This window comes from Shimazuella sp. NTD247 (assembly GCF_059510415.1).
On the sequence record NZ_JCAJZU010000001.1, the window covers coordinates 633490 to 748832 of the forward strand.

106 protein-coding genes, 7 pseudogenes and 1 riboswitch (2 of these 114 only partly in view) are annotated in these 115343 nt (G+C 36.4%); of the genes and pseudogenes, 46 read left to right on the top strand and 67 right to left on the bottom strand.

The features are described 5' to 3' along the window. From AC5WOC_RS03160 to AC5WOC_RS03170, 3 genes and pseudogenes are all read left to right on the top strand, one after another. Nucleotides 1-585 carry the 3' portion of a GerAB/ArcD/ProY family transporter gene (locus AC5WOC_RS03160; RefSeq protein ID WP_496053926.1) on the top strand. Its footprint begins 504 nt before the window's first position, so 585 of the gene's 1089 nt are visible here — the last part of the coding sequence; its start codon lies off the left edge, out of view; its stop codon occupies nucleotides 583-585. Nucleotides 586-786: 201 nt separating this feature from the next. Further along, nucleotides 787-981: pseudogene (locus tag AC5WOC_RS03165) on the top strand (recombinase family protein); the annotation flags it as partial. Nucleotides 982-1002: 21 nt separating this feature from the next. Continuing rightward, nucleotides 1003-1296: a DUF4158 domain-containing protein gene (locus AC5WOC_RS03170; protein WP_496053927.1), complete on the top strand. Its 294-nt coding sequence runs from the start codon at nucleotides 1003-1005 to the stop codon at nucleotides 1294-1296. Nucleotides 1297-1874: 578 nt separating this feature from the next. Here AC5WOC_RS03170 and AC5WOC_RS03175 read toward each other — a convergent pair. From AC5WOC_RS03175 to AC5WOC_RS03185, 3 genes and pseudogenes are all read right to left on the bottom strand, one after another. Then, nucleotides 1875-2222 carry a putative quinol monooxygenase gene (locus tag AC5WOC_RS03175; RefSeq protein WP_496053928.1) on the bottom strand — a complete coding sequence of 116 codons (348 nt, stop codon included), beginning with the start codon at nucleotides 2220-2222 and terminating at the stop codon, nucleotides 1875-1877. A gap of 199 nt (nucleotides 2223-2421) precedes the next feature. After that, nucleotides 2422-3045 carry a hypothetical protein gene (locus tag AC5WOC_RS03180; protein ID WP_496053929.1) on the bottom strand — a complete coding sequence of 208 codons (624 nt, stop codon included), beginning with the start codon at nucleotides 3043-3045 and terminating at the stop codon, nucleotides 2422-2424. 249 nt (nucleotides 3046-3294) lie between these two features. Next, nucleotides 3295-3882, bottom strand: a pseudogene (locus tag AC5WOC_RS03185) (IS110 family transposase); the annotation flags it as partial. 299 nt (nucleotides 3883-4181) lie between these two features. Here AC5WOC_RS03185 and AC5WOC_RS03190 point away from each other — a divergent pair. Then, nucleotides 4182-4706, top strand: coding sequence for a helix-turn-helix domain-containing protein (locus AC5WOC_RS03190; RefSeq protein ID WP_496053930.1), 525 nt, complete (start codon nucleotides 4182-4184; stop codon nucleotides 4704-4706). A gap of 474 nt (nucleotides 4707-5180) precedes the next feature. On the opposite strand, the gene AC5WOC_RS03195 is transcribed toward AC5WOC_RS03190, so the two are convergent. The 3 genes from AC5WOC_RS03195 to fabF form a co-directional block, all read right to left on the bottom strand. Next, on the bottom strand, nucleotides 5181-5588 hold the full coding sequence (locus tag AC5WOC_RS03195; protein ID WP_496053931.1) for a hypothetical protein: 408 nt from the start codon (nucleotides 5586-5588) through the stop codon (nucleotides 5181-5183). A 322-nt stretch (nucleotides 5589-5910) separates the two neighbouring features. Further along, the gene (locus tag AC5WOC_RS03200) at nucleotides 5911-6087 is read right to left on the bottom strand and encodes a hypothetical protein (protein WP_496053932.1); all 177 of its coding nucleotides are present in this window, start codon (nucleotides 6085-6087) and stop codon (nucleotides 5911-5913) included. 452 nt (nucleotides 6088-6539) lie between these two features. After that, entirely contained in the window at nucleotides 6540-7775 is a 1236-nt protein-coding gene (gene fabF / locus AC5WOC_RS03205) for a beta-ketoacyl-ACP synthase II (RefSeq protein ID WP_496053933.1), read from the bottom strand. 116 nt (nucleotides 7776-7891) lie between these two features. Here fabF and AC5WOC_RS03210 point away from each other — a divergent pair, with 116 nt between their 5' ends. The 6 genes from AC5WOC_RS03210 (at nucleotide 7892) to AC5WOC_RS03235 (ending at nucleotide 12686) form a co-directional block, all read left to right on the top strand. Continuing rightward, nucleotides 7892-8725 (top strand): helix-turn-helix transcriptional regulator, encoded by an 834-nt coding sequence (locus AC5WOC_RS03210; RefSeq protein WP_496053934.1) that lies wholly within the window; start codon nucleotides 7892-7894, stop codon nucleotides 8723-8725. A gap of 68 nt (nucleotides 8726-8793) precedes the next feature. Then, on the top strand, nucleotides 8794-9693 hold the full coding sequence (locus AC5WOC_RS03215; protein WP_496053935.1) for a DMT family transporter: 900 nt from the start codon (nucleotides 8794-8796) through the stop codon (nucleotides 9691-9693). Between the two features lie 58 nt (nucleotides 9694-9751). Then, nucleotides 9752-10258 (top strand): DinB family protein, encoded by a 507-nt coding sequence (locus tag AC5WOC_RS03220; protein ID WP_496053936.1) that lies wholly within the window; start codon nucleotides 9752-9754, stop codon nucleotides 10256-10258. Continuing rightward, nucleotides 10255-11085 (top strand): aldo/keto reductase, encoded by an 831-nt coding sequence (locus AC5WOC_RS03225; RefSeq protein WP_496053937.1) that lies wholly within the window; start codon nucleotides 10255-10257, stop codon nucleotides 11083-11085. Before AC5WOC_RS03220 ends, AC5WOC_RS03225 begins: the two co-directional genes overlap by 4 nt. Nucleotides 11086-11095: 10 nt before the next feature. Continuing rightward, nucleotides 11096-12127 (top strand): glycoside hydrolase family 113 protein, encoded by a 1032-nt coding sequence (locus tag AC5WOC_RS03230; RefSeq protein WP_496053938.1) that lies wholly within the window; start codon nucleotides 11096-11098, stop codon nucleotides 12125-12127. 7 nt (nucleotides 12128-12134) lie between these two features. Next, complete coding sequence (locus AC5WOC_RS03235; protein ID WP_496053939.1) at nucleotides 12135-12686, top strand: GNAT family N-acetyltransferase; 552 nt, start codon at nucleotides 12135-12137, stop codon at nucleotides 12684-12686. 72 nt (nucleotides 12687-12758) lie between these two features. Here AC5WOC_RS03235 and AC5WOC_RS03240 read toward each other — a convergent pair whose 3' ends face one another. Further along, complete coding sequence (locus AC5WOC_RS03240) at nucleotides 12759-13421, bottom strand: TetR/AcrR family transcriptional regulator (protein WP_496053940.1); 663 nt, start codon at nucleotides 13419-13421, stop codon at nucleotides 12759-12761. Nucleotides 13422-13744: 323 nt separating this feature from the next. Then, nucleotides 13745-15991 (bottom strand): ribonucleoside-triphosphate reductase, adenosylcobalamin-dependent, encoded by a 2247-nt coding sequence (gene nrdJ / locus AC5WOC_RS03245; RefSeq protein ID WP_496053941.1) that lies wholly within the window; start codon nucleotides 15989-15991, stop codon nucleotides 13745-13747. Nucleotides 15992-16349: 358 nt separating this feature from the next. Between nrdJ and AC5WOC_RS03250 the strand changes: the two genes are divergently transcribed. Next, nucleotides 16350-16859 carry a hypothetical protein gene (locus AC5WOC_RS03250; protein ID WP_496053942.1) on the top strand — a complete coding sequence of 170 codons (510 nt, stop codon included), beginning with the start codon at nucleotides 16350-16352 and terminating at the stop codon, nucleotides 16857-16859. Between the two features lie 25 nt (nucleotides 16860-16884). Here AC5WOC_RS03250 and AC5WOC_RS03255 read toward each other — a convergent pair. The 4 genes and pseudogenes from AC5WOC_RS03255 to AC5WOC_RS03270 all read right to left on the bottom strand — a co-directional run. Beyond that, nucleotides 16885-17090 (bottom strand): annotated as a pseudogene (locus tag AC5WOC_RS03255) (dTDP-4-dehydrorhamnose 3,5-epimerase family protein); the annotation flags it as partial. A gap of 162 nt (nucleotides 17091-17252) precedes the next feature. Further along, entirely contained in the window at nucleotides 17253-17579 is a 327-nt protein-coding gene (locus AC5WOC_RS03260) for a c-type cytochrome (RefSeq protein WP_496053943.1), read from the bottom strand. Between the two features lie 12 nt (nucleotides 17580-17591). Next, nucleotides 17592-18443 (bottom strand): cytochrome c oxidase assembly protein, encoded by an 852-nt coding sequence (locus AC5WOC_RS03265; RefSeq protein WP_496053944.1) that lies wholly within the window; start codon nucleotides 18441-18443, stop codon nucleotides 17592-17594. 910 nt (nucleotides 18444-19353) lie between these two features. After that, the gene (locus AC5WOC_RS03270; RefSeq protein WP_496053945.1) at nucleotides 19354-19989 is read right to left on the bottom strand and encodes a trypsin-like serine peptidase; all 636 of its coding nucleotides are present in this window, start codon (nucleotides 19987-19989) and stop codon (nucleotides 19354-19356) included. A gap of 691 nt (nucleotides 19990-20680) precedes the next feature. On the opposite strand from AC5WOC_RS03270, the gene AC5WOC_RS03275 reads away from it, so the two are divergent. Both AC5WOC_RS03275 and AC5WOC_RS03280 read left to right on the top strand, forming a co-directional pair. Beyond that, the gene (locus AC5WOC_RS03275) at nucleotides 20681-21238 is read left to right on the top strand and encodes an IS110 family transposase (protein WP_496053946.1); all 558 of its coding nucleotides are present in this window, start codon (nucleotides 20681-20683) and stop codon (nucleotides 21236-21238) included. Continuing rightward, complete coding sequence (locus AC5WOC_RS03280) at nucleotides 21192-21899, top strand: transposase (protein WP_496053947.1); 708 nt, start codon at nucleotides 21192-21194, stop codon at nucleotides 21897-21899. Before AC5WOC_RS03275 ends, AC5WOC_RS03280 begins: the two co-directional genes overlap by 47 nt. Nucleotides 21900-22758: 859 nt before the next feature. On the opposite strand, the gene AC5WOC_RS03285 is transcribed toward AC5WOC_RS03280, so the two are convergent. Next, nucleotides 22759-23037 carry a hypothetical protein gene (locus AC5WOC_RS03285; RefSeq protein ID WP_496053948.1) on the bottom strand — a complete coding sequence of 93 codons (279 nt, stop codon included), beginning with the start codon at nucleotides 23035-23037 and terminating at the stop codon, nucleotides 22759-22761. A gap of 154 nt (nucleotides 23038-23191) precedes the next feature. Then, a pseudogene (locus AC5WOC_RS03290) lies at nucleotides 23192-23342 on the bottom strand (Tn3 family transposase); the annotation flags it as partial. 176 nt (nucleotides 23343-23518) lie between these two features. On the opposite strand from AC5WOC_RS03290, the gene AC5WOC_RS03295 reads away from it, so the two are divergent. Together AC5WOC_RS03295 and AC5WOC_RS03300 are read left to right on the top strand one after the other, a co-directional pair. Continuing rightward, nucleotides 23519-23974 (top strand): hypothetical protein, encoded by a 456-nt coding sequence (locus tag AC5WOC_RS03295; protein WP_496053949.1) that lies wholly within the window; start codon nucleotides 23519-23521, stop codon nucleotides 23972-23974. A gap of 314 nt (nucleotides 23975-24288) precedes the next feature. Then, a complete protein-coding gene (locus AC5WOC_RS03300; protein WP_496053950.1) occupies nucleotides 24289-24654 on the top strand; it encodes a beta/gamma crystallin family protein in 366 nt (121 codons plus the stop codon). A 207-nt stretch (nucleotides 24655-24861) separates the two neighbouring features. On the opposite strand, the gene AC5WOC_RS03305 is transcribed toward AC5WOC_RS03300, so the two are convergent. Beyond that, nucleotides 24862-26061: an oxalate decarboxylase family bicupin gene (locus AC5WOC_RS03305; protein WP_496053951.1), complete on the bottom strand. Its 1200-nt coding sequence runs from the start codon at nucleotides 26059-26061 to the stop codon at nucleotides 24862-24864. A gap of 187 nt (nucleotides 26062-26248) precedes the next feature. Beyond that, entirely contained in the window at nucleotides 26249-26410 is a 162-nt protein-coding gene (locus tag AC5WOC_RS03310) for a hypothetical protein (RefSeq protein WP_496053952.1), read from the bottom strand. Between the two features lie 78 nt (nucleotides 26411-26488). Between AC5WOC_RS03310 and AC5WOC_RS03315 the strand changes: the two genes are divergently transcribed. The 3 genes from AC5WOC_RS03315 (at nucleotide 26489) to AC5WOC_RS03325 (ending at nucleotide 29490) form a co-directional block, all read left to right on the top strand. Then, complete coding sequence (locus AC5WOC_RS03315; protein ID WP_496053953.1) at nucleotides 26489-28027, top strand: recombinase family protein; 1539 nt, start codon at nucleotides 26489-26491, stop codon at nucleotides 28025-28027. A 28-nt stretch (nucleotides 28028-28055) separates the two neighbouring features. Further along, on the top strand, nucleotides 28056-29015 hold the full coding sequence (locus tag AC5WOC_RS03320; RefSeq protein ID WP_496053954.1) for a UDP-N-acetylmuramoyl-tripeptide--D-alanyl-D-alanine ligase: 960 nt from the start codon (nucleotides 28056-28058) through the stop codon (nucleotides 29013-29015). 181 nt (nucleotides 29016-29196) lie between these two features. Further along, nucleotides 29197-29490, top strand: coding sequence for a hypothetical protein (locus AC5WOC_RS03325; protein WP_496053955.1), 294 nt, complete (start codon nucleotides 29197-29199; stop codon nucleotides 29488-29490). Between the two features lie 184 nt (nucleotides 29491-29674). Here the strand turns inward: AC5WOC_RS03325 and AC5WOC_RS03330 are convergent, their stop codons facing one another. The 3 genes from AC5WOC_RS03330 to AC5WOC_RS03340 all read right to left on the bottom strand — a co-directional run bounded on the left by AC5WOC_RS03330 (nucleotide 29675) and on the right by AC5WOC_RS03340 (nucleotide 32794). Continuing rightward, a complete protein-coding gene (locus AC5WOC_RS03330) occupies nucleotides 29675-30658 on the bottom strand; it encodes a ketoacyl-ACP synthase III (RefSeq protein WP_496053956.1) in 984 nt (327 codons plus the stop codon). 125 nt (nucleotides 30659-30783) lie between these two features. After that, nucleotides 30784-31983: a cytochrome P450 family protein gene (locus AC5WOC_RS03335; protein ID WP_496053957.1), complete on the bottom strand. Its 1200-nt coding sequence runs from the start codon at nucleotides 31981-31983 to the stop codon at nucleotides 30784-30786. 199 nt (nucleotides 31984-32182) lie between these two features. Then, complete coding sequence (locus AC5WOC_RS03340) at nucleotides 32183-32794, bottom strand: YczE/YyaS/YitT family protein (protein ID WP_496053958.1); 612 nt, start codon at nucleotides 32792-32794, stop codon at nucleotides 32183-32185. Between the two features lie 151 nt (nucleotides 32795-32945). Here AC5WOC_RS03340 and ytaF point away from each other — a divergent pair, with 151 nt between their 5' ends. Further along, the gene (gene ytaF / locus AC5WOC_RS03345; protein WP_496053959.1) at nucleotides 32946-33563 is read left to right on the top strand and encodes a sporulation membrane protein YtaF; all 618 of its coding nucleotides are present in this window, start codon (nucleotides 32946-32948) and stop codon (nucleotides 33561-33563) included. Here the strand turns inward: ytaF and AC5WOC_RS03350 are convergent. Further along, on the bottom strand, nucleotides 33555-34247 hold the full coding sequence (locus AC5WOC_RS03350; protein WP_496053960.1) for a GH25 family lysozyme: 693 nt from the start codon (nucleotides 34245-34247) through the stop codon (nucleotides 33555-33557). The genes ytaF and AC5WOC_RS03350 overlap by 9 nt on opposite strands. Before the next feature lie 299 nt (nucleotides 34248-34546). On the opposite strand from AC5WOC_RS03350, the gene AC5WOC_RS03355 reads away from it, so the two are divergent. Beyond that, on the top strand, nucleotides 34547-35578 hold the full coding sequence (locus tag AC5WOC_RS03355) for an acyltransferase (protein WP_496053961.1): 1032 nt from the start codon (nucleotides 34547-34549) through the stop codon (nucleotides 35576-35578). Between the two features lie 58 nt (nucleotides 35579-35636). On the opposite strand, the gene AC5WOC_RS03360 is transcribed toward AC5WOC_RS03355, so the two are convergent. Next, on the bottom strand, nucleotides 35637-35990 hold the full coding sequence (locus AC5WOC_RS03360) for a MerR family transcriptional regulator (RefSeq protein ID WP_496053962.1): 354 nt from the start codon (nucleotides 35988-35990) through the stop codon (nucleotides 35637-35639). Nucleotides 35991-36003: 13 nt separating this feature from the next. After that, a complete protein-coding gene (locus AC5WOC_RS03365) occupies nucleotides 36004-36750 on the bottom strand; it encodes an SDR family oxidoreductase (protein WP_496053963.1) in 747 nt (248 codons plus the stop codon). 309 nt (nucleotides 36751-37059) lie between these two features. On the opposite strand from AC5WOC_RS03365, the gene AC5WOC_RS03370 reads away from it, so the two are divergent. Further along, complete coding sequence (locus AC5WOC_RS03370; RefSeq protein ID WP_496053964.1) at nucleotides 37060-37722, top strand: hypothetical protein; 663 nt, start codon at nucleotides 37060-37062, stop codon at nucleotides 37720-37722. Nucleotides 37723-37755: 33 nt separating this feature from the next. On the opposite strand, the gene AC5WOC_RS03375 is transcribed toward AC5WOC_RS03370, so the two are convergent. Together AC5WOC_RS03375 and asnS are read right to left on the bottom strand one after the other, a co-directional pair. Beyond that, nucleotides 37756-38439 carry a DnaD domain-containing protein gene (locus AC5WOC_RS03375; protein ID WP_496053965.1) on the bottom strand — a complete coding sequence of 228 codons (684 nt, stop codon included), beginning with the start codon at nucleotides 38437-38439 and terminating at the stop codon, nucleotides 37756-37758. 15 nt (nucleotides 38440-38454) lie between these two features. Continuing rightward, the gene (gene asnS, locus AC5WOC_RS03380) at nucleotides 38455-39744 is read right to left on the bottom strand and encodes an asparagine--tRNA ligase (protein WP_496053966.1); all 1290 of its coding nucleotides are present in this window, start codon (nucleotides 39742-39744) and stop codon (nucleotides 38455-38457) included. Nucleotides 39745-39876: 132 nt separating this feature from the next. Here asnS and AC5WOC_RS03385 point away from each other — a divergent pair, with 132 nt between their 5' ends. Beyond that, on the top strand, nucleotides 39877-41037 hold the full coding sequence (locus tag AC5WOC_RS03385; RefSeq protein ID WP_496053967.1) for a CapA family protein: 1161 nt from the start codon (nucleotides 39877-39879) through the stop codon (nucleotides 41035-41037). Nucleotides 41038-41068: 31 nt separating this feature from the next. Here the strand turns inward: AC5WOC_RS03385 and AC5WOC_RS03390 are convergent, their stop codons facing one another. Continuing rightward, entirely contained in the window at nucleotides 41069-41971 is a 903-nt protein-coding gene (locus AC5WOC_RS03390; protein ID WP_496053968.1) for a cation diffusion facilitator family transporter, read from the bottom strand. Between the two features lie 201 nt (nucleotides 41972-42172). On the opposite strand from AC5WOC_RS03390, the gene AC5WOC_RS03395 reads away from it, so the two are divergent. Next, a complete protein-coding gene (locus AC5WOC_RS03395; protein WP_496053969.1) occupies nucleotides 42173-43336 on the top strand; it encodes an iron-containing alcohol dehydrogenase in 1164 nt (387 codons plus the stop codon). Between the two features lie 143 nt (nucleotides 43337-43479). Here AC5WOC_RS03395 and AC5WOC_RS03400 read toward each other — a convergent pair whose 3' ends face one another. Together AC5WOC_RS03400 and AC5WOC_RS03405 are read right to left on the bottom strand one after the other, a co-directional pair. Beyond that, nucleotides 43480-43761 (bottom strand): hypothetical protein, encoded by a 282-nt coding sequence (locus AC5WOC_RS03400; protein WP_496053970.1) that lies wholly within the window; start codon nucleotides 43759-43761, stop codon nucleotides 43480-43482. A gap of 137 nt (nucleotides 43762-43898) precedes the next feature. Further along, nucleotides 43899-44339, bottom strand: a complete 441-nt coding sequence (locus AC5WOC_RS03405) for a hypothetical protein (RefSeq protein WP_496053971.1) — start codon at nucleotides 44337-44339, stop codon at nucleotides 43899-43901. Nucleotides 44340-45219: 880 nt separating this feature from the next. On the opposite strand from AC5WOC_RS03405, the gene AC5WOC_RS03410 reads away from it, so the two are divergent. Together AC5WOC_RS03410 and AC5WOC_RS03415 are read left to right on the top strand one after the other, a co-directional pair. Beyond that, entirely contained in the window at nucleotides 45220-45573 is a 354-nt protein-coding gene (locus tag AC5WOC_RS03410; protein ID WP_496053972.1) for a hypothetical protein, read from the top strand. Between the two features lie 227 nt (nucleotides 45574-45800). Continuing rightward, complete coding sequence (locus AC5WOC_RS03415; RefSeq protein WP_496053973.1) at nucleotides 45801-46124, top strand: hypothetical protein; 324 nt, start codon at nucleotides 45801-45803, stop codon at nucleotides 46122-46124. A 424-nt stretch (nucleotides 46125-46548) separates the two neighbouring features. Here AC5WOC_RS03415 and AC5WOC_RS03420 read toward each other — a convergent pair whose 3' ends face one another. From AC5WOC_RS03420 to AC5WOC_RS03440, 5 genes are all read right to left on the bottom strand, one after another. Continuing rightward, complete coding sequence (locus AC5WOC_RS03420) at nucleotides 46549-48390, bottom strand: ABC transporter ATP-binding protein (protein WP_496053974.1); 1842 nt, start codon at nucleotides 48388-48390, stop codon at nucleotides 46549-46551. Continuing rightward, complete coding sequence (locus tag AC5WOC_RS03425) at nucleotides 48383-50146, bottom strand: ABC transporter ATP-binding protein (protein WP_496053975.1); 1764 nt, start codon at nucleotides 50144-50146, stop codon at nucleotides 48383-48385. The genes AC5WOC_RS03420 and AC5WOC_RS03425 overlap by 8 nt, the downstream gene beginning before the upstream one ends. Before the next feature lie 99 nt (nucleotides 50147-50245). After that, nucleotides 50246-50680, bottom strand: coding sequence for a MarR family winged helix-turn-helix transcriptional regulator (locus tag AC5WOC_RS03430; RefSeq protein WP_496053976.1), 435 nt, complete (start codon nucleotides 50678-50680; stop codon nucleotides 50246-50248). Nucleotides 50681-52170: 1490 nt separating this feature from the next. Continuing rightward, a complete protein-coding gene (locus AC5WOC_RS03435; protein WP_496053977.1) occupies nucleotides 52171-52536 on the bottom strand; it encodes a glycine zipper domain-containing protein in 366 nt (121 codons plus the stop codon). Beyond that, nucleotides 52533-52883: a hypothetical protein gene (locus AC5WOC_RS03440; RefSeq protein WP_496053978.1), complete on the bottom strand. Its 351-nt coding sequence runs from the start codon at nucleotides 52881-52883 to the stop codon at nucleotides 52533-52535. The genes AC5WOC_RS03435 and AC5WOC_RS03440 overlap by 4 nt, the downstream gene beginning before the upstream one ends. Nucleotides 52884-53013: 130 nt before the next feature. Between AC5WOC_RS03440 and AC5WOC_RS03445 the strand changes: the two genes are divergently transcribed. From AC5WOC_RS03445 to AC5WOC_RS03460, 4 genes are all read left to right on the top strand, one after another. Next, the gene (locus AC5WOC_RS03445) at nucleotides 53014-57642 is read left to right on the top strand and encodes a cation-translocating P-type ATPase (protein ID WP_496053979.1); all 4629 of its coding nucleotides are present in this window, start codon (nucleotides 53014-53016) and stop codon (nucleotides 57640-57642) included. A gap of 12 nt (nucleotides 57643-57654) precedes the next feature. Continuing rightward, nucleotides 57655-57888: a hypothetical protein gene (locus AC5WOC_RS03450; RefSeq protein ID WP_496053980.1), complete on the top strand. Its 234-nt coding sequence runs from the start codon at nucleotides 57655-57657 to the stop codon at nucleotides 57886-57888. A gap of 216 nt (nucleotides 57889-58104) precedes the next feature. After that, nucleotides 58105-58794, top strand: a complete 690-nt coding sequence (locus AC5WOC_RS03455; RefSeq protein ID WP_496053981.1) for a DUF421 domain-containing protein — start codon at nucleotides 58105-58107, stop codon at nucleotides 58792-58794. A 272-nt stretch (nucleotides 58795-59066) separates the two neighbouring features. Then, a complete protein-coding gene (locus AC5WOC_RS03460) occupies nucleotides 59067-59213 on the top strand; it encodes a hypothetical protein (protein WP_496053982.1) in 147 nt (48 codons plus the stop codon). A 1852-nt stretch (nucleotides 59214-61065) separates the two neighbouring features. Here the strand turns inward: AC5WOC_RS03460 and AC5WOC_RS03465 are convergent. Further along, entirely contained in the window at nucleotides 61066-61536 is a 471-nt protein-coding gene (locus AC5WOC_RS03465; RefSeq protein ID WP_496053983.1) for a MarR family winged helix-turn-helix transcriptional regulator, read from the bottom strand. Between the two features lie 162 nt (nucleotides 61537-61698). On the opposite strand from AC5WOC_RS03465, the gene AC5WOC_RS03470 reads away from it, so the two are divergent. Next, entirely contained in the window at nucleotides 61699-63129 is a 1431-nt protein-coding gene (locus AC5WOC_RS03470) for an MDR family MFS transporter (RefSeq protein ID WP_496053984.1), read from the top strand. An 884-nt stretch (nucleotides 63130-64013) separates the two neighbouring features. Here the strand turns inward: AC5WOC_RS03470 and AC5WOC_RS03475 are convergent. From AC5WOC_RS03475 to AC5WOC_RS03500, 6 genes are all read right to left on the bottom strand, one after another. Beyond that, nucleotides 64014-64142: a hypothetical protein gene (locus AC5WOC_RS03475; protein ID WP_496053985.1), complete on the bottom strand. Its 129-nt coding sequence runs from the start codon at nucleotides 64140-64142 to the stop codon at nucleotides 64014-64016. Between the two features lie 920 nt (nucleotides 64143-65062). Then, on the bottom strand, nucleotides 65063-66352 hold the full coding sequence (locus AC5WOC_RS03480) for an MFS transporter (RefSeq protein ID WP_496053986.1): 1290 nt from the start codon (nucleotides 66350-66352) through the stop codon (nucleotides 65063-65065). Nucleotides 66353-66363: 11 nt separating this feature from the next. Further along, nucleotides 66364-67149, bottom strand: coding sequence for a carbon-nitrogen family hydrolase (locus AC5WOC_RS03485; protein WP_496053987.1), 786 nt, complete (start codon nucleotides 67147-67149; stop codon nucleotides 66364-66366). 13 nt (nucleotides 67150-67162) lie between these two features. Then, nucleotides 67163-67837, bottom strand: a complete 675-nt coding sequence (locus AC5WOC_RS03490) for a DUF2848 domain-containing protein (RefSeq protein ID WP_496053988.1) — start codon at nucleotides 67835-67837, stop codon at nucleotides 67163-67165. Then, complete coding sequence (locus AC5WOC_RS03495) at nucleotides 67834-68493, bottom strand: GntR family transcriptional regulator (protein ID WP_496053989.1); 660 nt, start codon at nucleotides 68491-68493, stop codon at nucleotides 67834-67836. Before AC5WOC_RS03495 ends, AC5WOC_RS03490 begins: the two co-directional genes overlap by 4 nt. Nucleotides 68494-68927: 434 nt before the next feature. Next, nucleotides 68928-69326 (bottom strand): DUF4279 domain-containing protein, encoded by a 399-nt coding sequence (locus AC5WOC_RS03500; protein ID WP_496053990.1) that lies wholly within the window; start codon nucleotides 69324-69326, stop codon nucleotides 68928-68930. A 68-nt stretch (nucleotides 69327-69394) separates the two neighbouring features. Between AC5WOC_RS03500 and AC5WOC_RS03505 the strand changes: the two are divergent. The 3 genes and pseudogenes from AC5WOC_RS03505 to AC5WOC_RS03515 all read left to right on the top strand — a co-directional run. After that, nucleotides 69395-69556 (top strand): annotated as a pseudogene (locus tag AC5WOC_RS03505) (exosporium protein C); the annotation flags it as partial. 482 nt (nucleotides 69557-70038) lie between these two features. Beyond that, complete coding sequence (locus AC5WOC_RS03510; RefSeq protein ID WP_496053991.1) at nucleotides 70039-71631, top strand: ATP-binding protein; 1593 nt, start codon at nucleotides 70039-70041, stop codon at nucleotides 71629-71631. Between the two features lie 2 nt (nucleotides 71632-71633). After that, entirely contained in the window at nucleotides 71634-72329 is a 696-nt protein-coding gene (locus AC5WOC_RS03515) for a response regulator (RefSeq protein ID WP_496053992.1), read from the top strand. 43 nt (nucleotides 72330-72372) lie between these two features. On the opposite strand, the gene AC5WOC_RS03520 is transcribed toward AC5WOC_RS03515, so the two are convergent. The 4 genes from AC5WOC_RS03520 to AC5WOC_RS03535 form a co-directional block, all read right to left on the bottom strand. Further along, nucleotides 72373-73413: an ABC transporter substrate-binding protein gene (locus AC5WOC_RS03520; protein WP_496053993.1), complete on the bottom strand. Its 1041-nt coding sequence runs from the start codon at nucleotides 73411-73413 to the stop codon at nucleotides 72373-72375. Between the two features lie 54 nt (nucleotides 73414-73467). Continuing rightward, nucleotides 73468-74325 carry an ABC transporter permease gene (locus tag AC5WOC_RS03525; protein ID WP_496053994.1) on the bottom strand — a complete coding sequence of 286 codons (858 nt, stop codon included), beginning with the start codon at nucleotides 74323-74325 and terminating at the stop codon, nucleotides 73468-73470. Further along, a complete protein-coding gene (locus AC5WOC_RS03530) occupies nucleotides 74303-75151 on the bottom strand; it encodes an ABC transporter ATP-binding protein (RefSeq protein ID WP_496053995.1) in 849 nt (282 codons plus the stop codon). The genes AC5WOC_RS03525 and AC5WOC_RS03530 overlap by 23 nt, the downstream gene beginning before the upstream one ends. Nucleotides 75152-76325: 1174 nt before the next feature. Beyond that, entirely contained in the window at nucleotides 76326-76859 is a 534-nt protein-coding gene (locus AC5WOC_RS03535) for a ribonuclease FAU-1 family protein (RefSeq protein ID WP_496053996.1), read from the bottom strand. A gap of 1072 nt (nucleotides 76860-77931) precedes the next feature. On the opposite strand from AC5WOC_RS03535, the gene AC5WOC_RS03540 reads away from it, so the two are divergent. Continuing rightward, entirely contained in the window at nucleotides 77932-78135 is a 204-nt protein-coding gene (locus tag AC5WOC_RS03540) for a hypothetical protein (protein WP_496053997.1), read from the top strand. 217 nt (nucleotides 78136-78352) lie between these two features. Here AC5WOC_RS03540 and AC5WOC_RS03545 read toward each other — a convergent pair whose 3' ends face one another. Beyond that, nucleotides 78353-78604 (bottom strand): hypothetical protein, encoded by a 252-nt coding sequence (locus AC5WOC_RS03545; protein ID WP_496053998.1) that lies wholly within the window; start codon nucleotides 78602-78604, stop codon nucleotides 78353-78355. Between the two features lie 50 nt (nucleotides 78605-78654). Here AC5WOC_RS03545 and AC5WOC_RS03550 point away from each other — a divergent pair, with 50 nt between their 5' ends. Beyond that, nucleotides 78655-78927: a MarR family winged helix-turn-helix transcriptional regulator gene (locus AC5WOC_RS03550; protein WP_496053999.1), complete on the top strand. Its 273-nt coding sequence runs from the start codon at nucleotides 78655-78657 to the stop codon at nucleotides 78925-78927. A gap of 108 nt (nucleotides 78928-79035) precedes the next feature. Here AC5WOC_RS03550 and AC5WOC_RS03555 read toward each other — a convergent pair whose 3' ends face one another. Next, nucleotides 79036-79197 carry a DUF1348 family protein gene (locus AC5WOC_RS03555; RefSeq protein ID WP_496054161.1) on the bottom strand — a complete coding sequence of 54 codons (162 nt, stop codon included), beginning with the start codon at nucleotides 79195-79197 and terminating at the stop codon, nucleotides 79036-79038. A 188-nt stretch (nucleotides 79198-79385) separates the two neighbouring features. Beyond that, nucleotides 79386-79652: a hypothetical protein gene (locus tag AC5WOC_RS03560; protein ID WP_496054000.1), complete on the bottom strand. Its 267-nt coding sequence runs from the start codon at nucleotides 79650-79652 to the stop codon at nucleotides 79386-79388. Between the two features lie 500 nt (nucleotides 79653-80152). Further along, a riboswitch (M-box (ykoK) riboswitch) is annotated at nucleotides 80153-80316 on the top strand. Between the two features lie 218 nt (nucleotides 80317-80534). On the opposite strand from AC5WOC_RS03560, the gene AC5WOC_RS03565 reads away from it, so the two are divergent. Then, on the top strand, nucleotides 80535-81473 hold the full coding sequence (locus AC5WOC_RS03565; protein ID WP_496054001.1) for a magnesium transporter CorA family protein: 939 nt from the start codon (nucleotides 80535-80537) through the stop codon (nucleotides 81471-81473). A 36-nt stretch (nucleotides 81474-81509) separates the two neighbouring features. Here the strand turns inward: AC5WOC_RS03565 and AC5WOC_RS03570 are convergent, their stop codons facing one another. Further along, complete coding sequence (locus tag AC5WOC_RS03570; protein ID WP_496054002.1) at nucleotides 81510-82514, bottom strand: hypothetical protein; 1005 nt, start codon at nucleotides 82512-82514, stop codon at nucleotides 81510-81512. Nucleotides 82515-82770: 256 nt separating this feature from the next. On the opposite strand from AC5WOC_RS03570, the gene AC5WOC_RS03575 reads away from it, so the two are divergent. Further along, a complete protein-coding gene (locus AC5WOC_RS03575; protein ID WP_496054003.1) occupies nucleotides 82771-83652 on the top strand; it encodes an NAD(P)-dependent oxidoreductase in 882 nt (293 codons plus the stop codon). Nucleotides 83653-83694: 42 nt separating this feature from the next. Beyond that, nucleotides 83695-84333 (top strand): YjgB family protein, encoded by a 639-nt coding sequence (locus AC5WOC_RS03580; RefSeq protein ID WP_496054004.1) that lies wholly within the window; start codon nucleotides 83695-83697, stop codon nucleotides 84331-84333. Nucleotides 84334-84398: 65 nt separating this feature from the next. Here AC5WOC_RS03580 and AC5WOC_RS03585 read toward each other — a convergent pair whose 3' ends face one another. The 13 genes and pseudogenes from AC5WOC_RS03585 to AC5WOC_RS03645 form a co-directional block, all read right to left on the bottom strand. Continuing rightward, nucleotides 84399-85550, bottom strand: a complete 1152-nt coding sequence (locus tag AC5WOC_RS03585; protein ID WP_496054005.1) for an MFS transporter — start codon at nucleotides 85548-85550, stop codon at nucleotides 84399-84401. Between the two features lie 95 nt (nucleotides 85551-85645). Continuing rightward, entirely contained in the window at nucleotides 85646-86494 is an 849-nt protein-coding gene (locus AC5WOC_RS03590) for a DUF6597 domain-containing transcriptional factor (RefSeq protein WP_496054006.1), read from the bottom strand. Nucleotides 86495-86649: 155 nt separating this feature from the next. Then, nucleotides 86650-87987, bottom strand: coding sequence for a type I glutamate--ammonia ligase (glnA, locus tag AC5WOC_RS03595; protein ID WP_496054007.1), 1338 nt, complete (start codon nucleotides 87985-87987; stop codon nucleotides 86650-86652). Between the two features lie 24 nt (nucleotides 87988-88011). Then, nucleotides 88012-88395, bottom strand: coding sequence for a MerR family transcriptional regulator (locus AC5WOC_RS03600; protein ID WP_496054008.1), 384 nt, complete (start codon nucleotides 88393-88395; stop codon nucleotides 88012-88014). 106 nt (nucleotides 88396-88501) lie between these two features. Continuing rightward, nucleotides 88502-88993: a DUF456 domain-containing protein gene (locus tag AC5WOC_RS03605; protein ID WP_496054009.1), complete on the bottom strand. Its 492-nt coding sequence runs from the start codon at nucleotides 88991-88993 to the stop codon at nucleotides 88502-88504. A gap of 16 nt (nucleotides 88994-89009) precedes the next feature. Further along, nucleotides 89010-90236 (bottom strand): methionine gamma-lyase family protein, encoded by a 1227-nt coding sequence (locus AC5WOC_RS03610; protein ID WP_496054010.1) that lies wholly within the window; start codon nucleotides 90234-90236, stop codon nucleotides 89010-89012. A 45-nt stretch (nucleotides 90237-90281) separates the two neighbouring features. Further along, nucleotides 90282-91220 carry an AAA family ATPase gene (locus AC5WOC_RS03615; protein ID WP_496054011.1) on the bottom strand — a complete coding sequence of 313 codons (939 nt, stop codon included), beginning with the start codon at nucleotides 91218-91220 and terminating at the stop codon, nucleotides 90282-90284. Nucleotides 91221-91318: 98 nt separating this feature from the next. Then, a complete protein-coding gene (gene hfq, locus AC5WOC_RS03620) occupies nucleotides 91319-91570 on the bottom strand; it encodes an RNA chaperone Hfq (RefSeq protein WP_160799365.1) in 252 nt (83 codons plus the stop codon). A gap of 34 nt (nucleotides 91571-91604) precedes the next feature. Continuing rightward, nucleotides 91605-92534, bottom strand: coding sequence for a tRNA (adenosine(37)-N6)-dimethylallyltransferase MiaA (gene miaA, locus AC5WOC_RS03625; protein WP_496054012.1), 930 nt, complete (start codon nucleotides 92532-92534; stop codon nucleotides 91605-91607). Further along, the gene (locus AC5WOC_RS03630) at nucleotides 92531-93304 is read right to left on the bottom strand and encodes a class I SAM-dependent methyltransferase (protein WP_496054013.1); all 774 of its coding nucleotides are present in this window, start codon (nucleotides 93302-93304) and stop codon (nucleotides 92531-92533) included. Before AC5WOC_RS03630 ends, miaA begins: the two co-directional genes overlap by 4 nt. A 1-nt stretch (nucleotide 93305) precedes the next feature. Then, nucleotides 93306-95144, bottom strand: a complete 1839-nt coding sequence (gene mutL, locus AC5WOC_RS03635; protein ID WP_496054014.1) for a DNA mismatch repair endonuclease MutL — start codon at nucleotides 95142-95144, stop codon at nucleotides 93306-93308. 11 nt (nucleotides 95145-95155) lie between these two features. Continuing rightward, nucleotides 95156-97729, bottom strand: coding sequence for a DNA mismatch repair protein MutS (mutS, locus tag AC5WOC_RS03640; protein WP_496054015.1), 2574 nt, complete (start codon nucleotides 97727-97729; stop codon nucleotides 95156-95158). Nucleotides 97730-97988: 259 nt separating this feature from the next. Continuing rightward, nucleotides 97989-98432: pseudogene (locus AC5WOC_RS03645) on the bottom strand (RNA-guided endonuclease TnpB family protein); the annotation flags it as partial. A gap of 645 nt (nucleotides 98433-99077) precedes the next feature. Between AC5WOC_RS03645 and AC5WOC_RS03650 the strand changes: the two are divergent. Continuing rightward, nucleotides 99078-99503 (top strand): PH domain-containing protein, encoded by a 426-nt coding sequence (locus tag AC5WOC_RS03650; protein WP_496054016.1) that lies wholly within the window; start codon nucleotides 99078-99080, stop codon nucleotides 99501-99503. A gap of 341 nt (nucleotides 99504-99844) precedes the next feature. On the opposite strand, the gene AC5WOC_RS03655 is transcribed toward AC5WOC_RS03650, so the two are convergent. The 5 genes from AC5WOC_RS03655 to AC5WOC_RS03675 form a co-directional block, all read right to left on the bottom strand. Beyond that, nucleotides 99845-101188: a putative amidoligase domain-containing protein gene (locus AC5WOC_RS03655; protein WP_496054017.1), complete on the bottom strand. Its 1344-nt coding sequence runs from the start codon at nucleotides 101186-101188 to the stop codon at nucleotides 99845-99847. A gap of 127 nt (nucleotides 101189-101315) precedes the next feature. Then, complete coding sequence (gene cotE / locus AC5WOC_RS03660) at nucleotides 101316-101870, bottom strand: outer spore coat protein CotE (RefSeq protein ID WP_496054162.1); 555 nt, start codon at nucleotides 101868-101870, stop codon at nucleotides 101316-101318. A 231-nt stretch (nucleotides 101871-102101) separates the two neighbouring features. After that, complete coding sequence (locus AC5WOC_RS03665; RefSeq protein ID WP_496054018.1) at nucleotides 102102-102530, bottom strand: YlbF family regulator; 429 nt, start codon at nucleotides 102528-102530, stop codon at nucleotides 102102-102104. Between the two features lie 12 nt (nucleotides 102531-102542). Then, a complete protein-coding gene (gene miaB, locus AC5WOC_RS03670) occupies nucleotides 102543-104030 on the bottom strand; it encodes a tRNA (N6-isopentenyl adenosine(37)-C2)-methylthiotransferase MiaB (protein WP_496054019.1) in 1488 nt (495 codons plus the stop codon). 165 nt (nucleotides 104031-104195) lie between these two features. Beyond that, the gene (locus tag AC5WOC_RS03675) at nucleotides 104196-104711 is read right to left on the bottom strand and encodes a hypothetical protein (protein ID WP_496054020.1); all 516 of its coding nucleotides are present in this window, start codon (nucleotides 104709-104711) and stop codon (nucleotides 104196-104198) included. A gap of 152 nt (nucleotides 104712-104863) precedes the next feature. Here AC5WOC_RS03675 and AC5WOC_RS03680 point away from each other — a divergent pair, with 152 nt between their 5' ends. Continuing rightward, nucleotides 104864-106327: a protein adenylyltransferase SelO gene (locus AC5WOC_RS03680; RefSeq protein WP_496054021.1), complete on the top strand. Its 1464-nt coding sequence runs from the start codon at nucleotides 104864-104866 to the stop codon at nucleotides 106325-106327. A gap of 113 nt (nucleotides 106328-106440) precedes the next feature. Here AC5WOC_RS03680 and AC5WOC_RS03685 read toward each other — a convergent pair whose 3' ends face one another. After that, nucleotides 106441-107058, bottom strand: a complete 618-nt coding sequence (locus AC5WOC_RS03685) for a flavin reductase family protein (RefSeq protein ID WP_496054022.1) — start codon at nucleotides 107056-107058, stop codon at nucleotides 106441-106443. A 197-nt stretch (nucleotides 107059-107255) separates the two neighbouring features. On the opposite strand from AC5WOC_RS03685, the gene AC5WOC_RS03690 reads away from it, so the two are divergent. After that, complete coding sequence (locus AC5WOC_RS03690; protein WP_496054023.1) at nucleotides 107256-107642, top strand: hypothetical protein; 387 nt, start codon at nucleotides 107256-107258, stop codon at nucleotides 107640-107642. 49 nt (nucleotides 107643-107691) lie between these two features. On the opposite strand, the gene AC5WOC_RS03695 is transcribed toward AC5WOC_RS03690, so the two are convergent. Continuing rightward, entirely contained in the window at nucleotides 107692-110328 is a 2637-nt protein-coding gene (locus tag AC5WOC_RS03695) for a phosphoenolpyruvate synthase (protein ID WP_496054024.1), read from the bottom strand. Nucleotides 110329-110501: 173 nt separating this feature from the next. Here AC5WOC_RS03695 and AC5WOC_RS03700 point away from each other — a divergent pair, with 173 nt between their 5' ends. The 5 genes and pseudogenes from AC5WOC_RS03700 to AC5WOC_RS03720 form a co-directional block, all read left to right on the top strand. Beyond that, entirely contained in the window at nucleotides 110502-111899 is a 1398-nt protein-coding gene (locus tag AC5WOC_RS03700) for a UbiD family decarboxylase (protein WP_496054025.1), read from the top strand. Nucleotides 111900-112130: 231 nt separating this feature from the next. After that, entirely contained in the window at nucleotides 112131-112412 is a 282-nt protein-coding gene (locus AC5WOC_RS03705) for a hypothetical protein (protein ID WP_496054026.1), read from the top strand. Between the two features lie 280 nt (nucleotides 112413-112692). Next, nucleotides 112693-113908: pseudogene (locus AC5WOC_RS03710) on the top strand (cytochrome P450 family protein). Between the two features lie 241 nt (nucleotides 113909-114149). Continuing rightward, the gene (rnz, locus tag AC5WOC_RS03715) at nucleotides 114150-115061 is read left to right on the top strand and encodes a ribonuclease Z (protein ID WP_496054163.1); all 912 of its coding nucleotides are present in this window, start codon (nucleotides 114150-114152) and stop codon (nucleotides 115059-115061) included. A gap of 189 nt (nucleotides 115062-115250) precedes the next feature. Further along, nucleotides 115251-115343, top strand: partial view of a BclA C-terminal domain-containing protein gene (locus AC5WOC_RS03720; protein ID WP_496054027.1) — the start only. The gene runs 2445 nt beyond the window's last position; only the first 93 of its 2538 coding nucleotides appear in the window; its start codon is at nucleotides 115251-115253; the stop codon falls past the right edge of the window.

Genomic DNA, 115343 nt, shown 5'->3' on the forward strand with positions numbered 1-115343 from the left:
ATCTATACTGATTCAGGTTGGCAAAAGATTTTAAAAGGAACATTCGTTTCCGCTGCATTCATGGGGAGAGTTGCACTTCTCCCTATTTTTATTATGCCATTCCTTTCAAAACCGAAAAAAGGAATCCGCTGGATATTGTGGGGTACAGGTTTCATTTCTTTCAATCTAGTCCTTAGCGCGATGACCTTTATCTTTCTATTTGGATCTAACTTAGCGATTAACCTAAACTATCCTATCTATACCTATGTGAAAATGATTTCCGTTGGAAATTTTATCCAAAATCTAGATGTCTTAGCAGTTCCTGCATCGTTTTTCATGCACGTGATATTTTTATCTTTGCATACCTACCTATTAAGTCATGGACTAGCAAAAACGATAAAAATAGAAAATGAAAAAGTTGTATTAGTTGTTGTTCTTTTCTTAATTAGTATAGGCGTGATAATAATTCCTAAAATAGGTATGACCACAAATGCCCTTTCTGCAACGAGTTGGTATCCTTACCTCATAATCTTGGATTTGATCGTCATTCCGTTGTTATTGTGCGTTGTTTATTTATTCAAGAATAGAACCAAAGCACTTCATTAATTCATTAATAAATACTTATGTTTAGTTTCATGGACACCACTCAGTTAAGCGTTAGAATACTTTCGACAGAACGTGTCCAGAATGAATCGAAAAAGATGCAATAAAGATTTCAAAAAAACAGTAGGAATTATACCACGCTGTCACCAAGTGAAATTGAATTATAGCAGATAAATGTTGGAAAGAGGTATTTCTTATGTTTAAAAAGGTAAACATTTAGGACGACCTAAGCTTAATTTACAGACTTCTTCCCATGAACAACGCCAATTATTAGACTCTCACTATCCGAAATGGAAAACCAAAGAAATCACAGGTGTTAAATTCATGAAGTTACTTGGTTTGAAAAAGAACTCATTTTATAAGGTGATGAAGGAATTTGAGATTGAAAGGTTTTCTTGATTTGGTAAACCTCTTGTTTTATTGAGACATTTTCAGATATGGCAGTTCTGTTATTCATTTTCTTCTGAGAGAATACATCATGAAAAACAATGGGAATTAGATGAACTGATTGAGCATTTCACCTTAATCGAGCCTGAGAAACAGTTGATAGAAAGCAAATACTCCAATTCACGGCTTGGTTTTGCTGTACTGATGAAGTTTTTTCAGCATGAAGCCAGATTTCCAGCAACACCCAGTGATATTCCTAAAGCAGTGATCCATTTTATCAGCAAGCAACTGAAAATTCCGTCGGACATGTTTGAGCAATATTCTTGAAACTCCAGAACAATTAAGATTCATTGGAATGAAATTTGCAAGCTATACAGCTTTAGTGAAGGAACACTTCAAGATGAGAAAGACATTACCCATTGGTTGCAAGAAAAAGTATTAGACTATGCACAAGAGTTCGAATCTTTAAAGGAAACTGTATATGCTGAATATAGACGTCGGAAAATAGAACCTCCTGCTGATAATCAAATTGTTAATAAAAGACTAACTTATATCCCTTAGAGGGGTAGAACGTTAGTCTTTTTTGTGGTTTTTATTCTTAGCGGGGAAAATTCGTGTTCTGACAGCGGAACCCCCTGATCAACATAAAAATCTCCCTTCTTTTGATCATTAGGGAGAATTTCTCACGGGATGATAGGTAGGTTCTCAAAAGATGGGCAGAGTTTAACGCTTACAGTGTGTTATCTATGAATATATCATTTCAATAAATAGCATACACCTAACTTAGGCTAGTTTGCTTTGATCTCTTTCCATTACCAAGATTCCTCCTTGTTAAATAGTAACTCACTCTCGTGAGATAAAGATTTATGTACAGTCAATTCTCCTCTAATATAAACTAATCAGAATTAAGAATAGTGCTTTCCTAAAGTAATCGTCGTCCCCCACTCACCAATAGAAGTAAGGAAAAACAGTTCCCTATTCAATAAAAACTCAGCCGCTCTTGTGTATGGTCCTTGGCGATAAGTCTTTGTTTCTTCTTCAGCCAACCAAGTTTCCTTGGAACAGTTCCAAATCTCATAGAACATAATTTCATCTGGATTATCTACATTCTCATGAACGATTCCATTTACAAATGTAGGTTCTTTTGACATGGTATCAAACAGTGGCTTCAAGTTATTGAAGAAATCCTGTTTATTTGAGTTTGGTTTTAATTGAAATCGCGCTAAGATAATAACTTGTTCATTGGTTGTCATTATACCAACCCCCTATATTATAATTTATTTCGTTTGGTCACCTTAGCAATTTCCTTTTATTAGATATTTATATAAAATATCATATGAACATTTTATAATAATATAAAAACAATCATTGTCAGGGTATTATTTTTACTGTGTTACTGTCCAACTAATACTAATGTTATTGATGGATTATTGCTAAAGTTAATCCTGAGACTTAAGACTTATTGATAAAGATTACCACAGATTGTATCACTCCATTACAAATGTTCACAAAGTCCTGTCCGGTAATCATTTCAGGGTTTTCAGATGGTCCATAAGTCCAATTAAATCTCACTTTACCATGATGTTCATCTAAAGAATTTGAAATTAGAGTAAACCTAAATTGAGAAAACTTGCTCTGTACCTCATCAATCAATTTCATTAAATCATCATGTCCAACAGCTACATCCGGATAGAAAGGGTCATAGACACTGCAGTTTTTCGAGTATATTTCACTGATGGACATTCTACGTGTTTCACGGTTTGTATCACTCCATAGCTGAAGATGTCTATTCATAAGATGAGTGACCTTTTCCATAATTAATCCTCCTATTGGATACTTAGTTCTAATCTGATTAGGAAGGAAAATCACTTTACTCCTTCGTTTCCTTTTCATTTGATTTTTTACCCTAATTACAATCACATAAAATATAAAACAACTTTCTTTTCTTAACCTTTCCAAAAAACCTTTAATAATACCTACCTTTGTAAAAGAGTAAACATAATTGCTATTATGTTTCATTTGTACTGGTGACAGGGTTCTTACCATAGACCGCAAAGTAGCTGCTTTTTTGTCCATTCCCTCGATAGACATTACAGGAATTGGACATAATCTTGCGGACTAGAGCAGCAACCCTGTCACTACCCCTATAGGATCCTTGAATCTGGAAAAGGAAGGCATACCAAACAAGCCTATAGTACCATTAGGGTGGAATCGAAGTTATCTCGAACTACCTCCATACCTTGCTAAGGGATATGCAAAAATGCGGGATTTATCCAGATTCCATTAATTGTCTGTTCTCGCTCATGAATTAAACTCGCGAATGAACTACCCCCATCCGGTTTGGAATTGGTGTGAACAGAGACCTTGAAGAACCTTCTCCAACTGGTTCAAACTCGCTTTAGCAAATGCTTTTGGGGTTGGAAATGCCCTTAAAAACTGAATAGTAGATGGTTGGTTTAACCGACAAAAGCATTTTAAAGCCCGTGGATAGTAGCTTTTTAGACAAGTGGTAATCTGGTTCTCCATTCGAACTCGTGAAGCTACCAAGGTTTCTCGATCTCGAACAAGGATGTGCAACTCTTTTAGTTCTGAACTATCTATTCGAATGGGTCGATACTGATGCCCATCCGTACGAATTAAGTCTGCCAAAACTCGTGCATCTCTTGTGTCGTCTTTTGCACCTGCAGGAGAAAAACGGTCACGTGCACGGTCCACACTTTTCGGATTAATCGAGTAGACCATGCAGCCTACAGCATGTAAGTATTGGATAAATAAGTGATTGGAGGTTTCGGCAGAAATGATCACGTTCGAAAGATCCACCCCGAAGGTTCGAATTTCTTGTAGTATCCCTTCTGGCGAGTGAGGAACAATAAATTCTTTCCGAATGTCACCAGAAGAATCTAGAATACAGACATCATGTTTATGTCAGCAAGATCAATTCCTATAAAATAGTTCATGAACATCCTCTCCGTTTGTCTATTGGGTTCATCTACCGTTGCGATGGCCTCGTAGATTCGGTGTATGACAACACTACGCCCTAAAGATCGTCTAATAGGTAGATAGTAGCAGTTTGGGGGATTGGTCTTAAGGTAGCAATGATCGGAGATCTCGCAAGGAGTGATTGAATCTCCCCAAAATGTACCCTGTTTTTATGTTAGATCAGGCTTTATGCCATATTTATAAATGATATTAACCTACGAGGGGTGATATGGATGAAAATTAACTCGGAACAACAATACAAAAGAGAGAAGAAAAAATTAGAGCATTTAGAGCAACAACGTAAGGACATTACAGAGGATTTAACTAATCAGGGTTACGATCAAACAAAAATCGAAATTTCACTCACGGCTATTAACAAAATTTATTACTCTTTAAAATATGACATTGAAATGTATGAAAAAGCGAAACAAGGTGATTTTGATCAAGAAACAGTCACCATGAGTCAATTAGGATCTTTTTTGATTAAAATACGTGTCTACAAAGAAATTACCCAAGAACAGTTGGCTGAGAAATTAGGGGTTTCTCAGGTACAAATTTCGAAAGATGAGAAATTTGAGTATCAAGGGATTGGAACCACAAAGTTGAATCGGATCCTTCAAGTATTAGGAGTAGAAAGATTAACCATAATCTCAAAAGAGGATTATCCACCTCAGTATTATGATTGGTTGGAAAAACAAAAAGCTCTTCAGGAAATAGGTAGTATAAAAGGAGAAATATCATCAACTAAAGTCGGATAATGAAAAGCTCAACCTTTTCCGTATTTTAGTTTCCATAGATCTAGCCACCTACAATTCCGCTATATGGCTCTCTGTTCTAGGTAACATATTACCATATTGAATTAAAACGAATTTATTACAAACCTATGGATTTAAATTCTTTATATTATTGTGGTCACTTCTCTGATTTTAATTAGCATAAACATATTATCTTTTGAGTTTAATACCTTATGTGTAAAACATAGTTAAGAATAATACAGCAGTTGAAAGAATAACATAAAGGAGTATTTCAGAAGATTTCCCAGCTCTCTCAAAAAGACTTGACCTCTATTATGCGCTTAGAGATCAAGTCTTTTTCTTTTGTCCAATGAGGGGGAGTGAGACGGTTCGTGCTCTAGTTCGTCAGATAGATTCCATTTACTAGGCGTATGATACCAAAATCGGTCTTCGCTCCCTCTACCCTATTAATGGTACACCAAAGCAAATTTGTTTAGTCTAGTTAGCTAGAGAATACGGGTTAACATAGTACGTAGACCCAGAAGTATTATTGGTAAATTTCAAGTAGTAGTAGCCTCCATTTGGAGTGTACCATGGACCACAGTAGAAGGAAGATTTAGATGTATAGGAATTACCAATACAAGAAGCTACAACTTTATTATCTGATTTCCTAATCAATTCGATTTTGGTCGAAATGGTTTTCGTTGCCCACTTGGTACCGCGTAAATATACCTTAGTTTTGGGTACGTAAAAACTTGTTGTTTTAAAGTAACCAGAACCATTAACTTTAACATTACCAGACCAATAAGTAGCTGCATAGGTGGTTTGGATTTGTACAAATAGAGCAGCAACAACGCAAAGAGACAGAGCCAACAGTATTTTTCCGAAACGTTGAGATGATTGCATCTGTTCATCCCTCTCCTGATAAATATATTTACATTTTAAATATAAACTATTATATCTCTCTTTTGATAATAGAAGTATTTACATTTTTATACATTCCCCAATATTTTCTCAAACTGTGCTTCGTGACACGGATGCTGATTCTAAGTTTTATTGCCCATAATGCTTATTCTGATTTCCTGTTCCACTGCTCCCTAATGAACCATTTCGAGGGGATATGCAAAAATGCGGTAATTTCATCATGAGACGGTTCGTGCTCTAGTCCGTCAGATAAATTCCATTTGTTGGTCAAATTGCGCTTTATGACACGGATGCTGGTTTTAGTTTACAAGAAGAATTCGCCTAAAGATAAATGAGGGCGACCTAGTAAAGATATATCAATTCCCTCATGTCCGAAACTCTGTCTTACATCAAAAGATAGCCCTATCGCTTCCTCATGTTCACCTGTTAGCGACTTGAATAAAACAAATGTATCATTTTTATTCAAATTCAATTGTTCCATTTAAATGCTCCCATCCTTCAAATTGAGGCCTGTGTATAACGAAACGTCTAATACCTTTCTGTAATGTATTATCAACACAAAATAAGTCCCAGTTACTCGAAATGGTGCTAGTTAAAGATAATAATGCGTTTATATTTTTATTTGGGAAAGGAGGTAAAGGAATAGTACCATCAATCACCATTTGCACATTATAGAGCTTGTTTGCCAACGTACCTATCAGTTGTCATGGTCCGAAAAACGTTAATTATCCTTAGCAGCACGTACGTTTCGCGACTTAATTATCGAGCATTTCGCTAAATGATAGAAATAAACAAGTAATAAATCAATCTTAATCGAGCTGAAAATCGGGATTTTATAGTGTTTAAATGCTTAACGGGGAAAATCTTCGTTTTGTTCTTGGTATCCTATAAATAATTTGGTTTTAGTTTTTAATACAAACTTGTTTGCTTATATTATTCGTATTTTCTCATTGCAATGACTGCATTGTGTCCCCCGAAACCGATGGAATTCGATAAACCAACTGTAACATTCATTTCTCTAGATTGATTTGGCACATAGTCCAAGTCGCATTTAGGGTCAAAATTTTCTAGATTTATGGTAGGTGGCACTATCCCGTCTTGGATTGTTTTTACAAGTGCGATAGCCTCTAACCCGCCAGCTGCTCCCAATGCATGCCCTGTCATTGACTTAGTAGCACTGATCGGAATTTGGTAAGCAAAGTCCCCTAGTAACTTTTTAATTGCAAGTGTTTCAGACAAGTCGCCGACTGGTGTACTCGTAGCATGTGCATTGATATAGTTTATATCTCTTTCTGATATATTAGCGTCTTCGATTGCTAATTTCATCGCTTTATAAGCTCCTACTCCTTCTATATCCGTAGCAACCATATGATATGCATCAGAAGTAGCTCCATAACCAATTACTTCCGCATAAATTTTAACACCTCTATTTATTGCATGTTCCCAAGTTTCTAATATCAATATACCTGCTCCCTCTGATGCAACAAATCCATCTCGGTCCTTATCAAATGGTCTGCTTGCCTTCAATGGATCTTCATTTCTCGTTGATAATGCTTTTGCGTTTCCAAAACCAGCTAGTGCTAAATCAGTAATAGCAGCTTCTGCCCCACCTGCTATTACTACATCTGCTCCTCCTCTTTGTAATAACTTAAAAGCTTCTCCAATCGCATTATTACTAGTAGCACAGGCTGTAACATGGGAGAGCGTCGGACCAGTTAAGCCGTTGAAAATACTGACTTGAGCGGCAGCCATATTCGCAATCATCATTGGAACCAAAGCAGGATTCACACGCGAAGGACCTCTTTCGATCATCACTCGGTGATTATTCAATATTGTCTGTATTCCTCCAATTCCAGAACCAATATATACGCCAATTCGATCTCTGTTTTCTTTTTCTAGTTCCAACTGTGCATCTTCGATTGCTTGTTGCGAGGCTGTTACTGCAAATTGACAGTAACGATCCATTTTTCTTGCTTCTTTTTTGCCTAATAACTTTTCAGGATCAAAATCTTGTACCATTCCAGCGATTTTTGTCTTCAATTCCGAAGTATCGAACTCTGTTATTTTTCTAATTCCCGATACACCTTGTTTCAAATTTTTCCAATAAGTGGTCAAATCGTTCCCAATTGGGGAAATTACCCCCATGCCAGTAATGACTACTCGTTTCATCTTTTATCCTCACTTCTTTTTTCTTTTATCTTGTCATATCAGGTTAACCTAGTACAAGTTGTAGGTTATACTAGTATAAAAAATGCTAGGATACACTCCTACTAAAGGAGATAATCATGGAAGAAAATATTCGATTAAAAGCGTTGTCTGAATTTTTAACAACACACCGCTCTAAATTAAAACCTCAGGATGTAGGTTTACCCTTTTTTGGAAGAAGGCGTACACCAGGGTTGCGCAGAGAAGAAGTAGCGCAGCTTGCAGGCATAAGTACGACATGGTATACATGGTTAGAACAAGGGAGAAATATCCGAGTTACACCTTCTGTTCTTGCAAGTATTGCTTCGGCCTTACAATTGAATGAAGAAGAAAAGAAATACTTATTTTTTTTAGCACTAAATGAGTCTTCCTTATCAAATAAAGAACAAACTCCCATTATCAATCCAGGAATGAAACTCATCCTTCATCAAATGCATTATTTCCCCACGATTATTTCTGATCGAAAGTGCAATATTATTGAGTGGAATGAAGCAGCATCAAGTGTATTTCTGAATTTTTCACAAATTCCGCCGGAAGAGAGAAATATGATTTGGTTATTATTTACCAGAAGAGAATTTCAGATGTTAGCAGTTAACTGGGAGGATTTCACTAGAGGATTTTTATCTTTGTTTCGATCCTATTACGGAAAATATGTAGGAGACCCATGGTATAACCTTTTTATAGAAAAACTATCAACTAATAATGACTTATTCTCTAACCTATGGCATCAAAATGACGTGAGCTCATCTCCTGAAGTTTTTATTGAATTTCGACATGCTAGGGCTGGAAAACTACTATTCGATCTGACTTCTCTTGATATAAAAGGCGATACCGACTTGCGCTGTAGTATCTTCACTCCTTCTGATGAAGAGACGACATCGAAACTAAGGAGAATGGTAGCTCAGATCAAATAATAAAGTATTTGAATATATATATATTTTTATGTTATTCTAATAGAAGTTTTGAAAACGAGGTGGAAAAAATGTCCAAGCGATTTTTGCCGGAAATATTGCTTATTTCTGTTAGTTTTGTTTGGGGAATCACCTTTGTAGTAGTTCAAGATGCAATCCAGCAACTTCCACCTTATTCTTTTTTATGCCTGCGTTTTTTTGTTGCTTTTCTCTTGTTATGGTTGATTAATAAGTTGTTCATAAAAGAAAATATCTGGCAAAAAAAAGCTATTGTCGGTGGAATAATAATCGGTTTTTTTCTATTTCTTGGATTCGCACTACAAACTTTTAGTTTACTTTATACTACATCAGGTAAATCTGGATTCTTCACAGGAATGAATGTTGCGTTTGTTCCATTTGTCACCCTGCTCTTTTTTCGTCAACATATGAAACTACCTACTATTGTCGGCGTTGTCTGTTCGATAATCGGTCTCTATTTCTTATCTGGTTCTATCGTTGGTATGAACATCGGTGATGTTCTTGCTTTAAGCTGTGCAGTAGCATTTGCTATACAAATTGCACTAACAGGACAATATACGAACAAGCTCTCTACGTATGCTTTTGTTATCTGGCAATTTCTTACTGTTACCATTTGTAGCGGCATCTTATCACTATTTTTTGAATCCGTTCAACCAGTCGTTTTAATAAAACCATTCGTAGTGACTGCCATTTTAATAACATCAGTTCTTGCAACAGTATTTGCTTTTGTTGCACAGACCATTGTCCAAAAAAAAATCTCTTCCACTCGAGTGGCAATTATATTCACATTAGAACCGGTTTTTGCTGCTTTAGGAGATTATCTGGTAAATGGAATTACCCTAACTCCAATCGAATCCACTGGCTGTTCATTTATTATTCTTGGAATCTTATTAGCTGAGATACCTTGGAAATTTCGAAAAAAAGAACCTGTGACCCACATGAACCTAAAGTAATTTAGGTTCTTTTTTTCAAAAATACTATAATAAAAATATTAATTAAGGAGGGGAAAATTTGACTAACCATCATAAAATACGTGAGGATATCTGGAATGCGGTTGACCATTTATCTGATGAACAACTGAACCAAACCGAGTCTCCCGAATGTTGGAGCATTGCCCAAATCTTAGAACACTTATATCAAATTGAGACGAACATCACCAATAAAATAGAACTCGCCCTAGAAAATGAGAGTACACTAATAGCTGTGGAAAAACCATTACAACTCATGCTTAACCGAACAAAAAAAATAATTTATCCTTATCCAGTAAACAATAATAACCAATCACTTGGTGTGCTAAAAGCGAATTTAAAAAAATCTCGAGACAATTTCGATAAGCTGATTGAGAAAATTAGTCCAGAAGATAAAAAACAAAAAACGATGACCCATCCTATATTTGGTGAAGGTATGAATCTAGAACAATGGATAGCGTTTGTAGGTTTACATGAACAAAGGCATTTGCAACAGATTGAAGAAGTAAAAATGCATTTACATTTTCATACTGGAGGTTCCGAAGAATGACAGATCACATTCGATCCACTACAACACTTGCTAATGGAGTTAAAATGCCTTGGTTTGGTCTTGGAGTATACAAAATCCCTGAAGAAAATGGTATGGGTGCAATCATCCAAAAAGCATTGGAATATGGATATCGCAGCTTTGACACTGCTTCGCTATATCAAAACGAAAAAGGATTAGGCGAAGCTCTGCGGAAATCAAATTTCTCAAGAGAAGAAGTATTTGTCACCTCAAAAGTTTGGAATACAGATCAAGGTTATGAATCTACTTTAAAAGCATTTCATGACAGCCTTGATCGATTACAAATGGATTATTTAGATCTATATCTTATTCATTGGCCCGTTCCAAATCTATATGCAGAAACATGGAAAGCTTTAGAAACACTATACCGCAAAAAAAAAGTGAGAGCCATTGGAGTTAGTAACTTTCACATCCACCACCTGCAAGATATATTCGATTCATCAGAAATCAAGCCAATGATAAACCAAGTGGAATACCATCCGAAATTATCCCAGACGGAGTTACTAGCTTTCTGTCAAAAAGAAAAAATTCAAATGGAAGCTTGGTCTCCCCTAATGAGAGGCAAACTTCAAGACAATCCTACTTTAAAAAAAATTGCAAAAAAACATAACAAAACAGTGGCACAAATTATTTTACGCTGGGATCTGCAAAATGAGGTAGTTACGATCCCAAAAACATCAAATCTAGATCGAATCGCGGAAAATGCCAATATTTTTGATTTTGTATTATCAACCAAAGATATGGAAAATATCCATAATTTAAATGAAAACACCCGCACAGGACAAGATCCAGACAACTTCGAATACTAGGTGGTACATCGTGCTGAAGTACAAAGGAATTAACTATGATGTTGGAACATTTACAAGAGGGCAAAGCAAACCTTCTTCCCGATCAATTTTCGAAGAAGAATTAGTAAAAAAAGATATGTACATCATTAAACACAAATTACATTGCAATAGTGTGCGAATATCTGGTCAAGATATTGATAGATTATTTCTCGCAGCTCGAACTGCAATTGATCAAAACCTGCAAGTATGGATTTCACCTAGTTTTATAGATGCAACAGATAAACAATTACTTTCCTATTTACAAAATTGCGCCAAAGCTTTTCATCCCTTACAACAAAAACAAACAGATATGGTTTTTATCATTGGTTGTGAACTTACCTTATTTATGAAAGGATTCATCGAGGGAGAAACTTCTTTCGATCGAATAGCTACTGTTATGAGCCCTTGGAAACTCCTCATAAGCACATTAAAAAAAGGATCATTTCACAGACGATTAAACCAATTTCTTAATAAAGCTAGTAATCATGTAAAAGAGCATTTCCATGGAAAAATCACATATGCTTCTGGTACTTGGGAAAATGTAAATTGGGACATCTTTGATTTTGTTGCAGTTGACTATTATCGAGAAAAGCACAATCAAAAATTCTATCAAAACAACTTGCAGAAGTATTTCACCTATGGAAAACCCGTTATTATTACAGAGTTTGGATGTTGTACCTATCAAGGTGCAGAAGAAAAAGGAGGATATGGTTGGGCGATTGTGGATTGGACAAGTAAACCTCCTAAATTAATAAAACACTATCATCGTGATGAAAAAACACAAGCAGATCACATCATCGAATTACTTTGTATTTTTGACCAAGAAGAGGTTTCAGGAGCTTTTGTCTTTACATTTTCTATGCCCAAATACCCGTTCCATGAAGAATCAATCTTTGATTTGGATGTGGCTAGTTATGGTGTGGTAAAGATATTACAAGATCAAAAAACATGGATTCCGAAAAAATCTTTTTATGTACTAGCAGATTACTATTCAGATAATGATATCAATTCAGAAAAGAAGTGATCTATTCATGTTAGCATCTGATGCAATTTTTATTCGTCCCTTTACCATTGATGACACAGATGTACTTTATGAATACTGGATAAATAATAGAGAATTTTTGACTCCCTTTGAACCGATTCATCCCAATTCCTTCTTTACAAAAACAGGACAACAACACTCGATTCAAAAGGCGATAATGGATTGGGAAAATGACTGCGCTTATAGCTTTGGTATTTTTCAGCACAACGAGAACCAACTCATTGGAAAAATCTCATTGAGTAATATCACACGTGGAGCTTGGCAAAACTGTACAATTGGGTATTCGATATCAGAAGATTTCCAAGGGAAAGGCTACATGACCGAAGCAGTAAAGCTGATATTACATTATGCTTTTGAAGAAGCAAGCCTCCATCGTGTACAAGCAGGAGTGATGCCACGAAATATTGGATCCATAAAAGTGTTAAAAAAAGCCGGTTTCCTTTACGAAGGATTGTCCAAGTACCATGTGAAAATAAATGGTGTCTGGGAAGATCATGAAATGTTTGCGATTACAAAAGAAACTTGGGATATTAGCAGTTAAAATACGTACCGCTAAAACGAAAATGGTGCTACTCCCCATCGGAAATGGCACCTTATCGTATGATTTATCCTCTCAATCCATCCCTTTTATCCCATGTAATATTACTTCAACTGTCCATTTTAATTCCTCTTTTTCTTCCCCAACTAATAATGAATCGGATAAAACATTTCTAGCTAATAGAAATCCAAATACTTGAGAGATTATCCCTCTTATTAAAACAGGTGTCGGTAAATCATTGCGTATTTTCCCTTTTTGCTTTAATTGATCGACTTTCTCTGAAACAGTCGAAACAACATGTTTAGCAACATGTTGTTTCAATGCATCTCGCAAATCTTCATGAAATAAACCTTCAACCAGTACGATACGAATTGTTTTCCAGTTTTCTTCAATTAATTGGACCCTGTCTTGTATCAATCTTTCTAAAATAATTTCAATCGGCTCGTCTTGTTCCAATATTTGAACGAGTGTATGCAAAATAAACGGACTAGCAAACCGGGCAATAGCTGGGACCACTAAACGCAATAATAGTCCTTTTTTTGAACGATAATGCTTAAATATAGTTGCTTCTGCAACACCAGCTAGTTTTGCAATTTCATTGGTTGTTGTACCATTGTATCCCTTCTCTGAAAACAATTGGATTGCAGATTCCAGTATCTTTTTTTGTTTCTCCGTCAGTTTCTTCTGATTAAAATCAATCTCGTGCTGCTCTGATATTTCCTTTATCCATTCATCCATTTTGGTATCTCACCTTCAATCAATCATGACTATCGAATAATCATATCATACTCAATTGTTCAGATGAAACGAACTGCAGATATGATGTTCTTGCATATCGAAAGTGAAAAGAAAACAGTTTATTGACAGCTTGCTCATCTCTTGTATTTCTTTATTTAACGAGGTTGTTGCTTTTGTCTGTAGGATTATTTCCATTTTGTTGGTCAGATCACATTTCATCTTTCGATAGCTGGTTCTGCCTTCATTTGTTGTTGAGATTAATACTTTTCTTTTCAAATAAAAAAAGATCAGGCGTTACAATACCTGATCAAATATATAGTTTATTATCGGATAGGACAAACTCCACCCTTACATTCCCCAATCACATCACTGTCATCGTCTACTTCAATCTTGATATCACCTAATAGTTCCCAAGGTTTTGCTACTATTTTTGTTTTCTTGTGTTCATATTCTTCCTTTGTTATTGCTTCTAATGGCATTTGTGGATACGTATTTGAATCATGTGGTAAAAGTGAAGTGGATTTCAGTATTTGCTTGGACTGCTCTAAAACAGTTGCTATCTCCCTAATGGTTTGCTGCTCATTGCCTTCCACCTTATTAAAGGTCAAAGTAGCAGAAACAGCGTTATCCGACCAATGTGACTGCAATAGAGCTTGTACTGCTGATTGTTCGTAAAGTGGAACATCATTTTCTGCTTGAAATTCAGGATGTTCTGCAGTAGGTGCTTTGATAGGAAACTCAACCACATACGTATGAGGATCGATATTGTAACTACCATCTTCACGAAAACCAGCAACAGCTGGTTCAATATAATAACCACATTCCTGTAGTACAGGTATCAATGGAGAATTGGCAGAAAATCGAACCCTGCGAATCATATATCTGGACCAATGCCAATGCATTCCTGCACTAACTCCCATGAGCAGAGAAATGGATCCAGATGGTTTGATCGTTGTTAACTTAATCGAAGGTCTAGCTCCTAGTTCTTCCGCATGAATTTCATTCGTGTCCTTTACAACACCATACAAACGATCCAAATCCTTTTTCACTTCATCATGAAAGATTGGAGTCTTATTTTTATCAAATCCAACTACTGCTCTATTCCCATATTTCATCAATACCCAGTCAGCGATTCCAGTAATGCCAACACCTAATCGCCGATGTTTTTCAATGATGCTTCTGGTTACTTCCCATTCATAGTTTCGAAACGTAATTCGGTAAGCATAACGGGCAGCAAGCCATGCAGCTTCATTATAAAGATTTTTATCTTCTTTCCCTGAATTTATCCATTCATGAATTTTAGGCAGATTAATTTCAAATAAATTACAGGGAGAAGCGTTTGGAAGTGTAATCTCGCCACATGGATTAAATCCTTCCACTTCCCCATCAATATCTTTTTGAAATCCATCCACAATTCTTCCATGGTGTTTGGAAAGATCAATATTAACGATTCCTGGTTCCCCGTTATAGTAAATATTGCTCGCCATTTCCTCCAATTCATTGGTTGTGATGTTCTCATCAATTGCCACACTATTGTTTGAAGCCCATCTCCACTGACTAGCCTCCTGATTTTTTTCTAAGCTATAATTTTTCGATTCGATAAAATCTTTATCTTCTTGATCACCTATCAAAATAAGAGCAGTTCTTCTGACATTTCCAGCAACAACACAACAACCAATGTTTTGAATGATGTCTCCCCACTCTACTGCGGTAACTTGAGCATACACTCTACGGTTTATAATTTCATTTACTTTTTTAAGCATAACTACTAATGGCGCTGGTCCTGATGCAACTCCTCCAAAACCTCTTATCTCTGATCCTCTCGGACGGACAGCAGAAAAATCCAGTGCAACTCGATTGTCATTACCAATGAAATGAGAATCAATCACGAGTTGTAAAGCTTCCGCCCAACCTTCTCTGCTATCTTTTACTAGATGAGCTCCGATCAGTTCATTTTCGGTAACCCCTGCCTCTTTTAATTCGCTTTCAAAGTCTTCGTGAGTGTTATCGCATCGCAATGCCAACTCTATTTTGTTTTTTACCAGCGGCATCTCATTGGTATTTTTTCTTTGCAGGTTAATACCAACACCACCGCCCTTCATCGCTTGGTCAAAGGTAAAAACAGCAGGCATAGAAGGAAGTAATTCATTTTCCGATCCAATAACTGGATGAATTTTGCTTTCTCCATATTTTTGCGGGCGCATGGAGATAAACCAGCAATTATTTTCCGCATCTCCAATCTTTTCTGCATAATCAGTACCTGACATCCACAAACCACGACCAGGAGGCGTGATAACCAAATTAAACATTAAGTGATAAAACCTTTCCATCTCTTCTTTCAATGCTGTTTCTTTCTCTGAATCCCATCTTCCTATTTCTTTTAAGCGATTCTCTTCCAGCTTAAAATTACCTTCCGTTACTCGTTTGACGGTTTCCCACCAAGCTTCTTGTGTTCCATCATCTTTTTTTCGAGAATACGTTCGTAAATAAACCATATATCCAAGCCCGTCAAAACCCCATTTTGGATTTCTGCCTTTATACTGTTCTAAAAACCCATCTGTTAATTTCATACTTTTTTGATACCTGCCTCTTCTAATCACTTTATGTGTATTTCTGAATAAACTATATGTAGTACTATATGAGTATACACCATACTATATATGGTGTGAAGTAGGAATTCAAAGACAGAAAAGTCTAGAAAATTTCTTTCACTCTGTTTATAGTTAAGAGTCCAATTTGATTATAAAAAGCAACCTGACCTTTTCGTAATCAATAAATTTCCATTGATAAAAAAGCAGAATTATTCCTATACTTGAGAATCAAAACAAACATAAATATACGTTTCCTATTATCAAAATCGTAATTGTTAATTTGAAAACAACAACAGAAAAAACCCACTGTCTGCCAACAAAAATAGGAGTGATTACCATGGCAATTCATGCTATTTTTGCATTTACTCGTCATTTAAATCCATTAACTTGGTATATTCGAGCGATTTATTTAATAATCATCTGTTATTTTTCTTATAAGCGTAATTTTACTGGATTAATTATCCCTTCTTTGTTTATGGGTAGCAGTATAGCATGGTTTATGTCAACAAATACCATCGATTCCAACATTCAAACTGGTCTTTCCTATGAAAAAATATTACTTGATACTCCTTTTTCCGCCATCATTACTATCTTTGTGTATACAATCTTTGTTATTTTATTAAGTATCGCTTTTTGGAAACGTTCTTTAAAAATAGGACTCATCACCTTGAATGCAATACTCATCGGAAAAATGATAATGGGATTGATTTTTATCAAAGATACTGGTTGGTCTCCTATTAGTGCTACTATTTTTGGATTAATCATTGTAAACAGAATCGGGCTTTCTTTATCACGAAAAATGCAAAGACAAAACAACTCAACTTCCCCAAAAAAAGAGACTCTCTAGTATAGTCTCTTTTTCCATATCGATATTATCGGCACTTCGTCTCCCAATCAAATCCGATACTCGAATCATCATAAGCAATTCGATATTCATCCGGATCACTTGCATGATATGATTCTGTGGTAAAGTAAATAATCACAGCAGGTTCTTGACCCGATATCCATGTGCTATTCCAACGGGAATAAGTAGAATTGATTGATTTTCTTCTCCCATATAAAAAACATCTGTATTTCCAATAGATGTTTTTTTGTTATCTTCGTTAACGGGTATAGTTAGCCAGTTCCGCCTGCTAATATGAGTCCTTTCATTAATTTTCCTCCCTTATTTCTAAGATATTCTCTCTATCTGAATCGATGAAGAGCATAAAAAAAGACACCTGTTTTTGGCGTCTTTTTTTTATTTTTTATTGGATAGCCATGCGGCTAATTTTTCTTGATCTGCTTTCGGGATAAAAGATTGAGACGGCATGCTTCCTTTACCATTTTTCAAAATAGCTAATATCTGCTCCTTGGAGTATTTTTGACCTGCATGTTGCAGAGATGGACCATACCCACCTTCCAAATTCCCGCCATGACACGTGGAGCAATGATTTTGAAATAAAGTATCTTCCGCAGAGACTTGCGTAGTAGATTTTTGATCTTCATTTTTTTTGGTAGCATTGCTACAAGCAGCGAGAAGTAGAATAAGACCCATAATCATTGGGATGTACCAACTTTTATTCAATACACTCTCTCCTTATGATTCATCTGTAGCCAATTGAGATTTTTTCCATTCCAATAACTCTTTTTCATCTTGTTCCCTTTGTATACGAAACCATCGAGAAAACACAAGAGCAATAGCAGTGATATAGACGACTTCTTGCGTTATTTTCATGATAACTCCACCTGTTTGTTGATCCTGAAGCGGAGACATGATAGAAAAAGATGACATTTGACTGTACATTGGGTAGATTGTACTATCTGCAAACATAATCAATGCGCATGCTGGAGTTAATAAAACACCATTTGCGAATATATAAGCAAGTTTATGTAGAGGTTTTACTCTGTCCATTTCTTCTACTGGACATATCACGGGCCACCACATACACAATGCAGAGAGCAACAAAATAGCATGAGAAATATTATGATACAAATGATTCTTCATAATAAAATCAAAAACAGCCGGAACATGGTATACAGAAAGTAGACCATTAAATACAAAGAGGATAATTAACGGCTTTGTGAAAAAATTCAGAAGAACACGAAACACACTTATTTTTAATAGAGGACGCACAAACCATCCTGGAATTCCTAACAATAAAAGCGGCGGCATAACAATATACAAAATAGTCATCTGAGCCATGTGCATACTAAACAATTCATGGGCCATCAAACTGATTGGGCTACCTTCCGCTAAATAGTAAAAAATTAATCCAACTATGAAAGAAAAACGATGTAGTCCCTTCACTTTGGTGGCACTTGGAATAAATTTTACCAGCGGACCTGTGATTAAAATATATGCCAATGCAATTGCAACAAACACTAGATTCAATACAATATCCCAGTTGCTCGCGTAGAAGAATAGTTGAGTAAATTGGGATCCATTCATGCCTGAATCCTCCTCTCTTCGTCTACAATCGATATCTATCTTACCATCTATACGTTATGATTTCCATCGTGCATTGTTAAACTTTCTCAACAATTAGCGTGAGAAAATAAAAAAAGAATAGGTGTACTTTTTCATTTAAAAACCATACCTCATTTCAAAATGAAAAATGTCTTAATGGGGTCGAACCACATGCCCATCAAGCTTAGACGTCTGATTAGACGACTAGAAAAGTATCGCAGGATTTCTTGGTACTGTATTCAAAAATTAGACATACCAAATAAGCCTTAAGTAGGCTTGTTCATTTTTTGCAATTATATAACTTGAATTGGGTTACCTTAATCAATTAAACACCCCATCTTTTCCTTTTTTAAATCCTTAAAGAAAGAATAGCGTGTTTTTTGTTTTGGTGAATTTTATATTAATTGAACTTTTTAACCTGGGAATCGATTCAACATTCCAAAATTGATTTGTATCCAGCACTCGTTAAACGCGAGTGCTGGAGGACGGCCAAGACGGAGGGACTCCTACACCCTCTGCAGTGATGTAGACCGATACATCATTATTCTGCAAAATCTAGCTATGCCAGACGTCTCTTGACAGGTACTCTACCCTCCACCCATCCAATGTAAAGTATAATATACGAAAACAAGAATTTTCAAGTTAATTGTTTATGAATTCTAAAAATACATGCCGACAATGGAAGTATGGTGGTCAGGTAAACTCTTCAAATATATTTCTAATAGGATAATAGAAAAGCTATTTTACTTTTCTTAACTTGATGGGCTATGTACAATGACCCCTAAAAATAGCTAACAAGCTCCTCCTTTAGTTGTTCTTTGATGTATGATTTACTTTTCTAACTGCCGACGGATCAACCGAGAGAAACATTCTCAGTTGATCCGTCGGAATACTACTCTGATGCCTCATTCCACTGTGCGATTTCATTCAGCGAAAAGGCATTGAAGAGAAAGAACAGAGGCCCGTCATCACCTCGATCGAACACACCGTAGGCTTCAGACTGACCGATTCCTTTGGTGTAGAACAGGGATCCAGATTGCCCATGGTATGCAGGTCCACGCATTCTCAGGAAACCATGGTAGTTCCCATCCACGGTCAGCGGGTATTCCCACATTTCGAGATGAAACTTATCAGGAGCGGCAGGGTCAAATACCTCCCCTTGATGGTTTCCCGGGAATCCTGAGGTATATACCTTATCCCCCTTCGTCCCCGAGAAGGTGGCAACCTTAAAGGGTTCCCTCTCAACAGAGTGGCTGAGGAATACAGCTGCGTAGTCGTACATACCAGAGTCCGGGTTGTACCGAGAGCTTTTGGCGATTCCAGAAACGCTTAGCTCCTGATACCCGCCCTTCTTCTTCGGCATGAATAGCCATGTTTTTTCGGTATGACCGTCGAAACAGTGGGCTGCCGTGAGAACGACTCGCTTACTGACCAGAAATCCGGAACACCCCTCTCTTCTTGGGCAAATTACACTTGGTGACACGGATGCTGTTTTAGGCTTCTTCTTTCCCTTTGCAAATCTTCTCATGATTAAGCTTTCCAACTTCTGCACTTACAGTTCTTGTACCGTACATTTTTTTAACGCCTGAGATTATACATACTCATCAATTGGCGGTTTTTTTCTCATTGATCGACCCATCAAACTGCGTTATCTTTAAATGAGAAGATTGCTCTGATCCGGTTAGATCCCAAACCCTAGAAATGAGAAATGATGGTTAAGGATGATTTCGACGACTTCCCCACCAGTGAGCCTAACATAGACACGAACCACCGAAAAATTTGGCACATAGATGAGACAACTTATATACAATATCAACGCAACGGTAACCGGTACAAGATAGTTCTGAGAGGTGGATATGAATACGTAACTGACTACCAGAAACGCCGTATATATAAGAGAGAACCAAATATCCCCAAACTCTAAGGTTTATGGACCAGCTGCGAAATTCGCAACTGGTCCACCTACTTTCACATCCTTGTAGGTTAATATCGTTTATAGACAAGGCATCAAGCCTGATCTAATCTAAAATTAGGGTACCTTTTGGGGAGATTCATCACATCCTCGCGAGATTTCTGATCATTGCTGGTTTGAGACTAATTCCCCAAAATGTTCCATCTACCTATTAGACGATCTTTAGGGCGTAGTGTTGAGATATACCGAATCTACAAGGCCATCGCAACGGTAGATAAACCCAATCACAACGATGGAGAGGATGTTCATGAACTATTTTGTAGGGATTGATCTAGCTGATCGTAAACATGATGTCTGTATTCTAAATTCCATTGGTGAAATTCAGAAGAAATTTGTTGTTCCCCATTCTCCAGATGGGGTTGATCAGGTTCTACATGAAATTCGTATCTTCGGGGCGTATCTTCATGACGTGATTATCTCAGCTGAAACCTCGAAACACTTATTCATCCAATATCTGCATACTTTAGGATATACGGTTTACTCCATCAATCCGAAAAGCGTGGATCGTGCTCGTGACCGTTTTTCCCCAGCAGGTGCAAAAGACGATACAAGAGATGCTAGAGTTTTGGCAAACTTAATCCGTACGGATCAACATCGGTATTGTCCCCTTCGCATGGATAGCTCAGATCTCAAAGAATTACAACTTCTCGTTCGAGATCAAGAGTCTCTGGTGTCTCTAAAAGTTAGGATGGAAAACCAGATCACTAGTTGCTTGAAAAGCTATTATCCGCAAGTTTTGGAATGTTTTTGCAAGCTGGATGCTGGATCAAAAAATAACGATTCATTTCCTACAACTTTTTCCTGATCCAGATACGTTTTCTCGATCCGATTTCACCACACTGGAAGAATTTCTAAAAAAACATCGACACCCTCACTGGAAAACGAAAACAGAAGAACTCTTTGCTCTGGTAAACCAACGACAATTTCCAGTAGACTGCGCAACGATCCGTGCGAAAAGTCGTTTACTAAAGTCCCTTTTAAGCCAATTGGAGCTGTTTCTTCAAGACATTCAGCAGTATGACCAGGAAAAAAAGCGCTTGGTAAAGTCTCTTCCTGACAGTAAGATGTTTCTTGCGCTCAAAGGTGTCGGAACCAATTTGGCTGCCAGGATTCTAGTGGAGTTTGGTGATGATCGCTCCTATTACCTAAACGCCAATGCAATTCAATGGGAAGCGGGAACTGCTCCTGTTACTACGAAAAGTGAAAAAAAACGCTTTGTTCACTTTCGAAGAGCTTGCAGGAAAACCTTTCGAAATACCATGCAGCAATTTGCTTTACAAATGGTGAAGTATGAGCCTTGGAGCAAAGAAATGTTCCAAAGACATCGAAAGCAAGGCCGTGGAACGAGTGAATGTTTCAGAATTGTAGCCAACACATGGATACGCATTTTATTTGCTATGTGGAAGAGAAAAATCCCCTACGATTCAGCTATTTTCCTAGATTCAAAAGCTAGAAACGCTGCTTAATATGGAATGTGTAATACATATTTTTATGTGGGTTTTATTTCCATTAAACCCTCTAGTTTCTTGGTGCCTTTTTTCTTTGTCTGCCACTGATTTTATTTTTCATTGGATATTGACTTAGGGCGTCTTAAACGGCACTAACTCATGATAATCATTTCTGCATATCACCTGGTAATGCTTAATTCTACGATTGATGTAGTAAACAATTCCTTTTCTACCGTTTTTTAATTTGATTTTGTCCACTTCTATGAGAATTGAAACCATTCGATCAACTCCTGTGACAAAATAAAAAAGCCGTCCTATGAACGACTCTCATCTAATGACTTCCTTATATTCGGGTGGCTGTGCTGCTACAGTTTGCGAAGTAGCGCACAACCTTATTCCTAATTATAGCAGGCAGGGCACCTTCCGCTGACCTCCTGGATCGAACTCTTGACGACCAGCTGTTCCCAGTAGAGTTTCACGTCAATCCAACTTTCCGGAACTGGAGCCTTGACATGTTCCTTACCGTGGACAGTAACAGTCAGGCGAATGGTACCACCCTTGATACAGATGTTCATTCCACTAGCAGTTACTCCATAATGATGAATTTTCTTCATTAGGTAACCCTTAAATAGTTAGAAACATGAACAACTTTATTTTATTCCATATTGGTATAGTCTGCAATTGATTATTTAGAAAGTTTGGATACATGGGATAGTAGGGGTACCAGGGAGATACGTGTAGAAATAGGACATATCCTAGGAATATTTCCCAAAGTGGCACTTCAATGCGCGAATCGATGCCTTAACGTGTAGATAATCTGATATGTTGTATCAGAGTTTAGAAAGATTAACCAAACTACTCTCCAATACGTTTGACCTTACAAATCACCACACCATTGTGTTTGATTTCCTTGGACATTCCAATCGAGAGATGCTCTCCAGTCAAAATGTTTGACGTTTTCCCGATAAAACCAGACATTTAGTCCGTTTCCCCAGATCATAAAATCGTTTTCTCGTTCAAGGAGTAGAGTATAACCATCACCCAAGTCTCCGAGCACCTTAGGAGGTTGGGGAGAGTACTTGAGATTTGTAGGAAGATCGCTTTCCACCTTCCAGCGTTTTTTGAGGGAAGGGTACTTCAGATCAATTTCCTTCATGATGTGAGTACTCTCAAAATCCCAGACTGTATTTCCGTCTAGATCCATTATAGAATAAAACACCTCTCTGTTCATCAATACTATCGACTCGCATGGGATTCTTATTATTCCATTATGATCTGATTATTTCAGCAACATATTCTTGAACATGTTAGATTTTGAGCGTATTGATATAGACCAAGCAATTTTGCAACAAGTGAAGACTAAGGATGGGGTTGATCCTTTTGGATTTCTCCCCCTTTTCCATAAAAAATAAAGTCACTGCCTGAATGCCAGTTTTCCACGACATTTAGTCCAGCATGGACTCCGATACACACTTCTTCGTTTGCTGGTTCTAAATTTAATGGATTACTGATCACAACAGCTTGACAAGAAGAACTCCTCACTGAATTTTCTCTGCAATTTAGATACATGCCCATCTCCAGTTGGGTCGTTTCCGAATAAGATAGCGAGGAAGAGCGATACATTGGAGGGAGAAAAGGTGAAAGCTACTACTCTTGGAAAAGCTGCAAATATTATGCAAAGTAGACTTATGTCAGGTAAACCAAACCTGCCTGTACATGAAATCAATTTTGCCCGGTTTCGTGCTTTAAAATCTCATCAAATTTATATATATACCAGACAAAGCAAGTGGGAAAAACAACTTGCAGCTATTCAAAAAGTGCGCCCAATTGCTGTTGTTATCCCAAATCACCTTAATGCAAGAGGAATTCCATCTAGCGTAGCAATAATTCGCGCGAAAGATCCATATGCAGCATATTGGAAAATCGCTTTATGGAATTGGAAACTAATGAATCCAAAAGTTATTGGCATAACAGGAAGTGCAGGAAAATCAACCACTACTGCAATGGTGGCTTCGATTCTTCGAAATCACTTTCGAATGGTACGCACGGATGGAAATCTAAATACATTTACGTTTTCTTGTTACCAGTGTTGATAATTAGAAATAATTAACTGAAAAATATACTATATTTTGAATAAATGTTATAATAAAAATGCTGAAAAACTCAAAAAGGAAGTGTTTCTCATCAGAATAATTATCCTGACTCCAAACGAATGGAATACTACAGAAGAAAATTTGAAATTAACCATGACAGAGTTACGAACGTAAAGTGTGGAAAAAGAGGGATTACCCCTCTTTTTTTAATTCGTTAACCTTATCGGCTAACATTGCCACATAGACAAATTCCAATTTTTGGGTAATAATATAAAAGGGTGAATTACCAATAAATTGAAATTGGAGTTGTTCCGATGAAAAAAAGTATTTCCCTTGTTTCCTCTGCTGTAGTCCTTGCATGTTCTCTTATTCCAGCGGCTGCGTTTGCACACAACAATCACAAGCACCATCATTCTTGTGTAACGCTGTATGAACATGTAAACTTCAAAGGTCGTTCCATCAGATTTTGTGCGAATGATAGCACACTAGTTGATAACAATTGGAATGATATTGCATCATCTGCTAAAGTTTCCGGCGGTGATGGTGTAGTGTTATACGAACACATCAATTATGAAGGACATAAATGGAGACTGGAGCCAGGAAGTTACTCCGATTTCACCAAGAAAAAACTTAGACATGGGACTTGGAATGATATCGTATCCTCGCTGCGTATCAGATAAATAGTGGGATTCCTGTATCAATTAAAGAAAATTGCACCTTCAGAAGTACTTTAGACACAAATAAACCAACTACTTGTATGTTAAGTAGTTGGTTTATTTGTGTTATATGGATGAAACCATATTTCGGAATTCAATAACCATTTATAGAACTGGCGCATAGATTCATATGTCTGACTTAAGACGATTTTAATATTCCACTTCCACACTCTATTTTTTATTTTTAGGATAATAGGTAAACGGAGGGTACTTAACAACTGGAGATTTCTCCTTGTGCAATGAGTCAATCAATTTTGCATCCACATTTAAATTGCTTTCTATTAATTCTTTAGGAGTTAGTGCCATCCATTGATTTAAAGATACATCTTCAAATCGATCGCTTTTAAACATCTCAAGAAACCAAAGACTTTCCTCTCCTGTATTTTGAATATAATGCCCAAAGGCAAACGGCACATATCCTACATCTCCAGCTCGATAATCAAAAGTTCTAGCAGCTCCATCTCCTGCAAAAACAGTCATACGTCCTTGACCAGCTAAATAATATTGCCACTCATCGTTATTCGGATGCCAATGCAGTTCTCTCATTGCACCTGGTTTTATTTCTACCAAAGCAGCAGCAATTGTTTTCGAAATAGGAAAATTAGTGGAATCCACAATTCGTACTGTACCGCCAGAAGTTACAATGGGTTTTTGTGCAAGTAATTCATGTTTAAAACTTAGTGGTATCGTTCCATATGGAGATATTACTTCTTGATTTTCCAATGATTCAGGAACTTGATCTTGATAAATATATACTTGCTCGTCAGGAATACATTTAAAATCTTTTTTTGGTACGCCAAAATTTGCTGATAATACATCTTTTGGTGTATGTGCAAACCAGTCTGAAATAGACAAGGTATTTAAGTCAGAAAAACTCCCATCATCAAAAACAAGCAAAAATTCACATCCATTCTCTAACCCTTGGATAGAATGTGGAATGCCAGGCGGAAAATACCACAGATCACCAGTTCCTATGTCTGCTATGAAATTTCTGCCATTTTGATCTACAGCTGTAATTCTTGCACTTCCCCAAATCATATATGACCATTCTGCTTGTTGATGCCAGTGCAACTCTCTTACTCCACCTGGTGTTAAACTCATGTTTACCCCTGCTAAAGTTGTGGCAATTGGAAGTTCTCGCTGAGTTACCTCTCTTGACCATCCTCCATGATTGAGTTGCATGTGTGCATCTGAGAAAGAAAACCTTAGATTTTGCACAAGCCCATTATCAGTTTTTGGCGGAACCAATAAATCCGGATTTTCTAAATCTCTCCAAATATTCCGCGGACCATAATCTGGTGCACCTGCACCATCTTTGCGTATAGGTTCTGGTATTCGATAGGAAGAATCTGAATCTGAACGCTTACTCATTCAGAACCCTCCTTTCATTTTTTTACATTGATTATGCAAAATTAGAATGTCTCATACCTTTCAATCCTGATGAGACCAAATAAGCACGGTAAAATTATGTTTTCTGATTTATTACACTGACGCAGATTGGATTGAAAATGTTGTCAAATATTCAGATGAAAGAAATAGAATGAATATAAAGACGATCTTAACAAGGATCGCTTTTATTTCTATTCATCCATAATAACCATATCTGACGCTTTATTTCTTCTAACCTTTCCATTCTCTCTTCATTCGTAATTTGTGGTGCAACAACGTATATGGTCGTACCTCCTATTCTATATTCTTTGCTGGATTGATGATCTTGCATATGGGATCACCTCAATTTAAACGTATGCAAGATCACTCAAAGGACAATCACATTATTTCAAAGGTGTGGATTTTCATTATGGAAAGAGTAGCTATTTATCTGCGGAAATCGAGAAGTGATATAGAAGCAGAAGCACGAGGGGAAGGAGAAACACTTGCAAAGCACAAAAAAGCATTATTACAAGTAGCACAACAACAAAAAATAAATATTGTTAAAATCAGACATGAAATCGCTTCAGGTGAAAGTCTTCTCCACCGTCCTGAGATGATGGAGTTACTAAAAGAAGTAGAAGCAAATACATATGATGGTGTCTTGGTTATGGACATGGATCGTCTAGGCCGTGGGAACATGAAAGAACAAGGTCTTATCTTAGAAACATTTCGCAACTCCAATACAAAAATCATTACACCACGTAAAACCTATGATCTTCAAGATGAATGGGATGAAGAATACTCGGAATTTGAAGCATTTATGGCTCGCAAAGAATTAAAAATCATTACACGTCGTCTTCAAGGAGGACGAATCCGATCAGCTGAGGAAGGAAATTTTATTGCGACACGTCCACCCTACGGTTATCAAATCAAAGAAGACTCCAATGGTCGATATTTAATACCAGATATGAAAACAGCTCCGGTTGTGAAAATGATATTTGATTGGTATACAAACGACGATCCTCATGAGCGTCTGGGATCAAGTAAAATTGCTGATGTATTAAACGCGCAAGGCATACGAACATATGAAGATAAATTATGGAATGGTTATTTAGTAAGAAACATCTTAAGAAATGCTGTTTATGCAGGCCGATTGCAATGGAAAAAAACAAAAACAGCACAAACAAAAAATAAAAAATTGGGTTCTGTGAAAAGACCAAGAGAGGACTGGATTGATGTAGAAGGCAAACATGAAGCCCTGATTACAATGGATACATACAAAAAAACACAGCTCATCCGAAATACTAGGAAACATGTTCCCTATAAATCATCAAATAATGTTGCAAATCCATTGGCTGGACTTATGGAATGCGATAACTGCGGGTCCTCAATGACATTAAAAACATTCTCCAACCAACCTCCCCACCTCTATTGTTACAAGAGAAAGTATTGCAAAAATAGAAGTACCCGCTTCTCTCATGTTGAAAACAGAATAATTTCCGTACTGAATCAGTGGTTAGAACAGTACGAATTAACATGGAATGCATCTGGCCTGCCAATCAACGAACGCTCCATTGTCGAACTAAAAGAAATAACACTAGTGAATTTGCATCAAGAAATAAAAAACTTGGAATTCCAAAAAGATCGATTACATGATTTATTAGAGCGCGGTATTTATGACAAAAACATCTTCTTCAAACGATTACATTTTATTACTAATCGAATCGAAGAAACCTATTCAATGATCCAAAAAACGACAAATGATCTAACCAAAGAAAAAGAACGTTTAAAAGCAAAAAAAAATATCATCCCACGTGTAAAACATGTTTTGGAAATTTACGATCAATTAAATGATCCTGCACAAAAAAATTCCTTATTAAAAAGCGTACTTGAAAAATGTACCTATAAAAAAGAAGAACATCAGAGAAATGACCAATTTACATTGACTATTTATCCGAAGATTTAATGTTTTTATTTACTGGTATAAAGAAAATGTGAATACATTATCATTTTTACCAAATTATCTTATTCGTTTAAAAAATCAACATAATCTTCTTTTGTTAGAAATTGGAATGAAAAGTTTAAATAACATAAGACGACAATGCAACATCGTTAAACCGCATATCGGTGCAGTTACCAATGTCGGAGAGGCTCATGCGGGCAGTCTAGGTGGGCTGAATAAAGTTGTCAAAGCAAAACAAGAACTCGTCGAAGGTGTTCGTTCTGGTGGAGTATTGTATATTAATGGAGATGATGAACGAAGCAAACAGCTCGATTTAAATCGTTCCAAAGCAACCATACGTACCTTCGGATTAAATTCTTCAGCAGATATTCGTGGAGAAAATATTAAATATTCCACAAAAGGAATAACTTTTGATGCAATTGTAAAAGGAAAAAGAGCAAATATTTATATTCCGACTTATGGTAAACACAATGTCTACAATGCCCTTGCTGCAATTGGCATTGCCACAAGCATGGGAATATCTATGGAAAGTATCAAAAAGGGATTGGCTCGATTCCAAACCCCAAAAATGCGGTTGCAAGTACTGCACGGCAGATCTGGTCGAATTTTAATCAACGATGCTTGGAACGCAAATCCTACTGCCATGCGAGCCGGATTAGGGGTATTACAGCAAATAGCAAGCAAACGACCCCAGGTTGCTGTTTTAGGCGATATGCTTGAACTAGGAAGAATATCAAACCAATCTCATGCTTCAATCGGTCAATATGCTGCAAAATTAAAGATTGATCAACTGATAACGATTGGGAAGCAAGGTAGAAAAATCGCAGAAAGTGCAATTAAGAATGGTCTAAGTCCTAAGAAAGTATTTTCATTTTATCGTCATGCTCCTCTTATTGCCCATATCCGAAACAAAGTTCCGGCAAATGCTGTAATTTACTTCAAAGCTTCTCGCAAATTACATTTGGAGAAAGTCGTACAATCGCTTCGTTAAAAAAAGCCATTCACAAGGATGGCTTTTCTTCTTTTAAAAAAACGCCAATGCAGTGGAAATAGTAATGGTTCTAAGTATTAAAATACAATATTGTTCTTTCTTAATATTCTGTTGTCCTTCTTGCGGCTACCCGATATACTAAAAAAGACAGATAAACATCTACCGATCAACTGGAGTAACGATGGAAAACTTGGATAGAGCAACATGCAACGAGATCATTGCAGAAATGAGCAAGGGATCTCGCGAGCTGAAGGCACTAGTCCCTACCTTGAATGCTGTGGGAGGAGTTTTTACTCCAGAATTTGTTCGTGGTGTGCTTAGAATTTGGTTTGTTGCTTTTAAAAATAGGTACAGTAAACTCAAGAATGCAGACGAAAAGGCAAAGTTTGTCGAAGAGGTTAGAAAAACGAACGACTTTGTTATCATTGCGTCTGTACTCAAGAAGATTGGAATGGATGTAGAAGACTACATGTAAACATGTAAAAAGGGTTTGCAAAAGGGAAAAACAATCACCTCTTGCAAACCCCCCCACTTACGAAATTTCGTGCATTGTATTTATTACAATAGATAATTCCAATAAAAATAGTCAAATAGCTAAATGAAAAATTAGGTGTAAAGTTATTTTAGTTTTTATCACAAACTTGTTTTCATTGATGTTTCTATATCCCCCATCGCAAAAGCGTATGCGAATAAACAAATCCCCCGCCAAAGCCAGAAAGCAAAACAAGATCGCCTTTTTTCAATTTTCCTTGCTGCTGTGCTTCTGCTAAGGCTAATGGAATGGTAGCAGAAGAGGTGTTTCCAAAATACTCTCCGCTAAATAGTACTTTCGATTCATCCATCTCGATACGATTACAGATTGCTTGTATAATCCGCAAATTAGCACTATGCGGTGCAAACCAGTTTACATCTTCGATTTTATAACCAGCCTGCTCGATAAAAGATGGAATCGTATTGGATAAAGTAGAAACTGCTAGTTTAAATACTTCCCTTCCATTTTGTACAATTTGCTTTTCTTTTTCTAACGATTCTCCTTCTATATGATTTGCTAGATTAGATACATAGAGATGACGACCAGCTTCTCCTTTGGTACCATGTTCAACATGCAGGAAAGCCTGGCCATCTAATGTCCTCTCTACCAATGCCACTCCTGCCCCATCACCAAATAAGACACAAGTCGTACGATCTTCATAATCTGTTATTTTTGATAATGTCTCAGCACCTACTACAAGCGCCTTTTTACATTGATTGGTAGTCACCATTGCATTTGCCACGTTGAGCGCATACGTAAATCCTGCACAGGCAGCACTGACATCCATTGATCCACAGAACGGAATAGAAAAATAATTCTGAATTTGACTTGCTACACTCGGAAATAAAAAATCTGCTGTGGATGTTGCTACAATAATCATATCCACACTCGCTATATCTACATCATACGAAATCTGTAAGTTTTCTACTGCTTTGATCGCCAAATCACTCGTAAACTGTTCTTCTTCTGCAATTCTTCTTTCTCTCATTCCTGTTCTTCTAACAATCCATTCATCATTGGTCTCCACAATCTTTGATAAATCATCATTTGTTAGCTTTTTTCCAGGTACATACGCACCTAAAGCTGATATTTTTGCATGTGATAATAACATAAGTATAAATCCTCCTTGGTCTTGCATCATCAATCTTAATATTCAAATATATATTATAATAAATGTTTTTATCTATAAAATAAATAAATAGAAAAAGGACTTTCTAGAAAGTCCTTTTTCTATTCTTAAAACTTTACAGGTAATTCAACAAAGCCGCGCAATAAAAATCCTGGGCGGTAAGTTAATTCATCCTCTTCGATAGCTAATTTTAAATCAGGCATACGCTTTGTTAATGTCCGAAGAGCTATGTCTCCTTCTAGCCTTGCCAGTGGCGCACCAAGGCAATAATGGATACCATGTCCAAAAGCATAATGCTTTAACGGAGAACGGTGAATATTGAACTGGTCTCCATTTGTTATTAACTCTTCATCCCTATTAATTGATGCAAGCACAATGAACACAGTATCGCCCTGTTTTATGTGCTGACCTTCTATTTCTATGTCTTCGTTTGCCCATCGTGATGTTGCTATTTCTATCGGGCTGTAAAATCGGAGTACTTCTTCAACAGCTGAAGGAATTAGATCATTGTTTTGTTTTATTGCTTGCCATTGTTCTGGATGTTGCATAAATGCATAAACACTATTGCCTATTAGATTCACAGTGGTCTCATGGCCAGCCAAAATGAGTAGAAGAATCATACCAAATAATTGTTCTTCTGATAATTTCTCTTTTTCTTCTCTTGCTAGAATCCATGAAGAAATCAAATCATCTCCTGGATTTTTTGTTTTTAATTGAACCAATTTTTTTAAATAGGAGAAAAGTAATTTGCAATACGTCTCTCCTTTTTTTATTGCGACTGGATCATTCATCCCTTCTATGATTATATTGGACCAAATCTGAAAATCTCTCCTATCTTCACTAGGTATACCCAGCATATGAGCAATAACTAGAAACGGTATCGGGAAAGCAAAATCTTTGATCAGGTCAAATGATTTTCCGTTTTCCTCTATATCATCGAGCAATTGATTGGTTATTTTTTCAATTAATGATTGCTGTTGCTTAATGGCTGTAGGGGTAAAAGTCGGTTGGACAAAACGTCGTAGCTGGGTATGGTTAGGTATATCGGAATTCAGCATATGACTCATGAAAAATTCGCGGTAATCTTCAAGGTATATCCGATAATGATTTTTCTCTGGAAATACATGAGGATCTTTTATAAATCGCTGATCCATCATTATTTCCAAAGCATATTTGTACTTTGTTACTAACCAAGCATGATCGCCACTTGGAAGATGGATTGGAAAAACGGGGCTGTCTTTACGCATTTGGGCATAATGCTGATGAGATACCTTTTTAAAATCGGGAGAAAAAATATTAATATTCATTTCATTCCTCCTATTACCATATTATTGGCAATATAAAAATTATACTAGATGAAGCAAATATTTTCTTTTACTTTATGTATCAATTCCCTACCTTTTTGTATAAAAAATAAGAGTACCTAATAATTTCTAGTAGATACTCCCTCTATGAAAACAATTAAAATGAATGTTGTATTTTTGTCATAGAACCAGAAGATCCAATTTATACCGGACAATCATCTCCCTTCTTTATTCCTTGCCAAATCATGATAAAAAATTGAATCAACGGACCAAATAACAAAGTAAAAATAATCGTACCAATTCCAATGGATCCATGCATATAACAAGCGAATACCAGAGCCAATAGCTCACCAATTGTTTTTGTAATCATAATTGGCAAATGAAATCGAAAAGATAAAGCAAACATCAATTGATCAACAGGCGTTGGTGAATAATCAGATATAAGATAAATGGAAGCACCAAAAGATGCAATACATAAACCTGTCCAAAAAACAAACATCTGAAAAATAATGGTGGAAGGATTAAATCTCAGTAATTGGAGCCACCAATCAATGAATAACGCTACGATAGTAACAGTGATGAATGACGAATAGGTTGGCTTTCTGCCCCACAATAACGCATTGCACCAAATGAGAATAAATCCAATGATAAAGATCCAAAAACCAATCGAAAATCCTGTCTTATGCGCAAATCCAACATATAGAGCTTCCCAAGCTCCCGTTCCCAAATGTGATTGAATCACCATCGATAAACCAAATGTTTTAATCAATAATCCTGTTATATATTGAATGAATCGACTTTTTGATTCTTTCATCAAGCATCCGCCCATTTATTGTTTATCACATATATATGTTTCAACGGATTAGGTAAGAACAAGCCCCTTAAGATTCTTACCTTTTGTTTTCAACATTCCAATACCACTGCATATTCTGTTACAAATGCCCAAAAGACCTGGAGGTTAGGATATGGAGTGGTTATCCATCATATTAATTGGCATTGCAGCGAATTTAGATAATCTTGGTGTTGGAATTGCTTATGGTGTACAAAGTACCAAAATTCCTTTGAAATCAAATATAATCATCGCCATTATTGGAGCGATGATTACTTATTTGTCTGTCTCACTAGGTGCAGTTATTGGTATGTATATTAGTGCAGATTTAGCGAACATAGGTGGCGGATTTATTTTATTTTGTATCGGTGTATGGACCATTTGGACAGATTGGAAAAGATTTTCTTCTACCCCTCAGGAAGAAATGAACGGAAACTATTTTCAACAAATATTGGATGATCCGAAAAAAGCTGATACAGACAATAACAAAGTAATTTCGGCAAAAGAATCAATTCTCCTGGGAATTGCTTTGTCCCTAAACTGTTTTGGTGTTGGAATAGGTGGTGGAATAACTGGAGTTTCCCCGTTATGGTCAAGTATTGTAGTAGGAAGCACTTCTTTTTTCACCATGATGTTAGGTACAAAAATGGGAATTAGATTATCCTATACCTGGATCAATAAATTTGCTAGCTCGATAGCAGGGATCTTGCTACTAGGAATAGGTCTGTATGAAATTTTTATGAGACTATTTTAACAATTTCAACTCTGCTACTGTTCCCTTAAATACATTTATATCAACAAAAGTATCTATCCCGCTCACATGCCCTCGATTATGATATTGCCAAATCATCCATTCAGCTTTATCAATCGAGGGATATTTATAAACATCTCGTATCCAAATCGAATAATTGGAAAATGAACCTTTTATATAGGCGGAATAAGTACTGTAGGTAACGTATAGAATCGGTTTTTTGTGATATGTTTTTTCAAGTTCTGATAACATTATTTTCAAATTATTACGCACTTTCGCTTTATCATGATAGACAGATACTTCTACATCAATCACAGGAGGTAATTCATCTTCTTCAGAGACAGGAACAGTTCGTTTAAAATGCTCAGCTTGTTCCAGACCACTGCTAGTCATTGAAAAAAAGTGATATGCGCCTGTTAAAAACTTCTGTTTTCTACTTTCTTTCCAATTATAAGCAAACGTATCATCCACAAAATCCTTGCCTTCGGTTGCTTTCATATACACAAATTTGTATTTGTCTTCTGCTCTTACTTTTTTCCAGTCTATCTTTCCCTGATGATGGGAAACATCCAATCCCTTGACATCATACCCTATCGTAAAAATCGAATTATGCCATATCCATCCATAGTAATCGCAAAATCCAAAAAAAATGGCAACAGTGATAGCGAGACAAATATAACGAAACATCTCTTCTCTCCTTGAAAATGTTATAAAACAATAATATGTTTGTATTGCAAACTTGTTTACATATTAGATATTATATTTTTCTCGAAATCCTTATTATTAAGAATAAATTTATATGAATTCCGTTCTTTCTATTTCACATTAAATAATCCTAACAAAAATAGCAAATGAAATTGTTATAATTCTATGAATTCATTTGTGCATTTCTCATAATTATGTTAGTTTCATAAATAACACCTTCCATGATACAAAAGAAACTTCTCTTTTGTTAGAAGTGAATATCCAAAAAAGGTGTGTTTTCTTTGCAAACAAAAAATTACATCTACGAAATTCATATGATTCGTGCGTTATCCTGTTTAATGATTTTGGTTATCCATGTTACTGGTTCGTATTATTACTTACACAATGAGCAGCATGTGTGGTATACGCTCTTTTTTAATCAGATCAGCCGATATGGAATTGATCTTTTTATTTTAATTAGCGGATTTTTGTTGTTTTATCATAAAAAAAGAAAAGGCTTTGATGCTAAAACATATTGGCGATCCCGCACAAGTAAAGTAATCATCCCTTATCTCGCATTTACTATTTTCTATCAAATCGTTATTTATCTATATAATGGTTTTTCTCCATTTTCATTTACATTAGAATATTTTTATTCTCTTTTATATTTAGGTAAGGGTTTTTATCATCTGTGGTTCTTTTCCCTTATCATTCAGTTTTATTTACTATTTCCTATCATTCAAATATGGGCAAACTCAAAAAAACAATGGAATATTTTATTGGTGGTCTCTTGTATCATACAACTTTTGTTTTTAAAGATACTTCCTCTCTATTTGAATTGGGAGAAAGTTTATATATTTAATTGGATTTTCTATTTTATGATCGGTGGTTATCTCGCAGAATACTGGGAAACCATTCGAAACTACTTACAGAGCCATATAAAGATCTCCCTTCTTTTATTAGCAATTGTCTTAGCGGATGGAATATGGTCTTTTCAACGAATACAACTCATTGCTGAATACCGATTGGAGAACATGCTCATTGTTCCTATTTTATTTTTGGGATTAATAGGCCTATACCCTAAAATAAACTACCTTCCGAAATTCAGTCATTTTGTAAATATGATTGGAACCTACTCTATGGGAATCTATGTTGTTCATCCATTTTTTATTTACTACGCGAAATGGCTGCCTGATTTCTTTTGGTATCCTTGGGCGATCTTATTGACCATTGTGTTTTATTTATTGGTTAGTATGTTATCTCTTAAGCTATTTGAAAAAATACCATACTATCAATATTTTATTCCTATACCAAAAATCTCTTCGCAAAAATAAAAACATCCCAATATATTTATAAAACTCCATGTGCAAGAACATTTGCACATGGAGTTTTTTATTTCCTTCGGTAAAATTCAATTTTTTTATCGATCATACTTTTATACCTATCCAATTGATCGATTTGATCTTGAATACTGTTTTTCTGCTCTTCTAACATATTTATACGATCTTCTATTGTTCCATCTCCTTGTAAAATGAGTTGAGCAAACTTTTTAATTTGTGTTACTGGCATTCCAGTGGATTTCAGACAACAAATGAAACGAAGTAACTCTAGATCCTCCTCCGTAAAAATCCGAACTCCTGAGTCATTGCGTTCTATAATCGGCATGATACCTTCTTTTTCGTAGTATCGAAGTGTGTAAATCGATAATCCTGTTTCTGCTGATATTTGGCCAATTGTATAACTCATATATTCCCCTTCTTTACAATTCTTGTATAGTAGGTCTAACAATCATTTCATTCACTGCAACATTTTCTGGTTGCGAAATAGCATACAATATCGCGTTAGCAATTGCCTCTGGTTGTAATGCCAATCCTTTCTTTAAATTATCTTGAATATCTTGTTTTATTTCATGATTGGAAATCGTATTTCCGAGTTCCGTCTTCACCGCTCCAGGACAAATAATCGTTGTGCGAATATGATTTGCAGCTTCTTCTTGTCTCAAAGCTTCTGTAATTGCACGAACAGCAAATTTCGTGCCAGAATAAACTGCCCAGGTCTTATTTACAATATGTCCTGTGACAGATGAAACGTCAATAATATGTCCAGACTTTTTATTTCGCATGAATGGTAGAACTGCATGAATTCCATAAAGAACGCCTTTCATATTCACATCAATCATTTGATCCCATTCATTCACTTTTCCTTCATGTAAATAAGATAACGGCATAATTCCAGCATTATTAATCAAAACGTCAATCTTCCCAAATGTTTGAATTGTAAACTGTGCTAAGTCTTCTACTTCTTGACGAGAAGTCACGTCCGTTACTTTATATACAGATACCCCGTTATATTTATTTATCATGACTTGGAGGCTTTTTAACCGATCTTCCCTTCGTGCTGCCAATACCACTTTCGCCCCATTATTTGCTAAAACTTTTGCTGTGGCTTCGCCTATTCCACTTGATGCACCCGTCAAAATAACTACTTTTCCTTCCACATGTAACATAGAAAAACACCTCTTTCTTTGAGATGTTTTTATTCTAGTGGCTCGAGTTAACTCGAGGTCAAGTGTATTCACTCTATTTATTTCATTACACTTCCGATTTTTCTCAACGAAAACTTGTTGAATTGATTTTATTTGTCACTCCCATCTCGTAGTCAAATATAAACTTTGGGAGTTTCTAATAAAACAACTATTAATAATTTTTAAGATTTGTTTATTTTATATATATAAAAACGAACCATTTTCTTTTATCATTATTAAGAAAATAAAATACATATCTACCTAATAACAAAAACTGAAAAGAGGAGAAGGATGGAAGAAATAAAAAAAATACTTAAAGCTCTGGTGAGAGGAATTGCATTCGTTATTTATTTCCCCTTTTATTTACTTTATAAAATAATCGAGTTGATATGGATTTATCTGCTCTTTATTCCTAGTAAATGGTTATGGATTCAAGTACTAGAACCTGTACTTGGATTTATAATCAAATATATTATTGGTTACCCACTCTATTACGTTATTTGGCTGCCATTATCATGGTTATGGTTAAATATCCTATCTCCGATATTGATGTTTATTTGGCGGTATCTATTCATATGGACATGGTTATCTCTGCTTTATCCAGTTATCTACTACCTCATCATCTTTCCTGTCACTTGGCTTTGGAAACACGGAATCTATACGATCCTCAAGTGGATATGGAATGAAATTATTGTTGTAGTAATGAAATGGTCCTATATAATGGTTTCATGGATATTTCAATTTATTGGAAACGTCTTTTACTATATTCTTTGGATACCAATTCGTTGGATTACGGTTACCTTGATTTGGATTCCAATAAAATGGATCAGTGTTTACATCATCTATATTCCCATTCGATGGATAGTTCAAAATATTATTATACCGCCATTTCACTGGTTTCATCGCTCTATTTGGAAACCTACAGCAGCTTTCTTAAAAGATATTTTTGATTAACAAAAAGCCATCCGTTATTTGGATGGCTCTTTCTTACCCTTCTAACCAATTATAAAACGTAAACTCAGAAGCAGTCCGCTTCGGTTGTGCAGGAATTTCTGACTGTCGAAACCGTTTCGAAAATTCAACTGCTTGCTCTGCTGTTTGGATATTGTTTCTTTCCCACTCCATTAAGATTCGATCCATATATCGAACAGAAAATTTATCACAATAAATCGCTTCACGTAATGCCGTAACTATCAATTCTTCGGAGTATAAATCTTCATCTAGCCACTTTACAATATGCTCACACTCATTTGGAGACAGTGGTCTACCAAATTCTTGTTCCATCAAATGAAAAATACTCTGGTATTGTTCATCTTCGTCTGTTTGTGTATCTTCTTCCTCTAAACTTGCAACCAATCGCTCATAGATAAGCGAAAGATCATAACCCTTTTCTCCTTTTGAACCTATCCCAACCCAGCCATCTTTCGATAATTTCGCCACCATATCAGCGATTTCGTGTATCGTTAAATTCATTCGGGAAGAAAGATCTTGAAAAGTTGGTGCAGCGATTTTTTCCTTCTCTTGAAAAATCAATAACTGTGTCAGCAGTAAAACTTCTGTCTCTCTCAACCCGAGGCGTTTATATTCTGTAAAAAGCGCAACTGGTAACGAAATCGTCCCTTTTTGCAAAAGTTGCACTAAGGTTGTATGAATTTTCCCCTTTCCTTTCATACACAAGCCCCCAATTTAAGGATACATCCGATTTAGCATACGTGGGAAAGGAATCGTTTCTCGAACATGATCTAGACCGCAAATCCATGCTACTGTCCGCTCTAGACCTAGGCCAAAACCCGAATGGGGAACAGAACCATATTTGCGCAAATCCAAATACCATGCATACTCTTTTTCTGGCAAATCATGCTCTTTAAATCGATTAGCTAACAATTCCGGATCATCAATTCTTTGACTTCCGCCAATAATCTCCCCGTATCCTTCCGGAGCAATCATATCAGCACATAAAACTACCTCTGGCCGTTCAGGATTCGGCTTCATATAAAAAGCTTTAATACTTGTAGGATATTCTGTAATAAATACAGGACGATCGAATTTCTCTGCTAACAATGTTTCATGAGGGGCTCCAAAATCCTCTCCCCAAGTAAAATCCACTTCAGCTTTTTGCAACATTTCAACAGCTTCATCATAGGTGATTCGTGGGAAAGGCGCTTTAATATTCTCTAATTTACTAATATCTCGACCTAAAACCTTTAATTCTAATTTACAGTTCGCTACTACGGATTGAACAACATGCTCCACTAATTTTTCTTGTATTTTTAGGTTTTCTTCATGATCTACAAATGCCATTTCTGGCTCGATCATCCAAAATTCAATCAAATGACGACGTGTTTTTGACTTCTCTGCCCGAAAAGTTGGACCAAATGAATAAACTCGCCCCAAAGCCATCGCAGCAGCTTCCATATAAAGTTGTCCACTTTGCGTCAAATACGCATCTTCATCGAAGTACTTTGTATGAAATAAGTTTGTTGTGCCTTCACAAGAAGACGGCGTTAAAACTGGAGGATCAACTAAAGAGAATCCATCGCCATCCAAATAAGACTGAATCGAACGAATAATTTCTGCTCGAATTTTTAAAATTGCACGCTGTCTTTCCGATCGAATCCACAAGTGGCGGTGATCCAATAAAAAATCGACGCCATGTTCTTTGTTTGCAATCGGATACTCTTGTGCAATATGTATCACTTCTACATTCGTTACATCAAGCTCGAAACCAGAAGGCGCTCGATCATCTTGTCTTACTTTTCCCCACACATATAAAGAACTTTCTTGTGTTAAATTTTTTGCATCTTCCCATACCTGTGAATCTATTTGATTTTTCACTAAAACTCCTTGCACGGTGCCTGATCCATCACGCAGTTGCAAAAATTGTATTTTTCCACTGGATCGTTTGTTATACATCCAGACACCCAGCTGGATTTCTTCTCCAATATGTTCATTTAATTTGGCAATAGTTGTTACCATTCAACATCCTCCATCCGTTCCATGCAATAGATTTAATTATACTATGTTCACAAACAGACAACAACGATGACAAATTTTTGATTTCTTTTTTTGGTAGAATATCGTATAACAGGAGTAGCATATCTTTGGAGAGTGATTCAACTGAGAAAACCAATTATTATTTCAAGTTCATTGGTCTTATTTCTTATTTTATCTGCTTGTCAGCTTGTTAAAATTGATCATGCAGACGAAAATAAAGATAAAAAACAAACCGCACCGCCCCCACCGCCAAAAGTGACCATTTCCGCAATCGGTGATGTAATGATGCATGAACCCCAGATTAAATCAGGGAAAATTGGCAACAACTATGACTTTCATAAATTTTTCACTGCTGTTAAACCATATCTTTCTTCCACAGACCTGACTGTTGCCAACTTAGAAATGACATTGGCTGGAGCTAGCAAGCCGTATTCTGGATATCCTCGCTTTAATGCACCTGATCAAGTGTTAGACGCATTAAAAGACAGCGGCCTAGATATTTTAACGACAGCGAATAACCATGCCAATGATACAGGAGAAAAAGGAATCATCCGGACATTTAATACGGTAAAGAAAAAAGGGTTTTATGTCACAGGTACTTCTTCTTCTGAAAAAGAAAGAAAAGGTGTTTTAGTTGAGAAAAACGGGATAAAACTTGGTTTTCTTGCGTATACAGAGCACACCAATGGTTTACCTATCACAAAAGGAAAACCGTATCTGGTTAATTTGATTGATCCTGTTAAAATCGCAAATGATATCAAACAATTGAAAAAGCAAGGTGCTGAATTCGTATTTGTTTCTCTGCACTGGGGAACGGAATACCAGCGTACACCAAATGAATTTCAAAAGAAAACTGCTTTAAAAGTATTACAAGCTGGAGCAGATGTTATTTTGGGGAGTCACCCTCACGTCCAGCAGCAAGTGGAGAAAATGGTTGTAAATGGGCAGGAAAAAATGGTGATTTATTCGATGGGTAACTTTATTTCCAACCAATCTCAACCCTACACGGATGAAGGCGTAATTTTGTATATGGATGTAATGAAAGACACGAAAACAGGAAAAGTAAAATTAACGAAAACATCTTTCTTACCTACACTTGTAGATAAATACAAAAAAAGCGGAAAAACCGAGTATTTAGTCGTTCCACTTACCACCAAAACAGCTAGCAACTTATCCAAATATCCTGGAGTTACAAAAAACAAATGGGAAAAATCATGGAAAGATGTCAATTCCATTATTACAAAAGCGGATGCGATCCCTGTATTCACCCATTGATTTTACGAGAACTGCTTATGCAGTTCTTTCTTTATTTTTCTTGCTCCTTCGGAAACCATGGATTCACATGAACCAATACCTCTTCTACTTCTGGATACTTCTCCATTATCACTTTTTTGATAAGTCTACTCACATCATGCGCTTCTTTTACCGTTAATTGATTGGGAACACTCACTCTAATATCCACAATAATGTAATGGCCATGCTCTCTTGCACGAATGCGGTCAATTCTTTTCACTTCAGAAATACTGCCTACTAAATGATGAAAATCAACCAATTCTGGAAAAGGCACATTTTGTTCCATCAATATACCGATTGATTCTTTCGCCATATCGTATGCCAATCGTAAAACAAAATAGGAGACAATAATTCCAGCGATCGGATCCCCAAATTTTAAAGAAGGAATAGAGAAAGCTGATCCCAACAAAGCAGCTCCAATACCAATAATTGCTGCAATAGAAGCGTACACATCTGCTAGATGGTCTTTAGCTGTTGCCACAAGTCCTTTACTGTTAATCTTTTCTCCCAATCGCATGCAATACATATATAAGATTTGCTTACAAATAAATGAAAATACTGCCGCTCCAAATGCAATCCAACTAGCTTTTACAGCAGGCTGAAATAAAGCAACAACCGAATGATACACCATATAAATAGCCGCAATTGCTAAAATAATTGCTACTACCAACGAGGCAATTATTTCTGCTTTTCCATGACCATAGGGATGATCTTCATCTGCTGGTTTCTTCGATACCATGGAGGAAGTCAACGTAGCAATTGTAGCAATTACATCCCCTGCATTATGCAGTGCATCTGCGATCAACACTTGACTCTTAGAAACAAAACCAACGAAAAATTTGATGACAGTCAAAAGTACATTACTGATGAGACTAACCCAAATAGCAAATATTCCAGAACCCCATTGTATTCTCATCCTATTAAGCCTCTCTTTGCACCAATCCCCTTTTTCGAACTCTTACCTAACACTCCTGTACCCATTCTATCCAAATACCATAAACTTCATAGCAGTAGATTTAACTGCAAGTATTCTTTAATATATGATGAATTATCACTCATTTTTGTTTCCTTCCCCAGTGGAATATAATAAAGAGAAACATCAAAAGAGGTGAAAAAAATGGAAGCTTTTCTATATCAAAACCCTACCCAACTCATTTTTGGAAAAGGACAATTATCCTTATTAGGGGAAAAAATAAAGCCTTTTGGCAATAAAGTTCTGCTTGTCTATGGCGGTGGAAGCATCAAACGAAATGGGTTATATGATCAAGTTATAAACCAGCTAGAACAAATAAATGCCGTCGTGCATGAACTTAGCGGAATTGAACCTAATCCACGATTGACTACTGTACAAAAAGGGATAGATATTTGTAAAAAGGAAGAGATTGATTTCATTTTAGCGGTAGGTGGCGGAAGTGTCATTGATGGCACGAAAGCAATTGCAGCTGGTTCCAAATTCAATGGTAACATCTGGGACGTAATTTCTAAAAAAGCACAGATAACAGAAGCCTTGCCATTTGGAACCATTTTAACACTTGCTGCAACCGGTTCTGAAATGAATTCTGGTTCTGTAATAACAAATTGGGAAACACAAGAAAAAATCGGTTGGGGATCACCATATGTTTTCCCGCAATTCTCGATCTTAGATCCTGTACATACTTTTTCTGTACCAAAAAATCAAACAGTATATGGCACTGTTGATATCATGTCCCATGTTTTGGAACAATACTTTAGTAATTCTCCCAACGTGCCATTAAACGAAAGATTTGCAGAATCCATTTTGATCACAGTGATGGAAGCAGCACCGAAAGCGTTAGAAAACCCGGAAGACTACGAAGCTAGAGAATCTTTATTGTATTGTGGAACCATGGCATTAAACGGCACACTCAGCATGGGAATGATCGGAGATTGGGCAACTCATTCCATTGAACATGCTGTCTCTGCTATTTATGACATTCCCCATGGGGGAGGTCTTGCTATTATTTTCCCTAATTGGATTCGTTACAATCTGGATCACACAACACCAAAAATGAAACAATTAGCAGTCCGTGTTTTTGGTGTAGATCCATCCAATAAAACAGATCGTGAAATCGCTTCCGAAGGAATTGATAAGTTACGAAAATTTTGGGACAGCATTGGTGCGCCAAGTCGTCTATCTGACTATAGTATAACGGACGAAAGACTAAAAGATATGGCTGAAAAAGCAGCTCCAACGGGAACTGTCGGCCGTTTTCGTCCTGTTAACCAAGAAGATGTGTTTGAGATTTTAAAAATGAGTTTGTAAACATTAGACATACAAAAAGTTGCAAGGATTCCCTTTGCAACTTTTTTATCCAATCTTATGGATACATACTTTAGATGTTGGTATTTTTGGGAGTCAGGGACAATATTTATATTGTCCCTGACCTTTTTTAACCCCATACTTGACTACAGCCGAGAGAGCTCTTCCCAAGTACGTGCGAATTCTCCATGTGCGCTGTAGTTCGGATCCTTGCACATCCCAAGAATCTGACTCAGGTAGTAATCGATCTTCTCAACCTGTGTCATGGAAGCTGGAGCAGGGTAGAATGGACCGCGAGCAGGCTTGATACCTGCGGCTTCGAGCATCTGCGCAACTGCCCCCTTCGCCCTTTTGTCTCTCAGTTCCGATCGATCCATTGCGTTGATGTCACTCGTGATGGATCGAACAAGCTGGTCTCGATTAGTCATATTGCACCTCTCTGCTAAGTCAAGAAACACGGCTAATTACGTCATTTATTATACACAATAATTCATGTATCGTCTTCCATACTTATTGGTTTATTCAGTATTAAAATACATATGATAACAAATTCATTCTTAAAGTTTTATTTTACTACTTTAATTTTCGCATTCCCTATTTTAGCTCCGGTATCTGTCAAGTAAACTTCCAAAGTATATGTACCTGCTGCTAATGGAGTAGTTGTGCTCAGATATGCTTTTGCAGGTTGTACTGTATTGGACTGATCGATTGTTAAATTCGCACTCTTGGAATCACCTGCTTCATCTAGCCATTTAAAAGTGATATGTGTTTCGGTGTCCGGAACATTTTTAAAATAGACACGTGCATTTAATCCATTTCCATCAGACGAAGTAACCACTGTTTCCTGCTTATAGTCATTGAGGTACTCTTTCACAAACTTAATCTTCTCTACAGTTGTTGAATTTTTAACATTTTTCCCATCCGTGTCAACATGAGAACTAAAGGAACATCCAGCGAAAACCATACATAGTGTAAAAAAAATAAAAACGCCCACTATCTTTTTCAAAATTCCAATCTCTCCTTTACCAAATGAATCTAACTAGTTTGAAACGTAATTTAATTATACTTTGTTATAAATGTTTATTTTTTTCCACTTTATAGAACGAAATCTTATATGTTTCTATCATCGTTTTCTACTCAACTACATATTTAAATAATACATAATTTTTAGATTAGTAATTAAATTATTCCTTCTGGATCAATCTGTAAATTTGTCGCGGCTAGGGATACGTTTAATCACACATACCCTAGCCGCGGTGCAAATGAGTTCTCCCATCTGCTAAAAATCAATTCGATTTTAATGCCGAACGACTGCCTGATTCTACTTCACGCATCTCGTTCGCATGTCAGCAACGAGGATGGGATCTAGGGAGTCTGCTGACACCAAGAGCACACATGTCCCTTGCAGGCATCGATCCGAGCGTTTCGATCGTTCTCCTTACTCTTAGGAACCTGTACATATTCGTTACAGATATGCCTGAAAGTGTTAGGAAGACCGCCTCCCTGACTTGCTGGACATAGGTTTGGGGAGTTCATCGGTTCAGGCCAACTGTAGGAACAAAGTCGTTTGACCATTGTTTCGGACATGTCTATTCTCCAATCGAATGTTACCTCTACATTTTCCCAGAAATTTATTACTTTATCAATCTTTCTCGCTTAATGGTTGGATTTTTTCGCATAAATAATCATTGCTAAATTTTGCTGTAAAGAACATCTTTTAATATCCAAAATGCAATACTTCCTATGATTCACAGCAATCCATTCATGTATATCATTCTGAAGATCAAGTGCAGTTATTATTCGGAAATTTTGACTTATTTCATATTTCTTAATATTTGATATAATGCATATAGTAGTCAGTATCAGCATTTGTTTTAGGAGGTTGAATGTCCCGCACGTACATGGACATGCCGTTCACCATCCGGATATGCAAGGACACGGGTGTCATCTTCAAGCCACAGATGCGAACAGACGACAAACTGCGTCCGGACTGGGAAAAGGGGATGAAGTCCCGAAGCCACGAAGGACGAGCATTCGGGCGTCGATCCACGGTACAGAAGCGTCACGCAACGCAAAATAGGCGTACGAACGACAAGAGACAGCTCCACAACATCCGCAAGGAAGTCTACGCCTCGATGCTGGACGGTGCTTCTGATCTCACCGGGATCGATGAAAAGGTGCGATCGATCTACCACCCTCGAATTTCTCGATCGATCAGCCTCGCCGTTTTCAACGACTGACTTATGGACGACCACCTATACAGGTGGTCGTCCGTCGTTTTATAACGAAAAGTACTGAACAGTGGTGTTGACATTGTAAGATAAACACATAGTACGAATTTAGGAGATTGATTCCAATAAAAATCAGCTAATACTTATCGAGTTTTCTTACTAAAATCATCTCTTATCTAATTATCTATGTGTATAATAGATTCATACAAGGTGTTGTCAATCTGAAGGAGTACCCTGTGCAGACGATCAAGCTCAGCTACTCGGACTGTGTCAAGGGCGGCTACGATGGTAAGGAAGTTAAGACCACGGAAGGGGATCGTAAGCTTTTTGTGTATGTATATATGATCAATCCTGCCGATTCCGTCGTCGAGCCGGATGAACAGGCTAGGGTCATTCTTTATTACCATCCGACAGGTGTGGATCCTATCGAGGGCGTTATTACTAGCTCTAGTCAATTCCCCTGTACCTCAGCTCCCGAAGAAATTGTTATGAATGGATATGAGCCTTGGACATGGACCAGCCCTTGTGAGTCGTTTCGGGTAGTCTTCGAAGTGAAGTAGCCTAGCGACTAGAGGATCTCCATGCGGGGTAACTTTCCAAGAAAGTTACCCCGCCCCGCGTTTCCCTAGATTTTTCATATGTCACTAACAATAAAAATGGGGACAACAAATAAAATCCTCTTTAAATTGATTGCTTGGTAATGCTGTCAGATTAAGAGAAAAAATCTCCAGCTCACCTACATAATACGGAAAAATTTGTTCCAGTACAGCTTGAAACTGAAATATCGGCTATACATAAGTAGCAGTCAAAGCTCCATGCTATCTGGTTAGGTGTTTCAAATTCAACAGCTGAGGATAATGTCCAGTATTGTCTCTTAAAATAAGAGCCGGACGTTTTATACAACTCCCCAAAAACTCTGCAATCTACTATATTATTGCTCAATAGAAAAAAAGTCTCCTACAAACAGAGGAGACTTTTTTTCTATTAAGATGCATCTTCAAATTGGCTGTTGTATAACTCCGCATAAAAACCATTTTGTATCAATAACTGTTCATGGTTTCCACTTTCGATAATATCTCCATCTTTCATTACCAAGATCAAGTCGGCATTTTTGATGGTAGACAATCGATGTGCAATGACGAATGATGTTCTTCCCACCATTAGTTTATCCATGGCTGCTTGAATCAGCACTTCTGTACGAGTATCTACTGAACTCGTTGCCTCGTCTAAAATAAGGAGTGGAGCATCTTCTACCATTGCTCGCGCAATCGTGATCAACTGTTTTTGCCCTGCTGATAAACTCGTATTATCATTTAATGTGGTGTCGTACCCTTTTGGCAGTGTCCGAATAAAGTGGTCGATTCCTGCCGCTTTACAAGCAGCTATAACTTGTTCATCAGTAACACCTTGTTTATTGTAAATAATATTTTCTTTAATTGTTCCTTCAAACAACCACGTATCCTGTAATACCATACAAAACAAATCATGGACATGTTCTCGTCTTAATGATTGAATCGGAATTCCATCGATCTTAATTTCCCCGTCATCCAATTCATAAAATCGCATTAATAGGTTGACGATGGTTGTTTTTCCTGCGCCAGTAGGACCTACAATGGCAACTTTTTGCCCTGCTTTTGCATGGGCAGAGAAGTTTTTAATAATGGTTTTTTCTTTGCTGTATCCAAATTTGACATTTTGGAACTCGACATCGCCTCTTACCTCATCTAATAATTGAATTTTATGGCTCTCTTCATCCAGCTCTTCTTCTTCCAAAAACTCAAATACCCGTTCACTTGCCGCAGCAGCTGATTGTAAATTTGTTGCTGATTGGGCAAATTGGGATAATGGCTGAGTGAATAAACGAATATAAACCATAAAAGCAACAATTACACCAAATGTGATGGATCCTTTCACTGCCAATACAGCACCAATGACACAAACTACGACATAACCAAAATTCCCAATAAACATCATTAATGGCATCATTAAACCGGACATAAACTGTGATCTCCAAGCACTGTTGTACAATCGATTATTAATGTCTTCAAAAACTTGCTTCGCTTTTGTATCTGCGTTGTACAATTTTACAACAGAGTGTCCAGCATAAACCTCTTCTATATGACCGTTGATATTACCAAGTTCTTTTTGCTGCTGTAAAAAATATTTCTGGGATTTGGAAATGATGAATGTCATCAATGCAAAACCGATAATAGTTGCTAAAATCGCTGAAACAGACATGGTGATGTTAATTGAAAACATCATAATCAATGTACCTAAAAACATCGTAACCGCCGAAACCAATGTACCAACACTTTGGTTCAATGTCTGTCCAATGGTATCAATATCATTGGTTACTCGGCTCAAAACATCCCCATAACTTGTTGAATCAAAATATTTTAGCGGGAGTCGATTGATTTTTTGTGATACTTCTTTACGTAAGTTTTTGGAAACCCTCTGTGTTACGGTCGCCATGATAAATCCTTGGATATAGGTAAAAATAAAACTAAGCCCATATAAAATCGCTAATGTCCATCCTATCTTGCTGATTGCTTCCAAATCAATTCCGGTAACAATACCTTTTGTGATAATATCTGTCATTTCACTCAGCTGATCTGGACCAATAATGGAGAAAATCGTTCCGACGATCGACAAAACAAGTGCAATGATAATAGCTGGTAAAAAAGGTTTACAATAACTAATCAATTTTCCCCAAGTTTTTTTAAAGTCTTTTGCTTTCTCACCAGGAATTCCTAATCCGCCAGCAGGTCCATGTCCTTTTGGTAAAGTCGTTTTTTGACTACCAATTTTATATTCTTTTTTAGACATTTGCTAATTCCTCCTTGGACAACTGCGAATAGGCAATTTCTTGATAGGTTTGACACGTTTGCAATAGTTCATCATGTGTTCCGATACCAACCATTTTGCCTTCGTCTAGAACTATGATTTTATCCGCCTCTTTAATCGTCCCAATACGCTGGGCCACAATAAATGATGTTGTACCTTCTGTTTCTTTTTTCAAACTGGTACGCAGTGTACGATCCGTTTTATAATCCAATGCGGAGAAAGAGTCGTCAAAGATGAATATTTCTGGTTTTCGAGCAACTGCTCTAGCAATGGATAAACGCTGTTTTTGTCCACCAGATATATTCGTCCCGCCTCTTGCCACTTTTGCTTCATACTGTTCTTCCATCTTTTCAACGAACTCTGTACCTTGGGAAATCTCAATTGCCTTTTTCATTTCATCTTCGGTTGGAGTATGTTTTCCATTATCACCGTAGGCAACATTTGATTGGACCGTTCCAGAAAATAAAACAGCTTTTTGCGATACATAACCTATTTTGTTCCGCAATTCTTCCAGTGTATAATTCCGTACATTAACTCCATCAACGAGTACTTCCCCTACAGACACATCATAGAGTCTTGGAATCAAGTTGATCAGCGTTGTCTTCCCACTACCTGTTGAACCGATAAAGGCTATCGTTTCCCCTTTCTTCGCTTTAAAACTAATATCTGTTAAACTATATCCTTCTGCATCTGGATATTTAAAACTTACGTTCTGAAATTCTACTTCCCCTTGGATAAGTTGGTTGGATGTATCTGTTTCTCCATCAAAAATAGATAATTTTGTTCCTAACACTTCATTGACTCGTTTCGCTGCTACTTGCGCTCTTGGCAGCATAATAAATATCATTGCCAGCATCATAAATGCCATAATAATCTGCATAGCATAAGACGAAAATACTACCATATCACTAAACAAAGAGATTTTATGCAACATACCTGCTTTGTTAATTAATGATGCGCCCAACCAGTAAATAGATAATGTCAATCCTGACATAATCAAGCCCATACCTGGACTCATGAGTGCTGTCATACGATTCACAAACAAGTTCGTGTTCGTTAATTCTTCATTGGCATGAGCAAACTTTTTTTCTTGATATTTTTCTGCATTGTATGCACGTACGACACGAATACCTGTCAAATTTTCGCTTGTAATTCGGTTAATATTATCAGTTAGTTTTTGAATCAATCTAAATTTTGAAAATGCAAAAACAATAATACTGCTGATCATAAGTAATAAAACGATGACTGCTACACCTGTAGCAGCACTCCATTGCCAGCTCTTCCCTTGTATTTTTACAAAGGCCCAGACAGCAAGAATGGGAGCTTTGACCATAGCCTGTAAGCCCATCGCTACTGTAGTTTGGATTTGCGTAAGATCGTTAGTAGAGCGTGTAATTAAACTAGCAGTAGAAAAACTATTCATTTCCTTTACAGAGAAAGATAATGTCTTATGAAACAATCTATGGCGCAATTCTTTTGAAACAGAAGCAGCTAGCTTTGCAGCGAAGTATCCCACAATAATCGATGTTGCCATGCTTCCTAATGCACAAGCTAACATCCATCCTCCGGCAATCCAAATATCACTCATTTGACTTCCTTTGGTTTGTATGAGTGTTGTAATTTCAGACATATAATCAGGTAACTTCAAATCCAAAAATACTTGGAAAACAACAAATAACAAGCTAGCAAAAACAAAAGACCATTCTCGCTTTTTTAAGTATCGAAAAATCTTTAACATGCAGCACCGCCTCCTTCACCAACCAAAAAAACTTTAACATGTTTGTATGAACGTAATATGAACAAATAAAATAAAAATAACTGATTTTGGATGGTTTTCCTATTTCAAATTGCGTTTTAGGATCTCTATCACTTCAAAAAATGTGTTAAGTTGCTCTTCTGATATACCTTTTATTAATTCTTGTTCCATCTTAAAGATACCTTGAGTGATCATTTGATGAATATGCATTGCCTTTTCGGTTAACAATATTTTTTTGAGTCTAACGTCATAATCCACTGGTTCCCTAGTAATCAAACCGTTGTTTTCCATTGACTTTAAAATTCTGGATGCAGTTGACCGCCGAATAGAAAACTCCTTTTCAAAATCTTTCTGAAATACATCCTTATTTTGATTAGAAAAAAAATATCCCAAAGCCCAAGAATGCATAGCTGTCAATTTATCTAGTGGATCTGGTTTTTGATGATTGTTCATTTTTCTTTTGATTAAATTAATGACTGTTCGAAGTTCTAATCCAACTAATTTGTCTGTATGCATATCCTTCACACCATCCATTTTGTTAGCACGCTAACATTTTAATTGGAAATATATATATCGTCAACAAGAATAACAATTAAAATGCTATTAATTAATAAAAACCTTTCTGACGGTCCAAAAGTTTGTTGGAATTCAAAGCATACAGTATTCATGTTTCTCTACTGCTTGGATGACAGCCTGTGGAAAGCCTACGGTTTAAATCGTGAGATGAAAAAAGGTCAAAACCCCAAAAAAGGGGTTACAAGAATAATAAATATTTTGTATATTAGAACGCATGATCAGCGATCATCCTACTGGTAGTAGATTTGTTCTTTTAAAAAGTAAAGGTATGAGGTTTCGGTATCAACTGAATACGTCTCTTACTATGTAAAATCAATAAAGATAGGAAAAGAACAAGAAAGTTGGTAATAGGCGTTTGATCTAATTGGTAAGCATATCGCCTAGACCGTCTCCAATTACACATTTCACAAAATTTATCTTTGCAAAAACTTGCATGAGCCAATGTTTTAGGATGGTCATATGGTTTGTCTGAACATTGGAGAAATTTCAACCATGATCCACAGTCTAAAATTTTATCTGCATGAAGATGCATTCCCAGTAAATCAAATAAATTAGCAACTTTTTCTTTATTTTTGGTTTTCTCATTCCGGTTGTTCTTTCCCTTTTTGATTTCGGTCCTGTAAAGGAGTTACTTGTTTTTCCTCATGGATGACTAAATTTTCCCATGCTCTTTGACCTTGCATTTTTCCCCATCTTTTGGATTTAACCATTAATAATTTAAATCATACCAAATGATGTTATTTTTATGTTATTTTATTTTGAGATTTTTTCTGTTGAAAAAACTAATATTTCAATCTGATCAATAAATCAGTAGATTCCATGTTTTGTTTTCATTATTTGTGATTTCATTTCGAAATGTTATATTGTTTTATTTTAATAAAATCATTAATATTAACTCCACATTTCTTTTAAAGGGGTTTCCAAATAAATTATTTGCCTTTATCGCGGTCCAGATAGCAAATTAGTTAATCAATTTCTTTTGTTTTCTTTTTCATTTGCTCTTGTATTTTTTCTATTTCTTCAGAGGTTCGCCTCCTAATCACTTGATGAAGATCTAATTGATATTGGTCACATAATTGATCAATCACATCAGATCGAACAGGGAAAAAAGAAAAATTCAATGTAGTTTATTAAAAAATCTGTGGTTAGGGAAATCCCTTGACCGCAGATTTTTTAATCTATTTACAAATTCGATTCAATGGAAAAAACGCACTTGATCACGGATCATAGATTGCAATATCTATGGTAAATCTATTGTTTCGTCTATCTTCATCTTTTCTGCATTAGCTGATTTTAACTTTGATCAAAAACAGGTGTAGTGAATTTTTTAATTAACAAGATAATAATGAATGCTCCAAGACATAAAGTTGGTGCAATCCAATATGTTCTCTGTAATCCGCTCCCCAGCAATCTTGCATTCATTATCTTTTCTATATTGTTTTATCACCATCATTATAAGTAACAGTCACATTCTTTCCACTGACTTCAATAATTTGCTTTTTGTGTATGATATCTCCTGTGTGATGTCCAAGATGGCGGCCGAAATAATCCCCCACAAACCCACCTAATACAGAACCCGCGACTGTTCCAAATCCAGGAAAAATCGAACTTCCAATAAGTGCTCCATACTCAATACCTGCTACTAACCCTAGGGAACTAGCAACATTTCCTAACGTGCTGACGGTATATTCTTGTTTGTCGGTTTTTCCATTCATATATTTCATGGTATCGGAAATCTGTGAAAGTACTCCTATTAAAGCACCAGTCCAGATTGTATTCTGATGAATTTTATTCAATTCAAATCACCTCGTTGACTATCTTCTTCAGGCTCTTGAACATTGTCAACTGACTTTTCATTTGTTTCTTGTTCTTCTGCTACTTTGTTTTCTGCTTTATCTTCTGATTGTTGTATAGGTGCTTCATTTCCCTCTTCATGTGATGATGTTTTTGAATAGGAAGCATTAGATTCATTTTCTAGATCCATTTTTTCATTAAACTTATGAGTTAATCCAATTGTTGCAGATACACCTTTCACTACTAATCCTCTTATTTTATTTCTTACTTTAGGAGAAGCAAGCAGAATCGCACCTGCTGCAATGCCCCATCCTAACGGATTTTGAATTGGTATATTTTTAATTTTCATGAACGAAAACTCCTTTTAAATGCTTTACTCTCAGTCTGTATCATCTCCCCTTTTTTATGTAAAAAAAACGAAGCATAAATACATCCATTTCAATCCATATTAAGTATGTTTATGGAAGAGGTGATTCTAAGTGAGTAAACAAGAACGTTATCTTCGGATATATCCTGGATTCATTCGCATCGAAATTCGTGGATTAAAGGACAATTCAAGGGGTTCAGCAATCATCCAACAAAAATTGGCATCGCTAAAAGGGATCACTAAAGTGAAGATCTGTATGCTAACAGGAAGAGTGCAAATTCACTTTGAACCTCCTATCCTTACAGCTGAAATGATTTGTGAAAAATGCAATCTTATAGAAAACATGATTCAACATGAAACACTTTATGAAGAACCGAAATCTGCTGATAATTCCCCAAATGAAGGAAACGTTTCTTGCTTAGTAAATCAAGAAATAGCAACTACTAAGGAACTGGTCTCTTCCACCAAGTTAACTCATAATGAATCCTTACATACAAAAGACGCAAAGACAAACTCAGCTAGAAGCAAAGTTCCTCTAGGTCTAAGTCTAAGTTTAGGGGGATTAGCCTTTATAGGAACAAAACAACTTATATACGGTCGAACAGCACTATCTGGAAATCCATGGTTATTTGCTGCTTCAAGCGCTTTATCAGTTGTTACGGGATACCCATTTTTAAAACGAGGAATTCGTCAACTTAGCCAAAAACAAAAATGGAATGGTGATCTTATTTTAGGTGCCTCTGCCCTTTCGTTGGCTTTTTTAGGTGAAAGCCTACTTACTCTTGCAGGAGTTAGTATCTTGCAATTCATTGATTGGCAGCATGGACAATTGGAACGATCAGAAACATCTGTGGAGGATATGGAAAATCGCTATTTAAGTCCGTCTATAAAAAAATATTGCAATCGAATGGGGAAACTAGCTTTTCCAGCTGCAGCAGCTACCTTCGCTTTGACTCGTGATCCATTAAAAGGATTAGCGGTACTTTTAGCATTAAATCCTCGTATTGCTGTAGTTCCAATCATTGCTTCTTGGAAAAAAGCCGAAGTTCAGGCGGTTCAAGAAGGGGGATGGATCCCTAACAATGGAAGTTTGGCGCAATTGGCTCGAACGAAAACATTGTTAGTGGAAGACACATCCCAAATATTCACCCCTTCTAAAGAAGATTTAACGGTTCAAACGAAGCAACAAGAAGCAAAAATTTGGTGTATTTTAGCCTCTTTATTACAAAAAACAAATCACCCTTGGAAACAAATGGTAGTAACAAAAGCAAAGGAATTGCCACATACATTACATACTGCCTTCAACTGCAACGAAGAAGCACAAGGATTACAGGGAAAGATTAAACAGTCTATCTATTATTTTGGTGAATTGGATTACTTGAAACGTCATCACTGCACGATTGATCCTTATCTTATTTCTTATAAACGATTAAAACGACAAGGACAAGATGTACAGGCTCTTGTTTGTGTTCAAAATGGAGAATCAGAATGTCTAGGCATTTTCCATACCAATAATGAATCCCCCATTCGTCCTTATTTAAGTTTGCGACATCATTTGCTCGAAAAAGGATGGAATATAAAAGCATTAAAAAACAGTTTGCAGATTGAGCCTAAATTATTAGAACAATTTTCGATAGATACCAATTATTTATATCTAGAAAAAGAAGCAGTCACTGCCCAAATCAAACAGGAAAAAAAGAAAGGTTATGAATTCTTACTTTTAACCGAATCACCTAGCTCCCAATTAGCCTTGGCACCATATATTACAAATCAGCAAATTCGTCAACTTCCTAACATGATAGATTTTGCTCAATCCATTAAAAAAAGAACAGATAGGCAGATACGAATAAGTAAAATTTTTAATATTATCGGCGTATTTATGGCGATTCCATTTCGAATGAGTGCAACAGTAATAAATTTGGTTACAGATGCTTTTTCTTTGATTCAATTATCACACTTAAGTGAGATAAGCCCAAAGCTAGACAATTCATATGCTATTTCAGAAATTGCAACGACTTGTACAGAAAAAGAAATTTTAACGCCACCAATTTGGTATGCCTTAACACCAAAAGAGATTTTATCTTATTTTTGTGTTGAGGATGGGATGGGATTAACACCTGCTCAAATAGAATACTTAAAAGAGGAATTTGGTCCTAATGAGATCATAAAAGAAAAAAAGCATAACTGGTTTCTTGCATATTTAGGGCAATTCAGAGAATTTACTTCTCTATTATTACTTGGAACAACTGCACTTTCCATACTTACAGGTGATGTGTTTCACGGCATTGCTATTGGCTTAGTACTAATGGCAAATGCAGTAGTAGGTACGATTCAGGAACGAAAAGCGGAAAAAGTAGTGGAAGCATTAAACCAGTACCAAGCACCTGCATGTAAAGTCATTCGCCATGGAAACGAACAAGTCTTGGAAGGAAATGAACTTGTTCCAGGGGATTTGATTCATCTGGAAGCAGGAAATCGCGTACCTGCTGATATTCGTTTATTACAAACATGGAATTTTGAAGTAGATGAGTCCATGTTAACTGGAGAATCATTACCTGTACTTAAAACAGAACAAGTTATTCCAGAAGATACTCCGCTGCCAGAACGCAGCAATATGGTATACATGGGTACAAACGTGTCACGAGGAAAAGCAACTGGTGTTGTGGTCTCCACAGGTATGCAAACCGAAATGGGGCGTCTCCTCTCTCTTTTAGTAGAAAAAAAACAAGAAATGACTCCATTACAACAAGAGGTTACACAAATCAGTAAGCGATTTGTAAAAGGTGCTCTTGTCATTGCTAGTGTTATTTTTGCTGTTGGGCTATTTCGTGGAAATACATTTTCACAAATGATTTCTACATCTGTTGCCCTTGCCACCTCTGCAATACCAGAAGGGCTTCCTGTCACTGTTACTATTGCTCTAAGCGCAGGTATTTTTCGCATGGCAAAGCAGAGTGTCATGATACGCAGATTATCTACGCTAGAAACACTTGGAAGAGTGAATGTTATTTGTACCGATAAAACAGGAACATTAACCAAAAATGAAATGACGGTTGAGTCAGTAGCAACTTTTTCAAATCAATGGCAAGTTACGGGAGTTGGTTACGAACCGGAAGGAAAACTCTTAGCAAAAAAACCGATGAAAGAAGAACATAAACTTGATTTAGAGCAACTTGTTTCCGTTATGACACTTTGTAATAATACAAAACTAATACAAAATGGGGAGAGCTGGACTATTAACGGCAACCCAACGGAGGGTGCTCTTCTTACCTTTGCCCATAAAACAGAATATCTTCCAGTGCAAGAAGAATGGAAACGAGTGCAAGAACTTCCGTTTGATTCAGCCAAAGGAAAAATGAGTGTTGCTTGTAAAAAAGAAAATGACTGTTTTGTATTCACAAAAGGGTCGATAGAATCAATTCTGGAAATTTGTTCTTTTGCTCAAATAGATGGGAATGTTGTCGAATTATCGGATGATCTTCGCCGCTATCTCGAAGATATCCACACATCTTATTCTCACCAATCCATGCGCGTATTAGCTTTTGCTTATCGTCCCATTGAATGGAAAGAAGATTGCAACAGTATGGATCAAAATGAATTTATATTAGTTGGATTAGCTGGAATGATAGATCCTCCAAAAGATGACATTGCAGAGAGTATAGCTGAAACCTATCGTTTAGGTGTTCGCCCTGTGATGATTACAGGAGATCATCCTTTAACTGCTACCGCAATTGCTAAAAAAATAGGGATTCAATCCACACCTGTTGTCATGACTGGAAAAGAAATGGATAAACTAAGTGATGCAGCGTTAAGCGAACAAGTAAAACATGTTCATGTTTTTGCCCGTGTAACGCCAGAACAAAAAGTTCGAATCGTCCAAGCTTATCAAAATCATGGTGTACAAGTTGCCATGACTGGAGATGGTGTGAACGATACGCTTGCTATTAAACAAGCAAATGTCGGAATCGCAATGGGTAAAACTGGTACGGAAGTAACCAAGGAAACTTCTGATATGGTATTGAAAACCGACCAATTTTCATCGATCATTCAAGCTGTCAAAGAAGGTCGTACTATTATGAACAATATCCGTAAAGCATTAGGTTGTCTGCTAACAGGTAACTTAGCAGAGGTTTTAGTCACAGGCGTAGCAGTACTAGTTGGAATGCCTCTTCCTCTGATACCCATTCAAATTCTTTTGATGAATATGCTTACGGATGCACTGCCAGCCATGGTTTTGGCCACTAGTTCTGGTAATGAAAATAAACAGAGCAAACAAATACAAATTGCAGACAAAGATCTCTACCAAAAAGTTGTGGTTCGTGGAACATTATTAGGTTTAGGCTCCCTTGGAATATTTGCTTTAAGCCTTATGAAAGGAGTTAGTTTACCTGTTGCGCAAACACTTACCTTTGCTACACTTGTAACAGGACAACTGATTCAAACTTTTTCCTGGCGAAAAGAAGATATGGAAGAAAAGACTTCAAATTGGATGAAAGATCGATTCTTGATGGGTGCACTTGGATTCTCCTTCTTGACCTTGGCAGCTACGATCTATGTTCCTGGCTTAAGAGGCTTTTTCCATACTGTACCGTTAAACGCTAAACAGTGGATACAAGTCTTCCTAGTTGCTGGATCCATCACAACAATTTCTAAACCTATTTGCTCTCTTGTTTCGCGTTTCAAGAATATCACATCTGTACAAATCAATAACAATGGTTTGAACCATATACAAAAAACTTAGGAGTGAATAACCGTGGGATTTCCCATTCAAAAATGGCTAATAGGATCGACATTACTACTTTCTTTACCAACACTTCTTCCTATCTATCGTAAAACTCTTAAACCGCTTGCAACTCAAAGCTTAGAAACATTAGAAGACTCAGTCAAGCAAGTAAAAATTCTAGCAATAAAGACGAGACATGAATTAGAAGATATATGGCTAGAGGCCCAGTATGATCAATTAATGAAAAACCAACAAAAACAATAAACAAAGTTCTCCATTGGAATGTTAGTTCCCCTGAGTCTTTGGTTGTGCTGTACTTTGCTGGTTGGAAACAGCATCATGATGTAAGTGATTCTCCTAATTCGAGTAATCTTCTTTCAATTAGATTGTTTTTCGGATTGGGAGAAAAACATAATGAAGCCAATTGTGAATAGGGATACTGCGGTGTAAAAAAACTCGTCCTTTTATATGGGGTGAATGATGTCTGATCTATTAGAAACTATAATAAGAACCATATTATCTGTATTCTTACTCATGATAAGCATTCATATAATTGGAAAACAACTCATTTCTCGTACGACTTATTTACATTATATTGTTAATATCACTCTTGGCTCAATTGCAGGTAACCTTGCATTTGAAACAAAACTTAACTCTTTTAATCTAATCGTTTCATTTGTCGTTTTTGTAGGCGTTTCTGTTCTGCTCTCACATCTTGCCTTAAAAAGTCGTACTTTAAAAAAATGGATTATCGGAAAACCGATTACTCTTATCGACAAAGGAAAAATTCTTGAAAAAAATCTATCTAAAATCAATATGAGCTTAGAAGCATTAACTGAAAATCTAAGAAAAAAAGATATTTTTGATATGAATGAGGTAGAATGCGCAGTGTTGGAAATGGACGGTGGACTATCCGTTTTAAAAAAAGCTATGTATCTTCCAGTGACATACAAAGACCTAGCATTACAAAAATCTGATATTTCATTTCCAATAGAATTGATTGTAGATGGAGAAATCATATCCGAAAATTTAATAAGAAAAAATTTGACGATAGAGTGGTTAGAAAAAGAGTTGATTAAGCGAAAATTGATGTACAAAGATATCAACTACATGATACTTGGTACAAATAATCAACTGTATATTGATCTATATCAAGATCACTTGAATTAGTACTAGGAAGATGTAGGAGACGAACCCCCTTCCCTCACGCAGGTTCAACACTTTTTTTGGAATATGTATTTACAAACATATATTCTACTGATAAACTATCTATATTTGCAATTCTTGGATAGTTTGAAAGATGAAAGACAAGCTGGTAAAACTATTCTGTATGATAAGAGAACCGAAAACTCATGGAGTTTGCTTGGTAATAAAGGTCTCAGAAGACTACTATACTAATAATCCAACGGCTTTAGCCGTATGGCGTGTCAAGAGGTGTTCATATGGACTCTGATAAATTAACTCGATTACAATCTCTACTCGATCTCCCTGAAAAGCTAAATGTTAAAGAAGACATCAATCGACCAACTATAGAAACAGAGGATCCTCCTACCAAAAACCAATCCATATTTGATTACTTAGATTTGTAGGACTACTTGATCAAAATATTACTCATATCATTTTTATATGAAAATGCCCGTTTCAAAATAAAAACTAACATAGGTTAGTTTTTTATTTTTACCTCTATCCCCAGAAAGTAATTACTTAGAATAATTTTAGTAGCTTAGAGCTATGAGAATAGCTGTGTAAATTCCTGGGGTTTCTATTTTACAAGAGTAGAACTCCACATATAACATGTATTCTACATCTTCCCCCAAAGTTCAATATATCTCTCAATTTTCTTTTGTTGTTCTGTCCAATTGCCTCATTAAACAGGTCTATATTGGGTTCACTAAACAGTAAATGAGTAAGTGTAAGTAGTTGCGCAACTCTTTCTATTTTAGTCACTAACCCTTTCTGCCATAAACATACTATCGTTTGAGCTTAAATATTTATGTGTAAAACATAGTTAAAAATAAAACAGTTGTTGAAAGGATAACATAAAGTAGTATCTCAGAAGATTTCCCAACTCTTTCAAGTTGAATCCATGAAAGTAGGCAAAAAACAGCTGTCAATCCAAAACTTAAAAAGAACCAAAAATTAGTTTCTCTATTTCTATATATCAAATTAATTATTCCTATTGACACGAACATAATCCTTAGAAGAAAAATCATTTTAATTCCTCACATTTGTAAAAGATCAGTAGTACATAACAAACAATTGATATGCATAAATAAGTAAAGTAAAATAACCGATTACTTGTATGTAGTCGGTTTATTTAGGTCAGTCTGCGCCTAACCGTTATTTTTTTCAAATGAGTTATTTTTAGAAATGACATTAAAATAAAAGTTAATTCTCTTCCTTTCCTAATCAACACATCGTATTACCGGATATACCCATGTCGGTTTACATCAGATCAGTTTGTCACTTAAAAACAACAGTATGAATATAAGTAATAGAATTGTATCCGATATTAAGATATATCTTTTCTTAGTTGATTCATGAAAGCCTATTTTCTCAGCTGAAAGATTAATCCCGAATAAAAGTATCACATGTATTCCAGCAAATATCAAAATACTAAATAATGGCAATTCATTCGATTCCAACTTTGTTCCCCTTTTTCCATTTTGTTTAATTATTCATCTAAATAATTCATTTCATTTAAACTAGGATTCTTGTTTTATAATTTTTTGGATTTAGGTCAATATCTATTAACGCTTTTCTTATTAAAAAGCTTAATAAAATTAGTCATACAATTTAATACAAATCAGCGTTATATAAGTAATTAGTATTAATAAAGCTAAAAAAGCCATTTTCAGAAATATTCTTTCCCATTTTTTTACAAAATGATCTGAAAAGGTTCGTTTCTTTTTAAGTTCATTTCTCATTTCCTTTTTAAATCTATATAATTGTATTAATGATACTATGTAATAAATCAATAAAATACACCATAGAACATTGAATATTTGATCCATAAATATAACACTCATTTCAAGAGGGGCTTTAACAAAAACCGATAAGAAATAAATTACTAGACTAGTATAGAAATCACATTACTAAAATGCAATATATATAATTTTAAATAAAATACTTTTATATACCAACAACTGATTTGTTTCTACCTCAATCAAGGGAATCAACAATTATAAGGATTATCTTGGAATACGAAAAACGCCCCACAATGAATGCAGATGTTTGCAACGATGCGTTCATTTCGAGCACTCATAAAAAAATCAGATGATAAATTTATTTTTAGAAACAATAAACCCGACTACCTACACTTTTACTTGATGTAGTCGGGTTTATTCAAGCCTATTCTTTACTCTTAAGTAAGTATTCTCACATCATCAAATCCCAACAATTATTGTATTTAAAAAAAATTTGTAAACATACAATTATCGGCTAATCCAGGTTTAAATTGTCCATCATTCCTTCAAGAAGATTAATCAATTGATGACGTTGTTCTAAGGAAAAATGCTTTAACATTTTTTCCGCCAATTCAGATTGAATAGAATGAATAGGTTCCAAATGTTTTTCTGCTTTCTCGGTCAGTTTTAGGAGCATAGCACGGCGGTCTTTCGGATCAGGGACTCGACTTATCAACTCATCTCGTTGTAAGGCGTCAACAAGATCCGTGACAGTGCCAGCCTGAACCCCAAGCTTTTCCGCCAGTTGACTCATACGTATCTCCCCCATCTTCCCAACCATGGTCAGGACTCTTAATCTGGAACCTGATAAGGTAATCGGCATATCTAACGAAGAAAGACGTTTCTCAAATTCTCGATTAAAATAATGATTAGCTTTGATCAGAACATGCACCACGTCAACAGCTGGGTGGTTCTGATCTGTTTTGTTTGTATTTGATTCGATCATAAATCTCTCCTTGACAATATAAGAGTTGTTATTTAATCTATTTACTAAGGAACCTAAATATTAAATTCCTTAGTAAATGCTAATTTCATTTTACTTGATTTCTTATACTTTTACAAATAGGGATCTAGTCAAATGATAAGACATTAAGAAGGAGAGAAATAAATGACACAAAATAAAAATAATACGGATATAAGAGTTATTCCGCTTGTTTCCGTTTTGATTATGGGAGTATTTATCGCCATTTTGAGTCAAACACTATTGGGAACAGCTTTGCCACCTATTATGAAAAATCTCCAAATATCTGCTAGTACAGCACAATGGTTACAGTCTTCGGTATTACTCGTTATAGGCATCATCGTTCCCATCACGGCTTTTTTTATTGGAATATTTACTACAAGACAGTTATTTTTTATTGCAATGGGAAGTTTTGTAATTGGTACGTTGATTTGTGCAATTTCACCAAACTTTTCTACTTTGTTAATAGGAAGGGTTATTCAAGGTGTAGGAGCAGGTATTATGATGCCGCTCATGCAGACAATATTATTTATTGTTTTTCCTGCAGAAAAAAGAGGAGCGATCATGGGATTATTTGGGCTAGTTATTACATTGGCACCTGCGATCGGACCAACACTTTCTGGTTTGCTTGTAGATCATTATCCATGGCATTACATCTTCTGGATCATTTTGGTGATCTCCATCATAGATCTTGTATGTGCCTATTTTTTTATAAAAAATGTAACCGAAAAAACTTCTCCAAAGGTTGATTTAGTGTCAATTTTGTTTTCATCACTCGGTTTCGGCGGCTTGTTGTATGGCTTTAGTGCCGCAGGAGACAAAGGATGGATGAATATCGAAGTTCTTCTGTCGCTAATTATTGGATTGTTCTCAATTTTCATATTTATTTCGCGACAATGGAGACACTCCACTATACTTGAGTTTCGTGTTTTCCGTTATGGGGTATTTGCTCTATCCACAGGAATTACCATGATTATTTATTTAAGCATGATTGGTGCCACTGCGATTCTCCCCATTTACATGCAAAATATGCATCATTACACAGCGACAAAATCAGGTCTTATGCTCCTGCCAGGCGCAATCATAATGGGGGTCATGTCTCTTTTTTCGGGAAGAATTTATGATAAACTTGGAACATTTGGTGCAAAATGGCTATCAATTCTGGGTTTGGGAATAGTAACCATCACTACATGGATGCTCTCTTATCTATCGCCAGAAACCACATTTGTCTATTTGTCTGTTGTCTATTTCTTTCGAATGCTGGGTATTGGTATGGTGATGACTCCTATTACAACGCTAGCTATAAACCAACTGCCTAAACGACTAATCCCTCATGGAACATCGATGAATAATACAATGAGACAAATCGCCGGAGCATTGGGCACGGCTGTATTAATAACAATTATGACTAGCAGCTCCTCCGATGTTAGTAAAGGAATGGATGGTCCCATCGCTGGTGTAAATATGTCATTTATGGTAGCAACCCTTTTGACAGCCATTGGCATGATTCTCTCGATTTTTTTAAGACAATCTGAGTCTGTAAAGGAAGTAGAAACAGTGCTAAATAGTAAGAATTGAACAGGGTACCTTGGTCTAACACAGTCTGTTCAGAAAGATACTTTTTCTCGTGAATTTTGCTTTTATTTCTGACTTTGGCCGCATTGATAGCACTATATTTCTATGATCTTTACTATTGGGATGTTAAAACCAAATAATAATGCAAGTAATATTATCAAAACAAAACTCGTCATCCTCCATAGTAGATTGTGACGAGTTTTGTTTTGATGATACAGTTTCTGCCCCTGTAAATTGGGTTGATTAACTATCAGATAGCTGAAAATATGTCTAAATTAATTTAGGTAATTCCTTTTTTTATTTTTTAACAAATTAAACATATCTTTCTTCCTCAAAAAATAATAGAGAGCAAGTTGGTTAAACTTACTCCCTAATTTTTTAAACAAAGATAATTAACTACAGTTAATAGATGCATATTCAGGATTTATTACATATATGGTGTTGTTTTGTATTTTATACTTAATCCCATTATCTTTAAAACAATCTTGTAGTGTTGGCAAATCTGCATTCACAACTGATGTAAATACCTCATACTTTGGTGGTGGAGAACTACAAGCAGATAACAACAATAATCCTAGCAACACGATAATATTTTTTTTCATATTTTACACCTTTCGATTCATTGAAAACTTAACTTGTCCGATATAATCTAGTTTTACTACTATTCATAAGTTGTAAGATTTCACATAGCCACAACAATATAAGCTATTCGACCATCAAATACCGAGGTAACCGAGGTGATGTTCCCTTATTGCCATATACATAGCTAAATGTATAAAGAACGGTTCCAGTATTATTTATTTTATTGATAATAAAATAATTTGTTAGAAAAACATCATTCATTAATAATTACTAAATAATTCAAAAAAGAAATCAAACATCCACTACTAAAGCTTATTCTTTTTCATTTTTTTAAAAAAGTAAGTTACAACGCCAATTACCATAATTACCATAGCTATCAGAACAAAAAATATTATAAATTGAGCAATGATAGTTCCAGCATCAAGCTCCAGCACCTTTTAAACCTCCTCCTATGTTTAAACAAATAAAAACAGCACTTCCTACTCATTTTTTAAATGTTGCCCTGTCTCATTTATTTTCATTTATTTTAGAGATCACTACTCCATCGTATTTGTATAAGGACACTGTCTCACCTCCGTTTTTGGCTTGTTATGTTGTGCACGACAAAAAACTCTCTCCTTCTCGTCTTATTTTTTGATGTTATTTCTAATAGACCTTCTTAGATTCTTTTAAATCATCTTTATTAACTAGTATTTCTTGAAGGTTGTTGCTAGTTTTGTTGACAGAAAAATCGATGTTTTAATTTTTCAGACACTCCATTATTTTCGAGTATGAATCGAATGACTTTCCTTCATTTCGAAACAAAAAAGTTTCCTTATCTGTTTGATAAATAGGTAGTATCGGAATCAAAAAAATAATATCCTCAATAAAACAATAACTACTGAAATTATTTTTTTCATTCTTATAAATCTCATTTTTCTCAGTTCATTAAACTCTCTGGGACAAATATCCCAATTCTAAATAGCTAAATCTTCTATAAAAAAGTCTTTCTATAAATCGCTGTATAATAGCGGACTCTATATGGCACTTTCATATATACAGCCAAATCAATCTTTAGAAGAAGGCAAAGTGGATAAAAATACGTATTTTGTGCGCTATCTTATACATATATTAAAGGTGAACAGTCCAATACTTGAGTTTTTATTTCTCTCTTGATAAGCATGGAAAATGGGAGATATGAAAGAAGTATCCGTAACTTATTTTATCTAAAAATTTCTCAATGAGTAAAACAAATCACTTCAAACGAGAACAAACACCAGAAAAAATGAAAATAAGAATATCCCCTCCTAGAGGGGATTTGTTATGATTTCTCTGTTTGGTATAAACGACTTATGTGACCTTATTTTAATAAAGGTTAATCTTCTTCGACAAATGCGCGATCAGGTCGAACCATAAACCAAAGTACTATTGCAAGCAAGATAGGGATGATGGTAACAAGTAATGTTCCTTCCCATCCGATTTTTTGCGCCAACCAACCACAGACTAATGGAGATAGAAATGCAGCGATATTTCCCCATAGATTCATCCAAGCGGACACAGAACCAGCATATTGATTACCCATATCATTTGCTGTCGCCCAAGAGACGACTACTGGAAACCCAAGGGAACCCAGCGAGATGGTTAACCAAAGGACATTCATCCAGTCACTGGCTGCGTGTGCTGCTAAATACATAGTTACCGCGAATACCAATAACCCAATGATCGCCAACACACCACGAGCAACAAACTTAGATTTCCCCTGTTTGACTAAACGATCGGAGATTGCTCCACCAGTCATTACGGTGATAAATATGGCGAGCCAAGGCAAGCTGGCTGCAAATCCCATTTTTTCTAGTGAAAAATTTTGAGCTTCTTGCAAGTAGGTTGGTAACCAAACCAAAAAGAAAGTAACAATATAAAGTACGACAAAATACTGAATACCAAGTACCCAAAACCGTATATTAGACAAAAATTGTTTCCATGGTGCTGCTTGTTTTTGTTCCGTTTTTACAGAACGATTTGCTAGAATCCATTGTAATTCTGCTTGATTGACACTTGGGTGTTCTTCAGGTCGATTTCGACCTTTCCAGTACCAAACAAGACCGATAAGTAAACCAATCACAGCAAAGAGATAGAAAACTGCTTCCCAACCAAGTAAATTATAAATAGCTACAGTGACAATTGGTGCGATTACTGGACCAAAATAAGATCCGGCAAGTAGTGCACTAGAAGCCCGTCCTTTTTCTTCTTTAGCAAACCAATACGTATTAAACACCGCATTTCCCGGATACATAGGTCCTTCTCCCATACCAAACAAGAACCGTATCAATGCCATCCATCCATGCGACTTTACTGTTGCCGTTAAGGCGGTGAAGAGAGACCAAAATACGAGGGCATAAAACACAATTTTCCTTGCTCCTAGCTTTTCGGCTAGAAGACCAGCTGGAATTTGCATCAATGCATATCCTAATGAAAAAAGCGAAGCTAAGAGACCGAATTGCACTTTATCCATGTGAAGTTCGTCCATGATTGGCTTTGCCATAACAGAGATATTTGATCGGTCCATATAAGCAACTAAACCAATGATAAAAAAGAGAAATGCTAACCACCAGCGAACTTTAGTAGGTTGTGACTGATTTTTTGCTGTAGATTCTAGGTTGCTCATATTATTTCCTCCTAAGAAAGTCGGTATCGGTGTGGTACTCTGTCTTGAAAAACAGGAATCGCTTGACGAATTTCTGCTACTTTTTCCAATGCTAAATCTGCGAATAGGATTTGCTCTTTTGCTCCTGCTTGAGCTACTATCTCACCCCAAGGATCAAAGATGATCGAGTTTCCATTAAATCGGTCGTTTTCATTTTGACCGACGATATTAGCACCAACTACAAACATTTGGTTTTCGATGGCTCGTGCCCGAAGCAGAGCGAGCCAGTGAGCCTCACGTTGTATCGGCCATTCGGCAGGAACGAACAGAATAGAAGCACCTTCCACTGCATAAGTACGGATTAACTCCGGGAATCGCAAGTCATAGCAGATAATCACGCTTGCCAGTGCATCTCCAATTGAGAAAGTTTGATAGTCCGTACCTGCTGCAAGATATTTATCTTCAGCCATCAATCCAATCAGGTGTAACTTTGAGTATGCATTAATCTGTTTTCCATGAGGATCAAATGTCAAGGAAGTATTGAATACTTTTCCTTCCTGTTGCATGGTAAACGACCCGCCTACTAAGTACACACCATGTAATTTAGCCTGTTCTGCTAGGAAGGTAGCTACAGCTCCATTGATAGATTCTACATGTTTTGCTAAATTGACAAAATCGTATCCTGATTTCCACATCTCTGGTAAAACGATTAATTCTGTCCCGCCTTTCGCAGCCTCTGCAATCATCGCCTCTGCACGCTGTTCATTTTGTACTGTATCCCCTTGTACAACATTCATTTGACATACAGCAATTTTCATTGGACATAAGCTCCTATCTAGCGATATTTTCCACGCTGTATTGAAGATCTATTGTTTTTTCAAAGACAGGATCGTGCATTTTCATCCGATAAGCAGTTCCAAACTGAAAGGAACCACCCAGTATTGGCACAGTTCCACAAAACAGGATGGTAGTGCCTTCGACTGCTTGGCGTTTGTCTGCCCATGTTAATAGATCTTGGACGGGTAATATCCCTGCAACTGTTCCTTGTTGATAAACCTGCCAATTTCCATCGATTTTAATCTCACACTTTAGTTCAATTTGATCCCAATGGGGGAGTGCTTCATCTAAATTCCATACCTTTTTCGCCAATGGTTTTGGTGTGGCCTGTTTTGCATAAGGGATACTATATGCTTCTAACTCTCGATCTGTATGGTCAGAACCAAGCGAGATCCACTTGTTTTCACCTTGCGATATGACCACAAACTCTACTTCACCAGAAGTTTTGTCTCCTAAGACTTGAATTTTATCTTCTTGTGTCACGAGTAACTGACTCACAGGATAAAGCATGGGAACTTCTGGTGGAGCAGCAATTCCTTCTGTTGCAAGCTCATCAATATGTTTTTGCACTACTTCTTGATTTCGTCCTGAATAACCGATGCATACAACCTTTTGAGGATTTACGAAAACGTTTTCATTTGGTGTTAATTGAAAAACAAGCGGTGTCATGGTGTGTCTTCCCCTTTGATATGAAGTAAAAGTGCTGTCTTGGTGTTTTCAAGATGAAGAAGTAAAGCGTTTTCGACACTACCAGTCTGAAATGAGTCAATAATCGCTTGGTGTTCTTTTATTACTTCTTCATTTCGTGACTCCTGCTGCAATGCACGCATTCCCATGCGCCGCATCAGGTCAAGTGTCTGTTCATATACGGTGATTAAGCGATTATTCTCAGATAAACTGGCGAGATAATGATGAAAGTCACGATCCAAACGGATAAATAGATCATGTTTCGACAACTCTATTGCTTCTTTCATTTCCTCTATGAAAAGTTGCATTTTAAGTTGATGTTTTGACGTAAGTTTATCTTTGATTTTTTGGCCGATAAATGTTTCTAATAATACCCGCAGCTCAAATAAATCTTCCATGTCTTTTCGTGTGATTGGGCTAACAAAAGCTCCTTTATAGGGGATAGTATAAACCCAACCTTCTCCTTCAAGAGCATGAATGGCTTCACGAAAAGGAGTCCGGCTGATACCCAATTCCTCCTTAGCACGCCGCTCTGAAATGATCTCTCCTTCCGCAAACGTCCCATAAATAATTGCTTCTTTCATAATTTGATATGCTTGCTGCCTCAATGGATTTGGCAATAATGAATGATGATCCATACGAAACTCCTTTGATACTTAAATATATCGTATATCATATATCATATATGATCGGGAAGCATTTGTCTATTCCGTGAAAACGTCTCCTTACTTAAGACGTTTTTTACGCAGTAGAGTGTTTGATATACTCATTCACCTATAAGTTTTTTCCAAATCGAGCAAATATGCAAAATCTGAAATAAATATAGTTGAACTTTCCACTGAATTCGTAATAAATTAATTATCATGTTGCTTAGTATCCCTCCCGTTCTTTCTTTTTTTGGGAACTGAAGCTTTATTTTGTTTGATATACAAGGGATGGTTGCTTCAATTTTAATAAATTGTATTCCCTATGATCTGATGACAAGCAAGTAGATGAATTACTTTTACACCCAAAAATGATTACTATTTTTTATGAGTCGCCATAGTAATTACTTCAAAAATTCAGTTAAAAGCTAACTAGGATAGAGATCAAAATTTATAGTAGCATGAATATTACTTACAAATTGAATAAAATTAGTATCGAAATAAATAGCAGGACTTATATCTTCTTTTATCTTAATGACAAACATAAATTTGTAATTCAGGTCGTATTTATCTTTCAAACTTTTCAATTCTCTTTCTTTATGCTGAAGCAAATTTGTGATTTTTCCTAATTGGATATTTATATCGAAAGATTTTTCATATTTCGTGGATAAATACCAATAGGAATCCTTTATGATAGTATAGGTGCCAAAATCTCCTTTTTTACCAATCTCAGTTGGATTTATTTCTATTTCCTTTGTGAATTTGTCAGGATCGAAAAAATCATCTCCATATACTGCAAAGTAAACCATCACTTCAGTTTGATCCATCATGCACTCTCCACTGTTCTAAATTGATATTAGCAAACGAATAAGTAGAAATAGTTGTGAAACCTACTTCAATGCAAAACTATGCAGTCACTTTTCAGGCAATTGATACAAATGTAAGATCAAGTAGTCATGTTTATACCGTAACCGCAGAAAACCAAGTTGCAAAAACCCGAGCTGATGTTGTTGGCCCGGTAACATTTAGTGGACTAGCTGTTAAAACAAAAATATAATTTTCATTTAAATTTATTTTCCTTCTTAGGAAGTAGGGTATAAAAAAGTCTAGATTTCTTTATACCCCATATGTTTTCGCTTTCCCCTGATTTATTCTAGTTCATAACTTTGATAGAGGAGTCAAATCATATTGAAAATATTGTTAATATGATTCTTTATTTAATTCGGAAATCATTAACTCCAACTTTGTTTAGAGTTAAATTTGAACGCTTGATAATGCGTTTTCCGTGTCTTTGTTGAAAGAACGCTCCATCCCTCACATATACGTTCTAATCGCAAAATCAACCAGGAGTCGAAATGTATAATTGTATACTTTTCCATTTCTTTTTTGAGAATAAATTATATAATATTTTTAAAGAAGGTTAAATTTTATTTAGAAACTTTCACCTCGATTTTTTGTAATTTCTGTGAAAGCAGCATCTCCTTTGTTTTAATATTTAGAAAGAATTATGCTTATCCTTTACAGAGGTGAATCACCAAATTGATAAATCAATATGTAAAACTTCGTACAAAAATTAATATTTTTGTAGTATTGATTATTATGTTAATTTTAATTCTTGTTATATCGGTCTTGTCTTTCAGCATCATTCAATTACGGTTTCGAGATGTTGGTAATCGTGCACTTATTCTTTCTAGAACGATTGCAGATTCCACCCAAATACGAGAAGCTTTTCGTAAAAAAAATCCTGCTATCGAAATACAACCATTAGCTGAAAAAATAAGACAAGAAACCGGTGCGGAATTTATTGTTGTAGGTAATATGGACTTAATCCGCTATAGTCACCCTAACCCTGCTTTAATCGGAAAAAAAATGGTTGGTGGCGACAATAACTTAGTTCTTCACGGGAAAGAAAGCATTACCCAAGCGGTTGGAACACTTGGCCTCTCCATACGTGGCAAAGTACCAATCTTCGATGATCACCATCATCAAATTGGTGTCGTCTCAGTCGGTTTTTTGATCGAAAATATATGGAATGATATTTTCGCAACGCTCCAGAACATTGAAATTATTGCTGGGATCGGGCTTCTACTCGGCTTCATCGGTGCTCATTTGCTTTCTGGACATATCAAAAAACAACTTTTCAATATGGAACCACATGAAATCGCTTTGTTAGCTCAAAATCAAGTAGCAATTATGGAATCAATCCGAGAGGGAATTTTAGCAGTAGATCAGGAAGGAAAAATCACTGCATGTAACCAAGAGGCAAAACGAATTATTGGATTAGATACTTCCAATGAGATTATTGGTCAGCCGATTCGTACTGTTGTACCAAACTCTAGACTTCCTGAAGTTTTGGAAGAAGGAGTTAGTCAGATTGATCAACCAATTATAATTGAAGATACATTAGTTGTCGCCAATTTATTACCCATTTGGTTGAATGGGAAAGTTATCGGAGCTGTCTCCTCCTTTCGTGATAAAATTGAATTGGATCAAATAAACCAACAATTACATGATGTAGGAAATTATTTAAATGATTTACGAAGTCAGAGACATGAATTCATGAACCGCCTCCATGCTATTTCTGGCATGATACAATTAAAAGAATATGACCAAGTCACAGAATTTATCAGTCAAGTAAATCAAGAACAACAGCTGCTTATGGAATTTTTCCTAGCACAAATCCATGACCCGGCAGTAGTCGGTATTATAATCGGTAAAATGCATCGAGCAAAAGAGTTAGGTATTCAATTAACCGTCGATCAATCTTCACATGTAATCAATCCTTGTCCTCATCGCGAGATTGTTATCTCCATTTTAGGAAATGCAATAGAAAATTCTTTGGAAGCGCTCTCAAAATCGATGGATATTGATCAAAATTCAACTATTCGTATCTATATCAATGACCAAACAGATCACCTGGAAATTAAAGTCCATGACACAGGTCCAGGCCTAGATCCTAAAATTGAACAACATATATTTGAAGATGGAATTTCTACAAAGGGAAAGAACCGTGGTTTTGGCTTGACTATCGTTCATCGGTTAGTTTCAAACATCGGCGGGAAAATTTCCATTACCTCAACAAGTACTGGAACCGTTTTCCAAGCAACATTGCCTAAGCAAAGAGGTGGCTAACTTTGTCGCAAAAAAATATTCAAGTAGTTGTAGTAGATGATGATTTTATGATCGCAAGATTGCATGGTAAGCTTGTTAATTCTATCCCTCATTATCAATTAGTCGGAACAGCAAATAATTATGAAACCGCGTTACATTTAGTAAAAGAATTACAGCCAGATTTATTATTATTAGATGTATATATGCCAGATCGATCAGGAATGGAGTTAGTAAGAACCATTCGAGCCAAAACTTTGCCTTGTGATATTATCTTAATCACGGCTGCAAAAGAATTAGAAGTAATCGAAGAAGGATTTCGCTTTGGAGTTTTTGATTATTTAATCAAACCATTTGATCTGGATCGTTTACAGAAAACATTAAAAAAATTTTTTCAGTACAAAATATCGATAACAAAATCAAATACACTTTCCATCAATCAAACGGTTGTCGATGATTTAAAACAGCTGCGCTCTGTCAACCAACCGCTAAACCAACTCCAGCAAAAAGGAATCGATTTGCGTACGCTAGAACGTGTTCAAAATTGTTTAATGCAAGCAAATCGTTTTTTAAGTGCAGAAGAAGTAGCAAGTATGTCTGGAGTTAGTCGCTCAACAGCTAGAAATTACCTTGTCCATTTAGTTGAATCACAGCAAGCAGAAGAACAATTATTGTATGGAACAGTAGGACGTCCCCAACGATTGTATCGCTGCAAAGATTAACAAACAAGCTGCCCATTCTCAAAGAGTTGGGCAGCTTGTTTGGTTATTTATTGGATTTACTAGCTTGATCCACAAATTGTGTCGTATAGGTATCTTCTAACTTGATGTTTGCTTGCTTCAATTTTGGCTTAAATGTAGACAATACATCGTATACTTTTGCTGGACCGTCAGCAGGCATTTTCCCATCAGCCGTAAACATCGCTATACTATGCGTCAATGCTTTAATATATAACTCTTTGTCACCAACATAGTACTCACTAGGCATTTTGCTGGCAATTTCTTCTGGTGTATGTGTTTGAATATATTTTAATGTTTTTTGAAAAGCATTTACTATTTTTTGAACTACTTCTGGATGAGATTTCACATAATCCGATTGCATGTATAAGCTGGAAGCCGGATAGTCTCCTCCAAGTGCTTGCTTAGTTCCTTCTTCACCTGACATATCTACAAGCGGAGTAGCGAGATGTTTTGCTTCCAATAGAGAAACCGTTGGTTCTGTCGTTACTGCTAAATCAATTCTGCCTTGCTGCATGGAAGCAATCAGTGTATTACCTGATCCTACAGGGACAGGGATGTAATCTTTTGATGTATATCCGCCCTTGGTAACTAGATAGTTAGCCAAAAAATTAGTCGAAGCGCCTAAAGAAGTGACACCGATTTTTTTACCTTTTAAATCTTGAATTCCTTTGACTTGACTTAATAGTTTATTGGAAACCATCAGCGTTTCACCTGGTGTAGAGGCAAACTGGATCACTGATTTGAGGTTTTTGCCTTTTGCTTGCAGATCGATAGTATGATCATAAAATCCAACAACCCCATCTACTTGTCCAGCGATCAATGCTTCCTCTGCAGTTTGTCCTGAGCCTTGATTAATCAGTTGTACATCTACTCCTTCTTGTTTGAAGTAACCAAGGTTTTCTGTCAGTTTTGCTGGTAAATAGATAATTTTCTCCATTCCGCCAACCATTATTTTTACTTTGGGTGAAGAAGAATCGCTGCTGGTATTACTACTACAAGCCGTTACTAATAAAGCTATTAATCCAATCAAAAATACCCATCTTAGTTTCCTATATTTTCCCTTCATTTTTATTTATCTCCTTTGTGCTAATATTATATTTGAATATTCACATTTATAGACTTAATCTTGACGCACATTTCGCCATGCAATAAATCGTTTTTCTAACCGTCCAACAACCCAGTCTGCAATTAATGCTGTGATAGATAATAAAACCATCGCTGCAAATACACCAGTTGTATCGAAAGCCCCTTGTGCTTGCGAAATAAGAAAGCCCAATCCTTTTGTCGCACCAATAAATTCTCCTACTACTGCACCTACTAATGCAAATCCAAAACTAGAATGCAAACTCGAAAGAATCCAAGTGAGTGCTGATGGAATAATGACATGAATAGCCAATTGCCTTTTGTTTGCACCTAGCAGACGTGCATTATTAACTAGATTACGATCGACTTCTCTCACTCCTTGAAAAGCGTTAAAAAATACTACAAAAAAGGTAAGTGTCACTCCAAGAGCCACTTTTGAAGACATTCCCAAACCAAGCCAGAGAATAAAGATAGGAGCTAATACAACACGAGGCAGAGCATTTAACATTTGTATATATGGTCCAAAAATGACAGATAACACTTCACTCATACCTAGTGCGTAACCAGCAATGACACCCAAAATAACACCAATTACAAAGGAAAGAATCGTTTCTTCAAAGGTTATTAAAAAATGCGTATATAGAGGGCCCTGGCTTGTTCCATTTTGAAACCAATCTATTATTTGTAAAAAAATTGCTTTGGGACTGGAGAAAAAGAAAGGATCAATCAGTTTGTAATTAGCAAGCAGCTGCCAGGCACCCATGATGACAATAAATACACCAATTTGCAGCCCAAGATTACGCAAACGACGCTTAAGTGCCTTTGTACGCATTTCTTTCAAACGAGAAACCGGCTCAGAAGAGAGCGAATTATTAAGACTGATTGGATTGCTCATAGCTAATCATCACCTCATCTCGTAAATCATTCCAAATTTGTTCATGTAATCTCATAAAATCAGAGTCAAACCGAATCTCTGATACATTTCTCGGACGAGGAAGGTCAATTCGATAGTCACCTTTTATCGTCGCGGCAGGACCTGCTGTTAGCACAATAACACGATCACTAAGTGCGATAGCCTCTTCTAAATCATGCGTAATAAAGATAACCGATGCAGATGTCTCTTCCCAAATGGTGAGAAGTTCACTTTCCATTAAAGAGCGTGTGTGGACATCAAGTGCCGAAAAAGATTCATCCATCAGCAATATTTGTGGCTGAATAATCAAGCATTGTGCTAACGCAACACGTTTCCGCATTCCACCCGATAATTGATGAGGATAATGTTTCTCGAATCCTTTTAAGCCAACGCGTTCGATCCATATCCTCGCTTCTTTGTATGCCTCTGCCTTTTCGACTCCTCGTAAAGTAAGTCCTAAAGAAACATTATCGATCACTGTTTTCCAAGGAAAAGCATTTTCTGTTTGAAATACGCACGCAGCATGTTGATTCAAACCTTGAAGCTTTTCTCCTTGGATTTTAATGGTTCCGTTTGTCGGTTGATCAAATCCGGCTACTAGACTGAGCGTAGTAGATTTCCCACATCCCGTAGGTCCAACGATGGAACAAAATTCTCCTTTGCCAATTTGTAAATCAATATTACGCAAAACAGTATGGACTTCACCTGATGGTTTGACAAATTCTTTACTAACTCCAGATAACTCGATCATGACAGAATCATTTTGTTTTGGTTTATTTGCAATGCTCATTTTTGTTGTCGAGTTCAATTCCCTGCTCCTTTCTCAACCCTTAATGATAGCGCTTACATGAAGTTTATAAAATGTTGCAGTTTTTGCATACATTTCGTTAATTAATTACAAATAAACAATAAAAGTGATTTTGACGATTTTGTTAATGCAACAAAAAAATACAAAGTAATCTTTTTTTACAGGATAAAAGAAATACTTTGTATCAGCTTTGTAAGAACATGTAATTCTTTAAGAGGTTTCCATTTCAATTTCAATATCTTCATCATGATGTTTCATCATCTTCTGGATTATCGGAATCAATAAACTTACGAAAATTAGTATGTAGTCATATGTTTATTGGTCGATTGTTAGAATCACGATCTTATCAAATTCAAAATCAGCGTTGTTCTCCAATGATTCTTTCTAAGTCTTTCCTCATTGATCTATTTATTTACGTTCCACAAGCCCTCTCTGTTATTGTATTTAACTGGATATACTTCTCTCATTACAAAAAACTCCTTCTAATAATATAGAAAAGGGTTATCATTATTCTTGTTTGTCTAAGAATTTCATGAATATTTAGTTTTTTGTATTTAGTTACAAATTTGAATGTAACCTTGATATCAATTGTTTTTGCCATTGGAGGTCTTCTCCTCAGTTAGTCAGAACCTGGCTTAATGCAATTTCAAAATAATAACAAGCCGATTTCATCCTAAATGGGTTAAAAATCGGCATTTTCATATTATAAAATTCCTTATCATTGTAATGTACTATCAAAAAGACCTTAAGCGATTTCCGAGTATGTTTTTACTATAAAAGACAATGAAAATTACCAAGAAACGGCAGATTAAGAATTTAATACTAAAGAGATAAAAACCAAAGCCTTACAGCGTCATTAAAGTTAATAGTTAAAGTGCTATCCTATGTGTCCCTCAAGGTTAGTCTCATCCAAACTTGACTCATTTGTTTCTCGAAGTTCCAACTTTCGAGTATATCCTTTTGACAATCCTCTAACAAAAGATTAAAGATAGAAAAGGTATATGAGTACTTCAATATAAAACGTAAGTAGGTTTTTAAATTACTATCAATATTTTCACTTTCCATAATCTTCATCTGAATAGCTCTGTGTAATTGCTCTTGCTGGGTTAACACTAATATATCCATGCATACCCTTTAATCCAAGGATCACTAAGTTGAAAGTCTAGGGATCTCATTATTTATTAAATAATTCCGCTTGAATCATTTGAGACCATGTAGATAACGTTTCCATTTGAATTTGCACATTTTCGGTAATTTTAGAAACGGTTTGAAAAGCTAAATCATATTCTTGTTTTGAAATTATACCGTTCTTTACTGCTTCTTCTAATTCTTCTTCATCTAATACTTGAACAAATCCAGAAGGAAGAATAATAACATCTAAATATAAATCATCAAACCAAGGTATTCCATTCTCATTTATGCCATGAATTTTACATATATCAATGTACCATTGAACAATAAAATCTTCCTCATTTATCATCGCAGTAACAACGAAGTTTTCATTCTTAGGAAAAAATTGAATCCACCAATAATCGTTATCCACTATTTTTATCGAATGGTTTTTATAATCTTTCCAAAGTGGTTTTTCAACACGTTTTAAATTTAGAAAGGCAATAAAACCATCAAAGCTACCTAAATCCTTTTTAACATAAAATTTCTTTTCCTTAATTCTATTCCAATTGGGACGATCTGCAAATTTTCGTTTCATGAGATAATTTTCTCCTATTCAAATTTCCGTTCACAGCCTTTTCATATGTTAATACTAATATGTACTTCCCTCTTTAGAAAATACTTTTTTTATATCATCTTACCATTGAATGGTGGCGTATTCTCTGAGTTTTGGATTCATTCGAATCCCTTATAGCAAATTAAAAAACCATCATAATGATGGCTTTCATCTATATGACTTCCTTATCTTTGTGTGTCTGGACAACTGTTAGTTGCCCAGACAGAGTGTAAGAAATGTTACACCCTTAGAATCCACAAAGGATCCCCATTATTCTGCGATGAAATCTTACTTATTCACACAAGTCACTTCAACCACAAGCAGGTGAGACATTGATTGCCCCTTTCGCATATGATCCTTAGATGACATTGAAGCGATTTCTGTTCCAACCAAAGTAACAGATACATATATTGGTGAAATAGAAATCTCGTAGTTCCTACCATTCCTAGACACAATCGCTGTCTGAGAATTAGAATCTTCGGAAACCTTATGATTGATAATGGAAACTCCTGAGAGACACTTAATTTCCCAGTATTCGGCAAGATCTGAACGCAGATTAATTCGATCCACCATGGAATCCTTCCGCGAAATCGATAGACTGAATTTCAGCCTAGATTTATTATAAGAGTGGGATACCTCTTTGTACACTATATATTATTATCAGTACATATATTTACCAGTATTCCACATAATCAGATGAACAACGTTGTACATATACAAAATTTCTAATATATGCCATTCTTAGCGTTGCTTTTTTACAAAAAATATCTCATAGGTATACTTGATTAAAAAACGTTATTGACTTCTATCCGTATAGTTGTCAGCTTCCAGATTCTCAATCTTACCAAGAACCTTTGAACGAGTTAAACTCAGAGAACTCATCTTTCTCTAACTTGCTCCCTGTACATCTTATCATTTTCTACTTGTCTACCAATGGCAGTTCCTACTCCTAATATCATGCCCATTGAAATTAATTTAAGATTCTATTTATTCCGACAGGATTTTACATTCTTTAGAAGAATTCATAAAGTGAACAGAAAGGATGAATTTGTGTATGCCAGAAAGAATGATTGGTGATATAGTCAATCAGTTCATTAAAATTTCTAGATGTACTCATAATATAATTACCGATTTGAAACAAACCACTACTAGACTCCACACAACAAATGAACAAATTATGGAACAAATTCTCGAATTACAAAAAGGACAAAATCACATCTTGGAAACTATTCTCCAAATCCAAAAAGAAAGAAATTAAATGTAAACATTTACATTTGAATCATCTGCATCTGGTTTTATAACTGACCAGATGTTTTTTACTGAAGAGATGGCTGAATCACACCAGATTATTCAGCAAGCGCATATGATTCTATACCAATCAAACAAAACACTGATACACACAGCCGAAATGACAGATTGACACCACTTCCTTCTAAGCAAAATAAAAGTTAAATGATTTTTTATCACTTACTACTCTAATCCTTTACAATCGGCATGCTGTCTTTATAGCCACAAACGGGACAGACAACGATCCGCCCGTTGAATCGGCCGGTTTTTAATGCGAATGCAAAATTTATTTTTGATAACTTAAACCTGCTATGACATAACGGACAAACAAAATGTGTAGTTTTCGTACGGAAATCAATGTACTTATAGACCAATAGGTAGATCAAAACCAATGGGAGAATAATTTGAATCAGAATGGATAGAAAATTTAGTTGATTCACCGAAAATCTCCTTTCGGTTCCATAATCGTGGAATCGAACTGGAAAACTTTATGATCCTCGAACTTTTGTATAATAAAGAGACTCATACCATCCGAAAAATAAGTAAAATTTTTTCTATACCTAATGGAAGCATTACTTATGTAGTTGATAAACTAGAAAAAAAAGAACTCATTAAAAGACAACAAAGCCCAACAGACCGAAGAGCTTCTATTGTAGTTCTTACAGAAAAGGGAGAAAACTTGTTCAATGAAATTTTCCCCAAACATGTTGAAAAGATATCTAGAAACCTATCTTTTGTAAATAATGAAAAAAATAACAATTAATGGAACTACTAAAAAAAATCGGTCTTGGTGCCAGTAAACTAAATGATTAAATATAAAAAAGTCAGAACTTCTTACGTTTCAAGAATTTCTGGCTTTTTATATTTCTCATCATATGTGCCCTTGAAAAATCTGATCGTCCCTGTGATCAGATTTATGGATAAGATAATAATCACCATTCATATCCCTTCTTCTCATCAATCCATTCTCAGCAAATTGCCATAATTCATTGCAATGACATCTTATCCATTGATTTGTACTGCATCCTAATATTCATATTTGAAACGGAAAGCTGTTTGCTGGATTATAAAGTAACCCTTAAGATAGTAACTGTTCAATAAATGAATGAAGTCACAAATCCTTAACGCAAATCATCACAATCACGAAAGGTATTCACTGATCTATTGTTTACTTCTTATTATCTGGGGGTTGAGCCTGTATAAACAGACTCAACCGAGAAACTAGTAATTGCTTCCAAGTCGATGAGCAATTACAGCATCTACCATGTAGAGAATCGCGCTTTTGAACCTTTCAAGTACATCTTCCTGTGAAGCTGACGGTTTTTTTCTCTTAACGTCTGCTTCGATAGATCGATAAAGTTCAACGTAGTTATAGTACTTTGGATACTTCTTTTTGATATTTTTCTCGAGGAGGTCATCTCCCTGAATCTCGTCAACGGTCTTAATAAAAAGACTTTCGCAATATCGATCCCTTGGAATCTTAGACACCACAGTCTCCTCAAGATAGATGAATATCAGTATTTTATTATATCAGAAGATAGGATTCTCACAACATTTCAATTCTCATTCAGCTGTTTTTATCATTTGCTAATTGCTTTCTGCCTTCTACTCCTTCGTCACCTAGAAAACCAAAAATTTATTGTCTCGTATTTCCAACAATTCTTCTATATTGCCTCTTTATCCAAAATAGGAATAACTATGTTCGATATGGTAATGTATATGAATGTTTATGACCAAGACAGAATCCCTTTAATAGAAGACGTCAAACAACCCTTGTTACAACCTCACGCCAACAGAAAAAAAAGGAGCATATTGCCCTTTTCGCTAATATTTCCACTAATAAAACGAAGTCCTTGTTTTGAATTTCCTTCGAAAATATTACCGAAATTTTCAAAAATGGGTTGCCATCTATAAAAAAAAAAGAAATTTTTAATTGACGCATTAGCATAGATGCGCGTATAGTATAGAAGGAATAAAAAATAAATGAAGTAACTTACCGTTAGGTGAGGCTCCTGTATAGAGATATGCTTCTGCCCAAAAATGTCGAAAGACGCCAATGGGTTAACAGGAAAGATCGGCTTAAGGTCTTTCTTAATGTAGCTGGCTAAGTCCTATGCTATACAGTGCTAAAACTCAACGAGAGGTAGGTTTTGTCGACTGCGCATTTTTTATTGTGCAAAAAAACCTTCACTCTTTTTGAGTGGAAGGTTTTTTTGCTTGATCTGTTACCAATTCATCCAAGGGAGGTGGGGATCATTCTTACCGATGATCCGCTTATAGGATTCATGTCGATTGCTTTACAACAATACACACATCGAATGCAAAATGATCTCCATTTTCTTTCGATGTGGGAAACAGAGGTGACATCAAATGTTAAAAATTTACCGTTCCAATACACAAGGGCAACTCGCATTGATGAACGAATTTATAAAAGGTACTTGGATTCATTTAATCAATCCAACAGAACAAGAAATGGAAGAAGTTATAAATGCAGCGCAAATTCCATCTTATTTTATAAAAGATCCACTTGATGAAGAAGAAAAATCCCGGATTGAAAAAGAAGACGAAGGAACACTTATTATTATCGACTTACCAATTATGACACCAAATGGTACGAAACGGGAAAAATTCATTACCATTCCTTTGGGAATTATTGTCACAAGGGACTTTTTAATCACGGTATGCTTAAAAGAAACACCTATCTTAGAAGACTTCACACGCAAAAAAATTAAAAACTTTTACACCTTTATGAAGACACGCTTTGTCTTGCAATTATTACATGCAGTATCCACTTATTATCTAGCTTATTTGAAACAAATCAACCGGAAAACGAATGAAATTGAAAAAGAATTACGGCAATCATTAAAGAATCAAGAACTATTCTCCCTGCTCAACTTGCAAAAAAGTCTTGTCTATTTCACAACTTCCTTAAAAACGAATCAAGTAGTGACACAGAAGATATCAAGAGGTCAGCACTTACGGCTATATGATCAAGATCAAGAATTACTAGAGGATGTAATCATCGAAAACAGACAGGCGATTGAAATGGCTGAGATCTACACCCCTATTGTTAGTGGATTAATGGATACTTTTGCTTCTGTAATATCCAATAATGTGAATAATGTCATGAAAATCTTGACTTCTTTGACCATCATATTGACATTTCCTATTATGATTGCGAGTGTGTATGGAATGAATATCCCTATTCCGTTCCAACATTCCCCTCATGCTTTTGCCATTATTATGATTGCATCGATTGCTCTCTCAAGTATTACTACTTTTGTATTTTGGAAAAAACGGTATTTATAAGAGAAAAAGCTGACCTCAAGTGGTCAGCTTTTTGATTTAATCGATATGAAACTCAGGTATAACCGCCCTGCTAGGCAAATCATCCCACTCATTGGATACTTCCTCAAATGGATTATGTTTCACATCTTCCGCTTGAACTTTCCATTCACCATCTATCTTCATCACTTTATAATAGAATGGAATCTGTGTCGACATATTGTAATAGTATGTATTATCATCCTTTTTCATCTCTACTATTCTATCACTTATATATTTAGTGAAGTATTCATAGCCTTCTTCTAAAGTGTCTTCATCCTTTGTTGCTGTCCAATCTGGTGTCAGGAAGAAACTATTAAATTTGTCACTTTCTTCTTTCGTAATTATTTTACTGAGACGCAAGTAGTCTTCCTTCTTACTTAAAACATAATATAGCAGAGCAATATCAGCAGGCGAGTATCCTTTGAGCATCGCTCCTTCTGAAGTAAAAAATCTTTCATGGGAACTTTCTGCCAATTTCCCCTTCTTCGTATCTTCTTTATAATCCACTGCTATTTGTTTTTGAAATAAAGGTTCCTGATCTGATTCCTTTATTATTACTGGTTCCATTTTTCCTTCATTTGCTTTCAAATCATCTTCCGCATTGTCTTCATCGACTTTCCAATCGCCCTTATAAAACATCACTTTTAGCACTCTATCTTGCAAAGTATCTTCACTCTTATAAGCTCCAGAAAATCGATAAAAATAAGCTGTATCATTGAGCTTAAATTCTTCTAGTTGATAATTTTTATCCAATTGATCCTTATTTTCTGGTCCAAACTGCAATTTGTATAGGGAATAATACTGTTCATTTTCTTTGACACTTTCTGTAATACTCTCTTGAAGTGTAGGTGTAGCTAATTCCATTTGTCTACGCGTATTGTTTTCAACTTCTGCTGTTAAGTAACGAACTGCAATTTCTGTTGGTGTATGTCCATTTGCCTCATCTGCTTGTGTAGGATTATCACTGCACCCCACCATTGCCCCTAACAATAAAAAAGATAATAGCAAAACAATTTTCCTCAATTTCTTCACCCCAGTTGTTCTTTTGAAACCAATAATTGTTATTATGTATCACAGAGATAAAGATAAATGTAATTTATGTCCATTTATTCTATAATCCGCTTTTTAAATTTCGACATAATTATCCAAAATCCTTTGTTTTTCTAAAAATATAAAATTGTAATTTTGAATAAAAAATAGAAGAACTCTTCTTTTCCCTTGCTTCCTCTCTTTCATACATGTAAATTATTCTTATACTGGCAAAGGAGTTGCAATAATCATGCTAGATAAAAACACAACAATTGGGTTTATTGGAACAGGTGTGATGGGAAAATCGATGGCATCTCATCTAATTAAAGCAGGCTATTCTCTTTTGGTATACAATCGTACCAAAGAAAAAACAGATGAACTTGTAGAAATGGGAGCAACTTGGAAGGATACTGTAGCAGAAGTTGCTAGAAATTCAGATATTATCATCACGATGATTGGATACCCCAAAGATGTAGAATCTACCTATTTTGGAAAATCTGGAATTCTAGCAAATGCGGCTGCATTTACTTATGTCATCGACATGACTACCTCCACACCATCATTGGCAAAAAAAATCTATCAAGCAGCCAAAGAAACTGGTATTTTTGCACTTGACGCCCCAGTATCAGGAGGAGATATCGGTGCCAAAAACGCCACTTTGACTATCATGGTAGGTGGAGATGAAGCTGCATTTGAAGAGGTATCCCCTATCTTACATATTATGGGTTCCAATGTTATCCTCCAAGGCGGGGCTGGAGCAGGCCAACATACCAAAATGAGTAATCAAATTGCTATTGCTTCAGGAATGATGGCAGTTTGCGAAGCAATTCTATATGCAGAAAAAGCTGGACTTAATCCTACAAATGTCTTAAAAAGTATCTCCTCCGGTTCAGCAGGCAGTTGGTCATTATCCAATCTCGGCCCTCGCATTATAACAGAAGATTACTCTCCAGGTTTTTTTGTGAAACACTTCATTAAAGATATGAACATTGCATTGGATTCCGCAAAAGAGATGGGCCTATATACACCTGGACTTGCTCTTACAAAATCTTTATACGAAGAACTAGCAGCAAAAGGCGAAGAAAATAGCGGAACACAAGCACTCTATAAATTACTGGCAAACAAAATTTAAAAAGCAAGAACTTGCAGATTGAAAAATACGGAGGCTAATTTAATGCAGTTTTTCCGGTTTCTTTCTTTATTTCTTTTGCTTATTTTTTTAACTGGCTGTGATTCTATCCTGCCCGCTCAGGATAAACAATCTGATGCAGGTACGACGATCTTAGCGAATCCACTGGAAGATACACATTCATCCAAACAAGTCCTAGTACCTGTTCAACAAAAAAAGATCGATCCAGAACACCAGAGCTATTTACTGCGAACCTTAACTCTTGCAGCTACTGGAAAAGTAATTGGATGTGATTTTGCTGCAAACAAGCACAAACTTGAAGATGTTAAGAAAAAATATGGGGAACCAAGTGCAAAAAGCAAAGACTTTCCCTACTATATTTATGGAAAGAAATATTTGGATTTTGGTGTTGGGAAAGATGGTCTCATTTTTGATATTCGTTCACATGATCCAAAACTGATGAAAATCACTCGATCGGAAGTAGTGAAAATTTTAGGGGTACCAAACAATATTAAGCATAACACTGGGGAATCTATCTATATATATAATGTTAACGGATACCAACTCAAATTGATTTATGTGCTTGATAAAGATGATCCTACTATCCATCATTCCTCTGTATACTCTGAAACTGCATTCAAAAAACAGCAAGATAACAAAAACAAGGAAGAAAAAAAGAAGTAAAGCGAGGAGATCCTCGCTTTTTTCATTTAATTGGTACTCTTCTAATCGCTCTCTTGCTCGCAATGTTATAAGAAAAAGCTTATTAGAAACAATAGTCCAGCAAAAACATAAGGATAATCGTAATTCCAACCAAACAACAAACCAGCTAAAATAGGACCAATCACATTTCCAAAACTAGTATAAGCTGAACTCATACCAGCAATAAAGCCTTGTTCCGAATAAGCTATTTTCGATAAGAATGAACTAATAGCTGGTCGCAAAATATCAGACATCAGAAAAAACAGAAATGTATTGATCAAAACATTCCAATAATGATGAAACATCACCATTACCAGTAAATTACCTCCACCTATTACGAGGCATATGCTTATAATTTTCTTTTCTCCAAAATAGTTAAGTATCGTTCCTAACATGCTTGCTTGTATTAGTGCACCCATAATTGCACAACAAGTAATAACCATTGCAATTTCCTGTGATGAAAATGAATACTCGCGACCTACATACAACGCAAAGATCGTTTCAAATATAACCAGACCGACTGAAATTACAAACACTACAAGTAAGCCATATAAATATGGAGGCTGCAAAGATTTGTTGAATTGCTGGATAAAGCTCCTTACTTGGCTAACCTGATTTTGATTTCTCCTTTTTTGTTCTTGCTTTGTAGATTTTGGTAAAAATATGAAAGATACAATCATAGCTAAGCCTGCCACTATCGCGGCTGAATAAAAAGGAATTCGGATCCCATATGAAACAATAAACCCTCCAATAGCTGGTCCAATAATAAATCCAGTAGAAACCGCAGCATTCATATAACTCATGCCTTTTGCTCTGTCTTCAATCGTTGTCATATCGGAAACATATGCCATTACAGCTGGCGTGATAAAAGCAGCTCCAACCCCACCTAAAAATCGTGAAATAAAAAGAATAAACATGGATCGCGCTGAACCAAACATCCATTCTGACAGTGCAAAAAAGAACAGTCCCATGACGATCCACTTTTTTCTGCCGTATCTATCGGATAAATTTCCAGCAACCGGAGAAAAAAGCAGTTGAGCAAATGAAAACATCGCAAATAGCAAACCTACTAAATAATCAGACATACCCATTTTCGCTATATAAGTAGGCAAAATTGGAGTAATTAACCCATATCCGGAAAATTCTAAAAAAACATTGAACATCAATATCAACATGGCGCCATTATTTTTTAGCAACATATTTATTTTGTCCTTCTACCCAAAATATTAAATCATCCGTAATATGTAAAAGGACTTGCTTCTCACTCCTTTGTAAGGAGCATAACGAAAACATATCAAAAAAGATTGTAAAAATTGGACACTCCATGAAATTCCTTTGATGCTTCTTTCGGAGTGGTCCCATAAAAACGCTTAAAATCCCGGATCATATGAGCTTGATCAAAAAAGCCATGTTCCAAAGCAAGCATCTCCCACTTCAATTTTTTTCTATGGCAAATGCTCTGGATAAGAGCTTGAAATCGCACAATCTCACTAAATTTTTTTGGACTGATACCAATCCATTGTTTAAATTTCCGGTTGATATGACGTGCACTGTATCCTGCTTTTATTGCTAGTTCATGAATTTCTATTCTTCCTTTGGATATAAAAATATGATGCAGCAAATGAGATACGAAATCATCTTTTATCCCGTTTGTGATAATAGAAAGCAAATATCGCTCCACTACATTCACTCTTCCAACTAATGATACTTGGTTAAAAAATCGTTCTGCAACTTCATCGATTTCCGGCCATAATAGGCCTAAAGGACAGCTTTGATTAACAAATTGGTCTAATCGAGTCCGCAAAAAAGGATATGCACCATTCGAAAAAAAACGAATTCCAAACTCATATACTGAATGATTTTTATTTCTTAAAATAGGCATCGACTTATCAACTATACCAAAGTACCGTATATCAAAATGATGATTACTGTCATAGGTAAATATAATATCTGTGCAGCCATCTGGGACCACACGATCTATTCCATGATGTGCATCACCTAGTAGATTTGTTAACTCTGACACCCAATAACATAAGATATAAGGTTGCAATATAGGAGATGGTAAAATTTCTGTATAATGGTAAGAACCATCTCTACCATTTGCTTGTATTGGTCGAAATAACGATTGCAGCTTTGTATCCAAGATACTATCTCCTTTTTAAAGGATCATTAATTTTAATTCAAATAAGCAATATCGTATTGTTTGTACGACTTCACTCTCATTTTCACACATTTTCCATCTAAAAAACACAAAAAACCGAACCTATGCATAGCATAAGTCCGGTTTTTCTTGTTGATCTAGTATAAAGACATATATTGTTTGCGTTCCCACTCATGAACTGTTGTGCGGAAATGATCCCATTCAATGCGTTTTGCCTCAGCAAAATGGGAAACTGCATGTTCACCAAGTGCCTCACACATCACTGGGCTGTTTTCCAATGCTTCTACTGCATCAATGATGCTCGCTGGCAAGTTCTCAATGCCTGCATCTTTACGTTCTGACTCATCCATAACATAAATATTGCGATCGGTGTGTGGTACAAGCGCCAATTTATTCTTAATTCCATCCAAACCTGCTTTTAGCATAACAGCTAGTGCTAAGTAAGGGTTAGCTGATGGATCTGGGCTGCGTACTTCTATACGGGTACTGAGTCCACGAGAAGCTGGAACACGAACCAATGGACTGCGGTTTTTTGGAGACCATGCTACATAACATGGTGCTTCATAACCAGGTACTAGGCGTTTGTATGAATTCACCAATGGATTGGTTATTGCAGTAAACGAACGTGCATGTGTTAAGATACCTGCTAAGTAATGTCTTGCTGTCTCACTTAAACCCAGCTCATCACTTTCATCGTAGAAAGCATTCTCATTTCCACGGAATAGAGATTGGTGACAATGCATTCCTGATCCATTTACCCCAAAGAGAGGTTTTGGCATAAAGGTTGCATGTAAACCATATTTACGAGCAACATTTTTTACAACCAATTTAAAAATTTGAATGTTGTCAGCAGTTGTAACAGCATCTCCATATTTAAAGTCGATTTCATGTTGCCCCGGAGCAACTTCATGGTGAGAAGCTTCAATTTCAAAGCCCATTTGTTCCAAAGTCAACACGATATCTCGGCGACAATTTTCTCCTAAATCAAGTGGTGCAAGGTCAAAGTATCCACCTTGATCATTTAGATCCAACGTTGGTTGACCTTTCTCATCTGTTTTGAACAAGAAAAATTCTGGTTCTGGACCTACATTGAAAGAAGTAAATCCAAGTTCTTTTGCCTCTTCCATTACTTTTTTCAAAATACCACGAGGATCTCCGGCAAATGGCGTACCATCCGCGTTATAAATATCACAAGTGAGTCCTGCGATTTTCCCATTGTCAGATTCCCAAGGGTATACAACCCAAGAATTATAATCAGGATATAAATACATATCGGATTCTTCGATACGAACAAAACCTTCAATAGAAGAGCCATCAAACATCATTTTATTGTCAAGAGCCTTTTCTAATTGGCTGAGTGGAATTTCCACATTTTTGATAGTACCTAGTAAATCGGTAAATTGTAAACGAATATACTGTACATTTTCCTCTGATGCAATTCGTAAAATATCTTCCTTCGTTAGTTGCTTGGCCATGTAAAAACGGCTCCCTTCAGAATATTATGGGCGGAAAAACCGAGATAATTCCCCTTGTGTAAGCGGTGTCTTATGTTTGTCACCAGAGAAAAGTTCCCTATGTAACAAGCGACGCAATTCTGCATCGGAAAGCTCTTTCTTTCCATCCTCTTTTTTCTTTTCCTGCTCCTGAGGTAAAATCATGTTTTTAATACTCGTCAAATTATACCCTTTTTCTAATTGCATTTTAATTTTCAGGAGCATATCCACATCATGGAAAGAATAGAGACGCTGGTTGCCCTCCGTACGAGCCGGACTTACCAGGCCATGTTTTTCATAATAACGAATTTGGCGCGCGGTCAATTCGGTTAATTTACTTACGATGCTTATCGGAAAAAGCGACATGTTTCTTCGGATATCATCATTCACGCTAACGCCTCCTTCGAAAATCATTATAGGTGTATGTCATAATAACTGTCAAATTTATGTCAAGAAAGCTGACATCAGCACATAAAAATAAAACGCCATTGGCGTTTTAAAAAAAGAAAACCAGTATCAAGAACCAGATAATCATTGCACTCATCAAGAAAAACTTCACAAGCATACCACCAAGAAAACCTACTAAAGTACTAATGGAGATGTGCAGTGCCTGTGCAGGAGTTTTGCGCATAAAAAATAGTTCCACCAGAAAAACGGTAATAATTGGTCCGATAAGAAAACCTGCAGGTAACCACATAAACACAATTACACCTAGGGCAGCAGCAGGTATCGACCACTTCGATCCTCCAACTTTTTGCGCAGCATACCCGCCAGCTAGATAATCGATTAAGAACAAAGCAATCGTTGCAATAATTGTAATCGACCAAAAAAACCATCCGAGCGATTGATCATTCACTAAAAATTGATAAACAAGAAATCCAGCCAATATAAATGGAACATCAGGCAAAGCTGGCAAAAACAAACCAGCATATGCTAATAAAAATAAAACTACAATAACGATCCACCAAAACACATCTAACGCTTGCATTGCATTTCTCCCATCTTTATTTTATTTTTATTGATTGCAAAGCTTGTTTCATTGCAACTTTCACATGAGCATAAGTTAGGCCGCCTTGTAAATAAACGGTAAATGGCTCACGTAATGGCCCATCTGCTGATAACTCAATACTTGCTCCTTGGACAAATGTCCCTGCTGCCATAATAACTGGATCCTTATAACCAGGCATTGCCGAAGGTTCTGGACGCACAAATGCATCAATCGGAGATGCTGCCTGAATAGCTTGACAAAATGAAATCAATTTCTCAGCAGTTCCCAATTGAATTTGTTGAATGATATCCGTTCGATAATCATCATAACGCGGAGACACCTCATAGCCTTCATCTTCAAATATTGCTGAGGCGAATACCATTCCTTTCAAAGCTTCCCCTACTACATGGGGAGATAGAAATAAACCTTGAAAATAATCAGCTAAGTATCCATATGTAGCTCCCCCTTCTATCCCAATGCCAGGAGCAACCAAACGCGACGAGGCCAATTCCACTAATGAACGCTTACCTACTATGTATCCTCCAGATTTAGCAAGACCGCCACCAAGATTTTTAATCAAAGAACCTGCAATTAGATCGGCGCCAACATGAAGCGGCTCTTCATCCTCCACAAATTCTCCGTAACAATTATCAACAAATATAACAACATTCGGAAGTATGTGACGAATTCGCTGTATCATCTCAGTAATTTCATGAATGGTAAAGGATGGTCGGTCAGAATACCCTCGGGAACGTTGGATAGCTACCAGTTTCGTCTTTTTTGATACCACTTTCTCAAAACTAGTCCAATCCACTCGATTTTTAGGTGTAAGGGCAATCTGATGGTAATGAATCCCCAAGTCTGCGAGTGAGCCTGTCCCATCTTTAGGAGATCCAATTATTTGATGTAAGGTATCATATGGTCTCCCTGTTAAAGCAATCCAATCATCACCTGGACGAAGTACACCGTACAAACATGCTGCAATCGCATGTGTTCCAGATACAATATTTGGTCGAACCAAGGCCAGTTCACCACGAAATAAATCTGCTACAATTTTTTCTAGTTTTTCTCTTCCTACATCATCATAGCCATATCCAGTGGAAGAATGTAAGTCAGATTCACTTACACCATACTTTTGATAGGCAGCTAGTATTCTTGCTTGATGCATTTCTACTCTGTCATCGATTTTTTCGATAATTGGTGCGATCTTTTCTTTGCAAGTTCGGTAGACTTGTTTCAACATCAAATATCAACTCTTCTATTACAGTTTATTATTTCACTTTTTATTCTACCACGTTGAGTTGTTTTTACGACTAGTAGTTTCAAAATTGATGTCTTCCGGCAAAATGGTCATTAAACTCTCCACATCAGCATCTTTCTTTTTTAATAATCGTACTGCGTGAAGACGTATCGCTTGCTCTACTAAATTTCGAATAAATCTTGCATTGCCAAAAGTATTTTGATGGCGATTTGCTTCTTTTTGCAATGTTTGACGAATTTTATCCTTTGCTGGTTTAGAAAAGACATATTGCCGTTCTTGAACCATTAGTTCAGCAATTTCCATCAGCTCAATAATAGAAAAATCAGGAAAACGCAAATGAATAGGAAAACGAGAAGGTAAACCTGGATTGGAACGTATAAATGTATCCATCTCCTCTGAATATCCAGCTAAAATTAAAACAAAATCGTTTTTGTAATCTTCCATTGACTTCACCAATGTATCAATTGCTTCTTTTCCAAAATCTTTTTCCCCACCGCGGGATAAGGAATACGCTTCATCAATAAACAGTATTCCTCCTAATGCCCGTTTCACGTGATCTCTTGTTTTTTGCGCAGTATGACCGATGTATTCCCCTACCAAATCAGCTCGCTCTACCTCGATTAGATGACCTCGGCTTAGAACTCCCATTTCATGAAAAAGCTCACCAATGATTCTGGCTACTGTCGTTTTTCCCGTGCCAGGATTTCCTGTGAAAACCATATGAAGAACCTGTTGTTCTACTGCCAATCCTGCTTCTCTACGTTTTTTTCCAATTTCTAACCAAGCATATATTTCTTCGATAAATGTTTTAATATCCGATAAACCAATCATATGTTTCAGGGATTGATAACATTTTGTCAATGTTTGATGCTCTATTTCCCAATCGACAGGAGCAGGATGAACTTCTCTCTCGAATACAATTTGTATTCGCCGTTTGGTCTCTTCCAACACAACTTTCCTACTCATCACTTTTCCCCTCTCCATCACTTCCTACTTCACACTATACGCATTAGCCTAGAATGGGTGAAAAGAAAAAAGCCCCTTAGGGGGCTCAGTAAAATGAACTATGCGTTTTGTTCTTCTTTTACTTCATCGGCTGACATAAGGGAAACAGGTCGAGCTGGAGTAAAGGTAGAGATTGCATGTTTATATACCATTTGTTGTTTTCCATCACTATCAATTACAATCGTAAAATTATCAAACCCACGGATCAGGCCGCGGAGTTGAAATCCATTAACTAAAAAAATCGTTACTGGTACAGATTCTTTGCGAATTTGGTTTAAAAATGTATCTTGAATATTTATGGACTGTTTCAAAGTGTGGTACCTCCTATATCTTCTTATCTGATACCTATTCTCTGTAAGATGGGAACTTTCCTGCTACTAAGTGGTTAATTTCTATATTGATATGTTCTTCTGTTTTATCAAACCAATGAATTTCTGGGATACGCCGAAACCAAGATAGTTGACGTTTGGCATATCTTCGACTTCCTTGTTTGATTGCTGATACTGCATCCTCAAAAGAAATACTACCCTTTATGTATTGTATCATCTCTTTATAGCCAATCGCTTGTGAAGCAGTATGCCCTTCAAATTTCTTCGTAGCTAATAGTTCTCTGACCTCTTCTTCTAATCCCATAGCAATCATCTGGTCAACCCTGTGGTTAATCTGTTCATAAAGTTGATCACGTGGCATATTTAAGCCAATCCAGAGAACTTCAAAAGGAGAAGTGCTTCGTTTGTGTTGTTCTGATATCGGAATTCCAGTACAATAAAACACTTCCAATGCACGAATGATACGTCGAACGTCATTCGGATGCAATTTCTTAGCGGTCACGCCATCAACTGATTGTAACTGCTGGTGTAAAAAAAGGTTTCCTTTTTTTTCAGCCGTCTCAAATAATTTTTGACGTAAACTGGAATCTCCGGTTGCATCTGCCATCTGATAATCATATACAACGGATTCAATATATAACCCTGTTCCACCTACTAAAATAGGCAAATGTCCTCTTGTTTGAATCTCTCTTACTTTCTGACGTGCAAGCTGTTGAAATTGTTGAACAGAAAAAGATTCGTCTGGTGCGAGCAAATCAATCAAATGGTGAGGTACACTCATTTGTTCAGTTTTACTTGCTTTAGCTGTCCCAATATCCATTTTACAATATACTTGCATGGAATCACCAGAAATTATTTCCCCATGAAAATGAGTAGCAAGCTCAAGACTAAGTGCTGTTTTTCCTACTCCGGTAGGACCGACAATGACCAATAAATCTGATTTCACGGCTCAATTACTCCCCAAGCATAACTGGAAGACTGATGTATAACAGTAAATCCTAATCTTGCAAATTCACCACTATTTTTTCGTTCTTTTAAGAGCACTCTCCTTCGTGCTACTCTCGTTGCATGTTCTACTGACTCTCTATCAACTGCTGATGGGTTTGCCAATGGTTTTAACATCTGCATTGCTTTGGAATGATAAACTGTCTTACGAAACATAGGATCAAAGACAACCACATCAAATGAATTACTTGCACATGTTCTCAAATAGGAACAGTAGTTGTCATTGATTACCTCAATTCTCCTCATTGCCTCATCAATAGCTGGACGACCGCTACAATAATGCTTCAATCCTTCCGAAACCATACATGCTAATACAGGTTCACTCTCTAAACCAACTACTCTCCCATTGATACCTGTAACAAAAGAGGCGACGATTGCATCTGCTCCCATACCTAGTGTGCAGTCGAGAACCTGATCACCTTCTGATAGGTTAGCAATACGCACCATAGCATCATTTTCGCCTTTTGTCCACTGTTTCAAACGAACAACTGATAAATTCGGATGAAAAAAAAAGGAGGGTTTGCCACTACTTTCATAACGTAATCCCTCTTTGGAAACAATTAATACGCCATCTAGTTGATATTGCTTATATAATTTGTCTAAACTCGCTTTATTTCGTTCCACATAAGGGACAGATAAAGCAATTGCAAGATTTGTTGCTTGTACTGTTTCTTTTGGAGAAGGATCATGCGAAGTAGTGACAACAAACATTTTACATCACCCGCTTAAACATTTTCTCGAGTTCATAAGTGGAAAAATGAACCAAGATAGGACGACCATGTGGACAAGTATAAGGGGTTTCGCATTTTTCTAATTGTGCTATCAATGCTTCCATCTCGTCCACTCGCAGATGGCGATTTGCTTTAATCGCAGCTTTACATGCCATAAGTTTTGCTGATGCGTCGCGTAACTCGGTTGTTTTTACTCTTCCATGTGATTGAAGCCATTCGATTATTTCGAATAATAATTGATTTACATCTACTTTTGGAAACCAATCAGGATAACTTCTGATTAAAAAAGTATTTCCTCCAAAAGGCTCTAATTCCAAACCCCATACTTTCAATGCTTCGATGTAATTTTCTAACAACAGCGCATCACTGGATGTGCACTCGATGGTCAATGGCACGAGTAGAGACTGGATATGATGCTCTTCTTTTGCCATTTTCTCAAGGAATTTTTCATAATAAATTCGTTCTTGTGCAGCGTGCTGATCAATTAAATAGAAACCATCATCTGATTGCGCAACTATATAGGTACCATGTACTTGAGAAAGCGGCAATAGGGATGGTAATGCTATTCGTTCTTTTCTCGCTTCTACTGAATCTATTTCCTCTGAAACTGTGTTGACTTCTTCTGTTTTCGTAATGGGTGCTTTCGTTTCTGGATCAATATGTTCTTTTTCCTTTATTATTGGATGTTTGAGAAGCGTTTCACGAATAACTGGCGGTTCTTTCCTCTCTTCTTTTTCAGGTGCATAAGGTTTTTGAGTCCAATCGAGTTTCTCTTGAATTGGCTTATGTGCAACAATATCTTGTCTTGGCTGCATTGCAACAGGAATCAATGTTTTTTTAAAAAAAGCAGAGGTAACTGCCTTCGTTAGGAGTTGTGCTAATTCTTTTTCTTTGCTGAGCCTCACTTCTAACTTAGCAGGATGTACATTCACATCAACCAATTTTGGGTCCATTTCAATTTGAATTACACCAACTGGATATCTTCCTACTGGTAACAGTGTTCCATAAGCGGAGAGAATGGTATTCGTCAATGGAATGCTTCGCACATACCTACCATTTAACAACAAAGTAATCGCTTTACGGCTGGCTCTTGTTAATTCAGGTTTTCCAATATAACCAGAAACAACAAAATCGCTGTCCTCCGCCTTTATAGCTACCATCTGGGACGCTACCTGTTTCCCATATAACGCGAGAATGGTATGAAGCAGTTTACCATCTCCATTGCTCCGAAATAACTCTCTATTTTGATGCGTTAAATGAAAAGCAATGGTTGGATGAGCGAGCGCAAGTCTCCCCACTACATCAGCAACATGACTAATCTCTGTGCTAATTGTCTTTAAATATTTAAGTCGTGCAGGTGTATTGTAAAACAAATCACGAACAATTACATCTGTTCCTCTCGTACGCGAAGTAGTTGTAGATTCTTTTTGCTCTCCACCCTCTACGACAATAGTTGTAGCCAGCTCTAAATCATCTGCTGCTGTTATCAATTCCACTCTGGATACAGAAGCGATACTTGGTAGTGCCTCTCCGCGAAAACCTAGCGTACGAATGGTAAATAAATCACGCTCTGTACTGATCTTACTAGTAGCATGTCTTTCAAAGGCCATTTTGGCATCTTCAAATATCATGCCAACTCCATTGTCTGATATTTGTATCGAAGTAATCCCACCTTCGATTAATTCGATATCGATTTTACTTGCATCTGCATCAATCGCATTTTCCACCAGTTCTTTTACAACAGAGGCAGGACGTTCGACTACCTCTCCAGCAGCAATCTGATTAGCGAGATGATCACTTAGGATTTGAATAGTAGCCATTATGAATCCTCCTACTTAGATTTTAGCTTTTGCTGAAGGTTTTGCAGAAATTGCAAAGATTCCATTGGTGTATGCGTTAATAAATCCCATGATCGAATTTCGTTCGCTACTTCTTCTTCCAATGGATTAACTTCCGGCATAAAAGAAAACAAATTCAACGGTTCTTCTTTGGCTGCAGCGATTTCTTGTGTTCTATCTTCTTCTAGATATGTTAAAATTTCTTTCGCTCTTTTGACAACTTCATTAGGTAACCCAGCTAATTCAGCTACGTGGATTCCATAACTTCGGTCTGCGCCACCTGCTACCATACGGTGTAAAAAAACAACTTTTCCATTTTTTTCGATACACTTGGCATGAATATTGCTTAACTTCGGGAGCTCTTCCTCTAACTTAGTCAATTCATGATAATGAGTGGAGAACAATGTTTTTGCTCCAACATGATGATGAACATATTCAACAATAGAATGAGCTAAAGCCATTCCATCATAGGTAGATGTACCGCGTCCTACTTCATCTAATAGAATCAGACTGTGGGGAGTAGCCTCACGTAATGCCTCACATGTTTCCATCATCTCTACCATAAATGTACTATGACCTTGGGCCAGATCATCGGATGCACCAATTCTCGTGAAAATACGATCGATAAGCCCTACTTCTGCCTTTTCTGCAGGAACAAAACAGCCTATCTGTGCCATAATCGCAATCAAAGCAACTTGCCGCATATATGTACTTTTCCCGGCCATATTCGGACCAGTGATCAATAACACTTGTCGCTGATCACAGTCTAGATGAATATCATTCGCGACATAATTTTCTCTTTGAGCAGCTTCTACTACAGGATGTCGGCCTTTTTGAACGTACAGACGATCACTTTTTGAAACTGTTGGGCGAACATATTGGTATCGAAGCGAAACAAGCGCAAAAGCATGAAGAACGTCTATTTCTGCTACATTTGTAGCTAAGCCTTGAAGTCTTCCAACTTCTTTTACAACCATCTCGCGAACTTGTTTTAATGTCTCTATCTCCAATTCTAGTGAGCGCTCATTTGCATGTAAGATTAGTTGTTCCTGCTCTTTTAACTCTGTCGTAATATACCTTTCTGCATTTGCCAAGGTCTGTTTACGGATATAGCCTTCTGTTGGTACTAAATGTAAATTTGACTTGGTGACTTCTAAATAATATCCAAAGACTCGATTATACCCTATCTTTAGTGACTTGATGCCTGTTCTTTTTCTCTCTTGTTCTTCCAGTTTGGCGATCCATCCTTTGCCATTGCGTTGAATATCCCGCAATTCATCCAGCTCTTTATGAAAACCTTCGCGAATAATTCCGCCTTCTTTTAATGCTATCGGTGGATCATCGACAATAGCATGCTCAATCAGAGACTGTACTTCCTGACAAGTATCTAATTCGTCAGCCAATCTTTTTAAAATAGGAGACTGAAAAGATGCTAGCTTTTCTTTCAGACTCGGTATTTCTTCTAATGATTTTCTCAGTTGATACAGATCACGTGGCGATGCTGATCCAAATGAGATTCTAGCCGCCAATCTCTCTAAATCATATACACGTTTTAAATGATCTGTTATCTCTTCTAATAGAATTAGCTCCGCTAGAAATTCCGAAACAATATCTTGACGGTTTTGAATTTGCTCCAGCACAAGTAACGGCTTGTCCAACCATTGTTTTAACATTCGACTACCCATTGCGGTAGAAGTATGGTCCAAATGGGATAGCAAAGAACCGGTTCGTTTTTCATTTTGCAACGAACGGGTAAGCTCCAGATTTCTTCTTGCTACTTCATCTAACAGCATATAAGAATTAGCATAGTATTTTCTCAACCGTTTAAAATGTCCAAGCGATCTTTTTTGTGTCTGCAAAAGATACTGATAAATATATTGCAAAGTATGTAATAAAACATCAGATGTACACACGTCATATAGATCTGGAAATTGTTTATGCAGATCAGAGTAATCACTTACTTGGTCATATACAAACTCTGTCACTATAATACCTAACCGTTTGCATTCATTTTCTAATCTTGAATTTATCAAAGAGCTAGGTGTTACCAATTCCTTAGGTTCGAATGTTGCGATTTCATCCAGTACATAGGAGAGGGAACGATCTATGTCGCTGACAAAACATTCCCCAGTTGATAAATCTACTGCAGCAATTCCATAATGGTTTTTCTCACCCAACAAGGCCACTAAGAAATGATTTTCTGTAGCAGAAAGCATATTCTCTTCAATAACCGTACCAGGAGTGATTACCCGGACTACCTCTCGTTTCACAACACCTTTTGCTTGTTTTGGATTTTCTACTTGCTCACAAATAGCAACTCGGTGACCCATCGAAACAAGTTTTTCTATGTATGCGGCAGCTGAATGATACGGTACTCCACACATCGGGATTTTTTCATTTGTCCCACCGTCTCGAGCTGTTAATGTAATTTCCAATAACTTGGAAGCTTTTTCAGCATCTTCAAAAAATAATTCATAAAAATCGCCTAAGCGAAAAAATAAAAAGGCATCTTTGTTTTCTTCTTTTATCGAAAGATACTGTTGAATCATGGGTGTGTATCCAATCAATCGTGTTTCCTCCAAAAAACCAAATTTCTCTCTAGTGTACCATAAAAAAAGTAACTGGTTTGCTCAAATTATGCATGATTGAATAGGAGCGTTTAGAAGGTGTTAAATACATAATAGAGGTTATATCACTTGTTGTTCCAATCTCTCTCAGGATGATAATACCCTTCTCTAATCATTTGGAACAAAGTTGACAACTCCACACGGCTAAAGCCGTGGGATTCTTGGGTAATCCTCGGTAGTCCAAGGAAGTTTACCAAGCTTAGACCGTGAGCCCCACGGCAAGTAATCTTCTACCTTCTTTTACTATGTTTTTGGCTGCATGGATGTCTCGATCATGGGGAACACCACATTCTGGGCATGTCCATTCTCGTAACTGGAGTTGCTTCACTTCTTTGTTTTTATAGCCGCAACTCGAACAAAGCTGACTGGACGGGAATGATTTTCCCACTTTCACCAACTTCCTTCCGTATTCTTTCGCTTTGTATTCTAACATCGTAACAAACTCCGACCACGAAGCATCCGTGATCGATTTCGACAGCTTCTGATTCTTCACCATGTTTTTTACTTGCAGCGTTTCGATGCTGATGACTTGGTTTTCGTTCACCAGTTTTGTCGATAGTTTATGTAAAAAATCATGACGGGCATGGGTAATTTTTTCATGGATGCGAGCAACTTGGATACGTGCTTTGTGCCAGTTGGACCCCCTGCACTCCAAGGTGAAACAGATTTCATCGATCACGTCCAGAAGTTGTTTGAGTCCATCAACACTTGCAATAACCAAGTTGCTCGTCTCCTCCTCAGGGCTCTTCGTAATCACTTCGATGCAGATGTCATCCTCAAATCCAAATTTGACAAACGCTATCAGGGTGAGCAATCTGCTGATAAAGAGAAGCGGCTGGCTGAAGCGGTCTTTCGATGGGTACATCTGTGGATCGGATACGTCTCTTGGACTCTGCAAAATACTTCGAACGTCGGGCCATGGAACTTTCAAACTGAATCGTGAGGTTTGGAAAAACGGGACGATTCACTCGACAAGAGTAAATCGTCCCGCCATCGTTTAAGCCATATTGAGTTAAGTATTCGTTTTTTATATTCAGTTTGAAAATCCATATGAATTCACATAATGATAAAACAAGCGTACCAATCCTTGAAACCTTCTATTTATCTTCTTTTTTCATAATAGAAAACAAATAAGCCATATAAAATATCCTCCTCTCTGATGAGAACCATTTGACTCTCACCAATGCCCACTATTATTTAATGAACATTTCAAATTTTACATTGACCTTTCATTTTCAAATGATATAGTTAAATAATTAAGAAAAACTTAGAGAGGAGACTTGGTCTTATGCAAGAAGAAACACTGTGGGTAGGAACCAGTTCTCATGTATCTAAGCTGGGGACATATTTGTTATGTTTGTTGTTCTGTTGGTTAGTTGTGCCTATCTTTATTGGAATCTGGACCGCATTGAAACTAAAATCAATTCGATATCAGTTAACAACGGAAAGACTCCAAATTACAGAAGGAATTTTTTCCAAACGAACAGAGCAAATCGAACTATATAGAGTAAAAGATTTAACCTTAGAATATCCGTTTATCTATCGGATTTTTTCTAAAGGAAACATACTTTTCTTCACATCGGATCACACTCTTCAAAACTTTAGCTTAGAGGCTATTTCTAATGCTGATAGAGTTATGGATGTTGTACGTGAACATGTGGAACTTTGTCGAGAACGAAAACGAGTACGAGAAATCGATATTGAGTCACTTTAAAAATTGATAACGATAAGCTTGTTAGAAAATTAATTTATAGCAAAATATTTGAGCAGAATAAACCCAGTAGTATGTCAAACCGTTAGAACTTACGATATCGATAGTTCGGATCCACCTCCCCATTACTGGGCAAACACTAAGAAAAGCCACTCAAATGAGTGGTTAAAAATTTATCTTTCACAAGCAATTTGATTTTATCGCGATTTCGATTCTTATTTATTATCCGAACTAAGAACTGCTCCAAAGAGAAATTACCATAATCCAAAAAAGCACGATTCGCTTTCCTAAACAATTAAAAAAGTAAAAAGGCAAACTTCCTTGATATACACCAAGGAAGTTTGTTATCTTCTTTCTCGAAATGGGGGAAGCCTCCATGCTTTACGAAAATCCCGTGTTTCATCCCATTTTTTACCACTTTGTAAGAAGTCAAAATAAGGTTCTAAATATTTTTCATATTGCCCATAACTATCTAAGTCTTTCAATTCCTGACATAGTAAGGAACTCCAAAAACGAAAAGCTTCTTTATCACCTTTGTAATATGCTATTTGCAGATCAGGATTACTGAGCGGATTTAATGTTAATTCTTGATAATGTAAAACGATCAGTTTTGCTACAGCCAATACTCCTTTGGTAAGGGTTGGAGATACCAACCAACTTGGTGGTGTGCGATATTCAAAACCACCATGATTTTTCAACCGAAAATCTCCTAAATATCCATATTTTGGCCTTCTTCGAATTCCTTTTGTATCCTCTGCAATCATCAAAGGAATCGTGAGGTAATTATCGAGGGCACGAAGCATTTCAAAATTAGGTTCTATTCCACTAAAATGAATATGACCACCAATTGGATAGCCAGTGAAAGGCATTGCACCTGCTAACCAACTGCATGGTACATGGGCAACTTTTCTGGCTGCATAGTTGAGACAATGATAAATCCGTTCCACTAGCACTCGAGGATCAGATGTTGGTTCCGGTCTAACCTCAACTAATGGTTTATGAGACCGATTTTGACCAAGCCAGATTGCGTCGCATCCTACCTTTCCACGAAGTGGGAAATACTTGGATGCTAATAGTAAGTTCCCTTTATTTGAACGCATTACAAACTCTGGATCAGCACCAATTAACAGTTTTTCTGCGGGAACTTTTAATTCCAATTGATCTTTGAATTGTTTGTATGCATTTTGATACCCTTCTGTCATCATCTGGTTTAACTTTGGAGTTGGATTCACTCTTCTAATCACAATATTTTTCCCTGATACTACTCCACAAATAACAACCGCAAAATCCAATCCTAAGGCATATACAGCACGAATAGCCATTTCTTGAACATTTTGCACTTCTTTTGTTTTTTCCTGAGTAGATACACGCTGATAAGAGATATTACTAGCTTTTTTTTGAAGCCATTGTCCTTGGGTTTTGGAACGATACAAGAACAAAACTTTGGTTTGATATACATACACAATGTACTGCCTAATAACAAAACTCTTCTCTTGAACACTTATTCCATGTGCACGTAATATCCGTCTTTTTGTTGCTTCCTCAGCAATTCTTTTTAATTGCTGTTCATCGTTTAATATATGTTGATTGTTAATATAGATGGAAGGCTGCAGTCTGCCTTCTTCATCTACCATTGATATTCCCTGTGATACTGCCTCAGTTTCTGTCCGCAGGGTAACGGCTCTCATAACCTTCCCCCCTCTTTGCCACTACCCATATCTTATGTAGATCTATGTTGTTGGGTTATTCAAAATAAAAGAAAAAGAAGGCTTATTCTTCCGCCTTCTCTAATCCCTAAATGAACACATCTGAGAATTAATCTTCTAAATCATCAATAATTAAATCAGGGTCTAACTCTTCAAATCCATCCTCTTCATTTTGGGATTGAAAAACAAAATCTTTATCATCCGTTTCCGCAAACTCAGCTGGATAACATGCTACGGTAACTTTGGTTTCTCCAACCAGTTCTACTACAAATTCTTTCTCCACTCTTATGATAACTGCATCTTGATTGGATGATATGGATGCTTCTACACAATTAGGGGATTGTGTAGCTGCTGCACTGACAGAGACGCTCAGCTCCTTTGTATGTGGGTCAAAGTAACTCAGTGGCACTTGATCTACATAACGTACTGTTTCTTTCATCACATCTGTTTTTGTATTTCCTTTGGTCGAGTACCATATGTTAATATCATAGCTACCTTGTACTTCGACCGCTTCCCCAACTTTTGCGGATTCAAACTGATGATTGATAACCCATGCCCCCAAGACATTGTGTACATGTTCAGGCGTTTCTACAGTGTGGGTTACATGTGAAAATTTACGCCCCTTCCCACATACTGCTTTTGTTATTATCTGACGATATTCCATTGCTCTATCTGTGTTTGGCACCTAAATTCCCTCCTCCAACGGTCGTTCAAAACCAGTGTATGCAGGGCATCTGCCTCGGGTGATAAAAACCCAATGACTTTTTTTAAAGCCGTACAAAATGATTTTGATCTTTTCTAATGTTTTACGCAAAAGAAATGAAAAGATGATAAAAATAAATAAATTATCATATTTAGGAAACAAAAAAAGGCAGGAGATTTCCTACCTTTTTCATCAACCTGTTTTTTTGTGCTTGTTTCCACACCCACATGCTCCGCCACTACCACAACCAGTGGCAACAATACCACCAGTTTCTACATCTAATTTTTTAGAGACGGTTTGAGCAATAACTCCTTGAATCAACTGCAACATATCATTCATTTCCACTTGTCGTTGTTGATATTCCATCACGATTGGTAAATGATCCAATTTATAATTTAATTGATCCAATTCTTTTTCCAATTGTTTCGTATACACTTCTTTGTGAAAATGTTTTGCATGCACTAATTCTTTTTGTTTCTTTTTTATTGTCTCAATAAGTTCTTGTACTGACTTACTTTGATTTACTTGCTGTTCCGCTAAATGAAACCGCTCCACTTCAAAGCTGCTTCGCACTTTATCAGCAAAATCAGAAGCTAGTTGTAAAACTTGATTTCCCAACATGTTATCACCATCCTAAGCTACTGGAGATTTTGAAATTTCTTCCATCCATTTGCCCTTTAATGTCCATGTTTGTGCTTTTTCAATGGATACATAAACCATTTTTCCAATTAAATGCTTCGGTCCTACAAAATTGACAAGTTTATTTGTACGGGTTCTACCTGAAAGCACATCAGGATTTTTTTTGCTTTCTCCTTCTACTAACACTTCTACTACTTGTCCTTCTAATACAGCATTTTTCTTTTTGCTGATTTCATTCAACACATCATTTAACTCTGCTAGTCGACGTTTTTTCACTTCCATAGAAACATTGTCTTTCATTTTTGCTGCAGGTGTTCCCTCTCTAGGTGAATAAATGAAGGTAAAAGCCATATCATATTCTACTTCTTTCACTAATGAGATCGTTTCAGCAAATTGTTCTTCTGTTTCACCAGGGAATCCTACAATAATATCGGTAGTCAGTACCACATCTGGAATTGCTTTTTTCAATTTTGCAACTAAATCGAGATAACGTTTGCGATCATATTTTCTTGCCATCAATTTTAACACTTCACTGCTGCCCGATTGAACAGGTAAATGAATATGCTCGACTAAATTGCCTTTTTTGGCTAAAACTTCAATTAAATGATCATCAAAATCTTTTGGGTGGCTGGTTGTAAATCGAACCCTAGGAATACCGATTTTCTGAACATCATCCATCAAATCTCCGAATAAGTAATGGATATCGTCAAAATCTTTTCCATATGCATTTACATTTTGTCCAAGTAGTGTAATTTCTTGATATCCTTGGCGAGCGAGATCACGAACTTCATTTAATACATCCTCTGGTCGGCGGCTGCGCTCTTTTCCACGGGTGTAAGGTACAATACAATACGTACAAAACTTATCGCATCCATACATAATATTAACCCAAGCTCGAAGACCGTCTGCTCTCACTTTGGGCATATTCTCTACTACGTCACCTTCTTTGGACCATACTTCCACAACCATCTCTTTGGACATCAGTGCATTGAACAATAAATGTGGCAACCGGTGGATATTATGTGTTCCAAAAATCAAATCTACATGCTGATGCTTTTGCAAAATACGAGAAACAACAGATTCCTCTTGTGACATACAACCGCAAACACCTAAAATAAGATCTGGTTTTTGCGTCTTTAGCGCTTTTAGCTTTCCAATGTGGCCAAATACCTTGTCTTCTGCATTTTCTCGAATTGCACAAGTATTTAATAAAATAATATCTGCATCTTCATGTGTCTCTGTACGGGAATAAGCCATCTGTTCTAAAATTCCTGCAATGGTCTCACTATCATGAACATTCATTTGACAGCCATATGTTTCAATCAAATACTTTTTATCTGTTCCAACATTCTGCATTTCTTCGGGAATTTCGTCAAATTGTAAAACTTGAATTTCTTCTTTCCCACGCTTCTTTGCTTCTCTTAGATCAGGAGCAACAAAGTATTTGCTATAATCTTTACTCATCTTTTCACCCTCTCTCATCAAAATATCTATAAATGAGTAGTTATCTGCATTGTAACTTGAACATTATATCGAAAATAGGCAGTTTCATCAAATAATTTGCATCGCAAACCTGTTTACAATAAAATAAATCAGACAACCGCCAGATTCTTTCTTCGAAAAAAACTGGCGGTTGATTAGTCTGCTCTACTGATAGTCAGGATAAGGATCGAGAAGTGCTTTTGCCGTTTCCTTAAAGGAAGGACGGTTTAGAAATGGTCTGATCTGCTTGGAGACATTTGCTACAAGTGTGTGCACGGACTGCTTTTCCCATTTGACGCCAACCTTTTTCGCAAATTTCTCCAAGGCCTGCTCCTGTACAAACAGCTGAATTTGACAAATACCGAGATGGAGCGCCAGCAGTGCTGCTCCCAACTTCAGCTTTTCCAAATCTGTCAGTACACGGAACTCATCAAACGCAATCAAGTATTCTTGCCAGTTGAAGTTCTGGTGAACCTCATTGGTACAAGTCTTCCTATGCTTCTCAATAGCATCGATGAATTTTTCAAGCAGTTCTTCTGATTCTGCCGAGTCTGCTGCATAAGCCTCCTTCATCTGATTCAGATGGGTTTGAAATTCAAGAAAACGCCAAGAAGCAGACACTCCCCGATCAGCGAAAAACAGACCATCGAGCTTCTTAATAATCCGCTCATGATCGTTCACAAATCCCCCTCGTATATAGAGCATACTTTTTCTCATCATACCACATCTAATTTTTCTTACATTCTTTTTCTTGATCCTGATATGTAATTCAACGAATGCATCTGATACCATAAGAAATAATATGCTTAACGACACAAAAAGGAAGGTTTATTATGATCGATCAATCAAAGATTGGATGGAACCTTAACAACAGTTATACTCAGTTGCCAAATTCCTTCTTTACCGAAGTGCATCCTACTCCTGTAAAAAATCCAGAGTTAGTTCTGTGGAATGAGTCACTAGCGGCGAATTTGGGGTTACATGCTATTGCATTAAATAAAAATGAAAGAGCACAAATTTTTTCAGGAAATCACCTTCCTGAAAATGCTAAGCCAATTGCACAAAGCTATGCTGGTCATCAATTTGGTCACTTTACCATGCTTGGTGATGGAAGAGCGATTCTAATTGGAGAACAAATTACTCCAACAGGGAAAAAATATGATATTCAGCTGAAAGGAGCAGGAAAAACTCCCTATTCGCGAGGTGGAGACGGCAGAGCGGCTCTGGGTCCAATGCTTCGTGAATTTATTATCAGTGAAGCAATGCATGCACTTGGCATCCCAACCACTCGCAGCTTAGCAGTATCCACTACAGGCGAAATGGTGATACGGGAGACTGAACTTCCTGGGGCTGTATTAACACGTGTAGCTTCTAGTCATCTACGAGTCGGAACATTTCAATTTGCAGCTAACTGGTGTTCCAAAGATGAACTTCAAACGTTGGCTGATTATGCAATTCAAAGGCATTATCCTGATATCGCTGATAAAAACAATCGTTACCTTTCTTTTCTGCAAAAAGTCTGTGAAAATCAAGCAATACTTATTGCTCAATGGCAACTTATTGGTTTTGTTCATGGTGTAATGAATACCGACAACATGACAATCAGTGGAGAAACCATCGATTACGGACCTTGTGCTTTTCTTGACAACTATGATCCCGATACCGTATTTAGTTCTATTGACTATCAAGGAAGATATGCCTATAAAAATCAACCTTCGATCGCCGCGTGGAATCTTGCTCGATTTGCAGAAACAATTTTGCCATTATTAGATGAAAATCAAGAAAAAGCAATTGAAATCGCGCAACAAGTGATTTCTGATTTCCCAAAGTTATACTATTGTTACTGGTTGATAGGAATGAGAAAAAAACTTGGTATATTTACTGCAGAGGAAAAAGATATCTCTATAATTGAAAAACTTCTCCAAATGATGAAAAAATATAATGCAGACTATACCAATACATTCCGTTCCCTAACACTAGATTGCATGAATGATCAAAAAATATTTCAAACGGAAGAATTTGCAACATGGCATAAGCAATGGGAAAATCGGCTAAAAAACCAAGATGAATCAAAAAATGATTCCCATCAATTGATGAAAAACAATAATGCAGCTATTATCCCACGAAACCATCGTGTCGAGGAAGCACTAGAAGCAGCAGGTAATAATAACGATTACAATGTTTTCAATAACCTTCTTCGTGTACTGAAAAATCCGTATGCTTACTCAGCAGAACAAGAAGAATATGCAAAAACATCCGATAACACTGCACGATATGTAACCTTTTGCGGTACGTAAACTCACCCCAAAAAATAGTGTAATTAGAAAATAACTGGCAGTTTCTTTATTGTCACATATATCCAATGAATGGAAAAAGACAGAAGGAATCTGTCTTTTTTTGTTTCATAACATTATTTATTTACAACAAAGGATTCTCCAAATTTTAGATAACGATTTCCTGCTGATCTACCTACAGGCTGTAAATTTTCAGACAAAATATATTTTTTTTCATCATCATATACCTCTTCACTGAAATGATAACAGACCACTCTGACAAGCAGGAAATCCATTACATTTTCCCCATGATCGTTTTTTATTGGTATATGTTGTTCGAGTCTACATTCAAAACGAACACGTGACTCTTTAATACCAGGTACAGAAACAATGTCACTTTGAACCACAGAGAAATTTGTCAAATCCAGTTCACTTTTACCTGGATGAAGAAAAACACTAGTTTTATTTATCTCGTCTATGATTGATTCATCACAAATGTGAACGACCAGTTCCTTATTTTCAATAATATTTCGAGCTGTATCTTTCATTTGACCATTCTCATTGTATCCAATCGAAAGCGAAAGCAAAGGTGGATCAGAAGAAACCGCATTAAAATAACTAAAAGGAGCTGCATTAATAACTCCATTAATGGTTGATAGTGTTGTAACAAAGGCAATGGGACGAGGGATGATTGAACCACTCATCAACTTATAATTTTCTTGAACAGAAATATCATTTGGATAAATTTTATACATACTTCCACCTACCTTAAGTGCATTCTTGAAACAAATAATTACCACACTTTCCTAAGATCAAAAATTTCATTTCTCCAAAGATTATTGTAACAAGGATTAACTACTTGCACTACTATTAAAAATCATTCCACGTGGATGATTCTTTTTATTAAATAAATTATAATAAAATTGTCAATATTCACTCCTAGAGGAGAGCTATGATCAAGGTTGCAGAAATTCAGAAGTTGCAGGCAAAACTTAAAAAGAATCAGCATAAAAGTATAGACGTTGATACAGTAATCTCGATTATCGATTACATGGAGAGTATCGCAAAACAAATAAACAGCGGAATTGTACGGCTACTGGAAGAGAAAGCGAAACTAAAAAAAGAAAAGACAAAAAACATTGCACTGCATGAAACCATGGTGTTGATCTATCTTCATCTCTATTTTACCGCTGATGATATGGATTACGTCGACACTCCTAAAATTATACTTGAGATGAGAGCACTCAAAAGGGAAGACAAAAATAAGCCTGTTAGCTGCTTTGTAGGTTATGTCATTACTTCTTATCTGCTAGAACTTGCGAAAAAGATCAACTCGTAAGCTTTAGATCGAAAAAATACGAGGTAACCTAGGTTACCTCGTACTCCCCTTACTCTAATATTTCCACATAACCTTGTGTACCGTCTACTCTAATCAGTTGCCCATTTTCTATTTTCTGTAATGCATCCGTAACTCCTACAACCGCTGGGATGCCATATTCTCGAGCAACAACTGAGCCATGGGTCATTAACCCACCGACCTCCGTTACTAAGGCAATTGCAGATTGAAACAGGGGTGTCCATCCTGGATCAGTAAAAGGAGCAACAAGTATTTCCCCTTCATGCAACTCGGCTTGCTCTGGTGATCGAACAATCCGAGCTTTGCCTTCTACTATTCCTGCAGATACACCTGTACCTGTCAGAGCATTTTTCGGGAAATCTCCTTCTTTTTTTATAGGAGTCACCGCTTCTCCTTCACTGGTAAACACGCGAGGCGGTGCAAGTTTTTGCTGTTGAATAAACTCTTGTTTGCGAAAAACAATCATTTGATGAAGCTCATTTATTTTTTCGCCATTTGCTAACTGAATAATCTCTTGTAACGATAAATAATATACATCTTCGTGATGAATAATTATTTTTTGTTCAACTAAAATCTCTGTTTGTTGCATAATTTCTATTTTACATAAGTCTAGAATGGAAATAAGAAAATATTTATGATGTTCTCTGAGCGCTCCTAGATTCCGATAAAGTTTAATTAGTCGCTTCATAACTTTGTATCGAATTGGATGTTTGCGTAACTGATTTAAAATGACTTCTTCTGTTTTTTGGGCCTCTTGTTCTCCTAGAAGGAATTTCCTGCGATGTTCCCCTTTCTTTACACTTCGCATATGTCCGAGTATTGCTGGTACTAATAGAGTCGGTTTTTCTCGCCATCTTGGTTTGGTAATATCAATTTCACCAGGACATCTCCTTCCGAATCGCTTCAAAAACAAATCAAAAGATCGGTGAAATTCCAATCCCTTATCCACTTCATCCAATTTTTTAAAGAAAGTAGTATCCTCTGCTTCTTCTAGATATTTCACTACTTCCGGCATGGATCGAAGCTCATCTGCTAAATCACCAATTTCTAAACCCATTTCACTCGATATGTTTCCTTTGTATGACTGACTCAATTTTTGAAAAGCGTTCTCATCATTTACCCATAATCGCAAATATTTTTTCAGTTGATTAGCTGTTAATAGAAATGGAGCAATAAAAGGAAAGAGATTTTGAAAAATAGTTAACAAAGAAGTAGACAGCATTTCTTGCATTTTCTGCAGCTTTTCTACTCCTTGTAATGGAGCTAGACTATTTCTCCATATCGCAAGTTGTTCATTCATGTACGTCTCGACTTTTTCTTTTGCAAATTCAGGATTGTTCCAAAAAAGGTTTCCAACGACCTTCGTTAAAACCGGAGAAATATTTTTTCTCACTGATCTGCCAAGACCGGGTTTCGGAGGAATAGCTACAAATGAAGGTCGCTTGATTACTTCTTGCAAAGAAACAGCCATAGAATGATCCATATTTGTTAAAATTTTAGGAATCATCTTTCGAGCTAGAGGATACCGCAACAAATCGGATGGATTAACAAACAGCCTTCCTCCTGCAGGAAAAATGTAGCTGCTGACAGTACTCCCATCTTCTTTTCCAAAGGGAAAAATAGTTTGGAAAATGGATTGCCCCAATGGCTTTATCGGTTCCGTCATCATCTGGATATGGCCAAATGAAAGAAAGACTTGTAATGGTTTAGATCTCATAGGAGGTATTGGATAAAGCGAAGTGATAGGTCTACTCTGTACAACAAAAATTTCATCGTTTTCGATACAAAATTCAATATCTTGTGGTGAACCAAAATACTTCTCGATTCGTTTTCCCAGTGCTGCCAGTTCAATAATTTTTTGATCGGAGAGTACCTGTTTATCTTGAATGTCATTTGGGACCGAAAAAATTTTGGTCCCTCCTTTTTGTAAACTTTTGATCATGACTTTTTTGGAAGAAATTTTTTTACTAATGATTTCTTCCTGTTTCACTTGGTATAAATCAGCAGTAACTAAGCCAGAAACCAGTGCTTCCCCTAATCCGTAGCTAGCATCGATCGAAGAAACAAAGCGATTTCCATTTACAGGGTCAGCAGTAAATAAAATTCCTGAAATTTCAGGTTGAATCATCCTTTGTACAACAACAGACAAAAATACCTCTCGGTGATCAAACCCATTCTTCGTTCGATAAGCAATTGCTCTATCTGTAAACAACGAAGCCCAGCATTTGCGAACTGCCTGCAATAAAGCAGTATTTCCTTTTATATTCAAATAGGTATCCTGCTGACCAGCAAAAGAGGCTGTTGGTAAATCTTCAGCAGTTGCGCTCGATCGAACTGCATAAGAAAAACTTTCTCCAATCGTTCTCCATGCAGTTATTATTTCTTGTTCTAATTGGGGTGGGATTGGCAAGTTCTCGATATACATACGAATTTGCTGCCCTAATTCCTTCAACTGATTCAGGTTATTGAGATTTACTTTGGAACATTTATCTAACCAATTCGCCATCTCATCGGAATCGATCACTGCACGGTATGCTGATGTAGTAATACAAAAACCCGGCGGTACAGGAAACCCAGCAGTTTTTAATATACCTAGGTTTGCTCCCTTACCGCCAACATCTTTAAGACTATCTTTATGAATATCTGAAAAAAACAGGACGTTATTCATTCGACTTCCTCCTGTTACAACTAATAAATGATTTATCTTTACTCTAATCGATTTCACTAAATATGTAAAGTGAGTACTCACTTTTTTATTCTCTTCCTTTTTTCTATATCATTTCGTTTTAAATAGGCTATAATTTAGATAAATTTATATTCTATGTAAATAGAAGGGATAATATGACAGAAAAACATACGAACAAAAAGTGGAATCTTGCTAACCTTCAAATGCATGATTTACAACAAATCATTGCTTATCTCAGACAAGAAGGACTGCTTACATCGGTTAAAACTCCTGTGAATCGTATTCATGAAATGGCTGGGATTGCCAAAAGGCTGGAAGGTGGAAATGCGCTTTTCTTTGAACATGTCACTCCCCATTTGGCTCCTATTTTTACAGGTCTATATTGGAACCGAGATGTGCTAGCACGACTATTTCAAGTAAAACCGGAACGCTTACCTTTCGTAATGGCAGATGCAATTAAAAACTGGCAAGAAAATCCGATAGCCCCTGTAATCAACGTTTCCGGACCGGCAAACGAAATTATCCATAAAAATGAACCCGATCTTTTGCAGCATATTCCTATCCCTACACAGGGGCTGAATGAAGGAGGCCCTTACCTCACTTCAAGTATTGTTATAGCAAAAGATCCAGAGACAGGTGTTCGAAATACTTCTATCCATCGTTTTATGGTGTCTGGTCCAAATCGATTAACCATGCAGTTAGATATGGGAAGACATTTGCGGAATTATTATGAACGTGCAGAAAAAATGGGACAACCATTAGAAATTACAATCAATAATGGAGTTAGTCCAGCCGTGCATATTGCAGCAGTAACACCAAGTAGTGCCGCACAAATAGAAGAAGACGAATTAGGAATTGCCAGTACGATTTTAGGTAAACCTCTTTCTTTATTGCGATCACAAACCGTCGAAGTAGAAGGAATAACAGATGGACAATATGTTATTGAAGGAGAAATTTTACCTGAAGTCCGAGAATCAGAGGGTCCTGCTGCTGAAGTAACGGATTACTATGCCAAACAAGATAATCGTTGGGTCGTGCATGTAAAAGCTGTCACCCGCAGAGAAAAACCGATATACCATACCATCATCCCTGGAAGAGAAGTGTACAATGCAGTTGGATTAATGGCAGAAGCTAGTATTTTTCATCAAGTATCTCGACTTGTTCCCGATGTCACAGGTGTATTCCTATCTTATGGTGGATGCGGATTTTATCATGCTGTTGTACAAATAAACAAAAAAGCGGAAGGCGTGCAAAAAAACGCGATTCTTGCCACCTTTGCTTCTTTTTCATCCCTCAGGCGAGTAACAGTTGTGGATGAAGATGTTAACATTTATGATCCTATCGATGTAGAATGGGCGGTTGCAACTAGGCATGATCCAGTGAAGGACGTGATTATCATTCCTGATGCCATCGGTCATGAACTCAACCCGATGACCCAAAGCGGGACGGTGAATAAAATTGGTGTAGATGCAACAGCACCATATCCCCGTCCTCAACGCTTTAAACGCATCAGTTTGCAAAAAGTCGATCTAAGTAAATATGATTTTTCTTAACAGGAATTAGATTTATGATATTAAACTGTAGAAAAAGTCAAAAAGACATTTACTCTTTTTTTATTGAACAAAAAACTTGTCGATTACGTCGTTATTTGTTCTGTATAAATAAATTTGCTATAAATGAATTAGCATTATTAATTAGAAAAATAACTTACTCTCACTAGAAAACATATACGATTCTCTGATAATATAATTTTGAAGCGATTCATTCGACTAAGGAGTTCCTTCGTGGACATCAACAAGAAGACAAACCCGGTTACGGTCACTATTACATCTGTTGACTGGAATACTTGGAAGAACGACAAGACCAAGTGGAACAAGGATGATGAAATGACCGATACTAAGGTGCAGGCACCCGATGGGTCTTGGCTCTGGTGTAACTTTAACAAGGACGGCAGCCTCGTCATCACGTGTCGGCGCGGTGGTAATGTAAATCGCCACTATGACATCGTTCCTAAGGGTGATGAGAAGGTTGTTGCCAATGTAAAGTTTGTTAATCAGCGAAGTTGATCTCTAGACAATAGTTAATAACAATTAATTCTATGAATCACTAAGTTTTTCTTGATGAAAAACTTCTATCGCCTGAGTCTACCTTAGACTCAGGCGATCTGTTTCTATTGGTTTTACCAATGTGGATTCAGCAGAGCTGAATAGAAGTTAAACTCCTGTTTTTATTATTCATTGCAAAAATCAAATTTTGACCCAATGGTCAAAATTTGAGATAAGATAAACTTACAACCCTTTGACCATGTGGTCGATCATGTGCATTAGAAAAAAAGGAGAAACCAAAATGAAACAAATCACGAGTAATGATTTTATTTCACCTGAAAAAATGAAAGATTTTTTTCTTTCTACCATCAAATGCAAGATCACTCCGAACCAATTATCCAAATAGAAGATTTTTTTGGTTTGGGTCCATCTTGGCTTGTATATCAACATGAGGATATTACTTCTATCTTAAAAGATAATCGATTTGTAAAAGATATGCGCAAATTTGCTCCTGTACAGAAAACGGAAAATTCGAGTAGTTCAGCATCAAAGATAGTGGAATGACTAAAAAATATGCCAAATATGCTTAACGTTGATCCTCCTGATCATACTCGTTTACGTCGACTAGTCTCCAAAGCTTTCACCCCTAAAATGATTGAAGAATTGCGACCACGTATCCAACAGATTGCTGACGAACTACTGGATAAAGTGAAGAACAAAGGCCAGATGGATCTTATTGCTGACTTTGCTTTCCCATTGCCTATTCTTGTAATTTCCGAGATGCATGGGGTTCCTACAAAAGATCGTTATAAGTTTCGAGAGTGGACCTATACCCTGTCTCAAGCAGCTTCAAAACCAGATCAGACAGGTCGTTTCCGATACTCTTGAACAATACATCCAGTACATTAAACAATTAATAGCCCACAAACGGGAAAATCCTAGTGATGATGTAACAAGCTGTTTAGTCCAAGCTTATGATGCTGGAGATAAACGAAGCGAACAGGAACTGATTTCCACCATTTGGGTACTTATTACTGCAGGCCACGAGACAACAGTAAATCTAATTGCAAACGGAACACTATCTTTGTTACAAAATCCAAATCAACGGAAGTTACTTTAGAAAAAACCTTTGTTGTTGCCATCAGCAATCGAAGAGCTGTTGCGTTTTTGAAGTCCAGTGATGTTGATGAGTAGAATTGCTGGAGAAGATCTCGAATTTTTAGAAAAAAAGATTCGAAAAGGAGAAAATATTGTGATGTCCATTGCTGCAGCCAACCTAGACTCTAGAAAATTTCTAATCCTGAGCAATTAGATATCACACGAACAGAAAAGGATTCCCTTGCCTTTGGTAATGGAATTCACCACTGCTTAGGAGCCCTACTTGCCTTTTTGGAAGGGCAAATTGCATTTGGCACACTTTGTTAAACCGCTTACCTTATTTACAACTGGCTATCGAATTCGAAAAATTGACGTACAACTATAGTACTTTGCGTTCACTTGTTAGTTTGCCAGTATGATTTTAAAAAAATAAAATATATCTTTCGGATGCAAATGGATTCATTCCTCTTGCCATCACAATTCTAGCATCCACCTTATTACATCTTGAAATAGAGTTGTATTTAATGATGTAATCATAAACGGTCTGTTTTTTTAAGATAGATAAATGATTACAATTGAGGGCTTTGTCAATGGAAAAAGAAACAAATTGTTGTTACAATACAGGATAATATCATGAATAAGGAAAGAGACTGTTTAGCTATGAAACTATATTTTTTAGGAACAAGTGCTGGTGTCCCTTCCACCATTCGAAACGTATCATCTTTGGCACTAATCTTACCTGAGTATCATGGTGATATTTGGCTATTTGATTGTGGTGAAGGAACTCAACATCAAATTATGAAATCTCCCATTAAACTGAGTAAAATTAGCCGGATTTTCATCACGCATTTACATGGTGACCATATTTATGGATTACCTGGTTTACTTAGTACACGTTCTTTTCAAACAGATTCGCCCATCACCATATACGGGCCAAAAGGGATAGAAGAATTTGTACAAACTACCCTTGCCATCAGTGAAACACATGTCAGCCATCGTATTAATTATATAGGAATAGAAGACGGTATGACATTAAACGAAAACCATTTTACTATCCACATAAAAATACTCGAACATCGAATTGATTGTTTTGGATATCGTATCGAAGAAAGTGAAAAACCTGGAAAACTAAATACAAAAAAATTAATCGCGGAAGGGGTAAAACCTGGACCAATCTTTCAACGGTTTAAAAAAGGAGAAGTTGTAACATTAGCCGGTGGTAGAAAATTAGATGGAAAACATTTTATCGATCCTCCCACACCTGGGAAAATTATTACGATCTTAGGCGATACACTCCCTTGCGAAAATAGTATTCTATTAGCTAAAAATGCTGATCTATTAATTCACGAAGCTACACAACTTCATGAACTGCAAGATAAAGCATCTCAATACTTCCATTCTACAACTACCCAAGCTGCCACCATTGCTAAAGAAGCTGGAACAAAACAACTAATCATAAATCACTTAAGTCCTCGTTATCATGAAGTTATGGAAGAGACTTTGATAGAAGAAGTAAGAAGTATTTTTCCAAATGCTGAGATAGCAAACGAACACCAATTCTATGAAATTTAAAAAACAAGAGGGGCAATAGATTTTCGAAAGACGAGAAACAAGAAAAGTTATATCATTTTACATCATTTACTACTTGTACTATTCATTGTAACTAGACCTTACCTCAAAAAAGGCTTAGATAACAGCTTATATCCCTCCCATTAATTCCCTCACTTTCATATACTTTACTAGAGTAGAAAGAGAGGAGAGTTGATCTTTATAACAAACAACAAAAAAATAAATAAAAAATGGGCTGCAGCCTTTGAATCATGGATAAATGATGATAGTACAGCTCCATTTGAA

Bases quoted from the DNA above. Each gene is read 5' to 3' on its own strand.
- AC5WOC_RS03630 (WP_496054013.1), bottom strand. From the start codon at position 93,304: ATGTTTGTTGTCACTACTTCGCATGATCCTTCTCCAAAAGAAACAGTA.
- AC5WOC_RS03350 (WP_496053960.1), bottom strand. From the start codon at position 34,247: ATGTTTCGTTATATTTGTCTCGCTATCACTGTTGCCATTTTTTTTGGA.
- cotE (WP_496054162.1), bottom strand. From the start codon at position 101,870: ATGGAATATCGTCAGATAATAACAAAAGCAGTATGTGGGAAGGGGCGT.
- AC5WOC_RS03200 (WP_496053932.1), bottom strand. From the start codon at position 6,087: ATGGAACAATTGAATTTGAATAAAAATGATACATTTGTTTTATTCAAG.
- AC5WOC_RS03390 (WP_496053968.1), bottom strand. From the start codon at position 41,971: ATGAGAATACAATGGGGTTCTGGAATATTTGCTATTTGGGTTAGTCTC.
- AC5WOC_RS03605 (WP_496054009.1), bottom strand. From the start codon at position 88,993: ATGCAAGCGTTAGATGTGTTTTGGTGGATCGTTATTGTAGTTTTATTT.
- AC5WOC_RS03680 (WP_496054021.1), top strand. From the start codon at position 104,864: ATGATCGATCAATCAAAGATTGGATGGAACCTTAACAACAGTTATACT.
- AC5WOC_RS03520 (WP_496053993.1), bottom strand. From the start codon at position 73,413: ATGAAGGGAAAATATAGGAAACTAAGATGGGTATTTTTGATTGGATTA.
- AC5WOC_RS03525 (WP_496053994.1), bottom strand. From the start codon at position 74,325: ATGAGCAATCCAATCAGTCTTAATAATTCGCTCTCTTCTGAGCCGGTT.
- miaB (WP_496054019.1), bottom strand. From the start codon at position 104,030: ATGAGAGAGGGTGAAAAGATGAGTAAAGATTATAGCAAATACTTTGTT.
- AC5WOC_RS03420 (WP_496053974.1), bottom strand. From the start codon at position 48,390: ATGTCTAAAAAAGAATATAAAATTGGTAGTCAAAAAACGACTTTACCA.
- AC5WOC_RS03650 (WP_496054016.1), top strand. From the start codon at position 99,078: ATGCAAGAAGAAACACTGTGGGTAGGAACCAGTTCTCATGTATCTAAG.
- AC5WOC_RS03430 (WP_496053976.1), bottom strand. From the start codon at position 50,680: ATGCATACAGACAAATTAGTTGGATTAGAACTTCGAACAGTCATTAAT.
- AC5WOC_RS03485 (WP_496053987.1), bottom strand. From the start codon at position 67,149: ATGAAAATTGCTGTATGTCAAATGAATGTTGTACAAGGGGATACAGTA.
- AC5WOC_RS03280 (WP_496053947.1), top strand. From the start codon at position 21,192: ATGCTGGATCAAAAAATAACGATTCATTTCCTACAACTTTTTCCTGAT.
- glnA (WP_496054007.1), bottom strand. From the start codon at position 87,987: ATGGCCAAGCAACTAACGAAGGAAGATATTTTACGAATTGCATCAGAG.
- AC5WOC_RS03480 (WP_496053986.1), bottom strand. From the start codon at position 66,352: ATGAGCAACCTAGAATCTACAGCAAAAAATCAGTCACAACCTACTAAA.
- AC5WOC_RS03455 (WP_496053981.1), top strand. From the start codon at position 58,105: ATGTCTGATCTATTAGAAACTATAATAAGAACCATATTATCTGTATTC.
- AC5WOC_RS03375 (WP_496053965.1), bottom strand. From the start codon at position 38,439: ATGAAAGGAAAGGGGAAAATTCATACAACCTTAGTGCAACTTTTGCAA.
- AC5WOC_RS03410 (WP_496053972.1), top strand. From the start codon at position 45,220: ATGTCCCGCACGTACATGGACATGCCGTTCACCATCCGGATATGCAAG.
- AC5WOC_RS03305 (WP_496053951.1), bottom strand. From the start codon at position 26,061: ATGAGTAAGCGTTCAGATTCAGATTCTTCCTATCGAATACCAGAACCT.
- nrdJ (WP_496053941.1), bottom strand. From the start codon at position 15,991: ATGAAATTAACAGATGGGTTTTTAGAACAGTATAAAGGCAGAAATCCA.
- AC5WOC_RS03550 (WP_496053999.1), top strand. From the start codon at position 78,655: ATGATCCTCGAACTTTTGTATAATAAAGAGACTCATACCATCCGAAAA.
- mutL (WP_496054014.1), bottom strand. From the start codon at position 95,144: ATGGCTACTATTCAAATCCTAAGTGATCATCTCGCTAATCAGATTGCT.
- AC5WOC_RS03330 (WP_496053956.1), bottom strand. From the start codon at position 30,658: ATGTTATTATCACATGCAAAAATATCAGCTTTAGGTGCGTATGTACCT.
- AC5WOC_RS03440 (WP_496053978.1), bottom strand. From the start codon at position 52,883: ATGAAAATTAAAAATATACCAATTCAAAATCCGTTAGGATGGGGCATT.
- AC5WOC_RS03335 (WP_496053957.1), bottom strand. From the start codon at position 31,983: ATGAATATTAATATTTTTTCTCCCGATTTTAAAAAGGTATCTCATCAG.
- rnz (WP_496054163.1), top strand. From the start codon at position 114,150: ATGAAACTATATTTTTTAGGAACAAGTGCTGGTGTCCCTTCCACCATT.
- AC5WOC_RS03580 (WP_496054004.1), top strand. From the start codon at position 83,695: ATGCAGTTTTTCCGGTTTCTTTCTTTATTTCTTTTGCTTATTTTTTTA.
- AC5WOC_RS03235 (WP_496053939.1), top strand. From the start codon at position 12,135: ATGTTAGCATCTGATGCAATTTTTATTCGTCCCTTTACCATTGATGAC.
- AC5WOC_RS03180 (WP_496053929.1), bottom strand. From the start codon at position 3,045: ATGGACAAAAAAGCAGCTACTTTGCGGTCTATGGTAAGAACCCTGTCA.
- AC5WOC_RS03565 (WP_496054001.1), top strand. From the start codon at position 80,535: ATGTTAAAAATTTACCGTTCCAATACACAAGGGCAACTCGCATTGATG.
- AC5WOC_RS03275 (WP_496053946.1), top strand. From the start codon at position 20,681: ATGAACTATTTTGTAGGGATTGATCTAGCTGATCGTAAACATGATGTC.
- AC5WOC_RS03495 (WP_496053989.1), bottom strand. From the start codon at position 68,493: ATGGATCATCATTCATTATTGCCAAATCCATTGAGGCAGCAAGCATAT.
- AC5WOC_RS03665 (WP_496054018.1), bottom strand. From the start codon at position 102,530: ATGTTGGGAAATCAAGTTTTACAACTAGCTTCTGATTTTGCTGATAAA.
- AC5WOC_RS03610 (WP_496054010.1), bottom strand. From the start codon at position 90,236: ATGTTGAAACAAGTCTACCGAACTTGCAAAGAAAAGATCGCACCAATT.
- AC5WOC_RS03340 (WP_496053958.1), bottom strand. From the start codon at position 32,794: ATGAAAGAATCAAAAAGTCGATTCATTCAATATATAACAGGATTATTG.
- AC5WOC_RS03360 (WP_496053962.1), bottom strand. From the start codon at position 35,990: ATGAGTTATACAATTGGCCAAATATCAGCAGAAACAGGATTATCGATT.
- AC5WOC_RS03310 (WP_496053952.1), bottom strand. From the start codon at position 26,410: ATGCAAGATCATCAATCCAGCAAAGAATATAGAATAGGAGGTACGACC.
- AC5WOC_RS03465 (WP_496053983.1), bottom strand. From the start codon at position 61,536: ATGATCGAATCAAATACAAACAAAACAGATCAGAACCACCCAGCTGTT.
- AC5WOC_RS03265 (WP_496053944.1), bottom strand. From the start codon at position 18,443: ATGAATGGATCCCAATTTACTCAACTATTCTTCTACGCGAGCAACTGG.
- ytaF (WP_496053959.1), top strand. From the start codon at position 32,946: ATGGAGTGGTTATCCATCATATTAATTGGCATTGCAGCGAATTTAGAT.
- AC5WOC_RS03225 (WP_496053937.1), top strand. From the start codon at position 10,255: ATGACAGATCACATTCGATCCACTACAACACTTGCTAATGGAGTTAAA.
- AC5WOC_RS03195 (WP_496053931.1), bottom strand. From the start codon at position 5,588: ATGCAATCATCTCAACGTTTCGGAAAAATACTGTTGGCTCTGTCTCTT.
- AC5WOC_RS03240 (WP_496053940.1), bottom strand. From the start codon at position 13,421: ATGGATGAATGGATAAAGGAAATATCAGAGCAGCACGAGATTGATTTT.
- AC5WOC_RS03395 (WP_496053969.1), top strand. From the start codon at position 42,173: ATGGAAGCTTTTCTATATCAAAACCCTACCCAACTCATTTTTGGAAAA.
- AC5WOC_RS03690 (WP_496054023.1), top strand. From the start codon at position 107,256: ATGATCAAGGTTGCAGAAATTCAGAAGTTGCAGGCAAAACTTAAAAAG.
- asnS (WP_496053966.1), bottom strand. From the start codon at position 39,744: ATGGTAACAACTATTGCCAAATTAAATGAACATATTGGAGAAGAAATC.
- AC5WOC_RS03585 (WP_496054005.1), bottom strand. From the start codon at position 85,550: ATGTTGCTAAAAAATAATGGCGCCATGTTGATATTGATGTTCAATGTT.
- AC5WOC_RS03655 (WP_496054017.1), bottom strand. From the start codon at position 101,188: ATGAGAGCCGTTACCCTGCGGACAGAAACTGAGGCAGTATCACAGGGA.
- AC5WOC_RS03175 (WP_496053928.1), bottom strand. From the start codon at position 2,222: ATGACAACCAATGAACAAGTTATTATCTTAGCGCGATTTCAATTAAAA.
- AC5WOC_RS03470 (WP_496053984.1), top strand. From the start codon at position 61,699: ATGACACAAAATAAAAATAATACGGATATAAGAGTTATTCCGCTTGTT.
- AC5WOC_RS03400 (WP_496053970.1), bottom strand. From the start codon at position 43,761: ATGACTAATCGAGACCAGCTTGTTCGATCCATCACGAGTGACATCAAC.
- AC5WOC_RS03575 (WP_496054003.1), top strand. From the start codon at position 82,771: ATGCTAGATAAAAACACAACAATTGGGTTTATTGGAACAGGTGTGATG.
- AC5WOC_RS03460 (WP_496053982.1), top strand. From the start codon at position 59,067: ATGGACTCTGATAAATTAACTCGATTACAATCTCTACTCGATCTCCCT.
- AC5WOC_RS03535 (WP_496053996.1), bottom strand. From the start codon at position 76,859: ATGAAACGAAAATTTGCAGATCGTCCCAATTGGAATAGAATTAAGGAA.
- fabF (WP_496053933.1), bottom strand. From the start codon at position 7,775: ATGAAACGAGTAGTCATTACTGGCATGGGGGTAATTTCCCCAATTGGG.
- AC5WOC_RS03490 (WP_496053988.1), bottom strand. From the start codon at position 67,837: ATGACACCGCTTGTTTTTCAATTAACACCAAATGAAAACGTTTTCGTA.
- AC5WOC_RS03270 (WP_496053945.1), bottom strand. From the start codon at position 19,989: ATGAGAAGATTTGCAAAGGGAAAGAAGAAGCCTAAAACAGCATCCGTG.
- AC5WOC_RS03685 (WP_496054022.1), bottom strand. From the start codon at position 107,058: ATGTATAAAATTTATCCAAATGATATTTCTGTTCAAGAAAATTATAAG.
- AC5WOC_RS03365 (WP_496053963.1), bottom strand. From the start codon at position 36,750: ATGTTACATGTGGAAGGAAAAGTAGTTATTTTGACGGGTGCATCAAGT.
- AC5WOC_RS03215 (WP_496053935.1), top strand. From the start codon at position 8,794: ATGTCCAAGCGATTTTTGCCGGAAATATTGCTTATTTCTGTTAGTTTT.
- AC5WOC_RS03425 (WP_496053975.1), bottom strand. From the start codon at position 50,146: ATGTTAAAGATTTTTCGATACTTAAAAAAGCGAGAATGGTCTTTTGTT.
- AC5WOC_RS03325 (WP_496053955.1), top strand. From the start codon at position 29,197: ATGGAAAACTTGGATAGAGCAACATGCAACGAGATCATTGCAGAAATG.
- AC5WOC_RS03500 (WP_496053990.1), bottom strand. From the start codon at position 69,326: ATGGATCAAACTGAAGTGATGGTTTACTTTGCAGTATATGGAGATGAT.
- AC5WOC_RS03695 (WP_496054024.1), bottom strand. From the start codon at position 110,328: ATGAATAACGTCCTGTTTTTTTCAGATATTCATAAAGATAGTCTTAAA.
- AC5WOC_RS03300 (WP_496053950.1), top strand. From the start codon at position 24,289: ATGAAAAAAAGTATTTCCCTTGTTTCCTCTGCTGTAGTCCTTGCATGT.
- AC5WOC_RS03190 (WP_496053930.1), top strand. From the start codon at position 4,182: ATGAAAATTAACTCGGAACAACAATACAAAAGAGAGAAGAAAAAATTA.
- AC5WOC_RS03315 (WP_496053953.1), top strand. From the start codon at position 26,489: ATGGAAAGAGTAGCTATTTATCTGCGGAAATCGAGAAGTGATATAGAA.
- AC5WOC_RS03700 (WP_496054025.1), top strand. From the start codon at position 110,502: ATGACAGAAAAACATACGAACAAAAAGTGGAATCTTGCTAACCTTCAA.
- AC5WOC_RS03370 (WP_496053964.1), top strand. From the start codon at position 37,060: ATGGAAGAAATAAAAAAAATACTTAAAGCTCTGGTGAGAGGAATTGCA.
- AC5WOC_RS03250 (WP_496053942.1), top strand. From the start codon at position 16,350: ATGGCAATTCATGCTATTTTTGCATTTACTCGTCATTTAAATCCATTA.
- AC5WOC_RS03285 (WP_496053948.1), bottom strand. From the start codon at position 23,037: ATGAAGGAAATTGATCTGAAGTACCCTTCCCTCAAAAAACGCTGGAAG.
- AC5WOC_RS03540 (WP_496053997.1), top strand. From the start codon at position 77,932: ATGCCAGAAAGAATGATTGGTGATATAGTCAATCAGTTCATTAAAATT.
- AC5WOC_RS03615 (WP_496054011.1), bottom strand. From the start codon at position 91,220: ATGAGTAGGAAAGTTGTGTTGGAAGAGACCAAACGGCGAATACAAATT.
- AC5WOC_RS03210 (WP_496053934.1), top strand. From the start codon at position 7,892: ATGGAAGAAAATATTCGATTAAAAGCGTTGTCTGAATTTTTAACAACA.